The sequence below is a fragment of the Salinibacterium sp. SWN248 genome (genome assembly GCF_015864575.1).
GTDB lineage: Bacteria > Actinomycetota > Actinomycetes > Actinomycetales > Microbacteriaceae > Rhodoglobus.
Map to the genome: position 1 here is coordinate 853,094 of NZ_JADYWW010000001.1, position 114,156 is coordinate 967,249.

General features: G+C 61.8%; 107 protein-coding genes and 1 tRNA gene (2 of these 108 only partly in view). 54 read left to right on the top strand and 54 right to left on the bottom strand.

Translation table 11 applies throughout. The features are described 5' to 3' along the window. The 4 genes in view from I6E73_RS03990 to I6E73_RS04005 are tightly spaced (at most 9 nt apart) and all read right to left on the bottom strand, a layout consistent with a single transcriptional unit that may run on beyond the window. Positions 1–688, bottom strand: partial view of an ABC transporter ATP-binding protein gene (locus I6E73_RS03990; RefSeq protein ID WP_197106410.1) — the 5' portion only. It extends 50 nt beyond the left edge of the window; the window shows 688 of its 738 coding nt (coding positions 1–688); its start codon is at positions 686–688; the stop codon falls past the left edge of the window. Next, positions 685–1,659, bottom strand: coding sequence for an ABC transporter ATP-binding protein (locus tag I6E73_RS03995; protein WP_197123277.1), 975 nt, complete (start codon positions 1,657–1,659; stop codon positions 685–687). Before I6E73_RS03995 ends, I6E73_RS03990 begins: the two co-directional genes overlap by 4 nt. Then, entirely contained in the window at positions 1,649–2,629 is a 981-nt protein-coding gene (locus I6E73_RS04000) for a branched-chain amino acid ABC transporter permease (RefSeq protein ID WP_197106408.1), read from the bottom strand. Before I6E73_RS04000 ends, I6E73_RS03995 begins: the two co-directional genes overlap by 11 nt. Positions 2,630–2,638: 9 nt before the next feature. Next, a complete protein-coding gene (locus I6E73_RS04005; protein WP_197123279.1) occupies positions 2,639–3,919 on the bottom strand; it encodes a branched-chain amino acid ABC transporter permease in 1,281 nt (426 codons plus the stop codon). 281 nt (positions 3,920–4,200) lie between these two features. Here I6E73_RS04005 and guaB point away from each other — a divergent pair, with 281 nt between their 5' ends. Then, positions 4,201–5,703 (top strand): IMP dehydrogenase, encoded by a 1,503-nt coding sequence (guaB, locus tag I6E73_RS04010; RefSeq protein WP_197106406.1) that lies wholly within the window; start codon positions 4,201–4,203, stop codon positions 5,701–5,703. A gap of 120 nt (positions 5,704–5,823) precedes the next feature. Here guaB and I6E73_RS04015 read toward each other — a convergent pair whose 3' ends face one another. Genes I6E73_RS04015 through I6E73_RS04025 form a run of 3 tightly spaced genes read right to left on the bottom strand, consistent with a single transcriptional unit; the run spans position 5,824 to position 8,181 of the window. Next, positions 5,824–6,642: an ABC transporter permease subunit gene (locus tag I6E73_RS04015; protein WP_197106405.1), complete on the bottom strand. Its 819-nt coding sequence runs from the start codon at positions 6,640–6,642 to the stop codon at positions 5,824–5,826. Continuing rightward, the gene (locus tag I6E73_RS04020; protein ID WP_197123281.1) at positions 6,639–7,553 is read right to left on the bottom strand and encodes an ABC transporter ATP-binding protein; all 915 of its coding nucleotides are present in this window, start codon (positions 7,551–7,553) and stop codon (positions 6,639–6,641) included. The genes I6E73_RS04015 and I6E73_RS04020 overlap by 4 nt, the downstream gene beginning before the upstream one ends. A gap of 25 nt (positions 7,554–7,578) precedes the next feature. Beyond that, a complete protein-coding gene (locus I6E73_RS04025; protein ID WP_197123283.1) occupies positions 7,579–8,181 on the bottom strand; it encodes a TetR family transcriptional regulator in 603 nt (200 codons plus the stop codon). An 80-nt stretch (positions 8,182–8,261) separates the two neighbouring features. Between I6E73_RS04025 and I6E73_RS04030 the strand changes: the two genes are divergently transcribed. The 5 genes from I6E73_RS04030 to guaA are packed head-to-tail and all read left to right on the top strand — an operon-like array spanning position 8,262 to position 14,015. After that, complete coding sequence (locus I6E73_RS04030) at positions 8,262–9,383, top strand: GuaB3 family IMP dehydrogenase-related protein (protein WP_197106402.1); 1,122 nt, start codon at positions 8,262–8,264, stop codon at positions 9,381–9,383. A 40-nt stretch (positions 9,384–9,423) separates the two neighbouring features. Next, entirely contained in the window at positions 9,424–11,151 is a 1,728-nt protein-coding gene (locus I6E73_RS04035; protein WP_197123285.1) for a glycerol-3-phosphate dehydrogenase/oxidase, read from the top strand. Next, positions 11,148–11,960 (top strand): SURF1 family cytochrome oxidase biogenesis protein, encoded by an 813-nt coding sequence (locus tag I6E73_RS04040; RefSeq protein ID WP_307784217.1) that lies wholly within the window; start codon positions 11,148–11,150, stop codon positions 11,958–11,960. Before I6E73_RS04035 ends, I6E73_RS04040 begins: the two co-directional genes overlap by 4 nt. Before the next feature lie 4 nt (positions 11,961–11,964). Further along, a complete protein-coding gene (locus I6E73_RS04045) occupies positions 11,965–12,423 on the top strand; it encodes a DUF3817 domain-containing protein (RefSeq protein ID WP_197106400.1) in 459 nt (152 codons plus the stop codon). Further along, entirely contained in the window at positions 12,420–14,015 is a 1,596-nt protein-coding gene (guaA, locus tag I6E73_RS04050) for a glutamine-hydrolyzing GMP synthase (RefSeq protein ID WP_197123287.1), read from the top strand. The genes I6E73_RS04045 and guaA overlap by 4 nt, the downstream gene beginning before the upstream one ends. 75 nt (positions 14,016–14,090) lie before the next feature. Here guaA and I6E73_RS04055 read toward each other — a convergent pair whose 3' ends face one another. The 3 genes from I6E73_RS04055 to I6E73_RS04065 all read right to left on the bottom strand — a co-directional run bounded on the left by I6E73_RS04055 (position 14,091) and on the right by I6E73_RS04065 (position 15,793). Next, positions 14,091–14,894 (bottom strand): Bax inhibitor-1/YccA family protein, encoded by an 804-nt coding sequence (locus tag I6E73_RS04055; protein ID WP_197109503.1) that lies wholly within the window; start codon positions 14,892–14,894, stop codon positions 14,091–14,093. Positions 14,895–14,973: 79 nt separating this feature from the next. Beyond that, positions 14,974–15,384 (bottom strand): hypothetical protein, encoded by a 411-nt coding sequence (locus I6E73_RS04060; RefSeq protein WP_231599646.1) that lies wholly within the window; start codon positions 15,382–15,384, stop codon positions 14,974–14,976. An 88-nt stretch (positions 15,385–15,472) separates the two neighbouring features. Beyond that, positions 15,473–15,793 (bottom strand): DUF4190 domain-containing protein, encoded by a 321-nt coding sequence (locus I6E73_RS04065; RefSeq protein WP_197106396.1) that lies wholly within the window; start codon positions 15,791–15,793, stop codon positions 15,473–15,475. Between the two features lie 45 nt (positions 15,794–15,838). Here I6E73_RS04065 and I6E73_RS04070 point away from each other — a divergent pair, with 45 nt between their 5' ends. The 3 genes from I6E73_RS04070 to I6E73_RS04080 are packed head-to-tail and all read left to right on the top strand — an operon-like array spanning position 15,839 to position 20,723. Further along, positions 15,839–16,840, top strand: a complete 1,002-nt coding sequence (locus I6E73_RS04070; protein ID WP_197123289.1) for a glycerophosphodiester phosphodiesterase family protein — start codon at positions 15,839–15,841, stop codon at positions 16,838–16,840. A gap of 12 nt (positions 16,841–16,852) precedes the next feature. Beyond that, complete coding sequence (locus I6E73_RS04075) at positions 16,853–19,258, top strand: ATP-dependent helicase (RefSeq protein ID WP_197123291.1); 2,406 nt, start codon at positions 16,853–16,855, stop codon at positions 19,256–19,258. A gap of 52 nt (positions 19,259–19,310) precedes the next feature. Then, positions 19,311–20,723, top strand: coding sequence for an RNB domain-containing ribonuclease (locus I6E73_RS04080; RefSeq protein ID WP_197125120.1), 1,413 nt, complete (start codon positions 19,311–19,313; stop codon positions 20,721–20,723). A 39-nt stretch (positions 20,724–20,762) separates the two neighbouring features. Here I6E73_RS04080 and I6E73_RS04085 read toward each other — a convergent pair whose 3' ends face one another. The 3 genes from I6E73_RS04085 to I6E73_RS04095 form a co-directional block, all read right to left on the bottom strand. Continuing rightward, positions 20,763–21,527 (bottom strand): nuclear transport factor 2 family protein, encoded by a 765-nt coding sequence (locus I6E73_RS04085; protein ID WP_197123293.1) that lies wholly within the window; start codon positions 21,525–21,527, stop codon positions 20,763–20,765. Between the two features lie 92 nt (positions 21,528–21,619). After that, on the bottom strand, positions 21,620–22,483 hold the full coding sequence (locus tag I6E73_RS04090; RefSeq protein WP_307784218.1) for a helix-turn-helix transcriptional regulator: 864 nt from the start codon (positions 22,481–22,483) through the stop codon (positions 21,620–21,622). Positions 22,484–22,533: 50 nt separating this feature from the next. Continuing rightward, complete coding sequence (locus I6E73_RS04095) at positions 22,534–23,313, bottom strand: oxygenase MpaB family protein (protein WP_197123295.1); 780 nt, start codon at positions 23,311–23,313, stop codon at positions 22,534–22,536. Between the two features lie 189 nt (positions 23,314–23,502). On the opposite strand from I6E73_RS04095, the gene sucC reads away from it, so the two are divergent. Then, entirely contained in the window at positions 23,503–24,672 is a 1,170-nt protein-coding gene (gene sucC, locus I6E73_RS04100; RefSeq protein WP_129073528.1) for an ADP-forming succinate--CoA ligase subunit beta, read from the top strand. A gap of 10 nt (positions 24,673–24,682) precedes the next feature. Next, positions 24,683–25,570 carry a succinate--CoA ligase subunit alpha gene (sucD, locus tag I6E73_RS04105; RefSeq protein WP_197123297.1) on the top strand — a complete coding sequence of 296 codons (888 nt, stop codon included), beginning with the start codon at positions 24,683–24,685 and terminating at the stop codon, positions 25,568–25,570. A 105-nt stretch (positions 25,571–25,675) separates the two neighbouring features. Here sucD and I6E73_RS04110 read toward each other — a convergent pair whose 3' ends face one another. The 4 genes from I6E73_RS04110 to I6E73_RS04125 all read right to left on the bottom strand — a co-directional run bounded on the left by I6E73_RS04110 (position 25,676) and on the right by I6E73_RS04125 (position 28,504). After that, positions 25,676–26,563 carry a DMT family transporter gene (locus tag I6E73_RS04110; protein WP_197123299.1) on the bottom strand — a complete coding sequence of 296 codons (888 nt, stop codon included), beginning with the start codon at positions 26,561–26,563 and terminating at the stop codon, positions 25,676–25,678. Continuing rightward, a complete protein-coding gene (locus tag I6E73_RS04115) occupies positions 26,556–27,161 on the bottom strand; it encodes a helix-turn-helix domain-containing protein (RefSeq protein ID WP_197123301.1) in 606 nt (201 codons plus the stop codon). The genes I6E73_RS04110 and I6E73_RS04115 overlap by 8 nt, the downstream gene beginning before the upstream one ends. Positions 27,162–27,239: 78 nt before the next feature. Then, positions 27,240–27,914 (bottom strand): DUF4166 domain-containing protein, encoded by a 675-nt coding sequence (locus tag I6E73_RS04120; RefSeq protein ID WP_197123303.1) that lies wholly within the window; start codon positions 27,912–27,914, stop codon positions 27,240–27,242. Then, entirely contained in the window at positions 27,911–28,504 is a 594-nt protein-coding gene (locus tag I6E73_RS04125) for an SRPBCC family protein (protein ID WP_197123305.1), read from the bottom strand. Before I6E73_RS04125 ends, I6E73_RS04120 begins: the two co-directional genes overlap by 4 nt. A gap of 291 nt (positions 28,505–28,795) precedes the next feature. On the opposite strand from I6E73_RS04125, the gene I6E73_RS04130 reads away from it, so the two are divergent. Then, a complete protein-coding gene (locus I6E73_RS04130) occupies positions 28,796–32,395 on the top strand; it encodes a S8 family serine peptidase (protein WP_197123307.1) in 3,600 nt (1,199 codons plus the stop codon). Between the two features lie 114 nt (positions 32,396–32,509). Here I6E73_RS04130 and I6E73_RS04135 read toward each other — a convergent pair whose 3' ends face one another. After that, a complete protein-coding gene (locus tag I6E73_RS04135) occupies positions 32,510–33,283 on the bottom strand; it encodes an IclR family transcriptional regulator (RefSeq protein WP_197106390.1) in 774 nt (257 codons plus the stop codon). Positions 33,284–33,466: 183 nt separating this feature from the next. Here I6E73_RS04135 and I6E73_RS04140 point away from each other — a divergent pair, with 183 nt between their 5' ends. The 10 genes from I6E73_RS04140 (at position 33,467) to I6E73_RS04185 (ending at position 45,276) form a co-directional block, all read left to right on the top strand. Further along, a complete protein-coding gene (locus I6E73_RS04140) occupies positions 33,467–34,225 on the top strand; it encodes an MIP/aquaporin family protein (RefSeq protein WP_197123310.1) in 759 nt (252 codons plus the stop codon). After that, entirely contained in the window at positions 34,225–35,223 is a 999-nt protein-coding gene (gene dhaK / locus I6E73_RS04145; RefSeq protein WP_197123312.1) for a dihydroxyacetone kinase subunit DhaK, read from the top strand. Before I6E73_RS04140 ends, dhaK begins: the two co-directional genes overlap by 1 nt. 5 nt (positions 35,224–35,228) lie before the next feature. Then, entirely contained in the window at positions 35,229–35,870 is a 642-nt protein-coding gene (gene dhaL / locus I6E73_RS04150; RefSeq protein WP_197106387.1) for a dihydroxyacetone kinase subunit DhaL, read from the top strand. 2 nt (positions 35,871–35,872) lie between these two features. Beyond that, positions 35,873–36,646 carry a dihydroxyacetone kinase phosphoryl donor subunit DhaM gene (gene dhaM, locus I6E73_RS04155; protein WP_197123314.1) on the top strand — a complete coding sequence of 258 codons (774 nt, stop codon included), beginning with the start codon at positions 35,873–35,875 and terminating at the stop codon, positions 36,644–36,646. A 146-nt stretch (positions 36,647–36,792) separates the two neighbouring features. Next, positions 36,793–38,007 carry a DUF6350 family protein gene (locus tag I6E73_RS04160; protein ID WP_197123316.1) on the top strand — a complete coding sequence of 405 codons (1,215 nt, stop codon included), beginning with the start codon at positions 36,793–36,795 and terminating at the stop codon, positions 38,005–38,007. A 9-nt stretch (positions 38,008–38,016) separates the two neighbouring features. After that, positions 38,017–38,601: a phosphoribosylglycinamide formyltransferase gene (gene purN, locus I6E73_RS04165; protein WP_197106384.1), complete on the top strand. Its 585-nt coding sequence runs from the start codon at positions 38,017–38,019 to the stop codon at positions 38,599–38,601. Positions 38,602–38,606: 5 nt separating this feature from the next. Next, complete coding sequence (purH, locus tag I6E73_RS04170; protein ID WP_197123318.1) at positions 38,607–40,208, top strand: bifunctional phosphoribosylaminoimidazolecarboxamide formyltransferase/IMP cyclohydrolase; 1,602 nt, start codon at positions 38,607–38,609, stop codon at positions 40,206–40,208. Positions 40,209–40,292: 84 nt separating this feature from the next. After that, positions 40,293–41,495 carry a dimethylargininase gene (gene ddaH, locus I6E73_RS04175; RefSeq protein ID WP_304610969.1) on the top strand — a complete coding sequence of 401 codons (1,203 nt, stop codon included), beginning with the start codon at positions 40,293–40,295 and terminating at the stop codon, positions 41,493–41,495. 179 nt (positions 41,496–41,674) lie between these two features. After that, complete coding sequence (locus tag I6E73_RS04180) at positions 41,675–43,474, top strand: ABC transporter ATP-binding protein (protein WP_197123320.1); 1,800 nt, start codon at positions 41,675–41,677, stop codon at positions 43,472–43,474. Further along, positions 43,471–45,276 (top strand): ABC transporter ATP-binding protein, encoded by a 1,806-nt coding sequence (locus tag I6E73_RS04185; protein ID WP_197123322.1) that lies wholly within the window; start codon positions 43,471–43,473, stop codon positions 45,274–45,276. The genes I6E73_RS04180 and I6E73_RS04185 overlap by 4 nt, the downstream gene beginning before the upstream one ends. On the opposite strand, the gene I6E73_RS04190 is transcribed toward I6E73_RS04185, so the two are convergent. Then, complete coding sequence (locus I6E73_RS04190; RefSeq protein WP_197123324.1) at positions 45,273–45,584, bottom strand: MGMT family protein; 312 nt, start codon at positions 45,582–45,584, stop codon at positions 45,273–45,275. The two genes, I6E73_RS04185 and I6E73_RS04190, sit on opposite strands and share 4 nt — an antisense overlap. Before the next feature lie 2 nt (positions 45,585–45,586). After that, positions 45,587–46,039 carry a GNAT family N-acetyltransferase gene (locus I6E73_RS04195; protein ID WP_197106379.1) on the bottom strand — a complete coding sequence of 151 codons (453 nt, stop codon included), beginning with the start codon at positions 46,037–46,039 and terminating at the stop codon, positions 45,587–45,589. Between the two features lie 105 nt (positions 46,040–46,144). Between I6E73_RS04195 and I6E73_RS04200 the strand changes: the two genes are divergently transcribed. From I6E73_RS04200 to I6E73_RS04225, 6 genes are all read left to right on the top strand, one after another. Beyond that, the gene (locus tag I6E73_RS04200; protein ID WP_197106378.1) at positions 46,145–47,359 is read left to right on the top strand and encodes an NADP-dependent isocitrate dehydrogenase; all 1,215 of its coding nucleotides are present in this window, start codon (positions 46,145–46,147) and stop codon (positions 47,357–47,359) included. A gap of 207 nt (positions 47,360–47,566) precedes the next feature. Next, a complete protein-coding gene (locus I6E73_RS04205; RefSeq protein ID WP_197123326.1) occupies positions 47,567–48,421 on the top strand; it encodes an NAD-dependent epimerase/dehydratase family protein in 855 nt (284 codons plus the stop codon). A gap of 92 nt (positions 48,422–48,513) precedes the next feature. Further along, positions 48,514–49,800 (top strand): serine/threonine-protein kinase, encoded by a 1,287-nt coding sequence (locus I6E73_RS04210; RefSeq protein WP_197123328.1) that lies wholly within the window; start codon positions 48,514–48,516, stop codon positions 49,798–49,800. Next, positions 49,797–50,237 (top strand): hypothetical protein, encoded by a 441-nt coding sequence (locus I6E73_RS04215; protein WP_197123330.1) that lies wholly within the window; start codon positions 49,797–49,799, stop codon positions 50,235–50,237. Before I6E73_RS04210 ends, I6E73_RS04215 begins: the two co-directional genes overlap by 4 nt. 150 nt (positions 50,238–50,387) lie before the next feature. Beyond that, complete coding sequence (locus I6E73_RS04220; protein ID WP_197106374.1) at positions 50,388–50,882, top strand: pyridoxamine 5'-phosphate oxidase family protein; 495 nt, start codon at positions 50,388–50,390, stop codon at positions 50,880–50,882. A 37-nt stretch (positions 50,883–50,919) separates the two neighbouring features. Then, on the top strand, positions 50,920–51,798 hold the full coding sequence (locus I6E73_RS04225; RefSeq protein WP_197123339.1) for a Rieske 2Fe-2S domain-containing protein: 879 nt from the start codon (positions 50,920–50,922) through the stop codon (positions 51,796–51,798). Here I6E73_RS04225 and I6E73_RS04230 read toward each other — a convergent pair. Together I6E73_RS04230 and I6E73_RS04235 are read right to left on the bottom strand one after the other, a co-directional pair. Next, positions 51,795–52,307 (bottom strand): DUF805 domain-containing protein, encoded by a 513-nt coding sequence (locus I6E73_RS04230; protein ID WP_197123341.1) that lies wholly within the window; start codon positions 52,305–52,307, stop codon positions 51,795–51,797. The two genes, I6E73_RS04225 and I6E73_RS04230, sit on opposite strands and share 4 nt — an antisense overlap. Positions 52,308–52,344: 37 nt before the next feature. Beyond that, positions 52,345–53,124 (bottom strand): potassium channel family protein, encoded by a 780-nt coding sequence (locus I6E73_RS04235; protein ID WP_197123343.1) that lies wholly within the window; start codon positions 53,122–53,124, stop codon positions 52,345–52,347. 103 nt (positions 53,125–53,227) lie between these two features. Between I6E73_RS04235 and I6E73_RS04240 the strand changes: the two genes are divergently transcribed. Next, a complete protein-coding gene (locus tag I6E73_RS04240; RefSeq protein ID WP_197123345.1) occupies positions 53,228–55,081 on the top strand; it encodes a heavy metal translocating P-type ATPase in 1,854 nt (617 codons plus the stop codon). On the opposite strand, the gene I6E73_RS04245 is transcribed toward I6E73_RS04240, so the two are convergent. The 9 genes from I6E73_RS04245 to I6E73_RS04285 form a co-directional block, all read right to left on the bottom strand. Next, the gene (locus I6E73_RS04245) at positions 55,078–56,586 is read right to left on the bottom strand and encodes an FAD-dependent oxidoreductase (protein WP_197123347.1); all 1,509 of its coding nucleotides are present in this window, start codon (positions 56,584–56,586) and stop codon (positions 55,078–55,080) included. The two genes, I6E73_RS04240 and I6E73_RS04245, sit on opposite strands and share 4 nt — an antisense overlap. Continuing rightward, positions 56,583–57,443 (bottom strand): FAD:protein FMN transferase, encoded by an 861-nt coding sequence (locus tag I6E73_RS04250; protein WP_197123349.1) that lies wholly within the window; start codon positions 57,441–57,443, stop codon positions 56,583–56,585. Before I6E73_RS04250 ends, I6E73_RS04245 begins: the two co-directional genes overlap by 4 nt. Further along, the gene (locus tag I6E73_RS04255; RefSeq protein WP_197123351.1) at positions 57,427–57,876 is read right to left on the bottom strand and encodes an FMN-binding protein; all 450 of its coding nucleotides are present in this window, start codon (positions 57,874–57,876) and stop codon (positions 57,427–57,429) included. Before I6E73_RS04255 ends, I6E73_RS04250 begins: the two co-directional genes overlap by 17 nt. A 92-nt stretch (positions 57,877–57,968) precedes the next feature. Beyond that, entirely contained in the window at positions 57,969–58,442 is a 474-nt protein-coding gene (mnhG, locus tag I6E73_RS04260; RefSeq protein ID WP_197123353.1) for a monovalent cation/H(+) antiporter subunit G, read from the bottom strand. After that, complete coding sequence (locus I6E73_RS04265; RefSeq protein WP_197106365.1) at positions 58,439–58,705, bottom strand: monovalent cation/H+ antiporter complex subunit F; 267 nt, start codon at positions 58,703–58,705, stop codon at positions 58,439–58,441. The genes mnhG and I6E73_RS04265 overlap by 4 nt, the downstream gene beginning before the upstream one ends. Next, a complete protein-coding gene (locus I6E73_RS04270; protein ID WP_197123355.1) occupies positions 58,702–59,337 on the bottom strand; it encodes a Na+/H+ antiporter subunit E in 636 nt (211 codons plus the stop codon). Before I6E73_RS04270 ends, I6E73_RS04265 begins: the two co-directional genes overlap by 4 nt. Then, positions 59,334–60,890: a Na+/H+ antiporter subunit D gene (locus tag I6E73_RS04275; protein ID WP_197123357.1), complete on the bottom strand. Its 1,557-nt coding sequence runs from the start codon at positions 60,888–60,890 to the stop codon at positions 59,334–59,336. The genes I6E73_RS04270 and I6E73_RS04275 overlap by 4 nt, the downstream gene beginning before the upstream one ends. Continuing rightward, positions 60,887–61,411: a Na(+)/H(+) antiporter subunit C gene (locus I6E73_RS04280; RefSeq protein WP_197123359.1), complete on the bottom strand. Its 525-nt coding sequence runs from the start codon at positions 61,409–61,411 to the stop codon at positions 60,887–60,889. The genes I6E73_RS04275 and I6E73_RS04280 overlap by 4 nt, the downstream gene beginning before the upstream one ends. Beyond that, the gene (locus I6E73_RS04285) at positions 61,408–64,320 is read right to left on the bottom strand and encodes a Na+/H+ antiporter subunit A (protein WP_197123361.1); all 2,913 of its coding nucleotides are present in this window, start codon (positions 64,318–64,320) and stop codon (positions 61,408–61,410) included. Before I6E73_RS04285 ends, I6E73_RS04280 begins: the two co-directional genes overlap by 4 nt. A gap of 273 nt (positions 64,321–64,593) precedes the next feature. Between I6E73_RS04285 and I6E73_RS04290 the strand changes: the two genes are divergently transcribed. After that, complete coding sequence (locus tag I6E73_RS04290; protein ID WP_197123363.1) at positions 64,594–65,367, top strand: glucosamine-6-phosphate deaminase; 774 nt, start codon at positions 64,594–64,596, stop codon at positions 65,365–65,367. A 3-nt stretch (positions 65,368–65,370) separates the two neighbouring features. Beyond that, the gene (locus tag I6E73_RS04295; protein WP_197123365.1) at positions 65,371–65,913 is read left to right on the top strand and encodes a DUF1697 domain-containing protein; all 543 of its coding nucleotides are present in this window, start codon (positions 65,371–65,373) and stop codon (positions 65,911–65,913) included. Here the strand turns inward: I6E73_RS04295 and purU are convergent. Further along, positions 65,910–66,752 carry a formyltetrahydrofolate deformylase gene (gene purU / locus I6E73_RS04300; protein ID WP_197125126.1) on the bottom strand — a complete coding sequence of 281 codons (843 nt, stop codon included), beginning with the start codon at positions 66,750–66,752 and terminating at the stop codon, positions 65,910–65,912. The two genes, I6E73_RS04295 and purU, sit on opposite strands and share 4 nt — an antisense overlap. Before the next feature lie 52 nt (positions 66,753–66,804). Between purU and I6E73_RS04305 the strand changes: the two genes are divergently transcribed. Then, positions 66,805–68,058 carry an MFS transporter gene (locus I6E73_RS04305; RefSeq protein ID WP_197123367.1) on the top strand — a complete coding sequence of 418 codons (1,254 nt, stop codon included), beginning with the start codon at positions 66,805–66,807 and terminating at the stop codon, positions 68,056–68,058. Here I6E73_RS04305 and nagA read toward each other — a convergent pair. Continuing rightward, positions 67,994–69,166: an N-acetylglucosamine-6-phosphate deacetylase gene (gene nagA, locus I6E73_RS04310; RefSeq protein WP_197123369.1), complete on the bottom strand. Its 1,173-nt coding sequence runs from the start codon at positions 69,164–69,166 to the stop codon at positions 67,994–67,996. The genes I6E73_RS04305 and nagA overlap by 65 nt on opposite strands. A 221-nt stretch (positions 69,167–69,387) precedes the next feature. Here nagA and glyA point away from each other — a divergent pair, with 221 nt between their 5' ends. Further along, the gene (gene glyA / locus I6E73_RS04315) at positions 69,388–70,671 is read left to right on the top strand and encodes a serine hydroxymethyltransferase (protein ID WP_197123371.1); all 1,284 of its coding nucleotides are present in this window, start codon (positions 69,388–69,390) and stop codon (positions 70,669–70,671) included. Positions 70,672–70,749: 78 nt separating this feature from the next. Here glyA and I6E73_RS04320 read toward each other — a convergent pair whose 3' ends face one another. Next, positions 70,750–71,556: a DeoR/GlpR family DNA-binding transcription regulator gene (locus I6E73_RS04320; RefSeq protein ID WP_197123373.1), complete on the bottom strand. Its 807-nt coding sequence runs from the start codon at positions 71,554–71,556 to the stop codon at positions 70,750–70,752. Positions 71,557–71,657: 101 nt separating this feature from the next. On the opposite strand from I6E73_RS04320, the gene melA reads away from it, so the two are divergent. Together melA and I6E73_RS04330 are read left to right on the top strand one after the other, a co-directional pair. Further along, entirely contained in the window at positions 71,658–72,974 is a 1,317-nt protein-coding gene (gene melA / locus I6E73_RS04325; protein ID WP_197123375.1) for an alpha-galactosidase, read from the top strand. Beyond that, complete coding sequence (locus I6E73_RS04330; protein ID WP_197123377.1) at positions 72,971–73,810, top strand: class II fructose-bisphosphate aldolase; 840 nt, start codon at positions 72,971–72,973, stop codon at positions 73,808–73,810. The genes melA and I6E73_RS04330 overlap by 4 nt, the downstream gene beginning before the upstream one ends. Before the next feature lie 100 nt (positions 73,811–73,910). Here I6E73_RS04330 and I6E73_RS04335 read toward each other — a convergent pair whose 3' ends face one another. Then, positions 73,911–74,978 (bottom strand): amidohydrolase family protein, encoded by a 1,068-nt coding sequence (locus tag I6E73_RS04335; RefSeq protein WP_197123379.1) that lies wholly within the window; start codon positions 74,976–74,978, stop codon positions 73,911–73,913. Between the two features lie 142 nt (positions 74,979–75,120). On the opposite strand from I6E73_RS04335, the gene I6E73_RS04340 reads away from it, so the two are divergent. The 8 genes from I6E73_RS04340 (at position 75,121) to I6E73_RS04375 (ending at position 82,188) form a co-directional block, all read left to right on the top strand. Then, positions 75,121–75,999, top strand: coding sequence for an SIS domain-containing protein (locus I6E73_RS04340; RefSeq protein ID WP_197123381.1), 879 nt, complete (start codon positions 75,121–75,123; stop codon positions 75,997–75,999). 109 nt (positions 76,000–76,108) lie between these two features. Then, on the top strand, positions 76,109–77,371 hold the full coding sequence (locus tag I6E73_RS04345) for an ABC transporter substrate-binding protein (RefSeq protein ID WP_307784219.1): 1,263 nt from the start codon (positions 76,109–76,111) through the stop codon (positions 77,369–77,371). A gap of 22 nt (positions 77,372–77,393) precedes the next feature. Beyond that, positions 77,394–78,335, top strand: coding sequence for a carbohydrate ABC transporter permease (locus I6E73_RS04350; RefSeq protein ID WP_197123385.1), 942 nt, complete (start codon positions 77,394–77,396; stop codon positions 78,333–78,335). After that, entirely contained in the window at positions 78,335–79,231 is an 897-nt protein-coding gene (locus tag I6E73_RS04355) for a carbohydrate ABC transporter permease (RefSeq protein ID WP_197123387.1), read from the top strand. Before I6E73_RS04350 ends, I6E73_RS04355 begins: the two co-directional genes overlap by 1 nt. Beyond that, a complete protein-coding gene (locus tag I6E73_RS04360; protein WP_197123389.1) occupies positions 79,228–80,130 on the top strand; it encodes a carbohydrate kinase family protein in 903 nt (300 codons plus the stop codon). Before I6E73_RS04355 ends, I6E73_RS04360 begins: the two co-directional genes overlap by 4 nt. After that, positions 80,127–81,038, top strand: coding sequence for a PfkB family carbohydrate kinase (locus tag I6E73_RS04365; RefSeq protein ID WP_197123391.1), 912 nt, complete (start codon positions 80,127–80,129; stop codon positions 81,036–81,038). Before I6E73_RS04360 ends, I6E73_RS04365 begins: the two co-directional genes overlap by 4 nt. Positions 81,039–81,154: 116 nt before the next feature. Then, a complete protein-coding gene (locus I6E73_RS04370) occupies positions 81,155–82,030 on the top strand; it encodes a bifunctional methylenetetrahydrofolate dehydrogenase/methenyltetrahydrofolate cyclohydrolase (RefSeq protein WP_197123393.1) in 876 nt (291 codons plus the stop codon). A 2-nt stretch (positions 82,031–82,032) separates the two neighbouring features. Beyond that, a complete protein-coding gene (locus I6E73_RS04375) occupies positions 82,033–82,188 on the top strand; it encodes a hypothetical protein (RefSeq protein WP_197123395.1) in 156 nt (51 codons plus the stop codon). A gap of 59 nt (positions 82,189–82,247) precedes the next feature. Here I6E73_RS04375 and I6E73_RS04380 read toward each other — a convergent pair whose 3' ends face one another. Further along, positions 82,248–83,264 (bottom strand): galactokinase family protein, encoded by a 1,017-nt coding sequence (locus I6E73_RS04380; protein ID WP_197123397.1) that lies wholly within the window; start codon positions 83,262–83,264, stop codon positions 82,248–82,250. 44 nt (positions 83,265–83,308) lie between these two features. Here I6E73_RS04380 and I6E73_RS04385 point away from each other — a divergent pair, with 44 nt between their 5' ends. The 3 genes from I6E73_RS04385 to I6E73_RS04395 are packed head-to-tail and all read left to right on the top strand — an operon-like array spanning position 83,309 to position 85,887. After that, positions 83,309–84,229, top strand: coding sequence for an aldose 1-epimerase family protein (locus I6E73_RS04385; RefSeq protein ID WP_307784220.1), 921 nt, complete (start codon positions 83,309–83,311; stop codon positions 84,227–84,229). Further along, complete coding sequence (locus I6E73_RS04390) at positions 84,226–85,299, top strand: VIT1/CCC1 family protein (protein ID WP_197123399.1); 1,074 nt, start codon at positions 84,226–84,228, stop codon at positions 85,297–85,299. Before I6E73_RS04385 ends, I6E73_RS04390 begins: the two co-directional genes overlap by 4 nt. A gap of 15 nt (positions 85,300–85,314) precedes the next feature. Continuing rightward, positions 85,315–85,887, top strand: a complete 573-nt coding sequence (locus tag I6E73_RS04395) for a cysteine hydrolase family protein (protein ID WP_197123401.1) — start codon at positions 85,315–85,317, stop codon at positions 85,885–85,887. On the opposite strand, the gene I6E73_RS04400 is transcribed toward I6E73_RS04395, so the two are convergent. Beyond that, complete coding sequence (locus I6E73_RS04400; protein WP_197123403.1) at positions 85,884–86,087, bottom strand: PLDc N-terminal domain-containing protein; 204 nt, start codon at positions 86,085–86,087, stop codon at positions 85,884–85,886. The genes I6E73_RS04395 and I6E73_RS04400 overlap by 4 nt on opposite strands. Positions 86,088–86,346: 259 nt before the next feature. Between I6E73_RS04400 and I6E73_RS04405 the strand changes: the two genes are divergently transcribed. Beyond that, entirely contained in the window at positions 86,347–87,879 is a 1,533-nt protein-coding gene (locus tag I6E73_RS04405) for a stealth family protein (protein WP_231600547.1), read from the top strand. Between the two features lie 32 nt (positions 87,880–87,911). Here the strand turns inward: I6E73_RS04405 and I6E73_RS04410 are convergent, their stop codons facing one another. The 7 genes from I6E73_RS04410 to I6E73_RS04440 form a co-directional block, all read right to left on the bottom strand. Next, positions 87,912–88,919: a phosphodiesterase gene (locus I6E73_RS04410; RefSeq protein ID WP_197123405.1), complete on the bottom strand. Its 1,008-nt coding sequence runs from the start codon at positions 88,917–88,919 to the stop codon at positions 87,912–87,914. Positions 88,920–89,055: 136 nt separating this feature from the next. After that, the gene (locus I6E73_RS04415; protein ID WP_231600549.1) at positions 89,056–90,495 is read right to left on the bottom strand and encodes a DUF4041 domain-containing protein; all 1,440 of its coding nucleotides are present in this window, start codon (positions 90,493–90,495) and stop codon (positions 89,056–89,058) included. A 91-nt stretch (positions 90,496–90,586) separates the two neighbouring features. Then, the gene (locus I6E73_RS04420; RefSeq protein ID WP_197123407.1) at positions 90,587–92,728 is read right to left on the bottom strand and encodes a nuclease-related domain-containing DEAD/DEAH box helicase; all 2,142 of its coding nucleotides are present in this window, start codon (positions 92,726–92,728) and stop codon (positions 90,587–90,589) included. Positions 92,729–92,827: 99 nt separating this feature from the next. Beyond that, positions 92,828–93,682 carry an NAD(P)-dependent oxidoreductase gene (locus tag I6E73_RS04425; RefSeq protein WP_197123409.1) on the bottom strand — a complete coding sequence of 285 codons (855 nt, stop codon included), beginning with the start codon at positions 93,680–93,682 and terminating at the stop codon, positions 92,828–92,830. An 80-nt stretch (positions 93,683–93,762) separates the two neighbouring features. Continuing rightward, positions 93,763–97,329 carry a DUF4132 domain-containing protein gene (locus I6E73_RS04430; protein ID WP_197123411.1) on the bottom strand — a complete coding sequence of 1,189 codons (3,567 nt, stop codon included), beginning with the start codon at positions 97,327–97,329 and terminating at the stop codon, positions 93,763–93,765. A gap of 144 nt (positions 97,330–97,473) precedes the next feature. Further along, on the bottom strand, positions 97,474–97,950 hold the full coding sequence (locus I6E73_RS04435) for a hypothetical protein (RefSeq protein ID WP_197106338.1): 477 nt from the start codon (positions 97,948–97,950) through the stop codon (positions 97,474–97,476). Between the two features lie 96 nt (positions 97,951–98,046). Then, positions 98,047–98,119: transfer RNA gene (locus tag I6E73_RS04440), tRNA-Lys, on the bottom strand. Positions 98,120–98,144: 25 nt separating this feature from the next. Between I6E73_RS04440 and I6E73_RS04445 the strand changes: the two genes are divergently transcribed. Beyond that, the gene (locus I6E73_RS04445) at positions 98,145–98,774 is read left to right on the top strand and encodes a DNA-directed RNA polymerase subunit beta (RefSeq protein WP_197123413.1); all 630 of its coding nucleotides are present in this window, start codon (positions 98,145–98,147) and stop codon (positions 98,772–98,774) included. Here the strand turns inward: I6E73_RS04445 and I6E73_RS04450 are convergent. From I6E73_RS04450 to I6E73_RS04465, 4 genes are read right to left on the bottom strand one after another with little or no spacing between them, the layout of a single operon-like run. Further along, on the bottom strand, positions 98,771–99,592 hold the full coding sequence (locus I6E73_RS04450; RefSeq protein WP_197106336.1) for an ABC transporter permease: 822 nt from the start codon (positions 99,590–99,592) through the stop codon (positions 98,771–98,773). The two genes, I6E73_RS04445 and I6E73_RS04450, sit on opposite strands and share 4 nt — an antisense overlap. Continuing rightward, positions 99,589–100,506 (bottom strand): ABC transporter permease, encoded by a 918-nt coding sequence (locus tag I6E73_RS04455; protein WP_197123415.1) that lies wholly within the window; start codon positions 100,504–100,506, stop codon positions 99,589–99,591. Before I6E73_RS04455 ends, I6E73_RS04450 begins: the two co-directional genes overlap by 4 nt. Before the next feature lie 2 nt (positions 100,507–100,508). Beyond that, the gene (locus I6E73_RS04460; RefSeq protein WP_197123417.1) at positions 100,509–101,690 is read right to left on the bottom strand and encodes an ABC transporter ATP-binding protein; all 1,182 of its coding nucleotides are present in this window, start codon (positions 101,688–101,690) and stop codon (positions 100,509–100,511) included. Beyond that, positions 101,690–102,901, bottom strand: a complete 1,212-nt coding sequence (locus tag I6E73_RS04465; RefSeq protein ID WP_197123419.1) for a PotD/PotF family extracellular solute-binding protein — start codon at positions 102,899–102,901, stop codon at positions 101,690–101,692. Before I6E73_RS04465 ends, I6E73_RS04460 begins: the two co-directional genes overlap by 1 nt. 495 nt (positions 102,902–103,396) lie before the next feature. Between I6E73_RS04465 and I6E73_RS04470 the strand changes: the two genes are divergently transcribed. The 6 genes from I6E73_RS04470 to I6E73_RS04495 all read left to right on the top strand — a co-directional run bounded on the left by I6E73_RS04470 (position 103,397) and on the right by I6E73_RS04495 (position 108,109). Next, positions 103,397–104,005 (top strand): sigma-70 family RNA polymerase sigma factor, encoded by a 609-nt coding sequence (locus tag I6E73_RS04470; protein WP_197123421.1) that lies wholly within the window; start codon positions 103,397–103,399, stop codon positions 104,003–104,005. Then, the gene (locus tag I6E73_RS04475) at positions 104,002–104,898 is read left to right on the top strand and encodes an anti-sigma factor domain-containing protein (protein WP_197123423.1); all 897 of its coding nucleotides are present in this window, start codon (positions 104,002–104,004) and stop codon (positions 104,896–104,898) included. The genes I6E73_RS04470 and I6E73_RS04475 overlap by 4 nt, the downstream gene beginning before the upstream one ends. A gap of 86 nt (positions 104,899–104,984) precedes the next feature. Further along, positions 104,985–105,587, top strand: a complete 603-nt coding sequence (locus I6E73_RS04480; protein ID WP_197123425.1) for a hypothetical protein — start codon at positions 104,985–104,987, stop codon at positions 105,585–105,587. A gap of 109 nt (positions 105,588–105,696) precedes the next feature. Further along, on the top strand, positions 105,697–106,269 hold the full coding sequence (locus I6E73_RS04485; RefSeq protein WP_197123427.1) for a copper resistance protein CopC: 573 nt from the start codon (positions 105,697–105,699) through the stop codon (positions 106,267–106,269). 7 nt (positions 106,270–106,276) lie between these two features. Next, entirely contained in the window at positions 106,277–106,846 is a 570-nt protein-coding gene (locus I6E73_RS04490) for a copper chaperone PCu(A)C (RefSeq protein WP_197123429.1), read from the top strand. Continuing rightward, positions 106,847–108,109 carry a Dyp-type peroxidase gene (locus I6E73_RS04495; RefSeq protein ID WP_197123431.1) on the top strand — a complete coding sequence of 421 codons (1,263 nt, stop codon included), beginning with the start codon at positions 106,847–106,849 and terminating at the stop codon, positions 108,107–108,109. It abuts the gene before it with no gap. 72 nt (positions 108,110–108,181) lie between these two features. Here I6E73_RS04495 and pstB read toward each other — a convergent pair whose 3' ends face one another. The 6 genes from pstB to I6E73_RS14845 form a co-directional block, all read right to left on the bottom strand. Next, entirely contained in the window at positions 108,182–108,961 is a 780-nt protein-coding gene (gene pstB, locus I6E73_RS04500) for a phosphate ABC transporter ATP-binding protein PstB (protein ID WP_197123331.1), read from the bottom strand. A gap of 18 nt (positions 108,962–108,979) precedes the next feature. Further along, the gene (gene pstA, locus I6E73_RS04505) at positions 108,980–110,062 is read right to left on the bottom strand and encodes a phosphate ABC transporter permease PstA (RefSeq protein WP_197123433.1); all 1,083 of its coding nucleotides are present in this window, start codon (positions 110,060–110,062) and stop codon (positions 108,980–108,982) included. Further along, positions 110,062–111,006 carry a phosphate ABC transporter permease subunit PstC gene (pstC, locus tag I6E73_RS04510; RefSeq protein ID WP_197123435.1) on the bottom strand — a complete coding sequence of 315 codons (945 nt, stop codon included), beginning with the start codon at positions 111,004–111,006 and terminating at the stop codon, positions 110,062–110,064. The genes pstA and pstC overlap by 1 nt, the downstream gene beginning before the upstream one ends. A gap of 147 nt (positions 111,007–111,153) precedes the next feature. Further along, on the bottom strand, positions 111,154–112,248 hold the full coding sequence (locus I6E73_RS04515) for a phosphate ABC transporter substrate-binding protein PstS (RefSeq protein WP_197123437.1): 1,095 nt from the start codon (positions 112,246–112,248) through the stop codon (positions 111,154–111,156). A gap of 177 nt (positions 112,249–112,425) precedes the next feature. After that, entirely contained in the window at positions 112,426–113,505 is a 1,080-nt protein-coding gene (locus tag I6E73_RS04520; protein WP_197123439.1) for a phosphate ABC transporter substrate-binding protein PstS, read from the bottom strand. A gap of 103 nt (positions 113,506–113,608) precedes the next feature. Next, positions 113,609–114,156, bottom strand: partial view of an NUDIX domain-containing protein gene (locus tag I6E73_RS14845; protein WP_197123441.1) — the 3' portion only. 391 nt of this gene lie beyond the right edge of the window; 548 of the gene's 939 nt are visible here — the last part of the coding sequence; its start codon lies beyond the right edge, outside the window; it ends in the stop codon at positions 113,609–113,611.

Sequence of the window (114,156 nt, forward strand, 5' to 3'; positions counted from 1 at the left end):
GCAACTCGCGCCCGGTGCCTTCGTAGGCATCGTGGCCCTGGTCGAGAACGTAGCCGCGGTCACAGATTTGCAGGCAACGACGTGCGTTCTGCTCAACCATGATCGTGGTCACGCCGGCCTTGTTGATCTCCGATACGCGGATGAATGCCTCATCCTGCTTCACCGGCGAGAGCCCAGCAGACGGCTCGTCGAGAAGGAGAACGTGCGGATCCATCATGAGGGCGCGAGACATGGCGACCATTTGGCGTTCTCCACCCGAGAGCGAACCCGCGCGCTGCTTGAGGCGCGACTTCAACTCGGCGAAAATACCGGTCACAAACTCAAGACGCTCATCGTAGATCTTGGGGTTTTGGTACAGCCCCATCTGAAGGTTCTCTTCGATCGTCAGGCTCGGGAACACGTTGTTGTTTTGTGGAACAAAACCAACACCGCGCGCTACAAGCTTGTTTGCTTTGAGCCCGGTGATGTTGTCACCGTTGAGGGTGATTGATCCGCCGCGCACCTGTACCTGGCCGAAGATTGCCTTCAACAGGGTCGACTTGCCGGCACCGTTCGGACCAATAATTCCGATCAGTTCACCCGGGTTAGCGACCAAATTGCAGTCGTTGAGGATGTCGACGCCGGGCAGGTACCCTGCGGTCAGGTCCTTGACGTGGACAACCGCATTCTCGGTAGGGATTGCGTTCACTTGCCGGTCTCCTTGCGGTTAGCGATGTTTTCGTCGAGGTGTTTGACCTCCGCGGCGAGTTTGATCGCTTCAGTGTTGAGTTCGCCTTCGATGCGGCCCGTGACGATTCCCAGGTCGACATCCTGATGCGAACCGAGGTACGCATCGATGACGGCTTGGTTCTTCATGACCTCATCCGGGGGACCTTCAGCAACGACCTGACCCTCAGCCATCACGATTACCCAGTCGGCGATGTGACGCACCATGTGCATGTCGTGCTCGACGAACAGCACCGTCATGCCCTCTTCCTTCAGGTCGAGGATGTGGTCGAGCAGCGACTGAGTCAACGCGGGGTTAACACCGGCCATGGGCTCATCCAGCATCACCAGCGTCGGCTGGCTCATGAGGGCGCGAGCCATCTCGAGCAGCTTGCGCTGTCCACCGGAAAGGCTGGCGGCGAAGTCCGACGATTTAGCGTCGAGCTTGAACTTCTTGAGCAGAACGATTGCGCGTTCTTCGATCTCGGCTTCTTGCTTGCGCCAGAGGCTCGGGATCACGGCGCGGAAAATATTCTCCCCGATCTGATCCTTTGCGCCGAGTTTCATGTTCTCAAGCACCGTCAAAAGCCCGAGGGCCTTCGTCAGCTGGAACGTGCGCACCTGGCCGAGGCCGGCCACTTTGTGCGCGCCCATTCCGGCAAGCGAGTGTCCATCGAAAGTCCACTTGCCTTCGTCAGGCTTGTCGAAGCCGGTCAGAAGGTTGAACAGCGTCGTCTTACCGGCACCGTTCGGACCAATCAACGCGGTAATCGCATTGCGGGGGATCTCAACGTGGTCGACGTTCACCGCGGTGAGGCCACCGAAGGTTCGACGAATTCCGTCAGCGATGATGATCGGGTCGACCTTGGCGACACCAGGAACGATGTCACCCTTGTGGAGTCCGGTTGTCTTTGCTCGCTGCACCGGCGCAGCCGATGCGTCATTACTTGACAAAGGTCAGCTCCTTCTTGTTGCCGAGGATGCCCTGCGGTCGATAGATCACGAGCAACATCAGTGCCACACCCACAAGGATGAAACGCACCGTCTGCGACTGCGTCGTGGTCATGAACGGCAAGAGGCCGACGTTGACCATGGCGGGAAGCAGGTTGCTCAGGAGGGTTTGCACACCCCAGAAGATCACCGAACCGATAATCGGTCCGAAGATCGTTGCAGCTCCACCGAGCAGCAACGCGGTATAGACGAAGAACGTGAGCGACGTGACATACACGCCGGGGTTCACCGAGGCCGGGAGGGCGTAAATGATTCCACCCATGGCACCGAAGACACCACCGAGCATGAGCGACTGCAACTTGTACGAGAACACGTTCTTTCCGAGGGCGCGCACGGCATCCTCGTCTTCACGGATTCCCTTGATCACTCGACCCCACGGGCTGCGCATGACAGCCCAGAGGATGAAGGCAGCAAGCGCCAGAATTGCGATTCCGAAGATGCGAACCCACCAGCCGTTGGCGTTGTACTCCCACGGGCCGAAGCCGTAGGTGCCGTCAGGAATCGGGTTGAACGCACGGAAGCTCTCGTGGTAGCCACTCAGTCCATCGGCAGAGCCGGTGTACTTGTCGAACGTCGTGGTCAGGAACAACAGACGCACAACCTCGGCGGCCGCAATGGTCACGATCGCCAGGTAGTCACCGCGCAGTCGCAGGGTAGGAATACCGAGGATCAGGGCGAAGACAAGCGAGCCACCGACACCAACGAGCATGCCGCCCCACCACGGAAAACCGAAGGTGAGGATCGAGATCGCGTAGCCATAGGCGCCGATCGCCATGAAGGCGGCCATACCCATGTTGAGCAAACCGGTGAATCCGAAGTGCATGGCGAGTCCGAGCGCCGCAAGGGCGTACCCGATCGTTGCCGGTGCAATCAGTGATGACCCGGTGTTGGAGAGAATTTGCAGAATATCCATGAGCGGCCCCTAACCTATTCTCTCTTTGCGACCCAAGATGCCTTGTGGTCTGAACAACAAGACGATGATGAGCACGCCGAGCGCACCCACATACTTCAGGTCGGATGGGATGAAGAGGCTAGACGTCTCAACAAGAACGCCGACGATGATCGAGCCGACAAGCGCACCAAATGCTGTGCCCAGTCCACCGAGGGTTACCGCTGCGAAGACGAGCAGCAGAATCTGCGCCCCCATATCCCAGCGGATGCCTGGACGGAAGTAGGCCCACAGCACGCCGGCGAGGCCGGCCATGGCTGCAGCGAGGATCCAGACCACACGGACGACCTGGTCGACGTCGATTCCGGATGCCGCTGCCAGCGACGGGTTGTCGGAGACGGCGCGAGTTGCCTTACCGATCTTGGTCTTAACGAGCCACCACGCGAAGATCACGATCACGACGATGCTGATGACCATGCTGATCATGTTGGTTTGGCTGAGCGATACCGATCCGAAGAGCGGAATATCGGGGGAGTCGGAGCCGGGCAGTTGCTCGGTTCCTCCTCCACGGAAGTACTGGAAGGTATAGCGAAGTGCCAGCGACAGACCGATTGACACGATCATGAGCTGAACGATACCGACGCCCTTCTTGCGCAGCGGTTTCCAGAGCGCGGCATCGAGTGACCACCCGAAGCCGGCACTGAGGAGCACGGCAAGGGGTATCGCTATCCAGACGGGCCAACCGAGGTCGACCGACACAATGAGTGCCATCACCGCACCGAAGGTCACCATTTCTGCGTGCGCAAAGTTGGAGAGCCCGGTGGTTCCGTAAACGAGCGAGATGCCGATGGCAGCGAGGCCGAGCATCAGTCCGAAGTTCACGCCGTTGACGATACGTTCGACGAACTGATCGAAGAAGCTTGTGACGTTGCGTTCACCGCGGCCGATAAAGAAGTTCATAACGGTCGAGCCGCTGGGCCCGATCATCGCCTCTTTGACGTTGGGAGTGTCGTCGTCGCCCACCTCGTCGATTACCGCAATGCCCTCGGGCAGCGTGTCTTCGTTGAGAGTGACAGTGAATTCGTCACCGTCGGGAACGCCGACTTTCCAGCGACCATCAGCATCCGTGGCTACTTCAACCTCGTAGCCGCCGCCAGAGATGGTGAGAAGTACACCCTCTAGCGCCACGCTCTCGAGCTTGACGTTACCGATGATGCTGTTGTCGTATTCGTCGACGTTAACCTCGTCGGCCATTGCAGGCATGGCCATCAGAGAGAAGGCGGCAGAAAGAGCAACAATGAGTGCTACAAGCACTCCTCGTCTATTTTTCCGTCGCGTGCGGCGATATTCCGCTGTGTTCACAGGACCTCCAGGAAGGGACCCAGCCGGAATCGAGAATCCCAGCGGGTTCTGACGTGTCGACGGCAATGACGACACCGGCCGATTGCGGTCCGACATACAAATGCTTGTCGGGTACAAAGCGGTGAAGCCATTATGCGGGGGAATGTTCTGGCATGAAACCCGTTAATATTGATTGGCCGGAGATTTAACACAAGATCACCGGTTTCGCGCTCCCGCCGTAAGGAAGATTTAACATGGAACAGCCAGACCCCTTCGGCTTCGTCGGCCTCACCTATGACGACGTAATGCTTTTGCCCGGGCACACCGATGTAATTCCAAGCGATGCTGACACCAGTTCACGTCTCACCCGCAGAATCCGGGTGTCTTCGCCGCTTATTTCATCGGCAATGGACACGGTTACCGAGGCTCGAATGGCCATTGCGATGGCCCGCAACGGTGGTCTTGGGGTGCTTCACCGCAACCTCTCGATCGACGATCAGGCGGCCTACGTCGACAAGGTCAAACGCAGCGAATCGGGCATGATTACCAATCCGGTAACAACTACGCAACAAGCGACTGTTGCCGAAGTGGACGCCCTCTGTGGCCAGTTCCGTGTCTCTGGTCTTCCTGTCGTGGAAGAAGACGGAACACTCGTCGGAATCATCACGAACCGTGACATGCGGTTCATCGAGCCAGAAGATATGGATTCGGTGCTCGTGCGCGACGTCATGACGACGACGCCGCTCGTGACCGCTCCAGTCGGCATCGACCGCGAGGGCGCCATCGCCCTCCTGAACAAGCACAAGATCGAGAAGCTGCCTCTCGTCGACGACGCAGGCAAGCTCAGCGGTCTCATCACGGTCAAGGACTTTGAGAAGACCGACCAATACCCCAACGCCACTAAAGACGAAGAAGGACGACTGCGCGTAGGAGCGGCAATCGGTTTCTTCGGCGACGCGTGGGAGCGCGCCGAGCGCTTGCGCGATGCTGGTGTTGACCTCATCGTGGTCGACACCGCCAATGGCGAGTCCGCTGGCGTGATCGATATCGTTCGTCGCCTCAAGGCTGACTCGTCGTTTGACGCGATCGACATCATCGGCGGCAACGTTGCTACTCGCGCGGGTGCTCAAGCGCTCATCGATGCAGGGGTGGATGCCGTCAAGGTCGGCGTTGGCCCCGGATCGATCTGCACGACCCGTGTCGTGGCCGGTGTCGGAGTACCGCAGGTGACCGCCGTGTACGAAGCGTCACTCGCAGCCCGGGAGGCCGGCATCCCGGTCATCGCTGATGGTGGCCTCCAGTATTCCGGTGACATCGCCAAGGCACTCGTTGCCGGTGCTGAGACCGTCATGCTCGGTTCGTTGCTCGCCGGAACCGATGAGAGCCCCGGCGACCTCATCTTCCTCAACGGCAAGCAGTTCAAGAGCTACCGCGGAATGGGTTCGCTCGGCGCCATGCAGACGCGAGGTAAAAAGACGTCCTACTCGCGCGACCGCTACTTCCAGGCTGATGTGCCGTCGGATGACCAGCTCATCCCTGAGGGCATCGAGGGCCAGGTTCCTTACCGTGGCCCCGTTTCTACCGTTATGTACCAGTTGCTCGGTGGTCTTCGTCAGTCGATGTTCTACACGGGAGCTCGCACCATTGAGGAGCTCCAGCAGAAGGGCAAGTTTGTGCGGATTACCGCCGCAGGCTTGAAAGAATCGCACCCCCACGACATCCAGATGGTTGTTGAGGCGCCGAACTACCGTCGCTAACACGCGCACTCGTCTTGGCCGTTGCGCCCGGAAGTGAGTGAGCGAGAGACACTGAAGGCCTGCTGGAGCAATTGCTTCCAGCAGGCCTTCTGTCGTGAAGGGAGGTGTGTGCGTGCGCCCTTAAGCGGAGACGTCGCGGCGGTTGAAGACGACTCCGCCGAGCGCGAGCACAACGGCCGAGATGCCGAAGATGAGGCCGAGGGAACCCCCGTCGACTCCCTCGCTCAGCGGTGAATTGCCGAACGCCCAATGGTACGGGGAGAGGCTGTGGAGCCATTCGACATCGGCACTTTGGTTGCCGAGCGAGTTAAGAATGTAGCCCAGCAGGGAGATTCCGGCCGCAGCGGCGGAGGCGAAGGCGCGGCGACCGGTGATGGCGCCGACGGCGAGGCCGAAACTGGCTGCGAGCACTCCCAGACCGAGTAGCGCCGCGCATCCAGCGACCACGTGGGCAGGCTCGAGGTCGATTCCTGAGGAATCGTTGAGCGCGAGAATCAGCAGCGCCGAGACGATGCTGAGCCATAGCAGTCGGAGCATGACGCCGAGACTGCGCTCGACCATGATCTGCACTCGAGAGACGCCGTGGGCGAGAGTGAGTTCGAGCGAGCCCGATTCTTCGTCGCCTGCGATTGCGGCCGAGCTCCAGAGCGTGGCGGCAATAGTGAACAGAACGAAGCCGATCAGGCCGAGGAACGTGGCCTGGACATAGCCGGCGCCGCTCGTGAGGTCCTCGAAACCGAGAGTGCTCGAAAGCCCCTCGGGAATCGATTTGATGACCTCATCGAAGCCCGCGTTCTCGCCCGAGAACGACGAATACAACGGAACATAGAGAAAGATCGCGCCGGCAACTCCGGCAGTCCAGCCGAGCAGGCCACGCCAAGAATCAGCGAGATTGCGGCGAGTGAGCGGGAGAAAGCTGGCGCTCGTGGGCTGACTCATTTGGTTGCCTCATTCGAGTAGAGATCGATGACTGACGATTCGAGATCTTGCTCTTCAACCCGAAGGTCGACCACGTGGAACGAGGCGATCGCCTTGACGAGCGCGTCGATGTGTCCCTCGACCGTGCCGGTGACGTGCACCACATCGCCAGCCGTGACGGTGAGATTGTCGAGTTGAGGCAGCGCAATCAGTGCCGTGCGGATGTCGTCGGCTGCGGCATCCGTGAAGTCAATGACAACGCGGCGGATGGCGCTCGCTCGCAGGCTGGCAACGTCACCCACTTTCACCACGGTGCCGTTGCGCAGCACCGCGACCTGATCGGCAGCGTTCTGGATCTCGCTCAAGACGTGCGAGCTGAGGAACACCGTTTGGCCATTGTGTTGGGCTTCGCGCACCATCGAGAGGAACTCTTGTTGCACCAGAGGGTCGAGGCCGCTCGTAGGTTCGTCGAGCACGAGCAGTTTCGGCTCGTGCATGAAGGCCTGAACGAGCCCCAGCTTCTGCTTGTTGCCTTTGGAGAGCGTGCGCACGTGGCGAGTGATGTCGAGCCCTAAACGCTCAGAGAGCGCGTCGATGCGGCCGGGCGCGACGGGGCCGCTGATCGCGGCATAGTGCTTGAGTAATGAGCGGCCAGTGATGCGGCCCTCGAGGAGCAGTTCCCCCGGCAGGAATCCGATGTCACGGCGCAGCGCAGCGCCGCCAGCGATGGGGGACTTGCCGAGCACCGTGGCGCTGCCGGACGTGGGGCGAATGATGTCAAGCAGCAGCCGCATGGCGGTTGTCTTGCCAGCACCGTTGGGACCAATCATGCCGAACACGCTGCCGGTTTCGACGGCGAGGTCGAGGCCTTCGAGGGCACTATTGCTGCCGTAGCGCTTGGTGAGCGCGTGGGTTTCTATGGCGTAAGTCATGGGTGGGGCCGGAGCCCGGTCCTTCCTAGGAGGGAGTGGTTGAGGGGGTGTAGATGCCGTGGGTGTAGAGCTCGAGGGCGGCATTGCCCATGCGGCTGAGGCTGTCGAGGCCGAAGTGGCTGCTGCCGAGGCTGCGAGCGATGTGGCTTTGCAGGGTGAGTGTCGACAGGCTGTGGGTGACGAGGAGCACAGCGCGGGCGTGCTCGTCGGCGGTTGGAGTGATGGCGCCGCTGGCTACTCCCTCGCGCAGCATCGTGTGGGACATCTCGACAAAGCGGTCGAAGAGGTCGGCGCCCGCGACAGAGTCATCGGTGAAGAGGCGACTCAGGTAGATAAGCCAGGGCTCGAAGGTGGCGAGGTCGGCGTACCACTCGCTTACTGCCGCGCTCACGTCTCCTTCACCCAGTCCTGTTTTGCGGTGGGTGACCTCCGTGATGATGAAGTCATCGCACGCGGCTTTGAGTTCGCGCATGCTTCCAAAGTGGTGGATGACGAGGCCAGCGCTCACGCCGGCCTCCGTTGCTACGGCGCGGGCGCTCGTTGCGGCGAACCCGTTACGCCCGATGAGACGAATTGCGGCGTCACGGATGCGGGCTTTGGTGGTGGAGTCATCCGATCTTGAACGCATGTTTAACAAACTAAACAGTTGTTTAATGGTTGTCAATGGTGGCAGGTTCCACCCAATCCTGGGCGCGGTAGGCTGGAGTAGTGAATGATTTCGAGATTGGCCGCGCCAAGCGCGCTCGCCGCGTCTACTCCTTTGATGACATCGCTATTGTGCCGTCGCGCCGTACGCGTGACCCCCGCGATGTGTCGGTGAGCTGGACGATTGACGCCTACACGTTCGACATCCCCGTGATCGCTGCTCCGATGGACTCCGTGGTTTCGCCAGCAACAGCAATTGCGATGGGAAAGCTCGGCGGGCTGGGAGTGCTCGACCTCGAAGGTCTCTGGACCCGGTACGAGAACCCCGAACCCGTTCTCGAAGAAATCCGTTCGCTGCCCGCCGACCAGGCGACCGCACGGATGCAGCAGCTGTATGCCGAGCCGATTAAGCCCGAGCTTGTCACTCAGCGTCTCGCCGAGATCCGCGAAGCCGGAGTGCCCGTCGCTGGCGCACTAAGCCCGCAACGCACACAAGAGCTGTACCAAACAGTGGTGGATGCCGGAGTCGACCTGTTCGTCATCCGCGGCACGACCGTGAGTGCCGAGCACGTCTCCAAGACGACTGAGCCGCTCAACCTCAAGGAATTCATCTACGAACTCGACGTGCCCGTGATTGTGGGCGGTGCCGCAACCTACACCGCAGCACTGCACCTCATGCGCACCGGAGCCGCCGGAGTGCTCGTCGGATTTGGTGGCGGAGCCTCCAGCACCACGCGCACTGCCCTCGGCATCCACGCTCCCATGGCAACAGCGGTTGCCGATGTTGCTGGCGCCCGCCGCGACTACATGGACGAGTCGGGTGGACGCTACGTTCACGTCATCGCCGATGGTGGCCTCGGCACAAGTGGCGACATCGTGAAAGCGATCTCCGTCGGCGCCGACGCCGTCATGCTCGGCAGCACCCTTGCCCGCGCGACCGAAGCTCCTGGTGGCGGTTACCACTGGGGCCAAGAGGCCCACCACTCCGAACTTCCCCGCGGAAACCGTGTCGAAGTTGGGCAGCTTGCTCCTCTCGCAGAAATCCTCAACGGGCCATCGTCACACCCAAACGGTCAGTCGAACCTCATCGGTGCGCTGCGTCGCTCGATGGCCACCACCGGTTACTCCGACCTCAAGGAATTCCAACGGGTCGATGTTGTTGTTGCTCCGTACAATCCGCTGTAGCTAAACCCACGTTCACGTCAACTGGCGCTGGAGGAAAACAATGGTCAAGCCTCGATCGATTGCCCCGACAGCACCGCTGAGCGCTGAGCAACGAACAGCAGCCATTGCGGCGCTGCGCGACACTGAACTCGACATCCTCGTGATCGGTGGCGGCATCGTCGGCACGGGCAGCGCCTTGGATGCCGTGACGCGCGGCCTCAACGTCGGCATGGTTGAGGCGCGTGACTGGGCCTCAGGCACGTCGAGCCGGTCCTCGAAGCTCGTGCACGGCGGCATCCGGTATCTGGAACAGCTTGATTTTCGGCTGGTGCGTGAAGCGCTCAAGGAGCGTGGACTGCTGCTACAGCGGCTTGCTCCTCATCTGGTGAAACCGGTGCGGTTTCTTTACCCCGTGACGAAGCCGGTCTTTGAGCGGCTATATATCGGTGCCGGAATGTTGCTCTACGATCTTCTGAGTTACACGGGTGGGCGACCTCCCGGAGTGCCTCATCACCGTCACCTGACGCGCGGCCAGATGCTGCGGGCGGCGCTGAGCTTGCGCGCTGATGCCTTCCGCGGCGGACTTACGTACTACGACGCTCAAGTCGATGACGCCCGCTATGTATCGACGCTCGCGCGCACCGCGAGCTTCTATGGCGCTCACGTTGCGAACCGTGTTCGGGTCGAAGATTTTGTCAAGGTCGGCGAGCGTGTTGTCGGTGTGCTGGCGCACGATCTTGAGACGGGCGAGAAGTTTGAGATTCGCGCCAAGCAGGTTGTCAACGCCACCGGCGTGTGGACCGATGACACTCAGGCGATGGTCGGTACGCGTGGCCAGTTCAAGGTGCGAGCGTCCAAAGGGGTGCACCTCGTGGTGCCGCGCGATCGTTTCCAATCGAAGCTGGGGCTGCTGCTGCGCACCGAAAAGAGCGTGCTCTTTGTCATTCCGTGGGGCCGTCATTGGCTCATCGGCACCACCGACACTGACTGGGATCTCGACAAAGCGCATCCCGCTGCCACGGCGGCCGATATCGACTATTTGCTGGCGCATGTCAATAAAGTACTGGCCGTTCCGCTAACCCGTGATGATGTCGAAGGTGTCTATGCTGGCCTCCGCCCGCTGCTCGCGGGGGAGTCAGACCTCACGTCAAAGCTCAGCCGCGAACACATTGTCGCCCACAGCGTTCCCGGTCTCGTTGTTGTCGCCGGTGGCAAGTGGACGACCTACCGCATCATGGCCAAGGACGCTGTGGATGCCGCGGTCGACGCTCTCGACGGCAAGATTTCGCCGAGCATCACCGAAGAGGTCGCACTGCTCGGAGCCGAGGGCTACCGAGCTGCGTGGAACAAGCGCGCCGCCCTCGCGCGCAACTACGACGTGCACAAGTCGCGCGTTGAACATCTTCTCAACCGCTACGGTGTGCTCGCCACCGAGGTGCTTGAGCTTGTGCGCGCGACGCCAAGTCTGGCCGAAGCGCTCCCCGGTGCAGACGACTACATCGCAGCCGAGATCGTGTATGCCACGAGTGCCGAAGGCGCGCTTCACCTCGACGACGTGCTCGCTCGCCGCACACGTATATCGATTGAGGCATGGGATCGCGGAGTCTCCGCCGCGCCCGTCGCGGCAGAACTCATGGCTGGTGTGCTGGGGTGGGATAAAGCCCGTACTCAGACGGAAGTTGAGCGCTACCTACAACGGGTCGACGCAGAATTGGCGAGCCAAAAGCAGCCCGACGACGAGTCGGCTGACAGGGTTCGCCTCGCGGCACCAGATATTGTTAGCGAGTGAGTACGAGCAATTCCCCCCTGAGCACGCCAGCCCCCAACACTGAGCCAGCGACGATGTGGGAAATCGCGCGTCGACCGCGCTGGATCGGCGCCCTCGTCTTGGCTCTCGCTATTGCCGCCAGTTTCGCAGCCCTCGGCCAGTGGCAGCTCAGCCGCAGCCTCGAGGGCGGCGAGATCACCGAGCAGCAGAGCGAGAGCGTCGTCGAACTCGATTCGGTTGCTACCGCCCAAGAGCCGCTGTCGTACCTCACGACAGGTCAAACGGTCACGCTCACGGCTGAGCTCATTGCGGGCGACTACGTCATCCTCTCCGACCGCAACAACGACAGCCAAGGAATGGGCTACTGGGTCGTCGCTCATGGAGTTGAACCGAGCGGTGCGAGTATCGCCATCGCGTTGGGCTGGGCCGAGTCGGCGGATGCTGCGGCATCCGCTGTCGCTGATTTGGACACGATGGCGACCACGGTGACGATCACCGGAAGGCTGCTGCCAACCGAGTCGCCCCAACAGTCTGACTTTGAAGAGGGGGAGCGCAGCGCACTCGCTGTCTCTGAACTCGTGAACCTGTGGTCAGAGGTTCCGGCGGGAACCTACGGCGGATATGTCATCAGCTTCGATGCTCCCGCGGGTCTCGAGACGATTGATTCGCCCCCGCCATCGACCGAGGTTTCGCTCAACCTGCTCAACGTGTTCTACGCCGTTGAATGGGTAGTGTTCGCGGGATTCGCCGTCTTCCTTTGGTTCCGCCTTGTGCGGGATGTGTGGGAAGAGGAGCGCGAAGCTCGCAGCTCTGACGCGGCCGTAGACTAGAGCCATGGCTCTCGGTCCCCGGCTTTCAGATATTCCCAGCATTCGACGCACTCTTTCGTTCTACAAGGTGTCGTCGATCGTCACCGGTACCTTCCTGCTTGTGCTGTGCCTCATGATGATCTTTCGCTACGGACTCGGCGGCGACATCGAGCTGAACGGCCCTTCCGCTTTCTTGACGCTCACGCCAAAAGAGCTCGTACAGGGCATCAACGTATCGACGATCATCCTCATCGTTCACGGCTGGCTTTACGTCTTCTATGTCGCCGCAGACTTCATCCTGTGGCGTCTCACGCGTTACTCGTTCCTGCGCTTCCTTTACATCGCCCTCGGTGGTGTCATCCCTTTTCTGTCGTTCTTCCTCGAACGTCAGGTACCGCGACTCGTTGAGACGAAGATCGCGACCCTCGAATCCGCTGCAGCTGCGAAAGCGGCCGGCGCTGACTCCGCAAAGGCAACTGCATGACCGACTCCACGGCCACATCCGCAGACACGAATGCTCGCCCCGTACTCGTCGTCGACTTTGGCGCCCAGTACGCGCAATTGATCGCACGTCGCGTTCGCGAAGCCAACGTGTACAGCGAGATTGTTCCTCACACCATCACCGCTGAAGAGATCGCGGCCAAGAACCCGGCCGGCATCGTGCTGAGCGGTGGCCCCTCAAGCGTTTACGAGCCTGGCTCGCCCGACCTTGACCCTGGCATCCTCAAGCTGGGTGTTCCTGTTTTTGGTATTTGCTACGGCTTCCAGGTGATGGCCCGTCAGCTCGGTGGCACTGTCGCAAAGACGGGGCTGCGCGAATACGGCGCTACCGACATGACTGTTCAGGGCGGTGGCGGAAACCTCTTGGGCGACCAGCCGTCGGAGCAAACGGTGTGGATGAGTCACGGCGATGCCGTCACTGAAGCTCCGGAAGGGTTCGCCGTGTTGGCGAGCAGCGAAGCGACTCCGGTTGCCGCGTTCTCCAGCGTTGAGCGCGGGTTGTATGGCGTTCAGTGGCACCCCGAGGTCAAGCACTCGACGCACGGTCAAGACCTGCTCGAAAACTTCTTGCACGACGCTGCGGGCATCCCCGCCGACTGGAACAGCGGCAACGTAATCGCTGAGCAGGTCGACCGTATTCGTGAACAGGTCGGTTCGGCCAAGGTCATTTGTGGTCTTTCTGGCGGAGTCGATTCCGCTGTCGCAGCCGCGATCGTGCACAAGGCTGTTGGCGACCAACTCGTCTGCATCTTTGTTGACCACGGTCTGCTGCGTCAGGATGAGCGTCGTCAGGTTGAAGAGGACTACGTCGCCTCGACCGGTGTGCGACTCGTCACCGTTGATGCCGTTGACCAGTTCATGGATGCTCTCGCCGGAGTCACTGACCCCGAGACGAAGCGCAAGATCATCGGCCGCGAGTTCATCCGCAGCTTTGAGAATGCTGCCGAAGCACTCGTGCTCGAGAGCAAGGACGGCGAAGACACCGTGAAGTTCTTGGTGCAGGGAACGCTGTACCCGGATGTTGTGGAAAGTGGCGGAGGAACCGGCACCGCCAACATCAAGAGCCACCACAACGTTGGCGGTCTCCCCGAAGACTTGCAGTTTGCTCTCGTGGAACCGCTGCGCACCCTGTTCAAGGATGAGGTGCGTGCGATCGGTCGCGAGCTGGGATTGCCGGAGGTCATTGTTGGCCGCCAGCCGTTCCCTGGCCCCGGCCTCGGCATCCGCATCATCGGTGAAGTCACACACGACCGTCTTGAGCTGCTGCGCAAGGCCGACGCGATCGCTCGCGCCGAGCTCACCGCTGCTGGTCTTGATGACACGATTTGGCAGTGCCCCGTAGTTCTTCTCGCCGACGTTCGTTCAGTGGGTGTGCAGGGCGACGGTCGTACTTACGGTCACCCGATCGTGCTTCGCCCGGTGTCGTCGGAAGACGCGATGACCGCCGACTGGACTCGACTTCCGTACGACGTACTCGCCAAGATTTCTAACCGCATCACCAACGAGGTGGATGGGGTTAACCGCGTGGTTCTCGACGTCACGTCGAAGCCGCCAGGAACCATCGAGTGGGAATAGCGCTTTAACGACAAAGCCCCCGTCACTCGGCTACTGCCGAAGTGACGGGGGCTTTGTCGTTGCGAGACGGTGGCGCTAGTCGCGAAGGATCGCGAAGAAGCGCAGCAGCTCGAGGTACAGCCACACGACGGTGATCATGATGCCGAAGGTGCCCTTCCAGCCGAAGGCGCGGGGTGCGCCGTTGGCGGCACCCTTCTGGATGAAGTCGAAGTCGAGCACGAGCGAGTACGCCGCCATGATGACGACGAGCACACCGAGAACGGCACCGAACGGAATACCGAGGATGGGGATTTCCGCGCTGCGGAGGCCGAAGGCGTCGTCGGTCGCTCCGGTGAGCATCATGACCATGTTCACGAGCGCGAAGACCATGTAACCGACCATCGCGATGAGGAAGACCTTGGTGGCCTTCTTGGATGCACGAATCTTGCCGCTCGCGAAGAGTGCGAGCGTGACGCCGACAACGACGATCGTCGCAATGACGGCCTGGGTGACGACTCCGCTATAGGCGTTCTCGTAGAAACGCGAGATGCCACCAACGAACACACCTTCGACCGCCGAGTAGGCAAGGACGAGGGCGCCGGAGGGCTGCTTCTTGAAGATGTTGACGAGGGCGAGTACGAAGCCCACGAGACCAGCGCCCATCCACAACAGTGGCATGTCGGCAATCCAGCCGATGGCGGCGCCGACGAGCAGAAGCGCGAAGGCCCCTACGGTCTTAGCGATGGTGTCTTCGACGGTCATGACATCGCCGGAGTCGGGAGCCGACTCACGGTTGTACATGTCGTTAAGTTTTTGGTTGGATACCTGGTTCGCGACGGCGATTCCGCCGCGCGAGCTAAATGCAGCATCGCGGGAGAAAGCGGGGTTATTGAGTGCCATGATTCCTCTGGTTGGTGTGGTGTCACACGTTTGTGACGCACCCTTAAAACTACCGGAGTTCGCTGAGAAATGCCGCGTTTTAGCGCCGGGAGGCTGCGCTGACAGCGATCAGCCGAGCAAGCCAGGCTGCCGCCACGAGAACGACGAACGAAATGGCGAGTGCCTGAGGCATCTGCGAGTACTCCTGATAGAACCGCGGCAGGATGATGCCGTTGGCAATCGGGAGGGCAAGCGCGAGATACGAGATGAGCGGCCGGTGTCGCACGATGAGCCAGCACAGCAGCGGAATCACGAGGGTCCACATCGACATGGGGCCCGTGAGCATGAGCCAGATTTGGGTGACGGCGGGCAGGGCCACGATCATCCGTCGCCAGCCTTTGGCGGGCATGATCGAGTACCCGACGACCGTCGATGTGGTGCCGATGAGCAAAATGATGAGCGTGTAATTGTTGGCGCCCTGCAGATGCATTGCGCCCGCGATGATGAGCACTAACCCCGCGTAATAACGGTCAGCGTAGTGACCCCACTTCAGCGGAAGGCGCCGGGTTGGTTCCCGGAACCGTCTCGGTGTCGGTGGCTTAGCGGCCATTGGTGAGCAGCGAGTACAACAGAATCGCCCACACGACTAGCCACACGTAGCCAAGAGCGGTGGCAATGATCGCCATGGCTTTGCCGCGTTCGCCCGTCTCTTTGATCTGGCGAAGGGCTAAGTGGCCGAAGATCAGTGCGGGAGGCCCGCCAATCGCGGCCAAGATGAGCGCGAGAATCGCCAGAGGGCTTGTTCGTTTCGCCGCCAGAGGGGCCGGGCGCGCAGCATCAGCGGACGTGGGTTCTCCGCAATAAATGCAGAACTTCCACTCCGGTTGCACTGTTGCAGCGCATGACGAACACTCGGGCATATCTAAATATTAGTGGTTGGTCGCGAAACGCATATTCTTGAGCCAATGAGCACCACCATTCGCCCGCTTGTGATCGGGCACCGCGGGGCAAGCGGATACCGCCCAGAGCACACTCGAGCCGCCTACGAGCTCGCATTCACCCTCGGGGCGGATGCTGTCGAACCCGACATTGTGGCGACGAGGGATGGCGTGCTGGTGTTGCGCCACGAGAACGAGATTTCGGGCACAACGAACGTGGCGGAGCATCCGGAGTTCGCGGACCGCCGCACGTCTAAGACCATCGACGGCACAGCGATGACGGGCTGGTTTACTGAAGACTTCACGTGGGAGGAACTGAGCACGCTGCGGGCTCGCGAGCGGCTGCCCGAGGTGCGACAAGCGAGTACCGCCCACAACGATGCCTCGCCCATTCTGCGATTGGCTGACCTGCTCGAGATTGTGGATCAGCATCCGGAGGCTGAGCGTCGCCCGCTGAAGATCGTGGCCGAGATTAAGCACGCGAGTTACTTTGCGTCAATCGGGTTGCCGCTCGACGAACTCTTCGCTCGCGACGTGAGCGGGTGGGCGACAGCCGACAATCTGATCATTGAGTCTTTTGAGCAGAGTGTGCTGCACAGCATCCGGGATCGTGGGGTTCCTGGCCAGCTCGTGTTCTTGCTCGAGTCGAGTGGCGCACCCTCTGATCTGATCGCCCGCTTCGGCTCGAAAGCGCGGAGTTATGCCGATCACCTCAGCGACGACGGGCTTGCACAGTTGGCCCGCGAAGTCGACGGAATCAGCGTCGATAAGAAGATGCTGATGGTGAAAGACCTCGCCGGTAATCTCACCGGCACCAACGATCTCGTCGAGCGCGCCCATGCGGCCGGACTTCTCGTCTTTTGTTGGACGCTGCGGGCCGAAAACCGTTTCTTGTCCAAGAATTTGCGCTCAAGTAAGCAGCCAGAACAACACGGTGACTGGCGAGCAGAGTTTCGGATGCTCCTTGATTCCGGTCTCGACGGCGTCTTCGCTGATCAACCCGACCTCGCCGTCACCGCGCGCGGGTAGAGTCGAGGGGCCATGACGACTGCTCTTGACCCTCACGACCCTGGCCGTTCTGACGACGGGGATTCCATTAGCGACCCTCTGCTCGACGGACTCAATCCGCGTCAACGGGAGGCTGTTGAATACCGCGGGCCTTCGCTGCTGATCGTGGCGGGTGCTGGCTCGGGCAAGACGAGCGTTCTGACGCGGCGCATTGCCGGGCTGTTGCGTTCGGGAGAAGCCTGGCCGAGCCAGATTCTCGCCATCACCTTCACCAACAAGGCGGCCGCCGAAATGCGGGAGCGCGTAGGTGCCATCGTCGGCAACACCGCTGAGGGAATGTGGATCTCCACGTTCCACTCCGCCTGCGTGCGCATTCTGCGGCGCGAAGCTGAAGCCTTCGGATTCTCCAAGAACTTCACGATCTACGACTCGGCCGACAGCAAAGCCCTGCTCAAGCGGATTCTCAAAGAACTCGATGCCGATATGTTCGGCCTCACGGTCAGCAAAGCTGCGAACCGCATTTCGCAGCTCAAGAATGAGCTAACCGACGTCGACGGTTTCGCGCGGGATGCCAACCTGAGCGACCCGACAGAGAAGAAATTCCTTGAGGTCTTCCGTCGCTACACTCGCGGCCTCAGCGACGCCAACGCCTTCGACTTTGATGACCTCATCGGGCAGACCGTGTACCTGTTTCGGGCCTTCCCGCAGATCGCGGCTACCTACCAACGCCGCTTCAAGCACATCCTTGTCGATGAATACCAGGACACCAACCACGCGCAGTATTCGCTCATCCGCGAGCTGACGCGGCCTCCGGCTCCCGAGCAATTTGAGACCTCGCCTGGCGTGCTCATTGCCGGTTCCAGCAGCGAGGCGGATGCCGCGTCGCTGACGGTGGTCGGCGACAGCGACCAGTCGATTTATGCGTTCCGCGGGGCCGACATCCGCAACATTGTGGAATTCGAGCGCGACTTTCCGAACTCGACCGTGATCTTGCTTGAGCAGAACTACCGCTCGACTCAGACGATTTTGGATGCCGCCAATGCGGTCATCTCCCACAACTTCGATCGCAAAGACAAGAAGCTCTTCACGACCGTGGGCGCTGGCGACAAGATCGTGGGCTTCACCGGTTACTCGGGTCATGACGAAGCCCAGTTTGTGGCTGACGAGATTCAGAAGCTGCACGATCAGGGCGTCGCGTATAAAGACGTCGCCGTCTTCTATCGAACCAACTCGCAGACGCGTGCGCTGGAAGAGATCTTCATTCGCGCAGCGTTGCCGTACCGAGTGCTCGGCGGCACCAAATTCTATGAGCGCGCGGAAATCAAGGATTCCTTCGGCTATCTGATTGCGGTCGCCAACCCGGCCGATCCGCTGGCTCTGCGTCGCATCATGAATACCCCGAAGCGAGGCATCGGCCCGGCGACCGAAGCGGCGCTTCAGGCGTGGGCGGATGACCGGGGAATGACCTTGCGCGATGCGATGCGCAATGCCTCCGAGCTCGGCCTTGGCCCTAAGGTCACGAAAGCGATCGTCGGTCTGGCTGCGGTGCTCGACGAAGTGATGGCGAAGGTGGAGACATCCAAGCCCGCCGACATTTTGACCGAGTTGCTTGAGCGCTCGGGTTACCTGACGGCACTGCGTGCCTCGCAAGACCCCCAAGACGAAGCTCGCGCCGAGAACGTTGACGAGCTCGTGGCGGTGACGAAGGAGTTTGGCAAGAACAACCCCGACGGCACCCTGCTCGACTTCCTCACCGAGGTTTCTCTCGTGGCGGCGGCCGATGATCTGGATGACTCCAGCGGAACCGTGTCGCTCATGACGCTGCACACCGCGAAGGGCCTCGAGTACGACTCGGTGTTCCTCACCGGCGTCGAAGAAGACCTGCTGCCGCACCGCATGTCGGCGAACGAACCTGGCGGGCCAGCCGAAGAGCGTCGACTGTTCTATGTCGGCATCACGCGTGCCCGCAAGCGACTCTTTCTCTCGCTCGCCATGACTCGCGCCCAGTTCGGCGAGGTCAACGTGGCGATGCCGAGCCGCTACCTGCAAGAGATTCCCGCCGACCTCATCGAGTGGAAGCAATCACCCGGAATGGCGAACTCGCGCGGTGGAACCCAGTCCCGTGCGCTCAACGCTCGCCGCGACGGCAGCGGTGGCGGAGGCTCGTGGGCCGGCTCGCTGCGGCAGGCGGCATCCGGTGGACTCCCTCCGGCACCGCCGCGCGCCAAGACCGAGTGGGCCAGCCCCATCACGGCAACCGTGCGCGACAACGGTGACCTCACACTGGCGGCGGGCGACCGCATCCGCCACACTGATTTTGGTGACGGAACCGTGAATCAAGTCACGGGCGCTGGCCCTAAGAGCATCGCTGACGTTCAGTTCGACACCGCAGGTCGAAAGCGCCTGCTGATCAAGATTGCTCCCATTGAGAAACTTTGATTCTGAAGTAACGGCGAACTCTGGCAGCCCACGGCACGGGGAGCCACGGCTCGTGGTGCCGCGACTGCGACCCCTCGACACGGGCGATGAGCTAGCGAAGGCGCTCGCGGCGGTGCGCGTGGATCTCGAATTGCCCACCGAGTTCAGCGCCGAGGTTGAAGAGGCCGCCGACGCTGCCGTCGCGGCATTTGAGCCGCCCGAGCTAGACCTCACCGGCATCCCGTTCGTGACGATTGACCCCGAGGGCGCGACCGATCTCGATCAGGCGCTCTACCTCGAACGCACCGGCGAGACGCTGCGCGTGATGTACGCCATCGCTGAAGTGCCCGCCTTTGTGCTGCCCGGTTCCGTCGTTGATGCCGAAGCTCGCAAGCGCGGCCAAACTCTCTACGGCCCCGACGACCGGGTGCCGTTGCATCCGACGATCATCAGCGAAGATGCCGCGTCACTGCTGGCTGGTGCGACGCGACCCGCTTTCGTGTGGACCTTCGACTTGGATGCCGCGGGCGAGGTCATCGCGACAACTCTCGTGCGTGCGCAAGTGCGCAACCGTCGCCAGTTCAACTATGTCGAAGTGCAAGAGTTGCTCGACAACGACCGCGCGGACGAATCACTCTCGCTGCTGCCCGAGTTTGGGCGCCTGCGCACCGAGCTGGAACGTCAGCGCGGGGGAGCAAGCCTCAACCGTCCCGACGAAGAAGTGGCTGTCGTTGATGGCCAGTATGTGATCGAGCGTCAAGCATCGCTGCCGATCGAGGACTACAACGCTCACGTCTCGCTCATGACCGGCATGGAAGCCGCTCGCATCATGCTCGAGGGCAAAGTCGGCATTCTGCGCACGATGCCCGCGCCCGATGACGAGACGCTCGAGCAGTTCCGCCGTCAAGTGGCGAGTCTCGGATGCCCGTGGCCCGAGAACCAGAACTATGGCGAGTACCTGCGCACTCTCGACCACTCCGACCCTCGCGCCCTCGCGGCAACCCACGCCGCCACCTCGCTGTTCCGTGGAGCGGGCTACACGCCCTTCGACGGCGAACTGCCCGAAGACACCATCCAGGCCGCTGTAGCGGCGCCCTACGCCCACGCGACAGCACCGCTGCGTCGACTCGTCGACCGCTTCGTGCTCGTGGCCTGTGAAGCGATCGTTGCTGGCCGAGATGTTCCGAAGTGGGTTCGCGAAGCGCTTCCACAACTGCCCAAAATCATGGGCCGCACGAGTCAGCTCGCGTCGCAGTTTGAGCGCGCTTCGGTCGACGTGATCGAAGCGGCGCTGTTGCGGCCGCGAGTGGGAGACGAGTTCGAGGCCACGGTGGTCTCTGAGCGCGGCGACGGTGGTGTCATCCAGATCGCAGAGCCCGTGATCACGGCCCGCATCTCCGGCGCGGTTTCTGCCGGAGACACGGTGCGCGTTCGACTCGTTTCTGCCGAGATTGCGACGGGAACGATCGAGTTCGAACTCTTTTAGAGCGTTTCCGCTGAGGCGGATGCGGCAGCGGCAGCCCCGTTAGAATTTGCCGGAGTTCACCCAAGTGCTCGGGTCGGTGATTTCCTCGGAGACTACCCAGTGCTCGACGATGAGGCCGTTCTCGACGCGGTAGAGGTCGATCAGGGCTTGCGCGATTCCGTCTTTATGGGCCGCCGCGAGAACGGCAACGAAGTTTCCCGACCCGATGAGATTGTGAATCTGCTGGTAACGCACTGCGTGTGCATCGGCAAACGCAAAGTAAGCGTCGCGGCCGTCGGCGATGAGTGAGTCGTGCTGGGCGAGATCGGGGTGCACAAATGAAGCGGCGAGGGTACCGTCGCCCTCGACCAAAACCTTCGTCACGTATTCGAAGACGAGCCGTTTGTTGACCTCGGTTTTGTCGAGATCGGTTACTTCGGTTGGGCCATCAAACGGCGTGCGGCCGCTCACGCTCGTGGGCTCGACTTCGGCGATCATGTCCCAGTGCTCGATTAGCTTGGCATCGTCGTCGGTGTCGAAAATGTCGGCGGTCACATAGGTGAATTCGCCGTTGTTGAGCTTCTGGCGGGCCTGGATGAAAACGAAGTGCCCATCTTCGAAGCCGCGAACGATCTCGATGTCGCGGATGGGGTTGCGGGTCGTGAAGTCTTCGAAGAATTCGATGAAGCCTTCGCGACCGTCGCGCACGGGCGTGGAGTGCTGCGTATAGCGCTGGCCCGCGTAGCTGTTGATCGCGGTGACGAAATTGCCGTCGCGGATACCTTCAAGATAGAGGCCCGTGACGTTGTCGAGTCGTTGTCCCATGGAATGCTCCTAGCGGCGAGGTGAGGGGGCGCGATTGCGCATTTCAAGCCTCCCGCGCAGCGAGACGCGAGCACAGGTGCGACCGCGACTGCTTATGGTGCAAAGTGGACAAGGCTGCGCCGAAACTCTGCGGGCGAGGTGCCGATCACGCGCTCGAAGAACTTCGTGAAGTTGGTGGGTTCGCTGAAGCCGAGCGCCGTCGAGATGGAGGCCACGGTGCCGTCGGTGTGCGCCAACAGTCGTTTCGCCTCGAGCATGAGCCGCTCATCCAGCAGCGCTTTGGCCGTGAGGCCCGTGACCGTTTGGCAGGCGCGGCTGACGGTGCGTTCGGAATAGCCGAGGCCGGTGACGTAGTCGCGAACGTTGCGGCTGCGGGTGAGATCGCGTTCGAGGGCGGCACGAAAGGCGAGGTAGGCGTGGGGGAGAGCGCCACGGCCGGGTTCGCTGCTCGCGCGCTGATAGAGAGCGACGAGTGCAGAGAACAGTGCGGTGAGCAGGGCGACGGAGTGCTCGTTGGCCGTGAATCGCTGCTGTTCTCGCTCGATTGCGGCGACAAGATCGAGCGCGGTGGTGAGCGAGTTCTCGCCGAGGTCGGCGTGAGCGGGATCGCCGGGGAGCCACGCCGCGGCTCTCGTGGCGGTGGGTGATGCCACGACCACGCTGGCGCTGAGATCGTTCTCAACGTGCCACTGCTGCACCTGGCCGGCGCGCACGAACAGCACGCGTCCGGGATGCAGGGCGACCGTCTGAAAGTCGACGGTGTGGGAACCGCTGCCGCTGCGGATAACGATCATGAGTTCGAAGGAAGGCCGCTGCGCGCGTTCGAAATACGCTGGCCCCATGCGTTCCACGAGCGCCGCGTAGTCGAGCACCTCGATGGGCAGAGCGTGACCGTGCTCGCTCGCGAAGTCGACCGGCAGTACGGTCTCGTCGCGCTCGTCGTCAATAGTGGCCACACGCTGATGGTAGCGGGCAGGAGTCGCGGGTGATCGTGCCGCGGCGCCGGTCAGCGGCCGCCGCCGCTCGCCAGCGATCGCCGGAACGACGCCAGATACCGCCGCTGCGCTGCGAAGCGCACCCAGCGGGGAAGGTGTGGGTACATCGCCCGCGTGACCCGCATGATCCGGTTGAAGCGTCTCGGGTGATGGGGGAGCGCATACGCCTCGCACAGCTCAGCGCTCAGGAGCCCCGCGGTCAGTACTCGCACGAGCGGCATTGAGGCGCGTAACCACCAGGGTCCGCCGGTCGGATGCAGCAGCTGCTGGGCAACTCGTTGGCTCGCGTCCGTGACGCGCAACGAGGCCACGCTCTCGTTCCAGTACGCGGCGAAGGCCGCGCGGTCGGCAGGCCACAGCGCGCGGGGAACGCCCAGCGCGGTCGCGATCACGGCGTAGTCGGCGAGCAGGGTTTCGGCATCCACGTCGCGCAGCCGCCCGAACACGAGCTCACGCACGCGCATCGCGGTGTCGTACAGGGTGGCGGCAACCCACAACTGCAGCTGCGGATCGCGGGCGTCGTAGCTGTCGGCTCGCACCGGTCGGTGAGCCGCGCCCACCCGCCGTGCAACCTCGGCAGCCTCGGCTGGGGTTCCATAAACGGTGACGTAGAGATACGTGAGGGTGCCGTTGAGGCGATCCAAGGGGCTCCGCGCAAAGTCGCTGTGCTCGGCGACTGCCTGGCCCACAGCGGGGTGCGCGATTTGCAACAGGATGGCCGCCCCGCCGCCAGCCAGCAGAGCGACGTCGGCAGAGACATCCGCAATTCTGAGAGGGGCGGATGCAGGCATGAAGCCAGTTTAGGAGTGTGCAAACACAAGATTTGCTGATCTTTCGCCCTGTACAGCCCGCTATCGGAAAACCCACAACGTTAGGCACGGTAAGGTTTTCTATTGGCGCGCGACTCATGGAGCCGACCAATTTGGCACCGATTCGCCGCCTTCCCCACTCACCATTACGCGCGGATTGGAATGAGCAGCGTGGATCTATATGAGTACCAGGCCAGAGATGTATTTGAGTCGTATGGCGTACCAGTACTTGCCGGCCTGATTGCCGACACCCCAGAAGAAGCCAAAGCAGCAGCCGAGAAAATCGGTGGAACCGTTGTAGTCAAGGCTCAGGTCAAGACCGGCGGTCGCGGCAAGGCAGGTGGAGTCAAGGTTGTTCACAACGCCGACGACGCTTACGCCGCAGCCGAGCAGATCCTTGGTCTCGATATTAACGGCCACACGGTCAAGCGAGTAATGATTGCTGCCGGTGCTCGCATCGCGCAGGAGTTCTACTTCTCCGTGCTGCTCGACCGAGCAAACCGCTCCTACCTTTCGCTGTGCAGCGTTGAAGGTGGAGTGGAAATTGAGGTGCTTGCTGTTGAGCGCCCCGAGGCTCTCGCCAAGATCGAGGTCAACCCGCTCACGGGTATCGACCTCGCCAAGGCCACCGAAATCGCGACCGCTGCTGGATTCTCCGCAGAGCTCGTCGAAAAGGTTGCCCCTGTCTTCGTGAAGCTCTACGACGTGTACAAGGGCGAAGACGCCACTCTCGTTGAGGTCAACCCTCTCGTGATCACCGAAGACGGCGACATTGTTGCCCTCGACGGCAAGGTCTCGATCGACGAGAACGCGGACTTCCGTCACCCCTCGCACGCCGAGCTCGAAGATGCTGACGCTGCTGACCCCCTCGAGGCGAAGGCTAAGGCCAACGGCCTCAACTACGTCAAGCTCGACGGTGAAGTGGGTGTCATCGGTAACGGTGCCGGCCTCGTCATGTCGACGCTGGATGTTGTTGCTTACGCTGGCGAAAACCACGGCAACGTGAAACCCGCCAACTTCCTCGACATCGGTGGCGGAGCATCCGCTGCTGTCATGGCCGCCGGCCTTGACGTCATTCTCAACGACCCTCAGGTCAAGAGCGTGTTCGTCAACGTCTTCGGTGGAATCACCGCGTGTGACGCTGTTGCTCACGGAATCGTGGGTGCGCTCGCCGAGCTCGGTGACTCCGCCAACAAGCCTCTCGTTGTTCGTCTCGACGGCAACAAGGTCGAGGAGGGTCGCGCGATTCTTGCTGAAGCGAACCACCCCCTCGTGACGCTAGCCGCCTCTATGGACGAGGGCGCCGACAAGGCTGCCGAACTCGCCAACGCCGCGAAGTAAGGAACCGAGCATGTCAATTTTCCTCAACAAGGACTCCAAAGTCATCGTTCAGGGCATCACCGGCGGTGAGGGCACCAAGCACACCGCCCTCATGCTCGCTGCTGGCACCCAGGTCGTTGGCGGTGTCAACGCCCGCAAGGCTGGCACCACCGTCACCCACGGCGACGTTGAGCTGCCCGTATTCGGCACTGTTGCTGAAGCCATGGAAAAGACGGGGGCGGATGTTTCGATCGCTTTCGTTCCTCCGGCCTTCACCAAGGATGCCGTTATCGAAGCTATCGACGCTGAGATGCCGCTGCTCGTCATCATCACCGAGGGTGTTCCCGTCGGTGACTCTGCCGAGTTCTGGGCTTACGCCCAGGAGAAGGGCAACAAGACCCGCATCATTGGTCCGAACTGCCCCGGCATCATCACGCCCGGTGAAGCACTCGTCGGCATCACGCCCGCGAACATCACCGGCAAGGGCCCGATTGGTCTCGTCTCCAAGTCGGGAACGCTCACGTACCAGATGATGTACGAACTCCGTGACCTCGGATTCTCGACCGCTATCGGTATTGGTGGCGACCCCATCATCGGCACGACGCACATCGACGCTCTTGCCGCGTTCGAGGCGGACCCCGAGACCAAGGCAATCGTCATGATTGGTGAGATTGGTGGCGACGCTGAAGAGCGTGCCGCTGACTACATCAAGGCCAACGTCACGAAGCCCGTTGTGGGCTACGTTGCGGGCTTCACGGCACCCGAGGGCAAGACCATGGGTCACGCCGGTGCGATCGTTTCTGGCTCGGCCGGAACCGCTCAGGCCAAGAAGGAAGCTCTTGAAGCTGCAGGCGTGAAGGTCGGCAAGACGCCGTCTGAAGCAGCCAAGCTCATGCGCGAAATTCTCGAAACTCTGTAGCACCAGCTTTTAGCTGCGCTCAAACGCCGCTCGTCCTCGTGACGAGCGGCGTTTGTCGTTTAAGCGATCGTGCGCAGTCGAGTGCGGGTGATCGCACACCGCGCGCTAGGCGTGCGGTGCGGGATCGAGCTCGGCGGCTGCAGGAGCCGGCGCGCGAGTGCCGCTGCGTTGAGCCGCAGCTCCGGCGAGCACAACGAGGCCGATTCCGATCCACTGCACGAAGGATGGAATCTGGTGCAGCACGATCAGGCCGATGAGTACTCCGAAGGCTGGTTCGAGGGACATGAGCGTTCCGAACGCGGTGTGGGTCATCCGGCGTAGCGCGAGCAGTTCAAGCACGAAAGGCACGACGGGGGAGAGCAGGGCCAGGCCGAGGGCGATGGGCAGCACGCGCCAGTCGAAGTCAGGGATGACCTGGGGCGCTCCCACGAAGGTGGTGATGAGGGCGGCGATGGGGATCGTCATCGCGAGTGAGCTGATTCCTGTGAAGCGATCGCCGACTTTTTGGGTGAGCAGAATGTAGGTTCCCCAGCCGGCTCCGGCGAGCAGTGCGAAACCGACGCCGATGAGATTCGTTTCGCCCTCCCACGGTTCGGTGAGCAGCACAACGCCGACCAGCGCCAAGGCGGGCCAGGCGAGCATCCGGGAACTCCCGCTTCGAATCGCGGCGACCGCGAGCGGCCCCAAGAACTCGATGGCCACGGCGGTGCCGAGCGGGATGTGTTCGAGCGCTGACAGAAAAGCGACAGACATGACGGCGCTGGCGACACCCAGCCCGAGAAGGGGCCCGACATCTTGACGGCGGATGCGACGCACCTGCGGCCGGGCAATGATCAAGAAAATGAGGCCGCCGAGTGCCAACCGCAGCCACGCGGTTCCGCTCGCGCCGACTTGCTCGATGAGCCCCACCGAAAAGGCGGAGCTCAGTTGGATCATCATCATGGCGGCCACCGCCATCGACCACGCGGGGAGCGGCTCGCGCGCGCTACGCATGGGAGTGATCCGCTCGGGATGATGCGCCAATACCTGGTTCGAGCACGGACAAAACGAAGCGGGCAGGCTTGCCGCTCGTGTTTTCGTAGGCGTGGTTTTCGTCGCCAGCGAATGCCATCGAATCACCCGTACCGAGCACGAACGTCTCGGCGGCCACGGTCATCGTGATTTCACCCTCGAGCAGGTGCAGCAGTTCTTGAGTGCCTGTGCTGTGCGGTTCGCTCGAATGTGATTCGCCGGGCATGAAGGTCCACTCCCACAGTTCCAGAGCTTCGGGGATGTTGCTGGAGGTGAGCAGGATGCCGCGGCCACCGTTCTCTCCCGTCCAGAGGGCTGCGCCAGCACCGGCGCGCGTAACCTTCGCCTTCTGGGCGGTGGGCGGCTCTACGAGGGCGGGCAGACTCACGCCGAGGGCTTCGCTGAGGCGAAGCAGGGTGCCGACGCTGGGGTTCGCTGCGCCCTGCTCAACGTTGACCAGCATCCGGCGGCTTACTCCCGACTTCTCGGCGAGTTGGTCGAGTGTCAGCGTGCTCGCGTGGCGCTCGTTCTTGACGCGGGCGCCGATGGTTCGCGCGAGCAGTTGGGTGGGTTCATCCATGAGTGCAGCATAGTGCACTGATAGTGCATTCAAGCAAACACGTGTGCCCAATGCGCCCTGCGGATGAGCGCCCTGCTGCTACTCGCGCCGCTCGTGTCGCACGGGCTTGAGCCGCTCGGGGGCGTCGGTCGCTGAGGGGAACTCGCACATGAAGCGGCCTGCATAGCCGAAAAGGAAGCCGAAGGTGCGGTTGTGAATTTCGAGGGCGATCACGAACTCATTGGTCTCAGCGTCGAAGGATTCCGTGAGCTCAGCGCGGCCGCTGAAGAGCATCGGGAAGCGGAACGCAATCGGGCCCTCATAGAAGCGTTGGGCATCCGACCTCAAATGCAGAGAACCGTCAGCGGTGACCTCGAGATTCAGATCGACCGCAAGATGCTGGTGCGTTCCGAGGTAGTCGATGATGCGGTCGCCGGCCGTGTTCAGGATCATCGTCGCGTCGAACCGCGTCGGTTTCGTCCGCACCATGTACTCGCGCACGAAGGTCACAGTCTCCCGGCCGAAGGGGTCGCGGTACGGGTAGTTCTCGATGCGAAAGGGCACGTTCTCGCCAACATCCGGCGTCAGGATGTTGCGAAACCACCCGATCCACAGAAACGGAACCGTCCACCACGGGCCGCGGCGGATGCGCGACATCGTGCCAGTTCCGACCGCTGCGTAGCCGCTCTCCAAGCTCACGCCGAAGCGTTTCTGCAGCATGGGGTGCAGGCGCGAGAAGTCATCGCCGAGAACGGTCGCGAACATCGACGTCATGGTGTCTCCACAGTGGCTAGGGTCGCCGGAGCGTCGTCCATCGCTCGGCCGTGGCGCGGAGTGCGGCGGCACCGTCTGGCTCGAGGGCGCCCCGGCTTCCAGAAGGCCAGCGGTGAGTGCGGCTCGATGTCGCTTTCGGCCCACAACCGCAGACTGTCGAAACTCCACGCAGTCATCCAGCCCACAAACCGGCGTATGAGAATGCGATCAAGAACAGCGCCCCAGGCCGGCTCGTAGTCATAGCCGGTGATGAAGCGCGTTCCGCCGGGGATCGGAATATAGCGCCAGTACCCGCGGCCATCTCCCAGCGGGGAGAGGCGGTCGCTCGTGGTGAACCTCAGAGCAGACGTGCGAGTGCCGTCTGGTCTCGTAAGCTCGCCGCGGGTAGTTCCCGTTCCCACAATCGTGTGGAAGGGCATCCGGCGTTCATAGCGAAAGCGATACCCGCCAGCGTTGAGCGCGTCAGCCCGAATGATGCTGCTGAAGCGCAAATCCCATCGGGCGTGAGCGTCCGTGTTTTGCGTGAGGTGCCACACTGTGTCGATGTCCGCCGCAATGTCGATCTCGACGTAAATCGGCGAACGCTTCATCTCCCCAGTATGAGTGAGGATTTGCGGATGCGCGTGGCGGGAATGAGTTTTCTTCGTGCGTTTTCTTGTTGCGTCGCGAGTCGCTCGAGGGGCCTGCGAGCGCGTCCCCCAAAGAGCGGACAATGTGTCACGTTTGAGCAACAATCACCCCTAAGGCACCCCCCGTTTAAGGGTAGACCGCGCATATAGTAGCTCTTGGTGAGTGCCCGACCACCAGCTTTGCAAACACGCCGTGATCAGCGTGTGTACGTCACATAAGCAAGTCCCATTCAACGAAGAATAGGAAAATTCGTGAGCATTCGAAGAATCATTTCGGTTGTGGCGGCGACAACACTTGTCACCACTTCCCTGGTTGCGGGCGCCGCACTCGGCGCCACAGCTGCACCAGCATCCATTGGTGGCGGCGGCCAAACTGAATTTACCCCGGGGCGATACATCGTCACCATGGTGGATCAGGCTGCAGCTACCTACGACGGTGGTGTGCGCGGCTTTGACGCGACAACCCCACCCGATGGCGAGCAATTGAACCCTCGCCGCCAAGTAGTGCAGGACTACACCGAGTATTTGGAAGAACAGCAGGAAGATGCCGCGGCATCCGTCGGTGCTGATATCGAATACTCGTACACGCTCGCGACCAACGGTTTCTCGGCCGACCTGAGCGCAGCCCAAGCGGCCGAGCTTTCGGCCAACAAGCTTGTTGCTTCTATCGTTCCGGATGAGCTGAAGAAGATCACTGCTGCACAGCGGTCAACAGAATTCCTCGGCCTCGAGGGTGCTGAGGGGCTGTGGGCCGCCACCGGTGGCGCAGAGACCGCAGGCGAGGGAATCGTCGTCGGCGTGCTCGACACCGGTTTCGCTCCCGAAAACCCGGCGTTCGCCGGTGATGCTCTCGGCAGCACGCCGGGCGCAGCGCCGTACCGCGATGGTGACACTGTTGTCTTCGACAAAGCAGACGGCCAAACCTTCACCGGCGCCTGCGTTCTCGGCGAACAGTTCACCGCCGACGACTGCACCACGAAGGTAATCTCGGCGCGCTACTTCGTCGATGGCTTCGGAGCCGGAAACATTGGTGACGCTAGCGTCGGCGAATACGTTTCCCCCCGCGATGGTGACGGTCACGGTTCGCACACCGCGAGCACGGCAGCCGGCAACCTTGAAGTTGACGCCAACGTGGGCGGAAACCCGCTCGGCTACTTCTCGGGCATCGCCCCCGCCGCCAAGATCGCTGCCTACAAGGTGTGCTGGAGTGGACCGGACCCTGTCGCAACGACAGACGACGGTTGTGCATCCACTGACCTTCTCGCGGCAATCGATCAGGCCGTTGCTGACGGTGTTGACGTGATCAACTACTCGATTGGTGGAGGTGCTGCTACCAGCACCGTTTCGCCCACCGACCAGGCCTTCCTCGGCGCTGCCGCAGCCGGCGTTTTCGTCGCAGCCTCCGCCGGCAACGACGGCCCCGGCGCAACGACACTCGACAACGCGGCCCCGTGGATCACCACAGTTGCTGCCAGCACGATCCCGAATTATGAAGCGACCGTCACCCTCGGCGATGGCCAAGAGTTCGCTGGCGCATCGATCACGGTCGACCTCGACCCTGCCGCAGAACCGCTGACGGGCGAGCTCGTCTATGCTGCGGATGTCGCACTCGAGGGCGCTGTTGACCCCGACCTGTGCCTCGCTGACACCCTTGACCCGGCGCTTGTCACCGGCAAGATCGTTGTCTGTGACCGCGGTGCCATCGCTCGCGTCGACAAGTCGGCCGAGGTTGCTCGTGCCGGTGGTATCGGCTCGGTCCTCGTGAACGTCACCCCGAGCTCGACTGACCTCGACACTCACGTGATTCCGACCATCCACTTGGATGCTCAGTACCGCGATGCTGTCCTTGCGTATGCAGCGACCGAAGGTGCGACCGCGACCTTCACTCCGGGTAACGAAACCGCGTACCAACCGCCGACCCCTCAGGTCGCTGGCTTCTCGTCGCGTGGTCCCGTTGAAGCTGACGGCAGCGACATCATCAAGCCAGACGTGTCGGCACCCGGCGTCGGAATCCTCGCCGCTAGCGCCAACGCTGAAGGAGCCGAGCCGACGTTCGCGCTTCTCTCGGGTACCTCGATGTCGTCACCGCACGTTGCCGGTCTCGCCGCGCTCTACCTCGGCGAACGCCCCAACGCGACACCCGCCGAGATCAAATCGGCATTCATGACAACTGCCTACGACACCGTGGATGGCGACGGGAACCCCGTCACTGACCCCTTCACGCAGGGTGCCGGCCACATCGATCCGACCAAGTTCTTCGAGCCTGGCCTGCTCTATCTGAACGGTATCGGCGACTGGCTGTCCTACATTGAGGGCGCTGGCTACGACGTGCTCGACCCCGCGGTCGAAGCAATCGATCCCAGCAATCTCAACCTGGCATCCATCGGTATCGGCTCGCTGACGGCAGCCGAGACGATTACTCGCACCGTGACCTCCACTCAGGCGGGCACATTCGAGGCATCCATCTCGGTTCCCGGAATAAACGCCACCGTCTCGCCCTCCACGCTGACCTTCGGCGCGGCAGGCGAAACGCAGAGCTACGAAGTGACGATCAGCCGAACGGATGCTCCGCTCGACCAGTTCACCACCGGTGCTCTCACGTGGACCAGTGGCGACACCGTCGTGCACAGCCCCATCGCTGTGCGCCCCGTCACCATCCTCGCGCCGGACACAGCCAGCGGAGCCGGAACCTACGGCGCCGTTGAAGTAACGGTCACGCCCGGCGGAACCGGCGACATCCCGCTGACCTCGACCGGCCTCACTGCTGGAGTCTTCTATGAAGACCCCACTGGCACCGAAACCGATCACTCGGGTTCTGGTGTGAGCGGAGACGAGTTTGAGTACGCAGCAACCGTGCCCGAGGGCACAACGTACGCGCGATTCGATCTCGACTCGATCGATGACACCGCCGACCTCGATCTGATTGTGTACCTGCTCGATGGCAGCGGCACTCCGATCGCCGGGTGGCAGTCCGCCACGGGTGCCGCTGACGAGCGCGTCAACCTCGCTGATCCGACACCGGGTGACTACCTCGTGATCGCGTCGGTGTATGCCGCGAACCCGTCTACCGCGTTTGACGTGCGCACCTTCGCCGTCGTTCCTGGTGCGGGAGAGCCCCTCGGGTTGGACCCCGAAGTTCTCCCGGGTGTACAGGGTGAAGCCGTGAGCTACACCGCATCGTGGGAGGGCCTGGCCCCGTTCACGAACTACCTCGGTCTCGTCAGCTATGGCGACACGGGAGCAACAACCGCGATTGAGGTTGTGACGCAGGAAGATGTTCTGCCGGGCACGCCCGTGAACACCGTTCTACCGACCATCTCGGGCAAGCCGCTCGTAGGTAGCAAGCTCACCGCCAAGCCTGGCGAGTGGGATGTTGACGGGCTGAAGTTCAGCTACCAGTGGCAGGCAGACGGCAACGACATTGCTGGTGCTGACAAGCGCAAGTACACGGTCACGAAGGCTGACGAGGGCAAGGCGATCAGCGTCGTTGTCACCGCCAGCAAGAAGGACCTGCCTAGCGCAAGCGCCACCTCTGAGGCCGTGATGATCAACTACAGCTCGAGTGTGAGCCTGTCAGTGAGCAAGCACGTCGCCTTCTCGTGGAACACCGTGAGCGCCACCATCCGAGTCGCTACCGGTGAGGATGCCGCAGCGACCGGAACCGTGAAGGTGACGGTCGACGGCAAGAAGGTTGACACCATCACGCTGGACGAAGCCGACAACGGAAAGGTAACGGTGAAGCTGCCGAAGCTCGACCGTGGCCTGCACCAGGTGAAGGCAGAGTTCACTCCGGCCGGTGAGAACGTGACCGGCTCAAGCAGCCGCAACGACTGGGTCTGGATCGTCTTCTAGACGACACCTGCTCAGGAGCAACGCTCAACAATGGCTGGTCACCTCCCCACGGGCGGCCAGCCGTTGTTGCGTGTTGGCGCGCTCGCAGTGTGAGGCGCGTTGGCGCGCTGGATGTTAGTCGTCGGTGGGGCGCCGCACGACGGGCGGCGGCCAGGCGGTGTAGCCGAGTTCGCGCGAGATGTTGCGGGCGGTTTCGCGCAACACATTCAATACGTTGTCTTCGGGCGGCCACTCGCTGGAGTGCAACACGACGGCCACGGCGGCGATGACGTTGCCATTGCGATCGGCGATAGGGGCCGCAATCGAGGATTCGCCGAGAACCGCTTCATCTTGCTCCGTGGCGATGCCGCGCTCGGCAATCTGCGCAAACTGCAGAATGAGTTTCGAGGGATCGGTGATGGTGTCACCGGTGAGGCTGCGGAGCGGTTTCTCAAAAAGCTGGTCGGCGGCATCCGCGTTGTAGGTCAGCAGGATTTTGCCCATGGCGGAGGCGTGCACAGGAATGGAGAGGCCTGTCTCTGGCATCTGTTCGGTGCCATCTGGCCGGTTGTTGTGGTGGATGACGATGACTTCGTCGAAAAGTTCGGAGCCGAGGCGAACAGCGAGCCCGGTGCGTCGCGAAAGTTCTTGGGTCCAGCGCATTGCGCGGGCACGCACGTCGAGGGTGTCGAGGTAGACGTTGGAGAGTTTCAGCAGGGCCGGGCCGAGCATGTAGCGGTTGCCGTTGGGTTCTTTGGCGACGAGTCCGTGTACCTGGAGGGACTTAACGATGCCATGCACCGTGGACGGCGGCAGCGAGAGAAGGCCGGCGAGTTCCGTGATGCCGAGATGCCGGGCGCCCTGGAGCGACGACAGCACTTGTGCTGCTCGATCAATGGATTGGATCAACGCTGTTCCCCGTCATTTAGCCGGTATTCATTATCTCTGCACCACCGGTCTACTTTCGAACCGGTTGGGCTTGACAAGATGTAACTGAACGTAGCATATTCGACATTATCGAATAACGTTCCGATATTGACGAACGTTCGCGACACCCGGTCGCACGCGCAATACAAGTTCAAAGGAGAACTCATGGATGAGAACAAGCAGTGGCAGAAGCTGGCTGCGGAGTTTCTAGGAACCGCCTTCCTCGTTTTCGTCGGCGTTGGCTCAGTGCCCGCGACGTTCATCTTGAATGGCGATGAGCCATTCACCATGGCGAGTCTCGGAATCATCTCGTTCGCGTTCGGTCTGATCGTTGTCGTAACGGTCTACGTCTTCGGCTACATCTCCGGCAACCACATCAACCCCGCCGTCACCCTCGGCCTCGCTGTTGCCGGCAAGTTCGCGTGGCGTGAAGTTCCGGGCTACCTCATCGCTCAGCTCCTCGGTGCAACCGCCGGTGCCTTTGCGATCGTCGGTGTTCTTGGTCAGGCCGCTGTTGACGCCGGTCTTGGTGTTGCCGCCTACAACCCCGACACGATTCCCGTCAGCCAGGCATTCTTTGCCGAGTTCGTCGGAACGTTCCTCCTCGTCTTCACCGTCTTTGGAGTCATCCACCGCAAGGCAGCCCCCGGCTTTGCCGGACTCGCCATTGGTTTCGTCGTCTTCGCCGCCATCATTCCCGTTGGCCCGATCACTGGCGCATCCATCAACCCCGCTCGCACCACTGGTCCGATGCTCGTTCAGCAGATCATGGGCGGCGAAGTGGCGTGGGAGCAGCTGTGGGTCTACCTCGTAGCTGAACTGCTCGCTGGTGTGCTTGCCGCACTCGCCTTCGGATTCATTTCTAAGACCAACGCCGACAACGCGACCCTCACTGAAGCACTCACGGAAGAGAAGGCCAAGTAATGAAGAAACTGATCAATACCCCCGAATCGGTACTCGCCGACGCGCTCGCCGGAATCGACGCCGCGCATCCAGAACTCAAGGTCGACCACGTCAACCGCGTGATCTACCGTGCAGAACCCACTCGCGCTGGCAAGGTTGCGCTGATCTCTGGTGGCGGCTCGGGCCACGAACCGCTTCACGGTGGCTTCGTTGGCTTCGGGATGCTCGACGCAGCGTGTGCCGGCGAAGTCTTCACCTCGCCAACCCCCGACCAGATGCAGGAAGCCACCAAGGTTGCTGACTCTGGTGCTGGCGTGCTGCACATCGTCAAGAACTACACCGGCGACGTCATGAACTTCGAGATGGCTGCCGAAATGGCCGAAGCGGAAACCGGAGTGAAGGTTGCCTCGGTCGTCGTCAACGACGACGTGGCTGTTCAGGACTCGCTCTTCACGGCTGGACGCCGCGGCGTTGGCCTCACTGTATTGCTCGAAAAGATCGTCGGCGCAGCAGCGGAAGAGGGGCAAGACCTCGCCGCGGTCACCGCACTGGCACACCGCGTCAACGACTCCGGCCGCTCCATGGGTATGGCACTCACCAGCTGTACCGTTCCTGCCGCGGGCAAGCCGACCTTCGATCTGCCCGACGACATGATGGAAATCGGCGTCGGCATCCACGGAGAACCCGGTCGTCACCGCGAAAAGCTCGCGGATGCGGCATCCATTGCTAAGCAACTGGTCGACCCGATCTTGGCCGACATGGACTTCACAGGATCACCAGCCATTGTGATGATGAACGGTATGGGCGGAACCCCGCAGATCGAGCTGTACATCATGTACAACGAGGTCGCGAAGCTGCTCAAGGCTGCCGGAGTTGAGGTTGTGCGCAACCTCGTCGGTGACTACATCACGAGCCTTGATATGGCCGGATGCTCGGTCACGATCCTTAAGGCTGACGAAGAAATGTTGAAACTATGGGATGCCCCGGTGAACACCGCCGGGCTCCGCTGGGGAGTCTAAGAACTATGTCTACAAGCACCATCTCTCTCGACCAACTGATCGCCTGGCTTTCGCGGTTCCGCGATCTCGTGACCGAGAAACAGAGCTACCTGACCGAACTCGATTCGGCCATCGGCGACGCTGACCACGGCTCCAACATGGTCCGCGGCATGAACGCAGTGGTCGAGAAGATTGGTGCTGAACCCGCGACCGCCGCTGACGCACTGCTGAAGTCTGTAGGTATGACTTTGGTGACTTCCGTCGGCGGCGCGAGCGGCCCCCTCTATGGCACTCTCTTCTTGCGCATGGGCGTGAACGCTGGCCCCGTGGCTGAACTCGACGCTGCTGCCCTCGGCGCAGCACTGCGAGCCGGTCTTGAGGGCGTTGTGGCACGCGGCAAGGCTGAAGCGGGCGACAAAACAATGTTCGACGCGATCGCACCCGCGCTTGACGCGTGGGATGCTGCTGTCGCTGACGGCGCCGATGTCGCTGCGGCGGCATCCGTGGCTCTCGCTGCTGCCGAGAAGGGGCGCGACGCGACCGAACCTCTCGTTGCCCGCAAGGGTCGCGCAAGCTACCTCGGCGAGCGTAGCGCCGGACACATCGACCCGGGTGCCACCTCGAGCACACTGCTGTTCCAGGCTCTCGTCGACACCGTTTCGAGCTGATCGTGATTGGCATTGTGGTCGTAAGCCACAGCCCTGCGCTCGCGCAGGCCGCTGTGGATCTCGCGCTTGAAATGGTGGGGGAGACCCCGCCGCCGATCGCGATTGCCGCGGGTGCCGGCGACGGCATCATCGGTACGGATGCCGTGAAAGTTGCTGCGGCAATCGACGAGGTAGCCAACGGCGAGGGCGTTCTCGTCTTCATGGATCTCGGCTCAGCGGTGCTCAGCAGCACCATGGCCACCGAGTTCATGACAACAACTGACGAGGTGCGGCTCACCGATGCGCCCTTCGTAGAAGGACTCATTGCCGCGATTGTTCTTGCGAATGCAGGAGCCTCGCTCGACGAGGTCGACCGCGAAGCGCGGGCAGCAATGGGCGCAAAGCAGAGTCAGCTTGCTGACCAGGGCGGTGCCCCTGACGCGGTTGATGCTCCTGCCGCTGAGACACCCGCTGCGGACGCTCCTGCTGCGGATGCTGTGTCAGCCGACCCCACAGAGGTCACCGCCGAAGCCCCCCTCGTGAACCCTGACGGACTGCACGCCCGACCGGCGTCTCTCATCGTTCAGGCGCTCGCGGGAGTGGATGCCAAGCTCACGATCACCGACGTGACCGCGGGCAAGGGGCCGGTTTCGGGCAACAGTCTGATCGGAATCATGTCGCTTGGCGCCGCCAAAGACCACGTCTTGAAATTCACGGCCACCGGCGGCTCGGCACAGGAGGCCGTCGACACTCTGGTCGCCATGACGGGCGAGGGCTTCGGGGAACTCGCCAGCTAGCGAATCCGCGGCGACGCCCGCGCGAGTTGTGCCCGCCTGAGCGTCGCCGGTCCGCCCGGCGGCGGCATCCGTCACGCTGACAGATCGATCTATTTTCGGTCCGCCGTCGCGGCTGTTGGCGCGCGGGCGGGTACGCTCACCGAGACATGAATCGCCAGCTCACTCTTCTCTTCGCCGCCTTCGAGGCGCTCCTCGTTGTCGCTATCGGGATCGCGATTCCGCTGGTCCCGCTGACGCTGCTGTGGGGCATCCACTACGGCTTGGCCATCGACTGGACAGTGTTCTGGCGTGCCGCCGTTGATATTTGGCTTGTCGGCCACGGCGTCGACATCACCGTTGTGCTTGATCCGACCGTCGCAAGCGCCGTTGGGTTGCCCGCAGCGAGCACGCCGGTCACGATCACCATGGCGCTGCTCGGGTTCGCCCTTCTGACTCTTCTGCTCGGCGTTCGGGCTGGTCGTCGGGTCGCCGAGACTCCCCACATGCTGCTGGGCACTCTCGCCTCGCTCGCCACCTTCGGCGCAACGTCGCTCGTGCTCACCTTGTCGGCTTTGCACCCGGTGGCGCGCCCCTCGCTGTGGCAGGGCACCCTGTTACCGACGGTGGTCTTCGCGGTCGGCCTGCTGATCGGCAGCCAGATCGTTTCGGCGGCGAACCCTGTGTCGGGAGGCATCCGACGCTGGATTGCTGGATGGCCAGCCCACGTACGCACGATCGTGGCCACCGCGCTGCGGGGCGGGGCGATCGCGGCTGCCGGTTTGCTCACGGTCGCGTCTCTCGTGACGACGCTCGCGATTGTCACGTCCTTCGCTGAGATCATCACGCTGTATGAAGGACTCCACACCGAGGTGCTGGGTGGCGTCGCCGTGACGATCGGCCAACTCGCGCTGTTGCCAAACATCGTGTTGTGGGCGGCTGCCTGGCTCGTGGGGCCCGGCTTTGCGATCGGAACAGGTTCCGCGGTCTCGCCGCTGGCCACCACCCTCGGGCCCATTCCTGCCATCCCCGTCTTTGGCGCCCTGCCGAGCGGAGATTTCGCATTCGGATTCGCCGGACTCCTCGCCCCCGTTGTTGTCGGCTTCCTGGTGGCAGCCGTGCTCGGGCCGCGTATCGCCGGAGAACTTCGTCGCCGCGAACTGGCGATCGTCGCGGTCGGGATCGGGTTCACGGCCGCCACCATCATGGGGTTGTTGACGTGGGCATCCGCGGGATCTGCCGGTCCGGGACGACTCGTCGATGTTGGCCCCCAGCCGTGGATTGTTGCCCTGTGGGCGTTCGTCGAGTTTTCGGTCGCAGCGGGGCTCGGTCTTCTGGCGTCCGCACGCCCGGAGCGCACTGACGACGGCTTCACTGAGCGCTAGGCTGGGTGCGTGCTCACACTCGTTGTCTTGATTTCCGGGGGCGGGTCTAACCTCGCCGCCCTGCTCGAAGCGGCCGAGAGTGCCGACTTTCCCGCCCGTGTCGTCGCCGTTGGCGCCGACCGCGTTGCTGACGGGCTCGACCATGCCGAGCATTACGGCATCCCCACCTTCTCGGTCGCGATGTCGAACTTCAAGAACCGCGATGAGTGGGGCGATGAACTGCTCGAGCAGATCCAATTCTGGAATGCCGACCTCGTCGTGCTGAGTGGCTTCATGAAGCTGCTGCCGCCGCGCGTCGTCGAGGCTCTTTCGCCCAATATCATCAACACTCATCCGGCCTACCTGCCGGAGTTCCCGGGAGCCCACGCGGTTCGCGATGCGCTTACTGCTGGGGCAACCCAGACGGGCGCCAGTGTTATCAAGGTCGACAACGGTGTCGATAGCGGTCCGATCATCGTGCAAGAGCGCGTTGCAATCGAGCCGGGAGACACCGAAGAACACCTGCACGCGCGCATTAAGCCGATTGAACGGCGCTTGCTCGTGCAGACGATCGAAGACATTGCCACCAATCGCATCAACCTAAAGGAACTCTGAATCCCATGAGCGGCCCCAGCCATAACCCAGCCGATTTCCGCGAACGCGATGTCGTTCCTATCCGCCGCGCCCTCATCTCGGTGAGCGACAAGTCGCGCCTGCTGGAGCTCGCGAGTGCTCTTGCCGATGCGGGCGTAGAGCTCGTCTCGACCGGTTCCACGGCGAAGACGATCGCCGAAGCCGGTTATGACGTCACCGAGGTATCGACGGTCACGGGTTTCCCGGAGTCGCTCGATGGTCGCGTCAAGACGCTGCACCCGTCCGTGCACGCCGGCATCCTCGCTGACCTGCGCCTCGAGTCGCACGAAGCTCAGCTCGCCGAGCTCGGCATCAAGGCCTTCGACCTCGTTGTCGTGAACCTCTACCCCTTCGTGGAAACCGTTGCCTCTGGCGCTGCTCCCGCCGACATCGTCGAGCAGATCGACATCGGGGGCCCCGCCATGGTGCGCGCCTCCGCCAAGAACCACGCCAACGTTGCCATCGTCACGAGCCCAAACAGCTACGACGAGATCATCGCCGCGGCAGCGGGGGAGGGCACGACCTTCGCTCAGCGTTACGCGCTCGCCTCCAAGGCTTTCGCTCAGACCGCCGCCTATGACACCGCTGTGTCGCAGTGGTTCTTGACCGGTGCGCTTCTCGGTGAAACGGATGCCGCGGCATCCGCCCCCACGCTGCCGGTGCACCTCGAGGTTGCCGCCGATCAGCTCGCCGTACTTCGCTATGGCGAGAATGCTCACCAGCAGGCAGCCCTCTACGGTGTTGCTGCTCAGCCCGGAATCGCTCAGGCCACGCAGCTCGGTGGCAAAGCGATGTCGTACAACAACTACGTGGATGCCGACGCCGCTCTGCGCGCCGCCTTCGACCACGACACTCCCGCTGTTGCGGTCATCAAGCACGCTAACCCGTGCGGAATCGCCACTGCGGCCAGCATCTCGGAGGCTCACGTTTTGGCGCACGCCTGCGACCCGATCTCGGCCTACGGCGGAGTGATCGCGGCCAACGGAATCATCACGAAGGCTGCTGCTGAGTCGATCGCCCCGATCTTCACCGAGGTTGTTGTTGCTCCCGGCTTTGAGCCTGAAGCGCTCGACATCTTGAAGGCCAAAAAGAACCTGCGCTTGCTGCAGCTGCCTGAGGGCTACGCGCGTGACAGCCGTGAGCTGCGCCAGATCTCGGGCGGCATGCTCGTGCAAGAACTGGACAAGCACTTCTCGCCGGCCTCCGCGTGGACGCTCGCTGCGGGTGACGCCGCGGACGCTGAGACTCTCGCAGACCTTGAGTTCGCGTGGCGAGCGGTGCGCGCCGTGAAGTCGAACGCTATTTTGCTGGCAAACGGCGGAGCGTCCGTCGGTGTCGGCATGGGGCAGGTCAACCGTGTTGACTCGTGCCAGCTCGCAATCTCGCGGGCCGGTGACCGTGCCGCAGGTTCGGTTGCGGCCAGTGACGCGTTCTTCCCCTTCGCCGATGGCCTCCAGCTGCTGCTCGATGCGGGTGTGCGTGCGGTGGTTCAGCCTGGCGGTTCGATCCGTGATGAAGAAGTAATTGCGGCGGCGGTTGAGGCTGGTGTGACCATGTACTTCACGGCCGAGCGCCACTTCTTCCACTAACAAATGTCGCCTGGTGTACGCCGGCTCTCTACGGGGAGCCGGCGTAGGGCAAACGCATAGAATCTTCCCGGTAGGTTGGGGCGCATGATCAGTGCACAACGGCGTATGGCCGCAGCTTTTATTTCCGGAATTGCCGTTGCCGGCACCGTCTATCTCGCAACCGGGCTGGCGTTCTTTACGTCGAACGGTGCTGCGGCAGAGAACCTGCCGACGATCGCCGAGTACTTCTTGCCGATGGCGCTTGTGCTCTTCTTGCTTTACTCGCTCGCGGCGGCGCTCGAGATTCACCGCTACTGGTACACGACCGCCGTGTCAGCCCTCGTGATCGGCATCGCCGCGGCCTTCTTCGGCACCGCCCTCGGCATCATTGCCTCGGGAGCCGAGTGGAATCCCGAAGCGATGGCATTCATCTTGGCGAGCCTGCTCGGCACGAACCTCATCTTTGTCGTAGCTACGATCGTGACCGCCCTGACGGTTGGTCGCCGCGTGTGGTTTGCCATGGTCGCCCGTGCCCCGCAGCCGACCTCCACGCTGACCGCTCTCGTACGCGCCCCTTCCTCGCGCATGGCTGAGGGAGAACTCACTCACCTCGACCGTGTTCCGGTGGATGCCGACCTTGCCGATGCGCAGTGGGAGGCCTACGTGGCCGCCCTCAAAGACAACGGCTTCGAAGTAATCGAAGTGCCCGCCGACGACGACCTCGCCGATTCTGTTTTCATCGAAGACACCGTGGTGATGTTCGGCGAGGTTGCGGTGCTCACAAGCCCCGGCGCTGAGAGCCGTCAGGCTGAGATCGTTGCCGTGCGCACGAGCATCGACGACCTTGGTCTCGAACTCCACGAAATCACCGAACCTGGCACTCTCGACGGCGGTGACGTGCTCAAGGTTGGTTCCACGGTCTACGTCGGTCGCGGTGGCCGCACCAACGCAGAGGGCATCCGCCAGCTGCGGGCGATCGTCACCCCGCTCGGCTACACCGTGATTGCGGTGCCCGTGGAGAAGGTGCTGCACCTCAAGAGCGGCGTCACAGCCCTGCCTGACGGCACGATCATCGGTTACCCCGACCTCGTCGACAACGTCGACCTGTACGACCGCTTCTTGGCCGTTCCCGAGGCCGAGGGTGCTGCCGTTGTTGTGCTGTCGGATGACGCGGTTCTCATGTCCTCGTCGGCGCCCCAGACTGCTGCCCTCATCGAGAACCTGGGCTACCGCGTGGTTACCGTCGACGTGTCTGAGTTTGAGAAGATGGAGGGCTGCGTCACGTGCCTCTCCGTCCGCATCCGCTGAATTGAGACTCTGTCAAAAAATTTGTGGATAGTGATTGTGAAAGCGCCGGGGCGGGCATATTCTAAAAGGCTGTCTGCCCCGCGCCATTCACGACGAGGAGCAGCGGTTCACGGTCGCACACGACGCGACCCGCAGTAATCGCGATCCCTGAACTCAGGGGTCCCTCTCGTCAAGGATCCATGGTGTCACCACAGTCTGACCAGCCAGAACGCGTCAAAGCGGTCGGCACTTTTACGGCTATCCGCCGGCTTTACCCCTACGCACAATCGGCCATGCCGTTCATCTACCTCGGCATGGCAGCAGCTCTCGCCGCCGGTATTGTTGCGTTGCTCATCCCGCAAGTGTTGCGCTCGCTCGTGGATGGCCCGCTTCAGTCGGGCGATTCGAGCCAGATTTGGCCCGCCTTCTTCATCGTTCTCGGACTCGGCATTGTCGAGGCGATCATGATTGCGCTTCGTCGCTACTTCGTGCTCACGCCGGGAACCCATGTTGAGGCGCGCATGCGCAACACCCTCTACATGACCTTGCAGCACCTACCCGTGAGCTTCCACGACCGCTGGCCGAGTGGCCAGCTGCTGTCGCGCGCCGTCAGCGACCTCAACCTCATCCGCCGGTGGTTGTCGTTTGGTCTCGTCTTGCTCGTGGTCAACGTGCTCACGATCATCGTCGGGCTGCTGTTCCTCGTGAACATCTCGTGGGTGCTCGGTGTGATCTTTATCGTCACGTCGATCCCGTTGTGGATCTACGGGTACGTCTTCGAAAAGAAGTACTCGATCGTGGCCCGCCGCAGCCAAGACCAAACCGGTGACCTCGCGACTGCCGTCGAAGAGTCAGTGCACGGCATCCGTGTTCTGAAAGCATTCGGGCGAGGAAAGCACGCGCTCGTCGGCTTCTCGGCTCAAGCCGAAAGCTTGCGTGGCACCGAGATTGAGAAAGCCCGCGCAATTGCCGGCATCTGGCTCTGGCTTCTGTTGGTGCCCGACGTCATGTTCGCGCTCGGACTTCTCGGCGGCGTGTGGCTCGTTGTCGAGGGCAACATCTCAGCGGGTGACCTTGTCGCGTTCTTCGCCACGGCTACCGTCTTGCGCTTCCCCGTGGAATCGATCGGCTTCTTGCTGTCGATGACGTTCGACGCGCGCACCGCCGCCGACCGTTTCTTCGAAGTCATGGACTCCGCAAACCCCATCACCGACCCGGAACACCCCGAAACCATCACGGATAGCCGGGGTCACCTTCAGTTCACGAACGTGCACTACCGCTACCCCGATTCGCCCGCGAATGTTCCCGATCTCGTGAACGGTATCGACTTGAGCATTGAGCCGGGGGAGACCATGGCCCTCGTGGGGCTGACTGGCTCAGGCAAATCGACGATCACGGCCCTAACGACACGTCTCTACGACGTGACGGAAGGATCGATCAGCATCGACGGCGTCGACATCCGCAACCTCACTCTGATTGAGCTGCGGCGTCATCTTGCGATGGCGTTCGAGGATGCCACGCTGTTCTCGTCGAGTGTGCGCGAGAACGTGCTCATGGGGCGCCCCGATTCCACCGAAGAAGAACTGCGCGAAGCGTTGAGCATCGCGCAAGCCGACTTCGTGTACGACCTGCCCAAGGGCCTCGACACCCTCGTCGGCGAAGAGGGTCTGAGCTTGTCTGGTGGGCAACGGCAGCGCCTCGCGCTCGCCCGCGCCGTTGCCGCGAAACCCGCGGTGCTCGTGCTCGATGACCCGCTCTCGGCCCTCGACGTCGACACTGAAGCGCTCGTCGAGGCCGCGCTGCGCAAGGTGCTGAGCTCTACCACCGCGCTTATCGTCGCTCACCGTCCATCGACCGTGATGCTCGCTGACCGCGTTGCTCTTCTCGAAGATGGCAAGGTCACCGCGGTCGGAAAGCACTCCGACCTGCTGGCCACCAGCAGTCATTACCGTTACGTCATATCTAGTCTTGAAGAGGAAGAGCAGGAGGTCAGTTCATGAGCGTGATGGGAACCTCCGGCGAAGAACGCAACGACTACACCAAGGACGAGAGTCGTCAGATTCGCCAGCGTTCGCTGCGCCTGCTCGGATCACTAATCGCGCCCGTGCGCCTTCGTGTGGTCCTTACGATGGCCGTGGTTGTCGTGAGCACTGCCGCGCAGGTGGCTGGCCCCGCGCTGATCGCCTACGGCATCGACAACGCCTTGCCTGCCCTCATCGACGGCGAAACGTTGCCGCTCGTGCTTGTCGTCAGCGCCTACTTGTTCACAGGCATCGTTGGCGCATCAATGATCGCCTGGTACACCGTGCTGAGCGCCCGCGTGAGCCAAGCAATCCTGTTCGACCTGCGCAAACGCGTCTTCTTGCACACGCAACGCTTGAGCCTTGAATTCCACGAGAGCTACACCTCGGGGCGCATCATCGCGCGCCAAACGAGTGACCTCGATGCGATTCGCGAACTACTCGACTCGGGCATCAACCAGCTCGTGCAGGGTGCGCTCTACATGGGATTCATTGCTATCGCGATGTTCTCGCTCGACTGGGTGAGCGGCGTCATTCTGTTCTGCGCGCTCGTGCCGTTGGGCTTCCTCACGCGCTGGTTCCAGGTGCGCTCGCAATTGCACTTCCGTGAGACTCGCACGACTTCGGCCAAGCTCATTGTGCACTTCGTGGAAACCATGACCGGCATCCGTGCGGTGAAGGCCTTCCGCAAAGAAGAGCGCAATCGCGAACAGTTCGGCGGGCTGGTCGAGAACTATCGGGATGCCAACGCCCGCGTCATCCAATTGTTCGGAATCTTTGACCCGGGTCTGGTTCTCATCGGAAACGTTGCTCTCGCGATGATCCTGCTCGTGGGCGGCTTGCGCGTCTCGACTGGCGACCTTGCGATCGGTGCGCTGCTTGGTGCGCTGCTGTATGCCCGCCAGTTCTTTGCGCCCGCACAAGAGATGGCGATGTTCTACAACTCGTACCAGTCCGCTGCCGCGGCTTTGGAGAAGATTTCGGGAGTGCTTGAAGAGCGCCCGACCGTTGCTGACCCCACGACTCCGATTGACCTGCGCAAGGCCAAGGGAACCGTGACGTTCGACGGTGTGGAATTTGCCTACAACGCCGACAAAGTGATCCTGCCGAAGTTCGATCTTGCGCTGCCCGCCGGTCAGACGGTAGCAATGGTGGGAACGACGGGTGCCGGAAAGTCGACGCTCGCCAAGCTCATTTCGCGCTTCTATGACCCCAGCCAGGGCACCGTCTCGCTCGACGGGGTCGACCTGCGCAAGTTGCATCCGAAGGATCTGCGCCGTGCCATCGTGATGGTCACGCAAGAGGCGTACCTGTTCTCGGGCAACGTTGCCGACAACATTGCCCTCGGCAAGCCTGATGCCACCCGCGAGGAGATCATCGGTGCAGCGAAAGCAGTGGGCGCGCACGAGTTCATCGAGGCGCTGCCCAATGGGTACGACACCGACGTGAACAAGCGTGGTGGTCGAGTGAGTGCCGGGCAGCGACAACTGTTGTCGTTCGCGCGCGCGTTCATCGCCGACCCTGTTGTGCTGATTCTGGATGAGGCAACCGCGTCGCTCGATATCCCGAGCGAACGCCTCGTGCAGGCCGGCCTTCAGACGCTGCTCTCCGACCGCACCGCCATCATCATTGCGCACCGTTTATCGACGGTCGCAATCGCTGACCGCGTGCTAGTGATGGAACACGGTCGCGTTATCGAAGACGGCACCCCGCAAGAACTCATTTCGGGCTCCGGCAAGTTCGCGCAACTGCACGCGGCCTGGCGAGACTCGCTCGTTTAGGGGCCGTGTCGCGCTGACCGCAGGTCGACGCGATAGCTGCCGTCGGGCATCCATTTCAGCGGCGTTGATTCGGCCTCGTAGTGCACGAGTGCCGGGTCTTCGTGAGCGAGAGGTGGATGCCCGCCAGAACGGATGACGCGCCACCACGCCACGTCTGAGCCATAGCGGGCCATCACGGTGCCGACTGCCCGCGCGGCTCGCGAGCCGATCGTGGCAGCCACCTCGCCGTAGGTCATTACGTGCCCCGGTGGGATCGACTCCACAACCTCGAGCACGCGGCTCACGAAGTCGTCGCTAGGAGCTGGCACGCTTAGAGCGTGTATTCGCCGAGCTTCTCGCCGTACTGAGTTTCGCCGACGACCTTAAAGCCGACCTTGAGGAAGAACTGCTCCGGGCCGTCGTCGCCCTCTTCCCAAATGGCGGTGATGCGGTCGAAGCCACGGCTGCGTGCTTCTTCGCTGAGAGCCTTGACGGCGAAGCGGCCGATGCCCTGGCCCTGCTCGTCTCCGGCGACGCTGACCCGCCAAATGCAGCTGCGGAACTCTTCCTGCGACGCATTGTTGTCGAAATTGCCACGGACGAATCCGACAACTTTGTCGCCGTCGAGGACAACGCGCGGCCACGACGTCAGCGGGTCGATGAAGGCGTCCGCGATCGCGTAGGAGGGCGGCGTAACGAACTGCTCCTGCCCGCGACGCAGCGACAGGTTGTTGGCAGCCACGATGGTGCTTGCCGATAATTCTTCAAGTCTTAGCTCACCCATGAATACAGGCTAACCCGCGGTAGACAGATGCGCCAAGGTATCTCGATGTCGAGATACATAGGAAAAAGAGTAAGCTGGAGGTGGCCACTAACTAAGGAGCAAAGCTTGTCCAAGATCAAGGTAGAAGGCACCGTCGTCGAACTCGACGGCGACGAAATGACGCGCATTATTTGGCACCGGATCAAGGAAACCCTGATCCACCCCTACGTTGACGTCAACCTCGAGTACTACGACCTCGGCATTGAAAGCCGCGACGCAACCGACGACCAGATCACCATTGATGCGGCTCACGCCATCCAAAAGCACGGTGTTGGCGTCAAGTGCGCAACCATTACCCCCGACGAAGCCCGGGTTGAAGAATTCGGTCTCAAGAAGATGTGGCGCAGCCCTAACGGCACCATCCGCAACATCCTTGGTGGCGTTATCTTCCGCGAGCCCATCATCATCTCGAACATCCCGCGTCTCGTACCGGGCTGGAACAAGCCGATCATCATCGGCCGTCACGCCTTCGGCGACCAGTACCGTGCCACTGACTTCCGCTTCAAGGGCAAGGGAAAGCTGACCGTCGAGTTCGCTCCCGAAGATGGTTCAGAGCCCATGAAGTTTGAGGTCTACGACTCCCCGGGCGATGGAATCGCTCAGGTTCAGTACAACCTCGATGACTCGATCGTTGACTTCGCTCGTGCCAGCCTCAACTACGGCCTCACGCGCAACTACCCCGTGTACCTCTCGACGAAGAACACGATCCTCAAGGCCTACGACGGTCGCTTCAAGGACATCTTCGAGGAGATCTTCCAGACCGAGTTCAAGGACAAGTTCGAAGCTGCCGGCCTCACCTACGAGCACCGCCTCATCGACGACATGGTCGCGTCGGCCATGAAGTGGGAGGGCGGCTACGTCTGGGCCTGCAAGAACTACGACGGCGACGTCCAGTCCGACACCGTAGCTCAGGGCTTCGGCTCGCTCGGCCTCATGACCTCCGTTCTGGCCACGCCAGACGGAAAGGTTGTTGAAGCAGAGGCAGCTCACGGCACCGTGACGCGTCACTACCGCCAGCACCAGCAGGGCAAGCCCACCTCCACGAACCCGATCGCTTCGATCTACGCGTGGACCCGTGGACTGGCACACCGCGGTGTGCTCGACAACAACCAGGAGCTCATCGAGTTCGCTTCGACCCTGGAAGACGTTGTCATCAAGTCGGTAGAGGGCGGTCACATGACCAAGGACCTCGCACTGCTCGTCGGACCGGACCAGAAGTGGGAAACCACCGAAGAGTTCCTCGACACGCTCGACAAGAACCTCGCCGCACGCCTCGCATAATCTGCGTCTCGCGCGGTAACTGACTGGTTCACACCACGAGGTTTCACGAAGGGCCCGAAAGCTTCGGCTTTCGGGCCCTTTCGCGTCTGCGCACCCGCCGGAAAACACCCAGCCGTCTCTCGTTATTCTTGAGCGACGGGTGCTGTGAGGTGCCCACTCGTGCAGAACGCGACAGCGCGCCAAGCGGTGCGCCGTGAGGAGGCAGCAGTGACCGTCGTCATAGCCGGATGTGGTGACCTGGGTATCGAGGCTGGGCTCCGCTTTGCGGCGCTGGGGCGTTCTGTACTGGGCCTGCGGCGTTCAGTCGAGAAGCTGCCGCCCGAGATCGCTGGGCAATCCATTGACTTGTCTGCGCACGTGCCCACTCTTCCTGCCGATACCAGCGTCGTAGTGATTGCCGTCAGCCCCGATGAGCGCACGCGCGACGGCTATCTCGCTACCTATGTCGATAGCGTGCGGAACATCGCCGCCGCTATTGAGCGAGACTGCGCTGCTGCGCCGAGGGTCATTTATGTCTCGTCCACCGCGGTCTATGGCGTCAGCGATGGCTCATGGGTCGATGAATCTACGCCGGCCACACCCGCCTCGCCGACCGCAATTGTCTTGCGAGAAGCCGAAGCGCTGCTGCTCGAGAGCGTCGCTAACTCGACGATTCTGCGCTTGGCGGGAATCTATGGGCCAGGCCGCACCCGTCAGATCGACCGCATCCGTGAGGGGAACGAAACCTTAGCGCTCACCCCTTACTTCACCAATCTGATCCATCGGGATGATGCTGCAGCGGCTATCGTGCACCTCGCGACAATGGCCACATCGCCCGCCAGTATCTACCTCGGGGTAGACGACGAGCCGGCCGATCAACGCGAGGTCATCGGCTTTCTCGCCCGCAGTATCGACCGCCCGGTGCCGCCGCCGAAGGCCGACGACGGCGCCAACGATGGCAGGGGCCGCGGCAAGCGTTGTCGCAATGACCGGCTGAAAGGCACAGGCTTCTCGTTCGTGTACCCGAGCTACCGCGAGGGGTATGCGGCCGTGCTCAGGGGATTGGGAACCCTTCATCGCTAACGTCTGCTGCTCATTCGATGAGGACCGAGAAAGCGACCTCAGTTCCCGCAGAACTCATCTAAACTCTCCTCACCAGATCTAAGGGGGTTCGCGTGGCAACAGCCAATCGCTCACGGTCATCCTCTCGCTCGGATGATGAGCTCATTGACACAGTAATCGGCGGCCGGTATCGCATCACAGATCTGATCGGCCGCGGCGGCATGGCTTCCGTCTACCGGGCCCGTGATGAGTCGCTTCCCCGGGAAGTCGCGCTCAAACTAGTGCTGCCTGGCCTGACAAATCCTGATGAGATTCGCAGACAGCGCAACGAGGTGGAGACTCTCGCCGCGCTCAACCATCACGCGTTGGTCACTCTCTTTGATGCGGTCACCGAGACCGCTGAGACTGCGGATCGCGTCTTTCTCGTCATGGAGTTCGTGGACGGCCCCAATCTGCGTGAAGCGATGACGGCTCCTTTGCCGTCGCCATTGGTGGCCCACCTCGGAGCCGATATTGCCGAGGCGCTTCATTACATGCACGGTCGTGGCGTCGTGCATCGGGACATCAAGCCAGCCAATATCTTGTTAGCGCCTTCGGAACTTCCGGACCGACAATTTCATTCGAAGCTCGCAGACTTCGGGATTGCACGTCTTGTCGATGGTGCGAAAATGACCTCGACGGGAACCGTCATCGGCAGTGCAAGTTACCTCAGCCCCGAGCAAGCACGCGGCAGTGACGCATTGGGGCCTTCCGATGTCTATTCGCTCGGTCTCGTTTTGCTTGAAGCGCTCACGGGGCAGCGCGCGTTTCCCGGGAGCGCCGTCGAGACGATCGGTGCGCGCCTCAACACCTCACCCCGGGTGCCGGACGGTCTTAGCAGGGCGTGGCGAGAGATGCTGATCACTATGACGGCACTCGATGCTGAACAGCGGCCGCTTCCGATGGATATCGCTGTCGCTTTGCGGGCGCTCGCCTATTCCTCTGAGGATGTGAACGACGCCGAAGGTGAACCCACCCGTTCGCTCGTTCCCTCGGAGAACGGGACAAATGAGGCGACGGGTCTCGAACCCACGAAGGCTTACGCCCGCGTGGAGACACAAGCAACCGAAGCGTGGCCTGCGCCGGAGGCCTCAGAATCTGCAACGGTATCAGCGGCAGCGGCATCATCCGCAGCGCCAGCGCCAGCGCCGAAGCGAAACCCAAGGCTAAGTCGGCACAGCGTCAAGCGCCTCGGGATCGTGCTGGCTACCGCTCTCGTGCTCACCCTGGGTGTGGTCGCGTGGACAACTACTCAGAATCAACAGGCGACTCCGTCTGAACCGACGTCGCCCAGCTACCCGGTGGTTCCTGGCGAGCTTGGCACGCACCTCGAGCAGCTCCAAGAGAGCGTGGAGCCATGAACCTCAGAAATCTAACCCTTCCGCGACGCATCGTCGCCGTCGGCGCTGCCCTCATGCTCGCCCTATCGTTGAGCGCCTGTGCGCCAACCTCACCGGACTTCGATCCCGACGCGGCGGCGCTGCTGCAGTCATCGGTTGCTGATGTAACTGATGCCGCCGCGGCGGGTGACCCCGTGGCGGCCCTGGCAGCCCTCGATGTTCTCCAAGAACAGCTCAACGAGAACACCGCGACCGGTGCCATCGGGGCTGAGCAAAGTGCCCGAATCCAAGCGTCTCTCGACCTTGTGCGCACCGACCTTACGGCAGCGTTGCCTGACCCCTCGCCCGTTGCCGATCCGGTGGATGAAGAATCAGACGAAACATCGAACGGCAACGGCAACGGCAACGGCAAGGACGACGATAAAGAGAAAGACGACAAGGGCAACAAGAAGGATTAGGCGCAGTCTGTCGTGCGCGATTTTTGGTGCGCCGGCATCGGCTCCTTGCTCTCATCCAACGCTCGGCTAGTACTCGGCCAGCATTGAGGATTGCTCCCTAGCGTCGAAGGGCCAGTACAACTGCGCACCCTTCGACGAATTGGAGACACCATGTCATCTCACGCCCACGCAACAGCAGATCAGCTCGGCACCATCCGCTCCATCATGAAGAGCACGCGCATCGCGATGCTCACGAGCGTGTCCGCGGATGGCGCGCTTCACAGCCACCCCATGACCGTGCAGGAGGCAGAGTTCGATGGCGACTGCTGGTTCTTGGCTTCCGCCGAGTCGGACACCGTTCAGCAGCTGCTCGCGAATCCTCACGTCAACCTCGCGTACGCGGGTTCGTCTGAGTGGCTGTCGCTGGCCGGCTCCGCCGAAATTGTCCGGGATGGCGTCAAGAAAGAAGCGCTCTGGGACACCTTCACCGACGTGTGGTTCGACGGCGGTGCGGAAGATCCTTCGGTGGTGCTGATTCACGTGAAGGCCGACTCGGCACAGTATTGGGAGAGCCCCGGCAAAGTGGCGACTCTCGTTAGCGTTGTCGCTGCGAAGGTAACCGGGGATGAGCCTCACACTGGGTCATCCGAATCGGTCACGATCTAGTTCTCCAACAACACACGCTGAGAGGGACGAGGCTCTGATGAAACGACTGCCAGTATTGCGAAACGTTGACCGTCTAGAGGAAGCGACCGTGCTCGATCCCGCTGTTGAGAAGACACGGGGCGTCGTGGATGCAGTTCTTCGCCCGCGGTGGTTGCGAGACCTGTTGCATGGCGTTCCGCTGGGTCACCCCGTGCATCCGCTCGGGGTTCATGTTCCGCTGGGCGCGTGGATCTCCGCGGGCGTGCTCGACGCCGTACCGGGCACCGAGAAGGCGTCGCGAGCACTCGTCGGAGTTGGTGTGCTGGGAGCGAGCGGAACGGCCGTCGCCGGCTTCGCGGATTGGTCGAAGCTCGACGAGAAGCAGCAGCGCGTCGGCATCGTGCATGCCGCGGTCAACATTGTGGCGACAGGATTTTTCGCGGCATCCTTCGTGCAGCGCTCGCGCGGAAAGCACACGAGTGGCAAGGTGCTGAGCTACGCGGGGCTGGCCATCGCGTCGGGCGGCGGCTATCTCGGTGGCCACCTGACCTACCGCCAAGCAGCGGGCGTCAGTCATGCTCCCGACGTCGAGGCGACCTTCCCCAGCGGGTGGCAGCAGCTAGCGCCGCTCACTGAGCTTGCGGATGGCTCACTCGAGAAGCGCGTTGTCGCTGATACCGAGGTGGTGGTCTTCCGTCGCGGAAACCGCGTCTCTGTTCTCTCGAACACGTGCAGCCACCTCGAGGCTGAACTCCATGACGGGTACGTCGTCGGCGATGACTCCACCCCGGGCGGGGCGTGTGTGGAATGCCCCTGGCATCAGAGTGCGTTCTCGCTCGACACGGGTGAAGTCATCCACGGGCCAGCGACAAGTCCGCAGCCGCGCTTTGAGAGCCGCGTCGTGGATGGCACGGTAGAGATTCGGTTGCCGCTCTAGTCGAATCGCAACCCATCGGGGCGCGATCCGCGCAGGGCGAGCACGAGCACGATAAGGGCGCCGAGCGGGACGAGTGCGAGAAACGACCACCCTCCCGAGAGGTTCGAGTCGTGGAGGCGCCGCACGGCAATGGCGATGCCGGGAATTGCGGTGAGCAACACCCAGCCTCCCGCGATGAAGGAGAGAAACACGAGTGCGGGAGAAGTAGCCGTGGTGGCACCGCTCCAGCTTGCGATGCTGAGAGTCGGATAGACCAGCGAGCCGAACGGGCCCACGGTGAGTTCAGTCACCATGGGGCGGCCGGCAATCAGGAGCGGCGCGACGACCTCCAACGCGGTGACCACGGCGATGTTCACGAGCATCCACCACCAGTATTCGCTGCGACTGGCGCGCCCGCGCATCCGGAACGAATGATCGAAGAACCGACGCATTGCGACTCGCATCGACGCCCCGAGGAGTGGTGCGCTCGCCGGCTCCATCGTGGGTGCTGCCGTGGCAGTGAAGGTCATGCCCACAGCTTAGGTGAGACAATTTCGTTTCGTAAGTCTAGGACGAGGGTTTTTTCTCGGAGGAGCCGGGCAAGGTGGGGGCTGGGTTTCCCGAGGTTGCTGCCATTTGCGTCGCATGCTCGAGGAGCACGTGCTTAAGCTCAGCCACCTGCTTCGTGAGATCCGTGACTTCGCGACGCGTCGCGACATGCGAGAGCTCGTCTTGAGCCGCAACTCGTTCCACGATCCAGGAGGCGAGCGTTGCGGTAACAACACCAAGGAGGGCGATTCCGGCCATCATCACGCCAGCGGCAATCACTCGACCGAGCGTCGTAGCGGGATAGATGTCGCCGTAGCCGACGGTCGTGATCGTGACGAAGGCCCACCAAATACCATCGCCGAGATTGGTGATTTGAGTGCTGTCGGCGTTGCGTTCGGTATCCAAAATGGCGAGCCCGGCGACGAATACAAGCAAGAGCGATGACCCGACGGCGTAGGTGAGCACACCGCCGCGCACGGCGGTTCCCGCCCGTCGTTGCAGCACGTTCAGCAGAGTGACCAAACGCAGGAGGCGCAGCGGGCGCAACATCGGCAGCACGACAACAAACAGGTCGAAGAGGTGCTTTCTGAACCAGAACCATCGGTGCTCTGCCAAGATCACATTCACGACGTAGTCAGCCACGAATACCACCCACGTGACGGCGATGATGACCTCGGCGACGAGCATGGCGGTGCCGTCGAGGTTGGCGATCACTTCCCACGCATACGCGATGAGGAAAATAACGGCGGCAACGGTGAGCGGAATGTCCATGATCTGTTGCCAGCGCCGTTGCGTCATGGTGTCGAGCCTAGCGAGGCACAAGCGTCGTGCGGTGCAGGAAGCGGCTAAGGGGAGCCTGTGCTGGCTGGCCGGATGTCGCGAACGAGAGTACAACGAGGGTATGGCTACATCCCCTACAGCGACGCTGCGCTCGGCTGTGCGTCGCTATCCGCTCGTTGCTCTCACGGTCGTGGTCGGCGTCGTGGGGCTCGCGCTGAACTGGACTCCGGCATCCGCCGTCGTTCCGTGGTTGTTGTCGCTCTATGCGCTGGCGGTTGCCGTGCGCGAGGGCGTGTCGATGGTGCGCAAGCTGCTGCAGCATCAGTTCGGGCTTGATGTGCTGGCGGTCACCGCGATCGTCGCGACGGTTGTCGTCGGCGAGTACTGGGCGAGCATCGTGATTGTGCTGATGCTCACCGGTGGTGAAGCACTCGAAGATTTTGCGGCTGGTCGCGCCAAGCGAGAATTGAACGCGTTGCTCAGCCGTGTGCCTCAAACGGCCCATCGGCTGACGGCCGCCGGTGACCTGGTCGACGTACCTGCCACTGAAGTGGCAGTCGGGGATCGTCTTGTGGTGCGTCCGTCTGAGATCGTGCCGGTGGATGCGGTGCTTGTCTCCGCAGCGACCGCCATCGATGAGTCATCCCTCACCGGCGAAAGCATGCCGGTTGAGAAAATCACCGGAGACCTGTTGTTGAGCGGTTCAGTGAACGGGCCAGAGGCGGTCACGGTACAGGCGAGCGCTCGCGCCGCCGACAGCCAATATCAAAGGATTGTCGAGCTCGTCACGGAAGCGGCCGAGAGCAAAGCACCGATCGTGCGCCTCGCCGATCGGTACGCGGTGCCGTTTACGCTCGTCTCCATTGGCTTGGCTGCAATCGCGTGGTGGATTTCGGGTGACCCCGTGCGGTTCGCCGAAGTGCTCGTGGTGGCGACGCCATGTCCGCTGCTGATTGCGGCCCCGGTAGCGTTTATGGCCGGGATGTCGAGTGCCTCCACCTATGGCGTCGTCGTGAAGAACGCCGGCACTCTCGAGGTGCTTGCTCGGGCGAAAACTGTCGTGTTCGACAAAACAGGAACGCTCACGAGCGGTCGTCCCGTTGTGGTCGACGTTCGTCCGCAGGGCGCGCTAAACCGCGACGAGCTGCTGGCCCTGGTGGCTGCCGCAGAACAGTATTCGTCTCACGTGCTAGCGGCATCCCTCGTTGATGCAGCGAAGCACGAGTCTCTCGACCTTCCTGAGGTGTCGGATGCCCGCGAAGTGGCGACCCACGGAGTGCAGGCTCGAATCGACGGCCGGCTCGTGACCGTCGGCAAGCCCGCGTTCGTCGCCGAGCGGGCGCCCGAACTCACTCGTATCGATCTTGCGAGCGGTGAAGCTGCCGTCTACGTCGGCATCGACGACCAGTACGCCGGCGCGATCGTGCTGCGCGATGCTGTGCGGCCTGAAGCGGCCCGCACCCTGACAGGACTGCGCGAACTGGGCATCCAGAAAACGTTGATGCTCACGGGGGATGTGGAGCAAACGGCGCGCAAGGTCGCCGACGAACTTCACATCAGCGAAGTTCATGCGGAATGCCTGCCCGAAGATAAGGTGCGTCTCGTGCACGCGACTAGCCCACACCCGGTCGTGATGGTGGGGGACGGCGTAAACGATGCCCCCGTACTGGGAGCCGCTGATGTTGGCATCGCGATGGGCGCCAAGGGTTCGACGGCGGCGAGCGAGTCGGCTGACGTGGTGATTCTCGTCGACGATCTCTACCGCGTGGTCTCGGCGGTGCAGGTCAGCCAGCGCACGGTGCAGATTGCGTTGCAAAGCATTTGGATCGGTATCGCCATCAGCATCGGGCTCATGCTTTTTGCGATGACGGGAGCGCTGCCCGCTGTGGTCGGTGCGGCGCTGCAAGAAGTCGTTGACCTCGTCACAATCCTCAACGCGCTGCGGGCGCTGAGCCTCAAACGTCGGCTGCGCTAGTACCCCGAGAAGTAGTCGGTGTGAATGCGGCGGGCTCCGTTAGCGCGCAGCGTCGCCTTGAGGTCGTTGACCAGGGCGGGCGGGCCCGAGAGGTAGGCGCGGCGGTCAGCCAAATCGGGCACGAGCGCGGAGAGGGCGTCGCCGTTCATCCGTCCCTCGCTGCCAAGCACCCAGCCCTCAGGAAGCGACTCGACCGGCTGCGGCCCGAAGACAATGACGCGCACGCCGGCTTCGACAAAGAGTCCGCTGAAGGGCAGAGTCTCAGTGCTTGAGGTGGCGTAGATCAGCACAATGTCGCGTTCGTTATCGTGCAGGTGAGAGTGCGCGATATGGCTGGCGAAGGGCGTGACACCGATGCCGCCGGCGACGAGCAAGAGCGGCTCTGTGGTCTTTCGCGGAAGTACGAAGTCGCCCCAGATGCCAGTGGCGTTCACATCAGCGCCGCGGGGCAGTGCCAGAAGTGCGGCTTTGAAGCTGCTCGATTTCTCGGGCGCCGTGAACGTAATCGACAGGGTTGCCCCCGCCGAGGGTGCCGATGAAATCGTGAAGTAGCGACGCGCTCCCCGCAGGTCGGGCGAAGGGTGCGGCAACGTGAGCTCAATGTATTGACCCGCCCGGAACGAGAGGGTGCGGTGCGGGGCAAAGGTGAGTTCCCACGTGCCGGGAGCTATCTCTTCTGTTTCGGTGAGCGTCATCCGGATGGTGCGGCGCTGGGTGAAGGCGAAGGCGACCAGGTTGCCGATGAGGAGCGCCAGCAGCGGGTCGCTGTAGAGGCTGCCGATGGAGAACGGGATAGCGACGAGCAGCGCGGCGAGCGCGGCGACGCTGAGGCGTTGCCATCGTCGTGGCGGCAATGTCAGGGGTTCGCTGAGCATGAAGCCGACGAAGAAGATCAACTGCGACGACGTGAAGGTCACAGCAATCGCTTCGGCGATATCACCGCCATTGGCGAGCGTGAGAGCGATGCGGATGCTGGCCGCGAGCACCACAAAGGTGAGCCCCAGATCGAGGCGTTGAGTGCGATACAGGATGAGGAAGGCGGCGACTACGATCAGCGGCTGTAACCAGGGTGTGCCAATCCACCAGGTGGGGAAGCCGATCGGAATCCAGTAGAAAACGTAGGCGCCGAGCGCGGCAGGATTGAAGATATGGCGCCCGCGGAATGCGATCAGAAACTTGGATGCCGCCGCCGCTGTTGAGGCAAGCGCAATCGCCAGTAGCCCGTCGAGTTGCAGGCTCGGTGCCATGATGAAGAACACGAGCAGCCCGGTGATGAGCGACGATTCGAGGTGAGCACGCTGCCGCACGATGCGGGCGCCGAGCCAGCTCGCGGCGACGCTGAACACGACTGCGATGGGCAGGCTGGCAAGCAGCGCAAAGGGGTCGGGGGAGATGAGGCCGACGAAGGCGAGCACGATCGAGGCCACACCGATGACGGCGAGGGAGCCGAGCACGAGGGTGTACATCGGCACGGCACCGAGGGTGCGATCTAGCCAGCGCTTCATAAAAATAGTTCTCCCGTGAAGTTGGGCGAGTGCTCCACTCGACCGGTGGACAGCATCCGCACCCACTGAAAATCGAACTCTTCGGCGAGCTTTGCGGGGTCGGCAAAAAACAGTGCGGTGGCGAGGCCGTCGGCTTCGAGCGCGGTCGCGGCGATCGCCCAGGTGGCGATGATGCGGTCGGTGGGAAGGCCCGTGCGGGCATCCAGAATGTGGTGCAGCCCAGCCCACGCGCGTCGGTTCGGTGCTGAGGCGCAAATCGCCTGATTGCTCACGGTCACGATTCCGATGGCTTTGCTGGTGTCGAGTGGATGCTCGAGCGCGACCCGCAGTTCACCAGCGCCCCGGTGCAGCATGTCTCCGCTCGCGTCCACCGTTGCCGCGGTGACTCCGTGCTCGGCGAGCACCTCCGCCACGAGATCGACGAGGTAGCCCTTTCCGGCGGCGCCGACATCGAGCATGGCGGGCGTGAGGGCGGTGAGGGTGCTGCCGTTCCAACTGATGGCTTCGTGCCAGTCGGGGACGCGCGTGCGGGTCGCGGTGGGCTGCAACGAGTAGGTGCGGTCATAGCCGAGCTCTTCCAGAGCGCGGCCCACGAGCGGACTCATGGCGCCGGCGGTGGCATCGTAGAGACGACGGTAGAGCTCGAACAGGGCAGGAGCATCCGCCGGAAAAAGATAGCTGCCGGGCGTTCGTGCAATGCGACTGACGAGCGAGTCGTCACGAAATCGCGAGTAAGTGCTATCGAATTGCTCGATGCGCTGCGCTACGGCCGCGAGAATGGCGGCACCCAGTGGCTGTGCCGTATCAATCTGCCAGGGCGCACCAATGGCATCGAACTGTTTACTGGGCGAGGGCATCCGCCTTGATGGCGTCGACGGCGTTGTTGAAACCGCCGCTCGTGAGGGAGGAGCCCGCTACTTTGTCGACGGAAAGTTCGTCGATGTTCTTGCCCACAACTTCGGCGGCGATTCCGTCAATGAACTCGCCTTGAAACTGCTTCGAGTTGGGGTTGTCTCCATTGCCGACAACGGTGACGTCGGTAATGACGTTACTTTCGAGAGTGAGCGTCACGTCGACGTTTTCTTGGCCGTCGGGGGAGGTGTATTCGCCCGACTCCGTGTAGGTGCCGTCGGTGTACTCAACACCGGTCGCGGTAGCATCGGGGACAGTCGTTTCAGCCGAACCGACATCCGCAGTGGTTGCCGTGCTTGAGCAGGCGGAGAGTGCACCCACGAGGGTGACACCGGCAAAGAGGGCAACGGCGGTCTTGTTGTCGGTGAGGTTGCGCATGGGGCTCCCGGAGGTAGGCGAGTGTTCAGTATGCCCGAGCAACCCTGACGGGAAGCTGGAACTTCGGCATCGCTCACGACGGTTGGTTGCCGTCAGCCGTCGAGTTGTGTTCCCTCGTCATTACCGAGCGGATTGTGAGCATTCGGCACGCTTGTAGGCGGTGCACTGCTCTCTCCATTGTCGTCGCTCGGCGTTGCGTCATCCGAATCGTCGAATTCTGGAGCGGCATCGATGGCCTGCTCGAGTTCATCGACGAGGAGCGATTGGGGCGCGATGATTCCTCCCCGGTACCCGGCGCGAGCAATCATGTGTGCCGACACCGGAGCGGTGATCATTTGGAAGATGAGCAAGAAGATCAGCAGGAGAATCGTGGAGAGTTGACGTTCTTGCAGGGCGATGGCCAGGAGCACGAACGCTAAGCCCAGAATTTGGGGCTTGGTCGTCGCGTGCAGGCGTGCAATGGCATCCGGAAAACGGAGAAGGCCAACGCCGGCGGCGACGGAAAGGAAGCCGCCGAGCAAGAGAAATAGGCCGGTAAGGATGTCGAGGATTGAGTCGAGAATCATGAGTTGGTTCTCCTCGACACATAGCGCGCCACCACGACGGAACCGAGGAATGCGGTGCTCGCGAGCACGAGCATTGCGGGCAGGCTTCGCGTATGGCCGTTGTAGACCATCTCCGCTCCTAGCGCGCAAATGATTGTCGTGAGCAGCATGTCTGAGGCGATCATGCGGTCAAGGATGGAGGGGCCGCGGATGATGCGGTAGAGCGCCAGTAGGCCGGCCACGAGCAGCATCACACCGACGGCAATAAATACCCATTCGCTCATCGGGTGGCCTCCGCTTCGTGAATCCGAGCAAGATCATCTTTCGATCCGATGGCGCGGACGATGCGCGCTTCGACAACGAGAACTTTGGTGCGCATCGCCTCGACGTCGGCGGCCGTTGTCGTATCGAAGGAGTGGAAATACAGGATGGCGCGTTCCCGATCGGCTTCAACGACGATGGATCCCGGAATTAGCGACATCGCAATCGCGTCGAGCGTCATGACGAAGTCGGAACGGGTGCACAGCTGAACTGCAATGACCGAGGACGTGGGAATCGGCCGCGGGTTCAGAGCCTGGAACGCCACCGTAAACGACGCTACGGTGACGTCGGCGATGAAGTGGGCGATAAAGACGAGCGAGTACCAGAGGTTCAGCCGCCCCGAAATATCGGCGGGGGGCAAATACAGCACTCGGGTCACGGCGATCGCCACGAGGAATCCGGTCAGGATGTTTAGCCACGAGAATTGGCCCCAGAGCACGCCCCAGAGCACCACGAGCCCGAGCAGCAATGGCAACTGCTGCCAGACCCGGCCGCGAACTTCGGTGCGCGAGACCTTGCGTGCACTCGCTGATTCGGAGGCGGTCGGAGTCGTTGACGCCGTTACAGAGGCGGGCTGGTTGTCATGAGGACTCATTCAAGGCCTCCGGGAAACACAGTGTTGACGTAGTAGGCCGGGCCATTGATGTTCTCACCGGCGTTAGCGCTCAGGTCGAAGAGCGGGTTCGCGAAGACGGTGAGCGCGATGCTCACCGCCACCATCGCGACGGTGGCGCCGACCATGATTCGAGGTGTTGTGCGCACTGATTCAACAGTGGGGGAGCTTCCGGTTTCTGCCCGCATCGCCAACGGATTTTCGTAGTCAGCCACCTCTTCAGCATCGCGCCAGAAGATCATGCTCCACGCGCGAGCGAGGGCATAGAGAGTGAGCAGCGACACGGCCGCGCCGCAGCCGATCAGTACCCACGCGAGCACGGAACCGTTGTTGGCCCCGGCCTCGAAAAGCGCCAACTTGCCGAGGAATCCGGAGAAGGGAGGGATGCCGCCCAAGTTCAACAGGGGGATGAAGAACAGCACCGCAATCATGGGACTGGTCTTGAGCATCCCGCCCAGTTTGTTGATGCCGGTCGTGCCACCTTGACGTTCCACCAACCCGGTGGCCAAGAAGAGGGTGGTCTGAACGGTGATGTGGTGAACGATGTAGAACGTGGCCGCGGCGAGGCCGGCCGCCGTGTCGATGCCGATACCGAACAGCATGTAGCCGATGTGGCTGATGAGCGTAAAGGACAACAGTCGCTTGATGTCGGACTGCGCAACGGCTCCCAGAATTCCGATCACCATCGTGAGCGCCGCCACAATGAGCAGCACGGTATTGAGCTGGCCATCCGGGAAGATGATCATTTCGGTGCGGATGATCGCGTAGACGCCGACTTTGGTGAGCAGGCCGGCGAAGACAGCCGTTACCGGCGCGGGCGCCATCGGGTAGGAGTCGGGCAGCCAGAACGACAGCGGGAAGACTGCGGCCTTGATGCCGAACCCAATCAGCAACATGACGTGGAGGATCAACTGGATGTCGTCGGGCAACTCCGCGAGTCGCACGGTGAGCTGCGCGATGTTGACAGTGCCGGTCGCACCGTAAATCATGGCGATGGCCGCGAGGAAGATGGCGGAGGAGACCAGGCTCACGACGATGTACACGGTGCCGGCACGGATGCGCGGCTTGGTGCCCCCCACGGTGATCAGCACGTAGCTCGCGACGAGAAGGATCTCGAAACTGACATACAGGTTGAAGAGGTCACCCGCGACGAAGGCGTTGAAGACTCCGGTCGCCAAGATGAGGTAGGTCGGATAGTAGATCGAGACGGGAGTTTCGCGGTCGCCATCGGCGAGGCCTTGGCCCACCGAGAACACGAGAACGGCCAGAAGCACAGCGGCGGAGACGACGATCATGAGGGCCGAGAGTCGGTCGACCACGAGCACGATGCCGTAGGGGGCAGGCCACCCTCCGACTTCAACGGCAATTGCGCCATTGGTGTTGACGGCCACCAGCAAGGCGGCGCCGATCAGGAGAACGGCGCTGAGTACGCTCACGGCAATGAGCGTTTGAACGCGGGGGCGGTTGGCTTGGGTGAGAGCTGCTGCCGCGCCGAGCAATGGCAGGAGAACGACAAGAGTGGTTAGTGCGCTCATGCGTCTGCCTCCTTCTCGTCAATTTCTCGCTGTCTGCGTTCGGCCGCCAGACTCTCTTGCTCCTCGCGTTCCTCTTGCTTCTTGAGGTCGAGGGCGGTGGAGATGGCCGCTGTGGCGCGAGTACCGAACTCGGTGTCGTCACCGTCGACGGCACGATCGGTGGTCACCGAGGTTTTCCTGCTGCCCATCGCGAGGTCTTCAGAATCGTCGTAGACCACATCAGCATTGGCTAGTCGCCACGACCGGTAGATAAGGGCGAGCAGGAATGCTGAGACGCCGAAGGTGATCACGATGGCGGTCAGGATGAACGCCTGCGGCAGCGGATCGGCGGTGGCATCCTCTTCGCCAAAGAACGCTGCAGCTCCGGAGGGTCCCGAGACGATGAGGATGAGGAGATTGGTGGCATTGCCCACGAGCAAGAACCCCAACAAGACGCGCGTCATGCTGCGCTCGAGAAGCAGGTATACCCCTACCGAGTAGAGGACGACCATGATGACGACGAGGGTGAGAGAGGCGTTCATATGGTGCTTCCGCTCTCGAGAGATTCAGAGGATTCTTCGCGCTGACGGTCGATCTCAGCTCCGAGGCTGCGGAGAACATCCAGCACCATTCCGATGACAACGAGGTAGACCCCGATATCGAAAATGGTGGAGGTAGAGAACTCCACATGGCCGAGCACGGGAATCGTCGTTTCGAAGAAGGTGGAGGTAAGAGCATCCGCCCCCAAGAGCAGTGGCACGGTGGCGGTTCCCGCCGCGAGTACGAGCCCGACCCCAAGGATGCGGCCGGCGTCAAAGGGTGCCGCTGCGCCGAGTTCGTAGCGTCCACCGGCGAGGTAGCGGCCTGCCAGTGCGAGTCCCGCCACGAGACCGGCGGCGAACCCGCCTCCTGGCAAATTGTGGCCAGCAAATAAGAGGTAGATCGATAGCACGATCAGGGGGTGGAAGAGCAGCCGAATAACAACTTCGAGGAGAATCGACCGGTTCTCGGGAGCCAACTTGCGGCCCGCGAGTAGCCACGCGTTGCGCGTCGACGGGTCTTGAACGCCGGGCAGATACTCGGAGGACACGACCTCACGCGACGGCTTGAGACGAGCGCGGATCGTTCCGCGGGCGCGGGTTTCGGAGACGCGGGGCAGGTTGTCGGTGCGGCTGCGCAAGAACACCAGACTGGCGACGCCGGTGGCCGCAGCCACGATCACCGAGAGTTCTCCGAGGGTGTCCCAACCGCGGATGTCGACGAGCACCACGTTGACGACGTTGCGGCCGTGACCGATCTCGTACGCGAGTTCAGGCAGCGACGCGGAGATGGGATCTGCACTTCGGGCGCCGAGCGCGACGATGGCGACGATGCCCATGAGGAGGCCGACGGAGAGGCCAACGGCAGCACGCAAAACGCGTCGCGAACTGCCGTGCGCTTTGCCCAAGCGAGCAGGAAGTCGCCGGAGCACTAATACGAAGGCAATCAGAGTGACGGTCTCGACCAGCACCTGAGTGAGAGCGATATCGGGAGCACCGTGGAATGCGAACAACGCGGCCATGCCGTATCCCACGACTCCCACGAGCACAGCAGCTTGGAACCGCTTCTGGGCGCCGAGCAGGGCGAGGGCGGCAACGATCATGACCGTACCGATAGCGAGTTGCCCCGGGCTGTCAAAGAGTCGGATGGAGTCGGGCCACGTGCGATTCAGCGCCAGCGTGCTGCCTACCGAACCGACCATCACGAGCAGGATGACGGTGAGGTAGAACGGTAGTGAACCTCGTTGAGTGGTTGCTGTCACTCGCAGGGCAATGCGGTCGAGAGTGCGCAGGCCGGAGCGGTACAGCTTGTTCGAGTCGACCAGCGAGGGCACTCGGGACTGAAGCCTGAAGACCTGGGCGCGTGCCCAGAAGAGTGCGAGACCGCCAATGAGGGTGGCCGCAGAGATAAAGAAGGCCGCATCGAAGCCGTGCCAGAGCTTGAGGGAGTACTCGTAGCCCTCTGAAGGGAACAGCTGCGAATAGCCTTCGAGCACGGTTCCGATGGTGCCGAAGAGCGGTGCGAGCACGAGGCCAGTGAGCGCAAGAATGGCCGGCGATGACAGGAACCAGACATTCTCATGCAGCGGCCGCACTGTCTCGACGCCCTCTTTGCGGGCGAAGGCGCCCCAGAGGAAACGTGCGCTGTAGGCCACAGTGAGGGTGGACCCGACGGCGACTCCGACGACCGCGATCCATCCGAGTGCCGATCCCGCGCTGGCACTTTCGAGGAAGCTGGCGAGAACTGCTTCCTTTGCGACGAACCCGGCGGTGAAGGGGATACCGGCCATCGATGCTGCGGCGATGATCGCGACCGTGGCGAGGAAGGGGGCTTCGCGGCCGAGCCCGCTCAACTTGGTGAGGTCGCGCGTTCCGACGCGGTGGTCAATGAGCCCGACGACCATGAACAGCGCCGCCTTGAAGAGAGCGTGGGCAAGCAGCAGCGCGACTCCAGCGAGAGCCGCGGTGCGAGTGCCAAAACTCACGATCGTCAGCAAGAACCCGAGCTGACTGACGGTGCCATAGGCAAGCAAAAGTTTGAGGTCGACCTGGGTGAGCGCGCGCCATCCGCCCACCAGCATCGTGAAGACTCCCAACCCGAGGAGCAGCGGCTGCCAGCCGGGGGTTTCAGCGAACCCGGGTGCCAGTCGAGCGATGAGGTAGATACCCGCCTGCACCATCGCGGCAGCATGCAGATAGGCGCTGACCGGGGTCGGGGCGGCCATCGCCGAGGGCAGCCAAAACTGGAACGGAACGATGGCCGACTTGCTGAGCGCGCCCACGAGAATCAGCATGATCGCGATGGTGACAGTGGTGCCCTCGGGGGTGAGGTCGATGAGCCGCGCCAAGCTGGCAGTGCCGGTGCGTTCGGCCAGCATGACGAGCCCAACCAACATCACGAGCCCACCGGCGGTCGTGACGATGAGGGCCTGCATTGCAGCAATGCGGCTCGCGAGTCGACCGGTGTTGTGGCCGATAAGGAGGAACGAGAACACCGTCGTGGCTTCCCACAGGATGAAGAGCAAGTAGACGTTGTCGGCGATCACGAGGCCGTACATCGTGCCCGTGAACGCGAGGAAGACCGCAGCGAAGCGACCAAGACCTTCTTCGGTGGCAGCGAAGTACTTGATGCAATAGAGCATCACGAGTGTGCCGACGCCGGTAACGACGAGGGCAAGCAGCCACGAGAGGGTGTCTACCCGAAAACTCAGATCGAGGTTCAGCTGGGAGATCCAGGGAATGGTTTCCGTCGGCGGCGTATCCGCGAGAACGGCGGGAGTCTGCAGCAGGGTATAGATAAATGCCGCTGCGGGAATGATGGCCGTAACGAAGAAAACACGAACGCCAATGCGGCGGGTGAGCGCAGGGATCACGAGGGAAACGAGCGCGAACGCACCGAGCAGCGCTATCACAGGGCTCTCCGCTGTGAGCTGGGGCTGGAACCTTGCGGATTCAGTGCAGTTCTCCCTTAGGGTGCTCGATCTGGCAGTCGAGTGCTGCAGCGCAACCAGGGCGAGTGGTGTTGCGGCAGAGTGGCGAGATGGTCGGTGTCTTCGTCACGAACATTCTACCGGACGAATATCTGGACGGGTGGTGAAGGTGTCGATGGGGGTGCTGCAGGGATTCGCAGAGACCACTTCGGCAATCCTCTCTCGATCACACTGGGTAGCTCTAAGGTCGATGACATGGCAGAAATAGTGATTGTCGACTCGAAGGAGGCGGCGGGCGAAGTCGCTGCCGACCTCATCGAGGCACTCGTGCGTCGGACCCCGGATGCCGTCCTAGGCCTAGCAACCGGGTCGACGCCCTTAACAACGTGGGCTGCGCTCGCGGCTCGAGCCCTCGACCTTTCTGCTGTGCGGGGGTTCGCCCTCGATGAATATGTCGGATTGCCTGCGGGACATCCCGAAAGCTACCGCTCGGTGATCACGCGCGAAGTTGTTGAACCGCTCGGGTTAACGCCCGAGCTCGTGCAGGTGCCGGCGGAGAGCGGGCCCATCGAAACGGCGGGTGATGACTATGAGCGCGCGATTGTGGCGGCGGGTGGTGTTGACCTGCAGATTCTCGGAATCGGTTCGACCGGGCACATCGGGTTCAACGAGCCGGGATCGTCATTCGCGTCGCTCACGCGGGTGAAGACCCTCACGCAGCAGACCCGGCTCGACAATGCGCGCTTCTTCGATTCGCCCGAGGACGTGCCCAAGCACTGCATCACGCAGGGGCTCGGCACCATTCAGAGGGCAGGGCATCTGGTGCTGCTCGCGTTTGGCGAAGCGAAGGCGGCGGCGCTCGCGGGAGCGGTCGAGGGGCCGGTGACGGCGAGCCTGCCGGGATCGGCAATTCAGCTGCACTCAACCGTCACGGTAATTGTGGACGAGGCTGCGGCATCCGAGCTGAAGTATGCCGACTACTACCGCTACTCCTGGGAGAACCGCCTCGACTGGGAACGGCTGCGCTAAGCCATGACGAACTATGTGGCGCTGCTTCGGGGCATCAATGTGGGCGGCTCGAACGTGATCAGCATGGCGGCGTTGAAAGAGTGCTTCCGTGATGCCGGTTTCGGTGACGTGCGCACCTACATCCAGAGTGGCAACGTCGTGTTCGCCTCTGATGCAACCGGCACTGCCGAGCTCGAAGTCACAATTGAGCGGATGCTGGGCGAGCGGTTGGGCGCAGACGTCCTCACCGTCGTGCGCTCCCGCGACGAGTTCGCGGCGACCGTGGCGGCTGCCCCGAGTAACCACGGTGCTGCGGAACTGCTGAGCGACGTGCTCTTTCTCAAGCGGCCTCTGACGGCCGCCGAAGCACTGACGCAACTGCCCGAACTCAATCCGCAGGTCGACTCTGTCTCAGCCGGCCCAGACGCGCTCTACTTCTCGCGCACCGTTGCCGATTCAGCGAAATCGCGCATCGACCGACTGCGCGCAAACCGCCTCTCTAAGCGGATGACGGTGCGCAACTGGCGCACGACCCTGAAACTGCGCGACCTGCTCGAGCTCGGCTAGCGGAAGATGATCGTGCGGGCCCCATCGAGCAGCACGCGGTCTTCGGCGAACCATTTCACGGCTTGCGTGAGGGTGCGGCTCTCTTCGTCTTGACCGATCGACCTGAGTTCGCTTGAGGTGCTCGCGTGATCCACGCGCACGACGTTTTGCTCAATGATCGGGCCCTCGTCGAGGTCGCTCGTCACGAAGTGGGCCGTGGCACCGATGAGTTTCACGCCGCGAGCGTGGGCCTGCTTGTAGGGGTTCGCACCCTTGAAGCCGGGCAGGAAGGAGTGGTGGATGTTGATGATCTTGCCACTCAACTGCGCGCACAGTTCAGGCGACAGAATCTGCATGTAGCGGGCGAGCACCACGAGCTCAATGTCGTGCTCTTCGACAACTTCGATGATGCGCTCTTCGAACGCCAACTTCTGGCCGGGCGTCGTGACCGCGTGCGACTCGAACGGCACTTCATAGAACGCGGCGAGCGAGCCCAGATCGGGGTGGTTGCTCATGATCAGCGGCATATCGATGGGCAACTGGCCAGCGCGCTGGCGGTAGAGAAGGTCGTTGACGCAGTGTCCGGCCTTGGATGCCAATACGAGGGTGCGCAGCGGGCGCCCCACAACGTCGAGTTGCCATTCCATCCTGTACCGCTCGGTCACGGGGGCGAGGGCTTGCTCGAATACTTCGCGCGGTGCATCCGACTCCACTTGAAGGCGCATGAAAAAACGGCCGGTGTCGCCGCTGGAGAACTGCTGCGACTCTGTGATGTTGCCGCCGGCCTCAACGATGGCGCCACTGATGGCGTGAACGATGCCGGGCTTGTCGTCACAAGTGAGAGTTACGATCCAGTGCATTGAGGTAGTCACTGATTTAGCGTACCGGTGCTCACGGTAGAGTTAGTCAAACATGAGCACGCCACACACTTCCTCGCCATCGTCTTCTCAAGCATTTCCGTGGGCGGGCCTCTTCACTCTCTCGGCACTGATCTTCACCTCGGTAACCAGCGAATGGTTGCCCACCGGTTTGTTGCCGGAGATCGCCGCCGAGTTGTCGGTGTCAGAGTCGCAGGTTGGTCTGCTCATCACGATCTTCGCCGCGACTGTCGTTATCTCTACGGCTCCGCTCGCCGCACTCACGCGTAACCAGCCCCGCAAGAAGCTCGTGATCATCGTGCTGATTGTCTTCGTGATCGGCAACCTGCTTGCTGCCGTGGCGCCCAACTATGCGGTGCTCGTGATCGCCCGCATCATCGGTGGGCTGTCGCACGGACTGTTCTGGGCGGTAGTCGGTGCCTACTCAGCTCACCTCGTTCCGCCGCACCAGGTTGGCCGCGCCGTTGCTGTCACGAGCGCGGGCGCGACTGCCGCCTTTGTGCTCGGAGTGCCCGTAGGAACCGCTCTCGGTCACGCCCTCGGCTGGCGCCTCGCCTTTGTCGTCATCGCGATCATCATCGCGGCCCTCACCATCATGGTCGTGCGCATCTTGCCACCTGTCGATCACCAGCAGCCCCTCGCCACCGGCGAGATCTCGATCCCGCTGCGCAAAGACCGGTCAGTTCCCGGCGTGATCTACGTGTGTATCTTGGTCGCTCTCGTGATGCTCGGCCACAACCTCTTCTACACCTACATCGTTCCGTACCTGATCGGCCCGGCCGGAATCGACACCGGTGCCGTCGCCGGCGTGCTCCTCATCTTCGGTGCCGCTGGTGCGCTCGGGCTCGCGCTCGCCGGTCTCCTGATCGACCGCTTCCCGCGCAGCATCATCCCCGTCACCGTTGCGCTCGTCGCTATCTGCGCCGTGCTGCTCGCCATGTTCCCCGCCGAGCCCGCCATCATGTTCACCGTCATCGTCGTCTGGGGAACCGCTTTCGGCGGCGTTCCCGCGATGATGCAAACGCGACTCTTACAACTGGCCTCCCCGCGCATGCGCGACGTCGGCTCTGCATACCTCACGACCTCGTTCAACATCGGTATCGGTGGCGGCGCGCTCGTGGGCGGCATCCTGCTCGACAACTACGGGGTCATCTCGTTGCCCTACGTCGACGCCGCCATTCTGGGTGTTGCTGTGATCTTCGCGATCATCGGCGGCGAACTGCTTAGGCGACGAGGCGCGAAGGCCGCGGCAATTCGCGACCAGCAGCCCACACCGCCCGTACCCTAAAGTCGGCATCGAGCAGCACGGCGTCGGCGGCGAATCCGGGTGCAAGCGAACCTAGGTCGCCGGAGCGCCCAATGGCCCGGGCAGGAACAGCGGTAGCCGCGGCAACAGCTTGGGGCACGCTCAATCCCACTTCGGTGACAGCGCGGCGCACCGCGGCATCCATCGTCAAGGTCGATCCGGCAATTGCGTCGCTGTCGCTCAAGCGGGCAACGCCGTCGGTCACCGTGACATCGAGCGAGCCGAGAAGGTAGTGACCGTCACCAGCGCAGGTCGCAGCCATCGCGTCGGTAACGAGCGCGATGCGGCCCGGGGCCGAAGCGAACAACATTTTTACGACATCCGGATGCACATGCACACCGTCATTGATGACCTCGAGCGTGACGCCGGGGGAGTGGAAAGCGGCAGCCACTGGGCCGGGAGCGCGGTGATGGATTTCGCGCATGCCGTTGAACGCGTGCGTCAGAATGCTGGCGCCAGCCTCAAACGCGGCGCGAGTCTCGGCGTAGGTGGCGGCCGTGTGGCCAACCGCTACGCGCACATCGGCGGCGACGAACTGGGCAACAGCGTCGGCGCCGCCCGAAAGCTCAGGGGCCAGTGTGGCCTGGCGCAGAGTGCCATTGGCCGCAGCCATTAGTTGCTCGATCTCGGTGGGCGTGGGGGCGCGAAGTGTGGCCGGGTTGTGTGCGCCACGGAACCCCTGATCAATGAACGGGCCCTCAAGGTGGCTGCCCAACACGAGCGGGTCGCGTCGCGTGAGTTCGGCGACCGCGGCCAGCCGTTCGACGAGCCGTTCGTGGCCATCGCTAATGAGCGAAAGAACAGACCGGGTGGTTCCGTGGCTGCGGTGGGCGGCAAGCGCCGTCGTGATGGCGGCTATTCCGTCATCGAAGGAGACACCGTCGGCGCCGTGACAGTGGATGTCGATAAAGCCGGGAGTAAGGAAGTCGCCTTCGGCGTCGGTAACGATGGTTGCCGCATCCGCTCCCTCGCGCCAGGAGCCCCCAGTGCCGGTGGCCGCAATGCTGTCGTTCGTGAACGCTACCCACGCGTTGTCGCGCTGCACACCGTCGCTCACGAGCGTCGCGGAGTGGATGATGCGGGTAAACATGGGTTCCGTTCAGGGGAGGAAGGGTGCTCTCAGGCGTGGCGTTTAGCGCGACGATGTAGTCCAAAGTCTGACAGAAATAGGGTGTATCTCAAGGGTGCGTTAGACCACTTTGGGCTCAGACTTCTTTCCGGCCCTGCGGAAATGAGACAAACACTAACTGCTTGCGTTGAGCGTTCACCCGGTATCTTGGAAGTATCCACCCCGTCGCAAGGAGATCATCTGTGTCAACGTTCCTTTCGCCTCTCTCTGAGGTAGACCCTGAGATCGCTGCGGTGCTCGCTCAAGAGCTCGACCGTCAGCGCAATACTCTCGAGATGATCGCGAGTGAGAACTTCGTTCCGCGCGCTGTTCTTGAGGCGCAGGGGTCGGTTCTCACCAACAAGTACGCCGAGGGGTACCCCGGGCGCCGCTACTACGGTGGTTGCGAATTTGTGGATATTGCCGAGAAGCTTGCCATCGACCGCGCCAAGAGCCTCTTCGGTTCCGCGTTCGCTAACGTTCAGCCCCACTCGGGTGCGTCGGCCAACGCCGCCGTACTGTCGGCTATCGCCAAGCCCGGCGACCGCATCCTCGGTCTCTCGCTCGACCACGGCGGGCACCTCACGCACGGCATGCGTTTGAACTTCTCCGGCAAGCTTTACGAAGCTCACGCTTACGGCGTGAACGAAGAGACCGGCGTTCTTGATATGGCGGATGTTCGTGCCAAGGCCATTGAGGTTCAACCGCAGGTCATCATCGCTGGGTGGTCTGCCTACTCGCGTCAACTCGACTTCGCCGAGTTCCGTTCGATCGCCGATGAGGTCGGAGCTGTGCTCTGGGTCGACATGGCGCACTTCGCCGGACTCGTTGCCGCAGGCCTGCACCCGAACCCCGTTCCTTTCGCGGATGTCGTGTCGTCGACCGTTCACAAGACCATTGGTGGACCGCGCTCGGGCTTCATCCTCACGAACAACGTTGATATCGCCAAGAAGATCAACTCCAACGTGTTCCCCGGTCAGCAGGGTGGACCGCTCATGCACGTGATCGCTGCCAAGGCGACCGCCTTCATGCTGGCAGCATCCGATGATTTCAAGGATCGCCAGGAGCGTACCCTTCGCGGCGCGAAGCTTCTCGCTGAGCGTCTCGTGCAAGACGACATGACGGCACTCGGCATCGACGTGCTCACGGGTGGCACCGACGTGCACCTCGTGCTCGTCGACCTGCGCAAGTCAGAACTCAACGGTCAAGAAGCCGAAGATCTGCTGCACTCGGTCGACATCACCGTGAACCGTAACGCTGTTCCGGCCGACCCGCGCCCGCCGATGGTGACCTCTGGTCTCCGTATCGGTACGCCAGCTCTCGCCACCCGCGGTTTTGATGACGCCGAGTTCACCGAGGTCGCCGACATTATCGCCGAAACCCTCAAGCCCGGGGCAGACCTTGCCGCGCTGCAGGCGCGTTCGCGTGCGCTCGCCGACGCCTTCCCGCTCTACGAAGGCCTCGAGAGCCCCGGCAGCTGGGCCTAAATAACCCAGAACTGGGCTGAAACAGCCTGAAGCCAAAGACCTCGTCACCTTGTCATTGCGGCGGCGGGGTCTTTGGCGTTAAACGATGTGTACTTCGACACCGGCGGCCCGCATGCGGTCCAATTCCTCAGGGTCGGCCGTGGCATCCGTAATGAGGGTGTGCACGCTCGAGATCTCGGTGACGCGCGCGAGCGCCAGCCGACCGATCTTCGATCCGTCGGCCACGACCACGGTGCGCTGGGCATGAGTCACCATGGCGTTATTCGTGCGCGCTTCGGTCTCGTCGTGAGTGGTAACGCCGCCCTCTACCGAGATGCCGTCGCTGCCCAAGATGGCAGTGCCGACGTTGATGGCATTGAAAGTATTCTCGGCAAGAACCCCGACGAGTTCGAGGGATTGGGGGCGTAGTAGCCCGCCGGTCATCACAACTTTGAGCTGGGGATACGACGTGACGAGCCCGGCGATGGTGAGCGAGTTGGTCACGATCGTGAGCTCGGGGTGGGTGGAGAGCGCTCGTGCGACGTAGGCCGTCGTCGAACCGCCGCTGAGCGCGACCGCATGCCGCCCCGAGGGAACCAAAGTCGCCATGCGAGCGGCGATTGCTTTCTTGGCATCCTGCGATTGGGAATCACGAAAAGTGACCGGCAGCTCGTGCCGGGCCTCGATGACGGTGGCACCGCCATGAGTGCGCACCAAAAGCTGTTGGTATTCGAGCTCTGCAAGGTCGCGCCGCACAGTGGCCGGTGAGATCGAGAGTGTCTCTGCGAACTCACTCAGCGATACTGACCCACGCTCTGAGAGAAGATCGAGGATGGCGATCATGCGCGTCGAGCGTTTAGTGGAGGCGGCGTGACGCTTCGTGTTGTCGATGACCATGCCACCCATTATCCATCCTTTGGTCAAATTCGCTCACCCAAAATGATCGTTTTGCGGCTATTGCGCTCATTATCTTGCGCGAATCACTCAGTGTACGTAAAGATCGACCCATGACCCACATTGTCTTTATCGGTGCGGGAAGCGTCGTGTTCTCCCGCCAGCTCATTGCGGACCTCTTGCGCTTCGACGACCTTCCTCAGCTCACGCTCGTGCTGCACGATATCGACGCCGAGCGCCTGCGCGTTGCGGCTGAAACGGCGACGAAACTTTCGACCCAACTCGACCGTGCGGTCACCGTGGTTTCTACCCTCGATCGGCGCGAGGCGCTCGCCGGGGCAGACTTCGTGATCAATATGGTGCAGGTCGGTGGCATCGACTCGACCCGCACCGATCTCGAAATTCCGGCCAAGCACGGACTTCGTCAAACGATCGGTGACACCACCGGTGTCGGTGGTGTCTTCCGCGCCCTGCGTACCTTCCCGCTGCTCTCCGCCATCGCTGCGGACATGCTCGAACTCTGCCCGGATGCGTGGTTCCTGAACTACACAAACCCGATGGCGATGAACGTGTGGTGGCTGAGTGTCGTTGCCCCCGACCTCAAGGTTGCCGGAATCTGCCACAGCGTCTACTGGACAGTAAGCGACCTGTGCGACCTCATCGGCGTGAAACTTGACGACACTCACTACCGGGCTGCTGGGGTAAACCACCAAGCGTGGCTCTACGAGTGGTCCCTCGATGGTGAAGACCTGTACCCGCGCCTGCGCGCCGCGATTGAGGCTGACCCAGAACTGCTTGATCGAGTGCGCGTGGAGATGTTCCGCCGCATCGGTTATTACCCCACGGAAACGAGCGAGCACTCCTCCGAGTACCTCTCGTGGTTCTTGCGCTCCGACGAACAAATTGCCCGGTTCCGGCTCCAGCCGCTTGAGTACCTCGGTATCAGCGAAGAGAACGTCGCTGACTTTGCACGAGCTCAAGAGGCGCTCGCCGCGGGTGAAGAACTGGAACTCGAAGAGGGGGCCGCTGAATACGCACCCCAAATCATCCATTCGATCCTGACCGGCACCGAACGAATCGTGCATGTCAATGTGGTCAACCGTGGATTGATCTCCAACCTCCCCGAGGGTGCGATCGTCGAGGTGCCGGCAACGGTTGATCGCTCAGGGATTACACCGCACGTTGTCGGAGCGATTCCGACCCAGGGGGCAGCGCTTAACCGCAGCTACCTCTCGGTCGCCGAGCTCACCATTGAAGCGGCTCTCACGGGCGATTCTGATCGTGTTCGCCAAGCGCTGCTCGCCGACCCGAACGCGATTTCGACGCTCACCCCGGAGCAAATTTGGGCGCTCTGTGACGAGATGACCGAAGCGCACGCGGCCGTTCTGCCGGTGTCACTCGGCGGGCAGACGGAGCTGATTTTGCCATGACTCTGTCTTCTGCCGGCGAACTCGTCGCGTCGGCCGTCGAGGGTAACCTCGCCGTGCCGGCGTTCAACGTCATCACCCTCGAACAGGCCGAGGCCATCGTTGCGGGCGCTGAGAATGCAGGCATTGGCGTACTGCTCCAGATCAGCGAGAATGCGGTGCACTATCACCGGCAGATGGAGCCGTTGCTCGCCGCCTGTCGCGAGATTGCCGAAGCGTCGCTAGTGCCGATCGGCATTCATCTCGACCATTTCGAGAGCGCTGAACTCATCGAACATGCGCTCGAGGTTGGTTCTGGCTTGGGGGTGCGTTCTCTCATGGTAGATGCCTCGAAACTTGAGTATTCAGCGAACGTCGCGTTCACGGCATCCGTCGTGGATCACGCCCATGCTTTGGGCTGGTGGGTCGAGGCGGAGCTCGGTGAGATTGGCGGCAAGGATGGCGCCCACGCGCCGGGCGTGCGCACTGACGCCGTCGAGGCGCGGAAGTTCGTTGCCGCGACCAACGTCGACGGTCTCGCGGTCGCAGTGGGTAGTTCCCACGCTATGACGGAGCGTACGGCAGCGCTCGACATCGACCTCATCCGCACGATCGCCGAGTTGCTTCCGGTGCCTCTGGTGCTTCACGGGTCATCGGGGGTGGCGGATGACGAGCTGCGGCGAGCAGTCGAGGCGGGCATCCGCAAGGTTAATATCGGAACGGCGCTCAACCTCACGGCTACTGCCGCGTTGCGCGCGGAGCTTGCTCGAATGCCGGATGCTGTCGATCCCCGAAAATTTACCGCGCTGGGCAGCGCTCAAGTGACTGACCTCGTTGCGCACTTGTGCTCTGTCGTCTGAAACTGACCAGCACGAAACGAGACTGGGCGGCAGGGATCGTGCCCGAGCGCGAGCCCCTGCCACCCGCTCTGGCGTTACCGGCCGAGCTATGCCGGCTAGCTCAGAGGCCGAGCACGCGGCGTGCGTTGTCGCGGTACACCGACTGAAGGGTGTCCCTGCCGAGCGCAAGCGCCGACACTGTCCATCGCCCCTGGGGCGGCACCGGATCGCCCGGCGCGTACTCGAAGGCCTCGTCCGCTGTCTCAAGAAAGCGGAAGTGCAACCGATACTGCTCGACTGTGATCGCGTAGATGTCGGTGCCGAACAAAACGCGATCGGGGTGGCGGGCGAGCAATGCGGCGAAGCGCCGCGGCTGTCTCCCAAGTTCTGCCATGCGTCCGCCAATATCGATCGTGTAGTTCGAACACGCATCCAGCAGGCGTTCGACGCGATCGAGATCTTCGGCGGCGCAGCCGGCGTGAGCGCCGATGAAGGTCGTGCTGGGGCAGCCACTCACTAGCGTGGCATGGGCGTCGAGCAACCGATCAAAGGTCGGGTGCACAGCGGTATCTCCGAACCACCACTCTTCGGCTTCGAGCAATTCGTCGAGTCGCTCGTTGTGGGCGTCGAGTGGCTCGAAGAAGGCTCGGGGGTCCGCGGTGTGAATGAGCACCGGCAGTCCCAGCTCGCCGGCGTGCGCAACAATGTCGAGCACTCGGGGGTCGTCGGGCAGGATGAGGCTCCCGTCAGCGTCACGAATGGTGAGCCCCAGGTCTTTCCAGATCTTGAGCCCACGAGCACCGCGTCGCGCACTGTCGTTGAGGGAAGCGCGTAATTGATCGACTCCGTCGAGCTCTGCAAGCAGAGCCCATTCGAGTTGGCAGAACGTGAGAAAGCGGCCCGGGTAGGCGTTGTCATACCGCTCCACGTTGGCGCTAACCTCATCGCCCCAGAGCCCGTCGAGGTTCACGATGGTCTGCACATTGGTGCTGTCCATGAGAGAGACCAGAGCGGCGACATCCGGGATCATCCACTCGCCATTACTCAGCCAACGACCCAGATGGTTGTGCACGTCGATGGCGGGCACGGCTGCCTGATCGACCGCGCTGACGGAGGCTGATAGCTGAGATTGAGGGTGCCACGCGGCTAGGGGAAGGTGGCGAAGTTCATCCCGAATTTGGTCAGACATGGGTGCTCCTCTGGAAAACGATCAATGAAAGTGATCATGTTGGGCAGTTTTCTTGTCAAACGATCACTTTGAGGCCACTATTGCACCACACCTTGCGACCTAGGGGAATCCCATAGCAAGTAAAAGTAAACGGAGAAATCGAATGTCGATCACTGCGACCGAAATCACTACCCAGCCGTCGATGTGGCGCACGGCTCTCGAACAGGTCGAGATTGCCCGCGAATTATTGGCCGCGCCCGGAGAGCGAGTGCTCGTCATCGGTTGTGGCACATCGGCGTTCGTCGCTGAATCATTCGCATGGCTGCGTGAGAGCGCGGCGCTCGGCGAAACCGACGCCAACTACGCCTCCGAACTGCGGGTCTGGCGAGAGTACGACCGTGTCATCGCCATCACGCGCTCCGGAACGACCAGCGAAGTCATCGACGCTCTGAGCACAGTGCCCGAGGGCGTGCGCACCGTCGTGATCACGGGCGTCGCCGACTCACCGGCAGCGCTGCTCGCCAACGACGTTCTCTTGCTCGACTACGCGGACGAAGAATCGGTCGTGCAGACACGATTCCCGACTACCTTCTTGTTTCTGGCGCGTGCTGCGTTCGGTCTCAGCGTCGACGGGTTGAGCGACCAACTTGACGCAGCGCTCGCCGAGCCGCTGCCCGTCAACGCTGGTGACTTCGACCACTTCGTTTATCTCGGCACCGACTGGAGCTACGGACTCGCGCAAGAAGCAGCGCTCAAAATTCGCGAAGCGGCACAGGCGTGGTCGGAGTCATACCCTCTTCTCGATTACCGTCACGGTCCGTTGGCCGTCGCCCACGTAGGTTCGCTCGTCTGGATGTTTGGCGCGGCCGACGAGGCGCTCGCTGAGCAGATCCGCGCGACGGGGGCAACTGTTCTCCTCGGCTCCCACGACCCTCTCGTCGAGCTCGTGCAGGCGCAGCGCCTTGCCGTAGAGCTGGCCGAAGCGCGTGATCTCAACCCCGACAAGCCGAGGCACCTCACCCGCTCGATCATTCTGAGCTAAATAGCCTCACCACCGCAGACCCCCCCCAGCCCCACCCGCACAATTGATCCAGGAGTAAACAATGAGAAAACCCTCTTCTTCAGCATCGCGGCGCTTAGCAAGTATTGCCGTGACTGCAACTGCCGCTCTGGTGCTTGCGGGGTGTAGCGCGAGTCAAGGCGCTACGACCCTCGACCCCGAAGCGGATGTCACGCTCACGTGGTGGACGGGGCAGACGGATGACGCGCAGAAGACTTTGGAAGCCCTCGCCGCTGAATTTGAAGAGGACCACCCCAACGTGACGATCGATGTGTCGCCGGGCTCGTCCTCAACTGAGGAGCTGCTGCAGAAGCTCTCCGCCGGTTTCGCTGGGAACAGTTACCCCGATATTTCCTATTCTTTCGGAGCCTGGGCGAGTCAGCTCGAAAGCTCCGGCCGCACGCTCGACATTACGGAACAAGTGGCGGATCCTGCTGTCAAGTGGGAGGAGTTCTCCGAGTCAGCGCGTCAAACGACGCAACCGACTGGGGACAAAACGATCGGGTTCCCGGCGATCGTCGATAACCTCTCTCTCATCTATAACGAGACCGTCTTCGATGCCGCTGGCGTCGCCTACCCGACGGACGATTGGTCGTGGGACGACTTCCGCGATGCTGCTGCGAAGCTTACGGATGCTGCGACTGACACCTACGGCTACGCCTATTCGGTGTCTGGTTCAGAAGAGACCACGTGGCAGTTCTGGCCACACCTGTGGCAGGAGGGTGGAGAGATCCTTGGTGATGACGGTCTGGCCGCTTTCGATTCCGACGCGGGAGTTCGTGCTCTCACGCTCTTGCGCGACATGGCGATCGACGACAAGAGCATCTACCTTGACCAAACCGATACTAAGTTCGCGCAGCTCTTTGCGAGCGACCGCATCGGAATGATGACCTCTGGTCCGTGGCAGTTGTACGACCTCACGGTCGCAGCCACCGACTACGGGGTAGTGCAGCTTCCGGGAACAGACGGCGATCACCAGACCGTGTCCGGCCCAGACATCTGGGCTTTGTTTGACCACGATGACAAGAATCGTGAGTACTGGACCTTCGAGTTCACGAACTGGCTCACGTCAGCGGAACAGGATGAACGGTGGAATGTCGCTCTGGGCAACCTCCCGATTCGCTCCTCGGAGATCGACTCTGCGGCATTCGCCGAACAGGTTGAGGCTTACCCCGGACTTGACGTTATGGCCGCGAACAACGACAACGCTCTCCAAGCCCGCCCCACAGTTGAGGGCTACGTCGGCCTGTCGGAATCAATCGGCAACGCCATTTCCGAAGTGCTTCAAGGTAAGGGCGAGCCGAAGACTGCTCTCGAAGAAGCAGCAGCCGACGCCAACGATTCACTCCAGTAGCCAGTCGGAATAGAAGGAAATCATGACAACGAGACCGTTGCTGAAGCCGCCCCTCCGATCCCCAGGTGTGCAGCGCGCGCAGCGGTCTCGTCGTCGTTTTCGTGACGACCTGAGTGGTTGGCTTTTCGTCGCACCAGCGTCAATTCTGGTGCTGGGACTATCGTTCTTTCCCGCCGTCTGGTCGTTTATCCTCTCGCTGCAGGAATGGAATGGCTTCAGCGAACCTGAGTTCGTTGGTCTCGACAACTACTCCGCGCTCATTACGGATGACGACTTCGCTTCAGCGGTAATGCACACCGGTATCTACACGGCACTCTTTGTGCCGATGTCGGTGCTGGCAGGCCTCTTTCTCGCAGTGGCGCTTAACCGCAAGATCCGCTTCATCGGTTTGTACCGCACAGCAATTTTCGTGCCCTTCGTCGCCTCAGCAGCGGCGACCGGAATTCTCTCGACCTACCTGTTCAACCCCCAATTCGGTTTGGTCAACAATGTGCTGCGTGTTCTCGGGCTTCCCGCCCAAGGATGGCTCGAGGACCAGACGCAGGCCATGTTCGTGATCGCGCTGATGTCGTTGTGGGGGCAAGCGGCCTTCACCACGGTGATCTATCTCGCCGCGTTGCAAGACGTGTCTCCCGAGCTTCTTGAAGCCTCTCGGCTCGACGGAGCTAACCCGTGGCAGTCGTTCTGGAGTGTCGTGTGGCCGTCGCTTCGCCCGGTCACCATTTTTGTGACGATCTGGCAAACTATTGGAGCTATCCAGCTCTTTGACCTTGTCTACACGACGACGCGAGGCGGGCCACTCGACGCCACCAAGACGATCGTTTACTACCTCTGGGAACAAGCGTTCCGCCGGCTCGAATTCGGCTACGGCTCAGCAGTGGCGTACGCCCTCTTCGCTCTCACTCTCGTTATCACCATCGGTGTCGTGTTGTATTCGCGTCGCCGAGGACAGGACGCATTCTGATGACCGCCCTTGATTCGCGACCCACCGTCGATGAAGCTGTGCAGACCACGGTCGCCCCGGTTGCTCGCGCTCGAACTCCACGTCGGCGCCGAATGAGCGGATGGCACTTTGTGCTCGCTCCTATTGCCCTGCTCTTTCTCTTGCCATTCGTGCAGATGTTTATGGCATCAGTTTCTCCCGCCAAAGAGTTGGTGAGTTATCCGCCGCCATTCATTCCTTCCCGGATCGACTTCACCGGGTTCATCGCGCTCTTTCAGAACACCGACATCATGCTTTGGCTGCTCAACAGCACCATCGTGTCGGCGACGGCGATCGCTTCCCACCTCGTATTTTGTTCGTTGGCAGGCTACGGCTTCGCGCGCCTGACATTTCGGGGCAGGAACTTCGGAATCTTCGCCATTCTGGGCACCATCATGATCCCCACCCAGCTGCTCATGATCCCGACCTACGTGCTGTTCTCACGGTTAGGTCTCGTCGATGGGCTCGGAGCCGCAATCGTGCCCTGGCTTGCTACCGCGTTCGGGGTGTTTTTGATGCGCCAATTCTTCATGTCGCTTCCACGCGAGCTTGAGGAAGCAGGTCGAATTGATGGAGCGTCTCGATGGCAGATTTTCATTCGCATCATTCTCCCTCTGGCCAAGCCGGCGCTCGCGACGCTCGCGATTTTCACACTGCTGGGATCATGGAACGACTTGGTCTGGCCCCTCATCGCGATTAATAACGACAACGCGTTTACCCTGCAGTTGGGTATCGCCAATTTCCAGGGAACGCGACGCACGCAGTGGAGTCTTCTCATGGCAGCGAATGTGGTCGCCACGATGCCCCTCATCCTGTTCTTCCTGTTTGCTCAGAAACAGTTCATTCAAACCATGACCATGACAGGACTACGCGGATGACCGCTCAATACCCGGTGCTCGTTGTCGGCGACGCGAATGTTGATCTTGTCGTGCGCGGCGATGTTGTTCCCCGATTCGGGCAGGTCGAGCAGCTTCTGGAGCACGCTAACCTCGTGCTCGGCGGCAGCGCGTGCATCATGGCGTCTGGCCTCGCTCAGCTGGGGGTTCCCACGTCTGTTGTCGCAGTGATCGGTGACGATGAATTCGGCGGGATCATGCGCGACTCATTGGCTTCCGCCGGGGTCGATGTCTCTGCGTTGCACGTTGACCCACAGGTTCCGACCGGCATCTCGGTGATCCTTTCGACAGCGGATGACCGTGCGATTCTTACTCTGCCGGGAACGGTGCCACTGCTCACGAGCGCTCACGTGCTCGCTGCTGTGGAGTCTTCTCAGGCCCACTGGGTGCACTTTGCTTCGCCCTTCTTGATGCCGGAGTTCACCGCGGGGCTCCCGGCGTTGTTGGCGGAGCTCAAAGTGCAGGGTATTCGTACCAGCCTCGACACCAATTGGGACCCGGCCGACGAGTGGGCAGGACTGGGTGAAGTGCTTCCGCTGATCGATGTGCTGCTGCCCAATCGGGCTGAACTCGATGCCATCACTGCCGCGGTGGGGGAGATCGAATGTCGCGTCGTGGTGAAGGATGGCGCAGCGGGCGGATGGTCGAGATCACCGGACGGTACGACGGTGCGGGCTCCGGGCATCCACCTCGATGTCGTGGACACCACGGGCGCCGGCGACAGTTTCGATGCTGGCTACCTCGCTGCGGTCGCCCACGGAGTCGCCGACGAACAAACCCGCGTTCGCTGGGCGGCGGTGGCAGGCTCGCTGTCGACGCGCGCCTCTGGCGGCACCGGTGCGCAGGCGACTCTAGCTCAACTGCGAGAGCACCTGACGTGATCACGGTTCTACTGCTGAGCCCTTCCCTCGACGTCACGTACCTCGTCAATGAGGTGGGCGTCGGAGAGATTCACCGGCCTCACACCGTGCTGCGTTCCCCCGGGGGTAAAGGTCTGAACCTCGCGCGGGCTGCTCACCGCCTGGGGGTGAGTGCATCCGTAGTGATGCCGTCGGGCGGTCACATCGGTGCGCTTGTTTCTGAACTTGCCGCCGCCGAGGGGGTGACCGTGACCACCGTTCCCGTCAGGGAGCAGACCCGCAGCTGCGTGACCGCCATCGACGGGTTGGGGCTCACAGAGTTTTACGAACCGGCGCCTGACCTCAGCGCCACCGAACAGTCACAACTGTGTGCCGCGCTCGCCGCCGAGCCGGCTGGAGGGTGGACGGCGCTCTCGGGCAGCATCCCCGCCGCGGTTGACACGCAGCTGCTTATCGGTGCTCTCGCAGCGCGGGCGGCCCAGGGCGATTCCATCGCGATCGACACGCACGGCCCCGTGCTGGGGCTTCTTGCCTCAGAGCTTAAGCCGGCGCTCGTCAAAGTCAACCGGCACGAAGCCGCCGAACTGCTCGGCGCCGACGCCAGCGCTGCCACTCTCGCCGCGCAACTTCGCACGATCACGGGCGGCACCGTTATCGTGACCGACGGCGTGGCCGGCTCAGTGGGAATCGATGGCACGGGCACGTGGAGTGCACGACTGGATGCCCCCGCCGGGCGTTACCCGGTCGGTAGCGGCGACAGCTACCTCGCCGGCATACTCGCCACTCTCTCTAGAGGTGGCTCGCTGGCTGCCGCCCTTGCCATCGCGTCCGGGGCAGCATCCGCTAATGCCGCGGTTGCGGGTGCCGCCACCTTTGATCCGGCTCTGGCAGCACATTTGGCCGAACGCGTCGTAATCAACTCCGCCTGACGCTTCGTCGGGGGTGATCCAAAGCGGTGAACACGACGGTCGCCCGTTTAGCGTTTAATGGAGTCGGCAGTTGTAGGTGGCCGATCAGCGTATGGGCCCGATTCGAACGGAAGACGATGACCGCAGTAAAGCTTGATGGTGTTGCTACAGCAACCGCAGTGAAGAATGAACTGCGCATTCGCGTTGACGCGCTCAAGGCTCGCGGCATCACTCCGGGCCTCGGCACCCTTCTCGTGGGCGACGACCCCGGAAGCCGTTCCTATGTCGCAGGCAAGCACCGCGACTGTGCCGAAGTGGGCATCGAATCTATTCGCGTCGATCTGCCGGCCACGGCATCCGCTGACGAAGTTCGGGATGCCATTGTGGCGTTGAACGAAAACCCTGCCGTCACCGGTTACATCATTCAGCTGCCGCTGCCCGCCGGTCTCGATGAGAACGCGATGCTCGAACTTATGGACCCTGCCAAAGATGCGGATGGGCTGCACCCCACCAACCTGGGTCGTCTCGTGCTTGGCGTGGGCACGAAGCTCGATTCGCCGCTGCCCTGCACCCCGGCCGGAATCGTCGAAATGCTCGAGCGCTACGACGTTCCCATCGCGGGTAAGCATGTTGTCGTTGTCGGTCGCGGCCTCACTGTCGGTCGCCCCATTGGCCTGCTCCTCACCCGCAAGGGACTGGATGCCACCGTCACTCTCACCCATTCCCGCACGACCCGGCTGGAGACTCACGTTCGCCAGGCGGACATCGTGGTTGCCGCCGTCGGCTCTGCTGGCCTTATTCGCCCCGAGTGGATCAAGCCCGGAGCAGCCGTTCTCGACGTCGGAATCACCCGCGTGATCGACGAAGAAACCGGCAAAGGCCGCCTCGTCGGAGATGTTGACCCTGGCGTTGCGGAAGTCGCCGGCTACCTCTCGCCCATGCCCGGTGGCGTTGGCCCGATGACTCGCGCGATGCTCGTGAAGAACGTCGTCGACGCGGCCGAACGGCTCTGACGGTGGCAGCGAAGAGGTCGGCGCCGACCGAGGGTGGCGCCGCCAAGCGCACCCCGCGCAAGCGTCGCTTTCCGTGGGCTCAGGTCTGGGTCTGGACCGGCACTATCGTGGCGATCGGATTCGCTGTCGCGCTCGTGCTCAAAATCGTGAGCGAATAGGGCCTAGCGAATAGCCGCTGGCACAGAGCGCCTAGCGAAGAGTAGCTCCGCGGTTCCCGCTAGCGGTCGCGCAGCGCTCCGAGTGAGGGCAGTACCTCGGTGACGGTCGGCTGGCCCAGGGCATGCTCGGCGAACGCGCCATCGAGAGCAACGCGCACTCGCGATGCGGTGTCGGTGTCGACAAGGGCGACGGCGACTCCGCTAAACGGGCGGCCGAGCATCCGCGCGCCAAGTGCTCCGGATGCCAGAGCAGTTTCCACGGCGAGGTCGACCTCGGTGGTGGAGATTCCGTAGTCGTCGCGCAGGCTCGCCTGCGACGCATCGAGCAGGGCGCCCAGCAGGCGAGGCGTCTCGTCACGGATGGCGAGAGCCGCGTCGCGGACCCGCTGGTTTTCAGTGATGGTGTGGAGGGTGCGACGCACTTCGTCGTCCGCGACCACTGTGTCGAGTTCGTCGGCGGTGGGCGCATCGGTGTCGATCACCAGCAGCTCGAGCCCCGCGGTTTTCCAGTCGAGGGGGAGTGGCTCGGGGCGGGTTTCACCTTCGAGCCGTACGAGGGCGTGGTCGTCGAGCGCAAAGACGCTCGCGGCAACGTCGGGGTGCTCGGGCAGGTGAGCGATGTGTTCGCCCAGACTCCACAAATCGGTGAGCGCGAGCGCAAGCGCGGCCTCCAGCGCCGACGACGACCCCATGCCCGCACCCACAGGAATGGTGGTGTCGATGAACACGTCGACACCACTCAGGGCGCTCGAATCAGCGGATGACGCCATCACTTCCTGCACAATAGCCAGCGCACTGCGGCTCCAGCCTTCTACCGCGGTCGTCGCTAGCTCGTCGAGTTCCACCGTGACCATTTCGTCAACGAGGGCACTCGCGATGCGCACGGTGCGGTCAGGGCTGGGGCCGGCGGCGAGCACGGTGCGGCGGTTGATCGCGATGGCGAGTTCGGCATCCGTGTCAGGGCTATCGGGGGTGCCGAGCAGGGTGAGGCGACCCGGCGCCGACCAGACGCCAGCGGCGGGACGACCGAACACGGCCTCGAAGTCGTTGAGAACGTCATCGCGAATATCTGACATGAGTGCTTCCTTCGTTGTTGCGTCTGCGCCGGTAGGCTGTTGCGGTGAGCACGCCTACAGGAACCCAGTACATCATCACTCGCGCCACTGAGCAGGGCGAAGCGCGAGCGACCATCACTGAACTTGCCGCATCGTTGCGTGAGTTCAGCATCGGTGGTGTCGATCTTGTGGAGTCCTACGCCGAGACTGCGATGCCTCCCTTCGCGGATGGCATCGTGTTGGTGCCGTGGCCGAACCGCATCGAAGATGGCACGTGGATGCTCGACGGTGAGCCACAGGATCTCGACATCACCGAGCGCGACCGTAACAACTCCATCCACGGACTGCTGCGCAACACGGGGTATTCACTCATTGAGCGCACAGAGGGTTCGGTCACTCTCGGCGCCACGATCTTCCCGCAGCACGGCTATCCCTTCCACGTGCACACCACGGTGCGCTACGAACTCGTCGAGGGCGGACTGCGCGTCAGCCACACCGCCACCAACCTGTCGGATGCCGCAGCGCCGTACGCGCTCGGAACGCACCCCTTCTTCAAGATCGGTGACACTCCCATCGCGGAGCTGACTCTCACGATGACCGCCGCCACTCGCTTCGAGTCGAATGAGCGCCTCATCCCGACGGCAGAGGTAGCCGTGCCCGGAACGGACTTTGACCTCAGCGTTGGCCGCCCCGTCGGTGAACTTGATCTCGATATGGCGTTCGCTGGCGTCGAAGTCGTCGATGGAGTCGCGGCTCGACTCACCGCTCCCGATGGCCGCGAAGTGCGCGTGACGGTCGACGAGAAGTTCGACTTCGTTCAGCTCTTCACTCCCCGCAACTTCCCGACCCTCGTAGGCATCGGCCAGGTCGTCGCAATCGAGCCCATGACGGCGGCGCCTAACGCTTTCAACACCGGCCGCGGACTGCTGTGGCTCGAGCCCGGTTCCCCGTTCTCGGCGACGTGGGGAGTCGAGTTCTCCGCATGACCCAGCCCGACGTGAGTTCAGCACCCCGAGCCCGCGATGTGCGCCGGTGGCGCCGGTATCTGGCCGCCGAACGCGCCGAAGCTGCCGTCTATCGGGATCTGGCATCCCGTCGCACCGGCGAAGAGCGCGAGATCCTTTTGGCGCTCGCCGCCGCCGAAAAACGACACGAAAACCACTGGCTGGTCTTGCTGGGGGAGCACGCCGGTCGACCGCTCCCCACCGATCCGCGCACCCGGATGCTCGGCTTCTTGGCCCGCCGCTTCGGCTCTGTCTTTGTGCTCGCCCTTGCCCAGCGTGCCGAATCACGGTCGCCTTATCTGGATGACGCCGACGCGACCGATACGATGGCCGCCGACGAAGCCGTGCATGAGGAAGTGGTTCGCGCTCTCGCTACCCGTGGGCGCCAACGGCTCTCGGGAACGTTCCGCGCCGCCGTGTTCGGAGCAAACGACGGGCTCGTCTCCAACCTCGCCCTCGTGCTCGGCATGAGTGCTGCCGGCCTTCCCAACGCTGTCGTGCTGCTCTCCGGAGTCGCCGGTCTTCTTGCCGGTGCACTCTCGATGGCTGCCGGCGAATACGTTTCGGTGCGATCGCAACTCGAACTCGAACAAGCCGCAGCGCACGGACCCGTCGCCACCGACTCCGTCACCCACCTCGACGTCGACGAAAACGAACTCGCCCTCGTCTACCGGGCGCGCGGAATGTCCGCTCAGGAGGCCGAGCTGCACGCCGCCGAAGTACTCGCGGGGCGCACGACGGAAGCCGCGACCGCAACACCAGAACACAACCCGATCGGTTCGGCGCTGGGAGCTGCGGCATCCAGCTTCTGCTTCTTTGCGTCAGGCGCGGTTATTCCAGTACTGCCGTATTTGTTCGGGGCAGAAGGGTTCGCCGCCGTCGTGATCGCGTCGCTGCTGGTCGGTATCGCGCTGCTCGTCACCGGCTCCATCGTCGGCCTGCTTTCCGGAGCCTCGCCCCTCAAGCGGGCCCTGCGCCAACTCGCGATTGGCTACGGAGCCGCTACCGCAACGTATCTTCTAGGGCTACTATTCGGGGTAAGTCTCGGCTAAAACCCGGAGGTCGCAATGGCTGCAGCACTCATCGTTGTCGATGTACAGCAAGGGTTTGATGATGTCGTCTACTGGGGGCCGCGCAATAATGCCGACTGCGAATCCAATATCGGGGTGCTGATCGGGCACTGGCGCCGCGAAGGCTGGCCCATTGTGTATGTGCGGCACGATTCCAACGACGACACGTCGCCGCTGCATCCAAGCTCGCCAGGCAATGCCTTCAAGGAGTTGCTCTCGGGCACCCCCGATCTGCTCGTCACCAAGAGCGTGAACTCGAGTTTTCATGGCAGCCCCGACCTCGACGAGTGGCTGAAAGCATCCGTAATCGATTCGATTGTGGTGTGTGGCATCACCACCAATCACTGCTGCGAAACGACCGCGCGGGTCGGTGGCAATCTCGGCTACGACGTTACTTTTGTGCTGGATGCCACCCACACGTTCGATCGCGAGGGGCCGTTTGGCGAAGAAGTCACCGCCGATGAGCTCTCGCGCATTACCGGAGTGAACCTGCATGACGAATTCGCTCAGGTGGTGTTGACCCGCGACCTCGTGGGAGGAAACGCGGGATTCAGTGGAGTCGTGATCTAGAGCAGGGTGCTATTTCGACCAATCGCGAACCAGATCAGTGGCCCGAGGAATGGTGCGACCAGAATCACGATGAGCCACAGGAGTTTGGTATTCGTGGGCATGGTGGAGCGGTAAATCTGCAGCAACGCTACGGCGATCAGGGCCACATAGGCGACGATCGCCATAATACCGATCACGTTCCACAAGATAACTTCAGACATGAAAGCCTCCCGATAGGCTGTTCGACCGCGTGGAGCGGGTACGTCAACTGTAGCGAGCATCGCTCATTAATCAAGGCAGTGGTGAGCGTAGGGTTGGCGGCATGTAGTTCGGCGTCGCCGGGCGCAATCCGACGGATTCTCAGCGGGTCAGGCTACTCTCAGAGAAGCTAAAGGCACACCGATTTTCGGTCGCTTGGCAGCTCACTCACGCTATAACGACGGGGCCCCCATGATTGACCATGTTTCTTCTCCTGCGGTAATGAACCGCGACGATGTTGTACTGCACGATGGACTCCTCGCGCTCAGCAATGACACTCTGACACCGCGCGAAGCGGTGCGAGATGACCTGCTGTTTATTCGCGGCATTCTTGATGACGCTGAGATCCCGTTTCTGCTCGTGCGCGGCGACGGGGAGACCCCGGTTGTTGCCGTCGATTGGAAGGATCGCAAGGCGCTGAAGAACGCTTTGGTCACGGCCTGCCAGAACGAGCCCTTCTATGTGAAGCCGGCGCGCATCAAGGAGAACGGCAAGCCTGTTGCTTCGGATGAGCGCGATAGCCCCGTGTTGGTCGCCGATGGTGTGCTGGTCTCGTCGATCAAGGCAAAAGCGATGATGCTGTTTCGGCCTCGCGTTGAGCCCGCGGGTCGCCTGCGTTTCGATGCGCCATTCGGTGTGCGCCTTGAGCTGTGGGAGCACGTGCGCAACGAGGTTGTCGCGCCGAACCCGAACGCCCTCATGCGCCGCTGGGTTCCGCGCAGTGAAGCCATCGACGACACCGTTGAGTTCTATGGGCAGTCGTGGCCGACGCTGAAGGGCATGTTCGAGCCACTGGCCAGCGACATCCAGTTCGACATCGACATTGTGTTCTCGTGGGTTGATGGTGCCGCGGTCGAGTGGCAAAAGGCGAGAGCTGCCCGCATGGCGAACTTCATTGTGGGCGAGGGCGACGACTCTGAGGCGCGCTACCGGCAGTTGGATGAGCTCAAGTACGCGCTTCGTTCCGTGCACTTGTTCGCGCCGTGGATCCGCAACATCTACATCGCAACCGACTCTCCGCGACCGGCTTGGTTGGCCGAGCATCCGCGGGTCACGTTGATGCGCAGCGAAGACTTCTTCGCGAACCACGACGACCTGCCAACGCACAACTCGCATGCGGTCGAGAGCCAGCTGCACAACATCCCGGGCCTCAGCGAACATTTCTTGTATTCCAACGACGACATGTTCTTCGGTCGCTCGGTAAGCCCCTCGGCGTTCTTCACCCCTGGCGGCATCTCGAAGTTCATCGAGGCACGCACCCGCATCGGTTTGGGCGAGAGCAGCATTGAGCGCTCCGGCTTCGAGAACGCGGCGCGGGTGAACCGTCGACTACTTCAAGAGAAGTTCGGCGCGACGATCACTCGTCACCTGGAGCACGCGGCGACCCCGCTGCGCGTTTCGGTGATGAAAGAGCTCGAGCAGACCTTTCCAGAAGACTTCAAGCGCACGAGTGCGAGCGCCTTCCGTCAGGCCACCGATGTGTCTGTCACGAACTCGCTGTACCACTACTACGCACTGCTGAGCGGCAAGGCAATGATTCAGGCGGATGCCAAAGTCAAGTACGTCGATACGACGTCGCTTGAGGGGTTGCGCAAGATGCGCTCGCTGCTGCGCAAGCGCACGAGCGACTTCTTCTGTCTCAATGACGGCAGCTTCCCGGAGATTTCGGTCGAGGATCGTGCAGCCGCAGTCGGCTCATTCCTTGATGAGTACTACCCGGTTGCAGCGCCGTGGGAGTTGCCAGAGCCTGAGTAGCGGCTAGCCGCTAGCGGTCGCAGCGTAGTGTTCTACGCTGCGATGGTGATTGCTGAGACCGGGTGTGTGGCGACGTCACCCTGAGCGTCATCGGCGACGTTGCTGGGCGCTGCGTCAGCGGTGCTGTCGGCGGGGCTGCTGGCCGTCACGTGCGGGTTCACTGCGGGGGCGATCGTGATGCCCTCCTTGACCAGAATCGCAGCGGTCTCTTCTGGCGTCACATAGGCGAGACTGCCGTAGTCGCCGAGCGGAACGACCGAGTGCAAGACGGTGTCGTCATACACGTGCACCAGGTTGAACGACTGGGCGCCATCGCGGCCACGGCTGCCGCCAACGGCCACGTTGAGGTCTTGCGTGTAACAGGTTGCCGAGGCAACAGACACGGGGATGCCGGCGAAGGTTGCCGCCGTGGAGTAGTGCAGGTGGCCTGCGATGATGCTGCGGATGTCGCTGCCGCGAATCACAGCGGCCAGTTCTTTCTGGCCACGTAATTCGACGGTCACCGCAAGGTCAAGCACGGCGGGTACCGGCGGGTGGTGCATGGCGAGAATGGTGCCGTGGGGTGCCGGGGTGGCAAGCACATTCTGCAACCACAGCAGCTGGGCATCCGTCACATGGCCGTAGTGGTGGTCGAGAACGGTGGAATCAAGCGAGATGACGCGAAGCCCATTGATGTCGATGACTCGGTCGATCGGGTCTTCAGAGGCGGCCTCATCGAGCAGGTGTGAGTTGAACGCAGAACGGTTGTCGTGGTTGCCCATGACCCACACCACACGAGCGCCGAGGCGTTCTGCTGCAGGTTCGACGATTTCGCGAATAGCGCGGTAGGCCACCGGGTCGCCCTTGTCGGCGATGTCGCCGGTGAAGACAATTGCTTCCGGACGGGAGTTGGATGCCTCGAGTTCGGCAAACAATTGCCGTAGTTTGACCTCGCTGTCGAGGGAGTCGTAGAGCTTCCCCCCGTTTGCCAAGAAGTGAGTGTCACTCAGATGCAAAACGAAATGGTCGGGCCGTGGATACTGCGACGCGTAGCCGGTCATAGAGGTAGTCCAACACTTCAACATGGATGCGAGGTGAACATACTGCGGCAAGTTGCAGCGCGGTACAAGGGTTTAGGCGGGTCGCGCCGCGGTTTGTGGCCCGGTTTGGGGGCATACATCCGCTTGCGGCGGAATGTTAGTCTCTGGAGCTCATCCGGAACTCAGGGGCATCAGCAGTCTCTTTAAACTCTAGAACCTCTACATTGTGTTCTTTGAGAACGTCGAGTACGGCTGAGGGTTTGACTCTGAAAAACTCCCGGCGCAAATTCACTTTGTTCACGCGCTGCTCGGCGAACTCTCGATGTAGCATCGCCTCGATATCAATTGCGTCGTTCGCGAAGAAAAGCGCGTGAACGTCGAACTTGAATGGAACGGATGCGTCGCCGAGTTCATTGACCCGGTCCATCGGTTCTAAGCGGCGCGTCATTCCGATTTTGACCATGTGTTCACCAAACGCCCCGACGTTGGAAATTACGTAGACGTACCCTGCCCGTATATTGGCTGCTCGATAGTCGACGTCTTCGATAGCTTTCTCGACGTCTGCGAGTAGCGCTCGCATTCTTTCCACCCCTTCAAGATCGCCCTTGCTTTCGAGAGCTGCAATTGTCGTGAGGTAATGAGACTTCTGTTTGTCGAGTCTTTCCTGCTCACGCTTCAGTTCGGCCTCGGCCTTACGCTGCTCCGCGAGTTCAGCGCGACGGCTCCGTTCGGCTTCCTTCTCTGCTTGAAGAGCTTGCAAATGGCGCGAAGCGAGTTCGAGTTCTTTCAACCGGAGAGAGTGAAACAGCTCTGAGACACGAAGGTCGATCATCGTCCCCTGACGCGCGATCTGTTCTTTCACCTTGGAAAGCCGCTCTTGGGCTACTTTCAAGTTTCCCGCGCGCACGGTTTTGATCGCGTTCTCAGACTCTGCGTTGTACGCCCGTAGGAGGATGCTCGACATGTCCTTGACGAACTTCTTGCCTTTGCTCGCGGAATTGTTGAAAGTAAAACTAGTTGTCGCGGTTACAGCGGTACGTTGCTGCACCATACTTTTGATCTCGCTGCGGAGGGCCACAAGCTCGGTGTTGAGAGAAACCGAATTCTCTGCCGGGTGCTCAAAGTCAAAGAGACCAAGCTCTTGAAGGTCGTGTGCCGCGCGAACATCGAGAACTAGTGCTTTGGCCGCAGCAACTTCGTTCTCGCGTGCCAGAAGCTCGACCTCAACGCCACGAAGCCGCTCTTCGGCCCCGAATATTTTGTTCTGGATTGCTACTTTGAGCGCATCAATTTCCGCCACCTCAAGCAAGCCGTGGTCGGCGACCAGTTTCGAGAGGCGTTGGTTTTCATCTTGAAGCTTTTTGGCCGTTTTTAGGGCATTGAAGACATTGATTTTGGTTTCGCTGGTCTGTTGGACTTGTTCCGCCTGATGCAGTGCTGGGGCGGTCTCCACGCGAGGTGCAGCTGCCGCGGTTTGAAATCTCTTTAGATCCGCGCCTTGAGGCTCTGCGAATTCATCACGCCACGCTGTGCCGTCCCACCATTGCATCCGTACAGAGCCATCGTGAGCGGGATACCAACCTGCAGGAACTGTCATGCGCTTATGTTCGCATAACTGAGCAGATCTCCGCACCAAGTGGGTGATTCTGAGGCACGCGTTTCAATCAGCCTGACCCTTCGACGCATACTCAGCAGAACCCAACCCAGAGGGCGTCGCGAGCCCGGGTGGTGGCGACATAACGTTCGCGCAGATCTCGGGCCACTCGTTCGTCATCGGCAGTCTTCGGAACCTTCGGAGTCCAGGGCAGCATCACGAGTTTGAACTCGAGCCCCTTTGCCCGGTTGATCGTGCCAACTTTCACTGCGTCTGTGGAGATACCGACGTAATCCATGAGACTCATAGACTTCAACCCTGCTGCGGTAAGCAGCCGTCGGGCGGTATCTACCTGCCGGTTCGTATCGCACAGGATTGCAATGTCACCGATGGCGCACTCGCCCACACCGACGGCATCCCGAATGTGGGCAACCATCGCAGCGTCATGTTCGTCGGTGGAAGTGAAGGTCGCCGAGACTGGTGCTGATCCGTGCCGACCGGTTGCGTTTACTGAGTTGCGGTGCAGCTCGCTACCAGCGGTGGCGGTTTCGTCAGCGTTACGAGCCCGGCTGCGACCAGGGGCGACGGAGGGCGCATCATCGATGTCGGCAAACTCATTGTCGGCAATGAAGGTAGAGGCGAACTCTTGAATCTCTATGGTGTTGCGGTAGTTGCGGTCGAGAACGACACCTCGCCCCGCGAGCGAGATCCCGGCTTCGCTGAGAACGTAGCCGCCCGGATAGATGCTCTGCTGGCCGTCTCCGATGAGCGTGAAACCGTCGGGGCCATCCCCGACAAGCGAATGCAGCATCCGCACCATGGAGAGCGAGAGGTCTTGAGCTTCGTCGACAACCACGGCGGCATAGCCGGTTAGCGGGCGCTCGCGAAGGGCTTTCTCTGCCAAAAGGATTTGATCCTTGAAATCATGGATGCCCTCAGCCCGCATGAGCCGTTCGTAACTCTCGAAGAGTGCCCAGACTGCGCGGCGGTCCTCAACGTTGAGCGGGATCATCCGCCCCGGTCGCGAGCAGTCTGCGTACTGTTCGAATGAGACAAGACCCCGCCCCTTGATGACTGAGTCGACCTCCTCTTTCCAGTACTCGAAACCGGCGATGGGTGCTCTCGCCATCAGGCGTGCGCGAGCAGGTTCATCGAGGCCGAACCACGCTTTTTTGAGGAGCACGCCCGAACGGCGGGAGTCAATCTTGAGTCGGATCCCGCGCTCAGAGAGAGCTCGTGAGGCAAAAGAGTTCACACCGACGAAGTCGACACGCTCAGCAGCTTCTGGCGCCAATCGTGCCAGTAGGTTGCTCATCACTGCGGGCAGCGTTTTGACGAACGTGGTGAAGAGGATGCGGCCATGCGGATGCATGCGTGCGAGGTAGGCTGCGCGATGCAGGCCCACGACAGTCTTTCCGGTGCCGGCGCTTCCCCGGATGCGGGAAGGGCCGTTGAAGCTTCGGCGCACCAAGTTCGCTTGCGTTGGGTGGAGGAACGTCATCCAGTCTTCGACAGGGGCAGCAAGTTCTGCGGCACCGAGCGCTTCCATCACTTCGGCCTCGCTGAGGAGCTCGCCATCGTTGAGCGCGTGATTGGGCAGCTCATGCAAGGTTGGCTCGGGCACGACCGTATGTGCTTGTTCGATTTGCGGTCCCGAATAGGCGGGGAAGTACTGCATTGCCGCCAGCAACACACGCTCGACCTGGGAGGGAGTTAGTCTTCGCCCGCGGGCCGCAAGATGCTTGTGAACATCGACCTCGCCGACGACCTCGATAGGGCCGACTTCTCCGAGGCGACCTTTGTGGCCGTGCATGACAAGAGCAACACGTACCTCGCCGGGAGCGAGCCCCACTTCCGCCAGCGCGGATTCGGCAGAGTTCGCTACATCCGCCAATCGCAGCACCTCGTCGGTGACATCAGCTTGCTCTCGGAACATTGCCCCACCCGCAACGCTGAAATCGTTCCAGTGCTTCGAGTCGATAATCCACACGCCCGACGGGCCAACAACAACCAAATCGATCTGTGCGCTGCGGGAACCAGGCCACTTGCGGTCAGCGAGAAGGTAATAACCGTGCGCCGTGAGCGGCGAGAGTCTTGTAGCGAGTTGACGCTCGGCGACAGCTGCCGCAGCGTAGCGGCCAGCCTCATCCGCGGCGCGTGCCGCTTCCTGGGCATAGCTCGACGCAAGCGCACCAAGCCGCTGCGCCTGCTGTTCGGCAGACGATCCCGCTGACATCCTGATCCCCCTATCGGATGATCATATTCTGGCAGGAATTCTCAACTATGGATGCCCCGCAACGTGGGGTGCGCTGAGGTGGCGTTCGCCAGCTGAGCGCTAGTTACGCCAGCTGTGCTGCGGCACCCAGCCGAGCAACCGCTCGGCCTTCGCGATCGACGTCAGCGAAGTGTTGACGCCGAGCTCGCCGCGAACCTCTACGCCGGGGAACACCTCAGCCACGAGCTCCGCATTTGGTCGTGACATGACGGTGTCGGCGGCGAAGATGTTGAAAACGTCATAGCCGGGGCGGGAGGTTTCCAGTGCCACACGGATGGCGTTGGCGCCGTCGCGGGCATCGATGTAACCCCAGAGGTTCCACGACCGCTGTCGGGCATCCGCATCGAAGCTCGGGAATTCGGCGTAGTCGGCAGGGTCCATCACGTTGGAGAAACGCAGCGCGGTGATGGTCAGCGTGGGATCCCAGCGCACAAACTTTTGCGCCATCTCTTCCTCAAGATGCTTCACCATTGAGTAGGTCGACTCGGGGCGCGTCTCGTATTCCTCATCGAGCGGAATGTAGGGCGGGGGAGTCTCGAACGGCAGCCCGAGCACCGTCTCGCTCGAGGCATACGCGATTGTCTTGATGCCGAGTCGCTTGCACGCCTGAAACACATTGAACGTGGCATTCATGTTGTTCTGAAAAGTGGCCACATCGGACCAGAGCCCTGGCGCAGGGATCGCACCGAGGTGAGCGACAGCATCCACGCCGTCGTGGCGGTCGTTCACGCCGGCGAGAGCATCGACGACCTGGCCATAGTCGGTGAGGTCAACGTAGGTGAACTGGGTGCGGTCGGGGCCAGCCATATCGAGCACAATCACCGTGTGACCAGCCGCACGCAAGCCTGCGACAGCCGCCCGCCCGAGCTTGCCGTTTCCACCGGTGACGGCGATACGAAGGGGAGTGAATGTCATGGCTAGCTCCTTTGCTTGGCACGATAGTGAATCGTTTTAGATGACCGGGAGCAATGCTAGCTCTGTGCATGCTGACGCGCCTAGGCCGCGCCAAAAAACTCGTAGTCCGCAACGAGCTCGGCCAGCAGTGCGGGTGGCAGCTCCGAGAATTGTGCTGCGCCACCGCTGCCGCGCGGAGTGATCCGGCGAATGGTGAGCGCCCCGAGCTCGATAGGGATGTTCGTTTCCGGCAAGCTGCTTCCCGAAAACGACAGCACGCCTTCCAACCCGACGGTATCGAACCGCTTCACGTATTCGAAGAAGCTCACGTCGTCGCCCGTCTCCCCACGGTTCCATTCCCTCGCTTTCGCTCGCGAGCGGAGTCGGAACGATTCACTCTCCGTCCCGTCGAGGTTGTCGCGCCGTGATTCCGTTCCTGTGGTGGCAATCGGGGTTGCGCCAAATTGGTCAAAGCCGAGCCCCAAGGGGGCTGCACTCGCGCGCCAGGCCTCAATCACGGAGGTGTCGAGCGTTGTCGGGTGCGCAACGCTCACGCGGGCATCCGGGGTCACTTCGACAGGCGAGCCATCAACGGTTCGTAGGGTGCCGTCGAGATCAGGGCGAACTGTGATGCCATCGATGTGCCAGACCAACGCCGCAACGAGAACGCCCATGATCGGATGCTCGAGCAGCCGTTCGCGCCACTCAGCGCCAGTCCACTCCCGTCGTACGCACATCGCGTCGTAAAGCCGTCGGCGTTGGATTGTGACGACCGCGGTGAGCTCCTTCTTGTTGGTGGCCAAGTGGGTTTTCGCTGCCGCAGCAGATTCGTCAGCCTTGCGCGGGGCGGGGAGTGCCTTGATCAGTTCGCCCTCAGCAGTTTCGAGACTGAGTTTGAGAGAGGTGCCGAAGCGCGCCACAAACGAGCGCGGCCCATAGTCGAGCGCGAACGTGCGTGAACTGTCGAGACCGGCGGTCGGGATCATCCGATCGGCAAGTTCGTCTGTCGACCACCCGCGGGCCTCGGCGATCGCATCGACAAGCTCGCCAGCCCGCTTTTGGATGCCGGCGGTGCGATACCGCCGTGCCGTCGCGACGAGGAGCTGTGTCGGTTCTGGATCGCCCGAGAGCGACAAGACCACGAGGAGTGCGTCGATCTGCGCCCGCTTCAAATGCTTACGTCTCATGTACTGCCGCACGATTTCGGCAAGCTCGGCGCCTGGAACGTGGCTGCAGAGGGAGAGGATGCCACGGTGTGCTGTCGCGGTTGGCACCTTGCCATATTCCCGCAAACGTTCCCGTTCGAAATAGTCCAACTCTCTTGAGTTCGCGAGAGAAAACTCCGGTGGCAAATCTGCATCCACGATGTCGAAGAACAGCAGAGTTTCGCGCGTAATTTCCGGATCATCTAGAGCGAGTGCCTTCACGATGCCTGAATAGCGGATAGCAGCTGTGAACGCTTTCTCCATGGAGACGGCGTCGTCTTTCGTCGCGTCGCGTGCGATCCACGTCGTCAGCACGAAGCGGCCGAGTGCACTGGCGCTCGCCGCAGTGAGCGTACGCAGGTATAGCGGCAGCAGACCCGCACCGGCAGGGTCTTTCAGCGTGAAGCCGAGAACGATCCACCAGCGCAGAACGTCGGAGGGCACCTCAACGCCGTCCGCGTAGGCGGCCGTCGGCAGGTCGGCGAAGGGAAACCACTCCATCTCCTTGGGCAGGCCCTTAGCGAGTCCCTTGGCTGCCTCGGACGCAAGAGCAGATGGCTGCAGATAAACCCCGATGTTTCGCCCTAGTCGCTCAAGCGCGGCGATGATCGTTGCGCGAACTGTCGGGACTGTTTCTTGTTCGAGTTGCTGAGCGAGTGCATCAACCGCCCAGTCGCCGCCGAGCGATCCCACCCAGACCACTGCTGCGGTGCGAATTTCGGTGTTGCCGACGCGGAGAGACTCCTCGGCGATGCGCTCCGCCAGGCCGTGCTTCTCCAGCACCCGCTGAGCCGCTGCGCGATTCGACTTTGCAGTGCCGATTGCGAGGTCAGTAACAAGGGGTAAGTAGCGCGCAGCGAGACGGGGAGATGCTTCCAGAATCGGAAGCACATCGGCGCGCAAATCGTTGCCGGACCAGTGGCCTTCGATCTCACCGAATTCAAGACCCAGAACCACATCAAATAGGTGGGGGTTCTCCGCCATGAAGCCCACAAGTTGGGCGGGCAACAGCGATGGTCCGCTGAAATAGTCGGTGAGCGCTGAACCGAAGATATGGATGTTGGCGTTGCTGACCGTCGACCCCGATTGGATGAGCGCGTGTGCGATCGAACGAGCGTCGATCTCCCGATCGCTATCGCTGGCTCCACGTCCCCAGTAGGAGGTTCCTGATTGCCGTACCCAGTTGACAGGGGCGAAGCCCACGAGGCGATGGCTTACGTGATTCAGCGGGTATAACAGAGTGCGCTCGAGTGCCTCGCCTCCGTAGGAGAGGTAGTTGACGATTTGGGGTAGCGCTTTCAGCGTCGCGTCTGCCTCAACGACGTGCTGCTCATAGGACTCAACTAAGTTGCCTGTGGCGTTGCCCGGGTATTTCTTGAGAAAATCCTCTCGTTCTTTCTTTGCCGATTCGACCAGGCGGCTCTGTCGTGCGCGGTAGTCCGTGACAGTCGTGCGTATCGATTCGACAGCGGCGTCGTCGAGCACATTCTCGGCGAGTGGCACCATCGCGGGTACCGCAATGTGCTCCGGGGCTCCATACAGCTCGTAAATAGCGAGGCGTTGAATCGCCCGATCGATCTCTACCGTGCCCTTCGTGCCTCGTGCAAGCGCGCGCTCAAGTACACCGATGGCAGCCGGGATATCTGGCACGTTCTCCAGTGCGTAGATGACCCTTTCGCGATGGGCTGCAGACCCCGTTTCGAGAAGAGTTTCGAGAACGGCGAGTTGGCGGGCAGGGGCGATTCCGCGTAGAACGGCCAGTGCAGGCATCCGCAATTTCTTATCGCCGTGAATGGCGAGGGCTGCGATGAGCTCCCCATGCATCTCTGCAAGCGGGGGATGGCTCGCGGCGATTCTGACTAACTCGAAGAGCGCTCCGTACGTGAATTTGGGGAGCAAGTCTTCAAGCGCGTCGGCGTTCGTGACGAGAAACTCAGCCATGCCGGGAATCGCTCGAAGTCCGGTGGCTCGATAGCGAGCGTAATCGTCTGCAGTGCCGATTAGTTCGGCGATCAACGTTCGGGGGAGATCATTCTCGTTCACCTGCTCAAGTCGCATGAGCGCGGCGATTCTTTCAGTCGTTATCGACGTGAACGGAATGTCGGCAAACCTCCGCCGTCCGTTGCGGCTGAAAGCAGACAAGGCATCCATGACGAGCGCCCACACAGAGTTGGGCATCGCGCCAGGAGTGCTGAGGGGCTCGACTCGTGCCGCCGAGAGAAAACGACCCCACCGCACGAGAGTCTCATCGTCGGCTCGCTCAATGGACTCCAGCTGAAGGTAGAAGTCCGTGCGGGTAAGGGTGTCGATGCTGCAAAACGCGGCACGGTCGTTCTTGCTGAGCCGCGACGGATAATCCTGATTGCTGCCGTCGAAGACGTAGTCGAGAATGTCGTGACGCAGCACAACATCCAATTCCGCCAAAGAATCTGCGAGCAGAGTGCGGGGGTCGCTGGATGTCATGTGGTTCCTCACCGGGACGCGAACACGGGGTGAGTGAACCTCACAATGAAATGCTACGGGGCTGGATGCTACCGCGCTGTCCCCACATAGGGGCGCGTTGAGCGCGACGTTAGCAGTGCCTCGGCAGCACTCGCGGTGAGCGTCCTAGCCGCGCAGGGGGAACTCGGCGAGTTCCGTCTCCCACGCCGCGACCGCCTGCTTGAGGTCACTCGGCGCGATCGTGAGGTCCATGAAGAATTCCATCTCGCTCGTCACGCTCGGCGGTTGTGACTCAAGCCAGAGGAACACGCGGAGCACGACGGCAGAGGGATCCCAACTCACGAGACCAAACCCGAGGTTCGGTTCGACGTGAGAAATGGTGGGCTGCAGCGCGCCCGCCCCGCTCAGCTCTATTGGCTCAACAAGTCCGCGGGCGGCACGCGTCAGCCACGTGCCTAGGTTGAGCGCTTCCTCGACGAGCAAGCAGGGCTCGAGAAAGTTCCATTCTTCGGTGCCGCAGCGCGCACGCCCGTCGATCAACAGCCAGTTGGCGTCGTAGGGATCGACCCGTACATCCTCAAACTGGTACGCCATCGGCTCGATGCTGAGGTAGTTCGTTCCGCCAGCGTCCCATAACTCCATGGTGAGGAGCCTAATCGCGGCACGCTCCTGAATGCGGAGAACAACCGCACGCCGGAGAAGAACCGCAATCAGCTACTTCGAAGGCGAAGAAAAATGTGGGCCCGCCGGGACTCGAACCCGGGACCCGCGGATTAAAAGTCCGATGCTCTACCAACTGAGCTACAAGCCCTACACGTTAAGCGTACCGTGAACTTATGGCAGATAACTTCCATAAGCCCACTCAATACTCTGGAGATAAGTTTGACACATTCGAAGGCGGTCAAGATCCAGCCCAAATAATGCGCGCGGCCCATGACACGGCCCATGCACTCATCGATGGTGCTCGCAATTCGGATGACCCTGCCGTAGTCGACCGAATCGTCGCGTACACCGACAAGCACGGCATTGATGCGCTCGCCGAGCTCTGGTCGCGATCGAGCGCCAGCAGCCTTCCGGGCGCACTCTGGCGCATCTATCTGCTGCGTGCTGTCATCCAGCAGGATGCGGTGGGCACGAGCCTTCTCTTCCAGCGGGGTATCGAGACTCTTCCCACTATCGATGCCGCTGTGACCGGTGCCGTGAATCCGACCGGGCCTCACGAGATCAAGGAGCTTGCGGACCAGATTCTGCGCGGGCTCTTCCACGGCGACTTTGGGGTCGCCCTCGATCGGGCGGCATCCTTCAGTCGCATTTTGGCATCAGGCGCGACGAGCGTTGCGGATGATCAGGAGCTCCTCAATCCCGAGCGTGCGAGTGAGCTCACCACTCGAGCCGCTCGCTACTCGCTCACGGCTCAAGAGTTCACGGCGTGCGCGAAACTGTTCCGCGCAGGTTCGCTCGACTAGTTCACTCCGGCCTGGTGCAGCTTCTCGAGCCGCTTCGCTCGGGCCGCGCCCGATACCTGCACGGTGACGACGATGATCAGCGCAAAGATGAACACTGCTGAAGCGAGAACATTCGCCTCAGCAGGGATTCCTCGCGCCGCCGATACCCAGATGTACTTGGGGAAGGTCGACACAGCGCCGGAGTTGAAGTTCGTGATGATGAAGTCGTCAAAAGACAGAGCGAACGACAGCAGGGCTGCGGCGAGAATACCCGGGAGCAACAGCGGGAACGTGATGCGCAGGAATACCTGAAGCGCTGAGCCGTAGAGGTCGCGGCCGGCTTCTTCGAGCGCCGGGTCCAAGCTGGCAACGCGGGCCTTTACCGCGACGACCACGAAGCTGATGCAGAACATCGTGTGGGCCAAAATGATGGTCAGCATGTCCTTCGGAACACCGATCGACAGGAACTGGGCAGCAAGCCCGGCACCTAATACAACTTCCGGGGTGGCCATCGGCAAGAACAGGAACAGGCTCAATTGCGAGCGGAACTTGAACCGATAGCGCACCATCGCTATTGCGATCATGGTCCCGAGGGTGGTCGCCAGCACCGTTGCTACGACACCGATGAAGATGCTGTTGCCGAAGGCCTCGCACACGGCGCCGTTTTGCACGTTGCAGACGTTGAGCCACTTGTCGAAAGTGAAGCCGCGCCACGTGATGTTTGACTTGAGCGAATCGTTGAAACTGTAGACGAAGGTGTAGCCGATCGGAATCATAAGGATCAGCAGCGCGAGGGCGCTGTAGGCGGGCAATACCCATTTGCTGATGGAGTGTTTCACAGCAGGTCCTCCGTTCCCGACTTTTTCACGTAGATGCTCACCATCACGAGAATCGCTGACATCAGAATGATGGAGAGAGCTGCTCCCGCCGGAAAGTTTTGCAGCACGAGAAAGTTCGCCTCGATCACATTGCCCATCATTTGGGTTCCGGTGCCACCGAGAAACTCTCGGCTCGCATTGATGTAGTCACCCGCGGCCGGGATGAACGTGAGCAGGGTGCCTGCCACGATGCCCGGCATGGACAGCGGGATGGTTACCTTGCGGAAAACGTGGAACGGGCTGGCATAAAGGTCGCTGCCTGCTTCGAGGTAGCGCACGTCGAGCCGTTCCAGAGTCGTGTACAACGGCAACGTCATGAACGGGATGAAGTTGTAGGTGAGACCGAAGATCACTGAGAACGCCGTACCGGTGACGTGAGCATCCGGCGCGAGTAGTGACACCGCTTTGAGCGATGTCACGAGGAACGACTCATCGGCGAAAATTTGCTTCCAGGCGAGAGTGCGCAGCAGAAAGCTGATGAAAAACGGAGCGACGACCATGACCAGAGCGAGGCTCTGCAACAGCGGCCAGCGTCGAGCCTTGACCCCGATGAAGTAGGCCAAGGGATAGCTAATAATCAGGGCGAAGAACGTAGCCGTAATCGCGTAGCCGAAGGAACGAAGAATGTGCGGCCAGTACGCGGTGATGACGTCGGTGTAGTTCTCCCAACGGAACGCATAACTGAACTCGCCAATATCTCCGAACTCTGCCGGCACCTTGAACGAGGTCAATAGCAGCGACACTAAAGGCGCGAGAAAGAAAAGAACGAGATACAGGATGCCCGGAAGAAGCAGCAGCAGCGCTACCGGGCTCTTCTTCTTGACGCTGTCAGAAGAAGTCGGAGCAGCTGTCGTAGAGAAGGCCGCGAAAGCCATCGCTACGCACCCTCGAGGTGGCGCTGCGCGGCAATCGAGCGAGTGTCGAAGTCAGCCTCGAACCGCGGAGCATCCGCAGGATCGTCGTCAAGGCCAAAACCGTGGCCAACGCCCCAGCTGACCCACACTCCATCTCCGAACTTGACGTCAGAGCCGAAGGTCATGTTTTGCGCGAACACGATGAGCGTGCCTGCGCCGGGGACCTCAACCAAATACTGAGTGCTCACACCGCTGAACGAGACATCCGTGACGCGACCGGGGCCCATCACGTTGACATCAGCGTCATGGATGGGCTTTGCGGAGTGCAAGGTCAACTTCTCGGGGCGCACGCCGATCGTGATTTCACCGGTCGTGCGATGCGCTCGGGTGGCGGGCACGACAATTTTGTGACCCGCGACATCCACTGCCACACCCGCGCTTGTCGTGCTCACAACGGGGCCGGTGAACAGATTGGACTGCCCTAGGAAGTTCGCCACAAACGCTGTCCTGGGCAATTCATAGAGCTCTTGAGGGGCGCCCATCTGCTCTATGCGGCCCTTGTTCATCACGGCGATCGTGTCGGCCATAGTCATGGCCTCTTCTTGATCGTGGGTCACGTGCAGGAAGGTAAGGCCGACATCCTCTTGGATGGTTTTGAGCTCAAGCTGCATTTGGCGACGCAACTTGAGGTCGAGCGCACCCAGCGGTTCATCGAGCAGAAGCAGTGCCGGCCGATTGACGATGGCACGTGCCAGCGCAACACGCTGCTGCTGCCCTCCGGAGAGTTGCTGAGGTCGCCGACTAGCGAGGTGATCGAGTTCCACCAGTCGCAGCACTTCGTGCGCTTTGCCCAGAGGGTCGGTCATCTTGCGGCGGCGCAACCCAAAAGCGACATTCTCGAGCACGGTCATGTGCGGGAATAGCGCGTAGCTCTGAAACACCGTGTTGACGGGTCGCTGGAACGACTTCTGGTTGGTCACATCGGTGCCACCGACCAAGATCCGTCCGGCGGTGGGAGCCTCGAGGCCAGCGACGAGTCGCAGCGTCGTTGTCTTGCCGCAGCCAGACGGTCCGAGCAGTGCAAAGAATGACCCTGCGGGGATGGTGAGATTGAGTTCTTCAATCGCGGTGAAGCCGGGGAAACGTTTATGGATTCCCACCAACTCAAGGTCGGCGCCACTCTCCGCAAAGGTGTCTGTCGTCATTAAGCTGCCCCGAGCACGACGCTCTGGAAAGCGGTGTTGTACTTCTGCTCTTCAGAACTGTCGAGCTCACGGAACACGAACGCTTTCGACAGCATCTCGTCGTCGGGGAAAATCAGCTTGTTCTCGGCGAGTTCAGGATCGATAGCCATCATCGCTTCTTTCGCGCCGACCACGGGCGTGATGTAGTTCACGTAGGCGGCAACCTCGGCGGCGACCTCGGGGTCGTAGTAGTAGTTGATCATTTCTTCCACGTTCGACTTCGCGCCACTGCCAATCGGCACCATGAAGTTGTCGTTCCACAGGGTTCCGCCAGCATCGGGAACGATGAACTCCCACTTGTTTCCGTTTTCGGCATTCAGCTGCACGATGTCGCCCGACCACACAATTGCAGCCACGGTATCGCCGTTGACGAGGTCCTCTTTGTACGAGTTGCCCTTGATGTTTCGAATCTGGCCATCGGCGACTTGCTTCGAGAACTCGTCGATCGCTGCGTTGAACTCGTCGTCGCCCCAGTCTCCAGCGATATCGACGCCCTGGGCGAGCATGATCAGGCCCATGGTGTCGCGCATCTCCGAGAGCACTCCGACGCGGCCCTTGAGGTCGGCCTTCCAGAGGTCCTGAACGGATTCGATTCCGCCGGGCAGTAGTTCCTTGTTCCAGCAAATGCCTGCGAAGCCGCCCTGCCACGGGATGCTCAATTCGCGACCCGGATCAAAGTCGACATTTTGCAGCGACGGCAACAGGTTGTCGACGTTCGGCATCTTGCTGCGGTCAAGCTTCTGCGCGTAGCCAAAGCGAATGAGGCGAGTGGCCATCCAGTCCGTGAGGCAAACGACGTCAGCGCCAATATCTCTGCCGAGCGAGAGCTGGTCTTTGACCTTGGCGTAGTAGGTGTTGTTGTCGTCAACAGCTTCGGTGTATTCGACCGTGATGCCGGTCTGAGCTTCGAAGGCGTCGATGGTGGGGTAGTTGCCTGCGTCATCGACGTCGACATACAGCGCCCAGTTGTCCCAACGGACGAGCTTGTCGGTGGCGCTGGTGTCTGGGGCTGCGGTCAATTCAGCAGGGCCGGTCGAGCAGGCAGAGAGTGCAAGCCCGGTCGCGCCAGCAGCGGCGCCAGTCAGCAACGCACGTCGATTCATGGTGGCGCTCTGGGCCTTGCGGACCAGCTCACGGATGATCGGATCAGCAGGTAAAGGCTTGGACTTCATGACAAGTTCTCCTAGCATTCGTGACGTGCACCGGACGCCCCGCTGCGCTGTAGGGCTGACTGATATTTGCACATATGCGCAGGAAAATCATTAAAAAGTGTCGAAAACATCGGCATTGCAATATATTTGTCACGAAATCCGCACAAACCGGAAACAAAGGGCGTCTGCTCACGGGTGCGCATTCGGAGCGTGCGCACAGGAAGCCCTTTGCTACACTTTTCTTCGCCGGGCCACAGTAACCCCGGGCTCCAAAATTAGCCGCTTAGAGCGGCCCTGCGTCGTGAGGCGTTCTCTGTGGCTCGGCTTTTCTTCTGTCCGGGCACAACGCTACGAACAACACCACGGTTTCTGAATGCCGACCAATCCCTTTGCGCAAGGGCACCGAATCACCCACCAGTGAAAGCAACCGACGAAAACCATTGCCGGTCCGCATCCACTCACTGATGATTCGCTGCTGAACCTGAAAACTGCGATGAAGGAGCACAGGAACCTGTCATGCTTGTCCTTATGTCTCGTGAAGCTGATGTCGGCGCAACCCCTGAAGAAGCGGGTGTGTCCGCCGCGACCCCACAAGATTTACTCGAGCGTGTCGCCACTGGTGACCAGACCGCGTTTAGCGCGCTCTACGACCAGATGGCCCCCCGAGTTTTCGGACTCGTCAAGAGGCTCCTGCGCGACCATTCACAGTCCGAAGAAGTGACGCAAGAGATCTTCTTAGAGATTTGGCAAACCGCAACCCGTTTCGATTCGAACCGGGGCGCTGCGGTTAGCTGGATTCTCACCATGGCTCACCGCCGAACTGTTGACCGTGTGCGTGCATCACAGTCGTCCCGCGACCGTGACGTTCGTATCGGTATCCGTGATCACAACCCGGACTACGATCACGTTTCAGAAACCATAGAGGTCCGACTCGAACACGAAAGGGTAGAGAAGGCCATGTCCCGACTGACTGAACTCCAGCGCCAAGCTGTCTCCCTGGCGTATTACGGCGGCTATAGCCACAGTGAGGTGGCGACCATGCTCAAGGTTCCTGTCGGCACTGTCAAAACCCGACTACGCGATGGAATGATCCGCTTACGCGACGAAATGGGGGTGGCATCATGAACGACCGTAACGACGACCTCGCCGCCCAGTCTGGCGCCTACGCTCTCAATGCGTTAAGCCCCGAAGAACGCGAAGCATTCGAGAAACACCTGGCCTCATCCAGCGAAACTCGCACCGAAACCACTGAACTCTCTGACACAGCAGTAGCGCTCGGCCTGGCCGTTGACCCGGTCACGCCGCCGCCCGCGCTCAAGAACAACCTCATGGCGCTGATTGCGCAGACTCCGCAGTTGCCGCGCGAAGCCGACGTTGTTGCAGAAAGCGACGCCAACAGTGTGGATGCCGCATCTGCGCCACTCGCACACGTCACGCCGTTGGCGGCTTCGGCTGCGCTCGCGGCTGACGACTCGGCGGAGCAGTCAAGCACCGCGCCTGCTGCCCCGGCAACTCCCGCGGAGACCAAGGCTCAGGCCCGCTGGTTCACGCGTCCGGCTACGGCGCTCGCCGCAGTGGCTGCCGCTGTGGCGCTCATTGTTGCGGGTGGTGTGGTGGCTGATTCCATCGGTCGCTCAAGCATTGAGCAGTCCACTTTTGCGTCGCAGCAGGCTGACCAGCTTGCGGCAATTAACGCGGCGAGTGATTCGCAGCGGCTGGTTTCGACTGTGACGGGCGGCGCGACGGCTACCTTCGTGTGGTCGAGTGAACTCGCATCATCCGCAGTGATTGTGGATGGTCTTGAAGCGCTGCCCGCTGATCAGGTTTACGAACTCTGGTACATCGATGACTCTGGCGCTCGGCCGGCGGGTCTCATGGATGCCGCTGACGATGGTCCCACCTGGCGCGTGCTTGATGGCGAGTTGGGTGCCGGCGATATCATCGGTGTCACGATCGAACCAAAGGGCGGCTCGGATGCACCAACCACCGATCCCATCGTTGTCTTCGAGAGCGCGTAAACTGTTGCTGAGTCGCTAACGCAGGCTGGCTCGCCCACGCAGCTGGCTCGCGTCACTCGCGAACTGTCGCACTCAGAGGAGCAATCATGATCGGCAGGGGAACCCAAGTTCTCCGGGCGCTGATCGTCGCTGCCTTCTCGGTCTTTGTTGCCGCAGCCGCTCACGTTTTTGGTGGCGGCAGCATGCCCAGCTGGGTTGCTCTCGTTCTCGCTCTTACGTTCGCGGCGCTCATCAGCATTCCGCTCATCGGAAAGCGGATGTCGCTTCCGCGCGTCGTCGTGGCGGTCACGATTGCTCAAACGCTCTTCCACACCGTGTTCGCGGTTATCGGCAATCCGGGCAACGTCGTGGCTCAGTCCAGCGGACACCACGACCTCGCGTTCACGGTCCTCGCTGGGTCGATTAACCATGGCTCGCACGGTGCGGGGGCGATGACCGCAGGGCACATTGTTGCCGGCATCATCACGATTGTGGCGCTGCGCCAGGGCGTGACCGCACTCAGTTCGATTGCCGCGAGTGCTAGCCGCCACCTTCGTCACTTGTTCTCGACTCAGGTTGTTCCGGTTGTCATCCGTCGCACGGTTGTTGCTAGCGCTGTCTGCCGCGACGAGATTGTGGCAACGCTTCAGTTATTACGTTCCGTTGTGAGCCGCAGAGGGCCACCGACCGTCAGCGCGGTCTTCTCCTAATTCCCTCTGCAGCGTGATGGTTTTGTGCCATCCCTGTGCGGTTGCGCGAACACGCCCCTGGCAGGCAGTGTGTGCCTCCGCGATAACAACGGAAAGCTGACTAACTCAGATGACGTTTGTGCGAACTAGTGCGCGCGTAGTCGGGGGAGTGGCTCTTGCTGCTCTGCTCGTATTCGCGATGCCTCTGACGGCTTTTGCCCACGATCAAATCATTGGGCAAATTCCGAATGAGAACGAAGTGCTTGAGGTTGCCCCGAGCAAGATCAGTCTCGAATTCACGGGCGATCTCATGGACATCACGCAACTTGCCATGGTGGTGGATGCCGACGGCACCGACTGGGTCAGTGGGCCCATGCAGGTGACAGATCGCGCCGCCATCCAGCCTCTGCTGCCTGACATGCCCGAGGGCAGCTATCAGGTGCGGTGGCGTGTGGTGTCGAGCGATGGCCACCCGATTTCGGGAAGTTTTGAATTCGCGGTTGGTCAGGAGACGCCGGGGGCAACTTTCGGCCTCGAAGAAGAAGCCTCGGAGCAAGAAGACACCGCAGCCTCAGCAACAGACAACTCGACATCGAGCATGAGTCCGCTTGTTGTCGCCAGCCTCATCGGTGCCGGTAGCGGCATCGTCCTTTTTGCCGGAGTCATCGCAGCGCGATGGTTCTGGATTAGACGAAAGAAGTAATACAGAAATGATCCGCACCAAAAAATCCTTCAGCCTCATCGCCGTTCTCGCGGCAGGAGCGCTTGCTCTCGCCGGATGCTCGACCACAGCATCCACCGATGGCGACGACAGCATGGAGTCGACCGCCACTACTCTCACGACGTCCGACACGTGGGTCAAGGCAATCGACAGCGGCATGACGGCCGCGTTCGGCATGGTTGAAAACCCCACCGATCACGACATCACGATCGTGTCGGCGACCACGAGTGCCTCAGATATGACGGAACTCCACGAGACGCTGGAGAACGAATCGGGCGACATGGTCATGCAGCCGATCGAGGGTGGCTTCACCATTCCGGCTGGCGGAATGCTCATGCTTGAGCCCGGCGGAAACCACATCATGATCATGGGTGTCGCTGACCCGATTCTTGCGGGAGACGACGTCACTGTCACCCTCACGCTCGATGATGGCAGCACGCTCGAGTTCACGGCTCCGGCCAAGGACTACTCCGGCGCCAACGAGAACTACGAAGGCGATGACGACATGGACCTGGACAACGGCGACATGGGCCACGATGACACGGAGATGGACGAATAATTGTCTGAACCAGTAGAGCCTGACACTTCGCGTCGGCTCTCGCGGCGGCACCTCCTCTGGGGCGGTGCCGCTGCGGCGGGTGTCGGCGCGGCAACAGCAGCCGGAGTGAGCATCGTTGGCGGCATTGCGGGTTCGGTCGCGCCGCCGAGCTCTGGTGCTGCCACGACTGCGGACTTCACCCCGCAGGAAGCCTTCGAGGGCGCTGTGCCGTTCTACGGCACCCACCAGGCTGGCATCGAAACGCCAGCCCAGTCCAACGCCGTCTTTGTTTCGCTCGACCTGCGCGACGATGTCGACGCTTCTGGGTTGCGTCGCCTCATGAGCGTCGTGACGGATGACGCGGCTCGCCTCACGGCGGGGCAGCCTGCTCTGGCGGACTCCGAGCCTGAGCTCGCCGTCATCCCGGCGCAACTCACGGTCACCTTCGGGTTCGGACCTCGCGTTGTCGAGCTGGCAGGCAAAGCCGCGCCCGCGTGGCTCGGCCCGCTTCCGGCGTTCGGCATCGACAAGCTCGATCCGGCCTATTGCGATGGTGATCTCCTGATACAGATCGCCGCTAACGACCCTCTGACGGTCACTCACGCTGCGCGAATGCTGCTCAAGGATGCTCGGAGCTTTGCTCTGCCGCGGTGGTCGCAGAGCGGCTTCCGTCGCGCGGCGGGAGCCGAGAATCCCGCCGCCACGATGCGCAACCTCTTCGGTCAGCTCGATGGCACGGGCAACCCTTCGCCCGGCACCACCGAGTTCAGCGAGGCAGTCTGGAGCACAGACGTTCCTTCGTGGCTGGAGGGTGGCACGAGTTTCGTGTTGCGCCGTATCGCCATGGATCTCGATGGCTGGGACAAGATCGACCGCCTCGGCCGCGAGGAGACCATCGGTCGCACCCTCGACACCGGTGCGCCCCTCACCGGCACCGTTGAGGGTGACGAACCCGACTTGGAGACCAAAGACAGACTGGGTTTCCCCGTCATCCCCGCTTTCGCCCATGTTCGTCGGGCCAAAGAGAACGAGGCAGCAACCAAGATGTTCCGTCGTGGCTACAACTACGACGACACGGTGCTGACGGGCGCCGAGAGCGTCTCCAACTCGGGGCTGCTCTTCGCGGCATTCCAAGCGGATGTCGATACGCAGTTTGTCCCCGTGCAGAAGGCTCTCGACACGCTCGACCTGCTCAACACGTGGACCACGCCCGTCGGGTCAGCAGTGTTCGCTATTCCGCCGGGATGCCAGGAGGGCGGCTACATCGGGGACACCCTCTTCTAGAGCGTGCGAGTACAACAGAACGGCCCCCGGCCAGCTGGCGCGGGGGCTGTTCTGTTGTGCTCAGGCGGCTCGTTAGCCGAACTTGCCCGAGACGTAGTCTTCGGTTGCCTGCACGCTAGGGTTCGAGAAGATCGTGGTGGTGTCGTCGTACTCGATGAGCTTGCCAGGAGCGCCGGTGCCGGCAATGTTGAAGAAAGCGGTGCGGTCAGAGACTCGGGCGGCCTGCTGCATGTTGTGGGTCACGATCACGATCGTGTAGTCCTGCTTGAGTTCCTCGATGAGGTCTTCAATGGCCAGAGTCGAGATGGGGTCGAGGGCCGAGCACGGCTCATCCATCAACACGACGTCGGGCTTGACAGCGATGGCGCGCGCGATGCAGAGTCGCTGCTGCTGTCCACCAGAAAGGCCAGAGCCGGGCTTGTCGAGACGATCCTTTACCTCTTGCCACAGGTTTGCGCCGATGAGGGACTGCTCGACGAGGTCGTCGGCGTCACTCTTGCTCATGCGGGAGTTGTTGAGCTTCACACCAGCAATCACGTTGTCGCGAATCGACATCGTGGGGAACGGGTTGGGGCGCTGGAAGACCATGCCCACTTGGCGGCGAACGCTGACGGGGTCAACACCGGGCGCGTAGAGGTTGTTGCCGTCAATGAGCACTTCACCCTCAACGTACGCACCGGGAATCACCTCGTGCATACGGTTCAGGGTGCGCAGAAACGTTGATTTGCCGCAACCGGACGGGCCGATGAAGGCGGTGACGGTGCGGGGCTCAATGGTGAGTGATACTCCTTCTACAGCGCGAAACTTGCTGTAGTAGACGTTGAGATCATTGACTTCGATGCGCTTAGACACGAGTGGGGGTTCCTTCGGTTATCGACCGGTCTTGGGGGCGAAGATCTTGGCGATGATGCGTGCCAGGAGGTTCAGTGCCATCACGATCAGGATGAGGGTGAGTGCTCCAGCCCACGCCCGATCGATGTAGGCCTGGGCGTCGGTGCCCTGAGAAATGTAGGAGCTGTACACGAATACGGGCAAGCTCTGCATCCGGTCGCTGAACAGCGAGTAGTTGAAGTTGTTGGTGAAGCCAGCGGCAACCAGCAGCGGGGCAGTTTCACCGATGACGCGGGCGATGGAGAGCATCACACCGGTCGTGATTCCGGCGATGGATGTCGGCAGCACAACCTTCAGAATGGTCAGCCACTTGGGCACGCCGAGTGCAAACGCGGCCTCACGCAGTTCGTTGGGTACGAGTCGCAGCATTTCTTCGCTCGAGCGCACGACCACGGGGATCATGAGCACCGACAGGGCGACTGCTCCGGCGATTCCGACGCGAACGCCGGGGCCAAAAATGAGCACGATGAGCGAGTAGGCGAAGAGACCAGCGACGATCGAGGGGATGCCGGTCATGACATCCACGAAGAAGGTGATCGCTTGGGCAAGACGACCGCGACCGTATTCGACGAGGTAGATCGAGGTCATGAGGCCGATGGGCACCGAGATGATGCTTGCCGCGAGCGTCATTTGCAGGGTGCCGATGATGGCGTGGGCTGCACCGCCACCTTCTCCGACAACGTTGCGCAGCGAGAGTGTGAAGAAGTCGAGGTCGAAGCGGGCAGCGCCGTTGATCGCCACGGTGTAGAGCAGCGAGATGAGCGGCAGGAGCGCGATAACGAACGCGAGCGTCACCAGAGTCGTCACAAGGCGGTCTGTGGCGCGACGGTGGCCTTCAACGAGCCGTGAGACGGTCACGAGCACGATGCCGTAGAGCACGACGCCCAAAAGCACGGCGCCGACGACGTTGAATTCGGCTGCATCCTGGCCTGCTTGAACGAACAGGAAGATGATGACGAAAGTGGCAAGGCTGCTGATCAGGATGAGCAGAGGAGCCCAGCGGGGCAGTTGCCCGGCGGCGTAGGCGTTCTCGATGGGGCGCGCGGGTGTGGTGGTAGTCATCAGTTCGCTCCCGAGAATTCCTTGCGGCGGTTGACGATGTAGCGCGCTATCGTGTTGACGATCAGCGTGATGGCGAACAGAATCAGGCCTGTTGCGATCAGTACGTTCACATTGAGTCCGTAGGCCTCGGGGAAGCTCAGTGCGATGTTGGCGGCGATTGTCGACGGGTTAGTCGAGCTGATCACGTTGAAGGTGATGACGTTGGAGGCCGAAAGCACCATCGCAACAGCCATGGTTTCGCCGAGGGCCCGACCGAGGCCGAGCATTGCTCCCGAGACGATGCCGGCGCGACCGAAGGGAAGCACCGCGATTTTGATCATTTCCCAGCGCGTGGCACCGAGGGCGAGTGCAGCTTCTTCGTGCAGCACGGGGGTCTGGAGAAAGACTTCGCGACAGATGGCGGTGATGATCGGCAGGATCATCACGGCGAGCACGATGGATGCGGTGAGGATCGTGCGGCCGGTGCCCGAGGCAGGGCCGGCGAAGAAGGGGATCCAGCTGAGGTTATCGGCAAGCCACGCGTAGGCGGGCTGCACTCCGACGGCGAGAACGTTGCCGCCCCAGAGGCCGAAGACGACTGAGGGCACTGCGGCAAGCAAGTCGATGATGTAGCCGAGGGTCGCTGCCAGCGGTCGCGGTGCGTAGTGCGAGATGAAGAGCGCAATTCCGATGGCGATCGGCACGGCCATGATGAGAGCGAGGCCAGCTGACCAGAGCGTTCCGAAGACGAGAGGGCCGACATACGACCAGAAGTTCGTTCCTTCAAGGAGCGTCGTCTTTTCGGGATCCGCGGTGATTCCAGGAACTCCCTGAATAACGAGGAAGGCAGCGACGGCGGCGAGAATCGCGAGGATGAGCGCGCCAGCGGTGAGGGCCGTACCTGAGAAGAGGCGGTCTCCGGGGCGCTGTTTCGCGCGAATACGGGCGGCCGCAGTCGAGGTCATGTGTCGAGTATCCCTTATCCGTGGCTTGGCTTAGTGCGTGATCTGTACTGCGTGGTGCTGACGGGGACTGCGCGGTGCGCCGGGCCCAGTGCAAAGTCTGCCCGACCCCGCTGCCGGTAGCAACGGGGTCGAAGCAGACTCGAGGTGTTACTTGATGGCGTCTACTGCAGCCTGAGCCTTCTCGAACAGAGTCGAGGAGATCGGAGCTGAACCAGCGGACTCTGCGGCAGTTGCCTGGCCTTCGTCGCTGATGATGTAGGACATGTAGGCCTTCACCAGATCAACGTTGTCGCTTGACGCGTACTCGTTGCAACCGATGAGGTAGCTGATCAGAACGACCGGGTAGACACCCGATGCGTCAGATGCGCGGTCGATCTCTACGGCGAAGTCGGTCTCGCCGCGGCCTTCTGCGAAGGGCGATGCGTCAACGATTGCTGCTGCAGCCTCTGGCGAGTACGGTACGTACTCGTCGCCGACCTTGACGGCAACGATTCCGAGGTCACCGGCGCGCGAGGCGTCGGCGTAGCCGATGGTTCCGGTTCCGTTGGTTACTGCGTCAACGAGACCAGAGGTCTGAGGAGCGCCCTCGCCACCGAACTCGGTTGGCCACGTTTCGATCGATCCGACGGTCCAGACCGAGGAAGCTGCAGCCGACAGGTAGTCGGTGAAGTTCGCGGTCGTTCCCGAGTCATCAGCGCGGTGAACTGCGGTGATGCCGAGGTCGGGGAGGTCTACGCCATCGTTCTGGGAGACGATTGCATCGTCACTCCAGTTGGTGATTTCACCCGTGAAGATGCCGGCGATCGTGTCAGCGTCGAGGTTGAGCGAGTCAATGCCGTCGATGTTGAAGATGATCGCGATGGGGGAGATGTAGGCAGGGATCTCGAGGATGCCGGTGCCGGGAACGCAGGATGCGAAGTTGTCTTCGTCAATCTCTTCGCTCTTGAATGCGCGGTCGGATCCAGCGAACTGGCTTCCGCCACCGATGAACGTGTCGCGTCCTCCACCAGAACCGATGGGGTCGTACTCAACAGTGACGTTCTCGTTTGCCGTCTGGAATCCAGCAACCCAGGCCTCCTGGGCTGACTGCTGCGACGAAGCTCCGGCGCCAACGAGGGTGCCAGTGAGGTCGGACATGTTCTCGTCGCTGCTGCCGGTTTCGGCTGCTGTTGCGCAGGAGGAGAGGAGGATCGTGCCTGCGATAGCAATGGCACCGATGGTGCCAAGACGCTTGAAGTTCACAGTTTTCCCTTCGGAATGTTGATTACAGGTTTCAGGTCGGTGCGACCCAAATAGAAAACTTAGGCACGGCAGGTAGCCACCTTTGCCCGGTTAGGTAAACGGGAGGTAAACGCCGAATCAACATGAGAAGGGTGAGCCCCGGTTTTGCGGGGATGACGTGGGGGGAGTGGCTGGAAATTACTTCATCGCGGCTACGGCGGCCAACGCTTTCTCGTAGAGCGAGTCCGAGATGGGGGCCGAACCGGCGGAGGCGGCAGCAGCCTGCTGGCCTTCCGGACTGATCACGTAATTGAGGTAGCCCGTGATGACATCCAGCCGGTCGGTGGAAGCATATTCGTTGCAGGCGATGAGGTAACTGATGAGCACTACCGGGTACACGCCGCTGGCGGTGGATGCTCGGTCGATGTCGACCGCAAAGTCTGTGTCGCCACGGCCTTCCCCAAACGGTGAGACATCGACGATCGCTGCGGCTGCTTCTGCCGAGTAGGAGACGTACTCGTCACCGACCTTGACGGCGACGGTGCCGAGGTCGCCGGCGCGCGAGGCATCGGCGTAGCCAATCGTGCCGGTGCCGTTGGTGACAGCATCCACAACACCGGATGTTTGCGGTGCCGCTTCACCGCCGAACTCGAGCGGCCATTTCTCGATTGAGCCACTTGTCCAGGCGTCGGGTGCTGCGCCAGAGAGGTAGTCGGTGAAGTTGGCGGTGGTGCCCGAGTCATCGGCGCGGTGTACGGCGGTGATGTTCAGGCTGGGCAGTTCAACGGTGGGATTTTGCTCGGTGATGGCCGCGTCATCCCACTGATCGATCTCGCCCGTAAAGATGCCAGCGATGGTCTCGGCGTCGAGGTTAAGCGAGTCGATCCCCTCGAGGTTGAAGATGATGGCAATCGGTGAAATATAGGCAGGGATTTCAAGGATGCCGGTGCCGGGCACGCACGAAACGAAGTCGGCTTCAGCGATTTCTTCGACCTTGAATGCACGGTCTGATGCCGCGAACACTGCGCCACCACCAATGAAGGTGTCGCGTCCTCCTCCGGAGCCGATGGGGTCGTATTCGACCGTTGCCGCCACGTTGGCGAGCTGGAAACCTCGAACCCATGCCTCTTGCGCTGCCTGCTGTGACGAGGCGCCGGCGCCGATTATGGTGCCGGAGGGGCCAGACGCGTCGCTAAGGTCGGTGGGTACACACCCGGTGAGTGCGAGTGCGCTGGTCATCGCGATGATGCTGACGGTGCCGAGGCGGGTGAACTTCACTGGGGTCCCTTCGAGAAAATGACGTGCACGTCATTCTCTCGCGAATTCCTTAGTAATTCACCGCCCGGCAACCTTGAGGGGCTGCAGGGTGGGCAGGCTTGACTTAGGACTCGTGGGTCTCCACCGCTACGAGGCGCGGTTTTTTGGAATCGCGGGCAAAGTGCAGCACCGAAAAATCACCGGTGTTGAGCAGGGCCGCTGCGCGCAACTGGGAGTCGGGCTTTGCCTGGGCGGCTTCGGCGAGCGCCCCCACGATCTGTGGCAATACGGGCCCGTGACTACACAGCACCGCCGTCTGCTGCTTCTTGAGTCGCTTGGCGACGAGAGCGGTCACCGCTTTGCCGTTGCTTGCGTAGGCGTCTTGGCTCAGATCATCGGTCGCTTTGATCTCGAGTTCAGTGCGCTGCGCGAGCGGGGTGATTGTGGCGAGGCAGCGTGCTGCGGTGCTGCTCAGGATGCGGTCGGGGGCGAAGGCAGCAATGCTCCCGGCGATGGTGGCAGCCTGGTCTGTTCCGCGGTGCATGAGCGGGCGGGTGGCATCCGGTCCGTCCCAGGTTTCCCCGGGAACGGCTTTGCCGTGGCGAACGGCGATCATCGCAAAGGTGCGCGCGTTACCGGCGTCGTAGACAGCCGCGAAGCGATCGAGAATGT

Bases quoted from the DNA above. Each gene is read 5' to 3' on its own strand.
- I6E73_RS04480 (WP_197123425.1), top strand. From the start codon at position 104,985: ATGATCGGCAGGGGAACCCAAGTTCTCCGGGCGCTGATCGTCGCTGCC.
- I6E73_RS04490 (WP_197123429.1), top strand. From the start codon at position 106,277: ATGATCCGCACCAAAAAATCCTTCAGCCTCATCGCCGTTCTCGCGGCA.
- I6E73_RS04215 (WP_197123330.1), top strand. From the start codon at position 49,797: ATGAACCTCAGAAATCTAACCCTTCCGCGACGCATCGTCGCCGTCGGC.
- I6E73_RS04470 (WP_197123421.1), top strand. From the start codon at position 103,397: ATGCTTGTCCTTATGTCTCGTGAAGCTGATGTCGGCGCAACCCCTGAA.
- I6E73_RS04330 (WP_197123377.1), top strand. From the start codon at position 72,971: ATGACTCTGTCTTCTGCCGGCGAACTCGTCGCGTCGGCCGTCGAGGGT.
- I6E73_RS04400 (WP_197123403.1), bottom strand. From the start codon at position 86,087: ATGTCTGAAGTTATCTTGTGGAACGTGATCGGTATTATGGCGATCGTC.
- I6E73_RS04425 (WP_197123409.1), bottom strand. From the start codon at position 93,682: ATGACATTCACTCCCCTTCGTATCGCCGTCACCGGTGGAAACGGCAAG.
- I6E73_RS04465 (WP_197123419.1), bottom strand. From the start codon at position 102,901: ATGAAGTCCAAGCCTTTACCTGCTGATCCGATCATCCGTGAGCTGGTC.
- I6E73_RS04430 (WP_197123411.1), bottom strand. From the start codon at position 97,329: ATGACATCCAGCGACCCCCGCACTCTGCTCGCAGATTCTTTGGCGGAA.
- I6E73_RS04410 (WP_197123405.1), bottom strand. From the start codon at position 88,919: ATGACCGGCTACGCGTCGCAGTATCCACGGCCCGACCATTTCGTTTTG.
- I6E73_RS04265 (WP_197106365.1), bottom strand. From the start codon at position 58,705: ATGAGCGAATGGGTATTTATTGCCGTCGGTGTGATGCTGCTCGTGGCC.
- I6E73_RS04275 (WP_197123357.1), bottom strand. From the start codon at position 60,890: ATGAGCGCACTAACCACTCTTGTCGTTCTCCTGCCATTGCTCGGCGCG.
- I6E73_RS04415 (WP_231600549.1), bottom strand. From the start codon at position 90,495: ATGACAGTTCCTGCAGGTTGGTATCCCGCTCACGATGGCTCTGTACGG.
- I6E73_RS04180 (WP_197123320.1), top strand. From the start codon at position 41,675: ATGGTGTCACCACAGTCTGACCAGCCAGAACGCGTCAAAGCGGTCGGC.
- I6E73_RS04220 (WP_197106374.1), top strand. From the start codon at position 50,388: ATGTCATCTCACGCCCACGCAACAGCAGATCAGCTCGGCACCATCCGC.
- I6E73_RS04405 (WP_231600547.1), top strand. From the start codon at position 86,347: ATGAACCGCGACGATGTTGTACTGCACGATGGACTCCTCGCGCTCAGC.
- I6E73_RS04370 (WP_197123393.1), top strand. From the start codon at position 81,155: ATGACCGCAGTAAAGCTTGATGGTGTTGCTACAGCAACCGCAGTGAAG.
- guaA (WP_197123287.1), top strand. From the start codon at position 12,420: ATGACCGACTCCACGGCCACATCCGCAGACACGAATGCTCGCCCCGTA.
- I6E73_RS04085 (WP_197123293.1), bottom strand. From the start codon at position 21,527: ATGGGACAACGACTCGACAACGTCACGGGCCTCTATCTTGAAGGTATC.
- I6E73_RS04475 (WP_197123423.1), top strand. From the start codon at position 104,002: ATGAACGACCGTAACGACGACCTCGCCGCCCAGTCTGGCGCCTACGCT.
- ddaH (WP_304610969.1), top strand. From the start codon at position 40,293: ATGATCAGTGCACAACGGCGTATGGCCGCAGCTTTTATTTCCGGAATT.
- I6E73_RS04340 (WP_197123381.1), top strand. From the start codon at position 75,121: ATGTCGATCACTGCGACCGAAATCACTACCCAGCCGTCGATGTGGCGC.
- I6E73_RS04350 (WP_197123385.1), top strand. From the start codon at position 77,394: ATGACAACGAGACCGTTGCTGAAGCCGCCCCTCCGATCCCCAGGTGTG.
- I6E73_RS04110 (WP_197123299.1), bottom strand. From the start codon at position 26,563: ATGCGTAGCGCGCGCGAGCCGCTCCCCGCGTGGTCGATGGCGGTGGCC.
- I6E73_RS04305 (WP_197123367.1), top strand. From the start codon at position 66,805: ATGAGCACGCCACACACTTCCTCGCCATCGTCTTCTCAAGCATTTCCG.
- I6E73_RS04000 (WP_197106408.1), bottom strand. From the start codon at position 2,629: ATGGATATTCTGCAAATTCTCTCCAACACCGGGTCATCACTGATTGCA.
- sucD (WP_197123297.1), top strand. From the start codon at position 24,683: ATGTCAATTTTCCTCAACAAGGACTCCAAAGTCATCGTTCAGGGCATC.
- I6E73_RS04065 (WP_197106396.1), bottom strand. From the start codon at position 15,793: ATGCCCGAGTGTTCGTCATGCGCTGCAACAGTGCAACCGGAGTGGAAG.
- I6E73_RS04225 (WP_197123339.1), top strand. From the start codon at position 50,920: ATGAAACGACTGCCAGTATTGCGAAACGTTGACCGTCTAGAGGAAGCG.
- I6E73_RS04355 (WP_197123387.1), top strand. From the start codon at position 78,335: ATGACCGCCCTTGATTCGCGACCCACCGTCGATGAAGCTGTGCAGACC.
- I6E73_RS04035 (WP_197123285.1), top strand. From the start codon at position 9,424: ATGGTCAAGCCTCGATCGATTGCCCCGACAGCACCGCTGAGCGCTGAG.
- I6E73_RS04380 (WP_197123397.1), bottom strand. From the start codon at position 83,264: ATGTCAGATATTCGCGATGACGTTCTCAACGACTTCGAGGCCGTGTTC.
- mnhG (WP_197123353.1), bottom strand. From the start codon at position 58,442: ATGATTCTCGACTCAATCCTCGACATCCTTACCGGCCTATTTCTCTTG.
- I6E73_RS04125 (WP_197123305.1), bottom strand. From the start codon at position 28,504: ATGAAGCGTTCGCCGATTTACGTCGAGATCGACATTGCGGCGGACATC.
- I6E73_RS04120 (WP_197123303.1), bottom strand. From the start codon at position 27,914: ATGACGTCGATGTTCGCGACCGTTCTCGGCGATGACTTCTCGCGCCTG.
- guaB (WP_197106406.1), top strand. From the start codon at position 4,201: ATGGAACAGCCAGACCCCTTCGGCTTCGTCGGCCTCACCTATGACGAC.
- I6E73_RS04075 (WP_197123291.1), top strand. From the start codon at position 16,853: ATGACGACTGCTCTTGACCCTCACGACCCTGGCCGTTCTGACGACGGG.
- I6E73_RS04485 (WP_197123427.1), top strand. From the start codon at position 105,697: ATGACGTTTGTGCGAACTAGTGCGCGCGTAGTCGGGGGAGTGGCTCTT.
- I6E73_RS04435 (WP_197106338.1), bottom strand. From the start codon at position 97,950: ATGGAGTTATGGGACGCTGGCGGAACGAACTACCTCAGCATCGAGCCG.
- I6E73_RS04240 (WP_197123345.1), top strand. From the start codon at position 53,228: ATGGCTACATCCCCTACAGCGACGCTGCGCTCGGCTGTGCGTCGCTAT.
- pstA (WP_197123433.1), bottom strand. From the start codon at position 110,062: ATGACTACCACCACACCCGCGCGCCCCATCGAGAACGCCTACGCCGCC.
- I6E73_RS04160 (WP_197123316.1), top strand. From the start codon at position 36,793: ATGAATCGCCAGCTCACTCTTCTCTTCGCCGCCTTCGAGGCGCTCCTC.
- pstC (WP_197123435.1), bottom strand. From the start codon at position 111,006: ATGACCTCGACTGCGGCCGCCCGTATTCGCGCGAAACAGCGCCCCGGA.
- I6E73_RS04335 (WP_197123379.1), bottom strand. From the start codon at position 74,978: ATGTCTGACCAAATTCGGGATGAACTTCGCCACCTTCCCCTAGCCGCG.
- I6E73_RS04015 (WP_197106405.1), bottom strand. From the start codon at position 6,642: ATGAGTCAGCCCACGAGCGCCAGCTTTCTCCCGCTCACTCGCCGCAAT.
- I6E73_RS04390 (WP_197123399.1), top strand. From the start codon at position 84,226: ATGACCCAGCCCGACGTGAGTTCAGCACCCCGAGCCCGCGATGTGCGC.
- I6E73_RS04140 (WP_197123310.1), top strand. From the start codon at position 33,467: ATGGATGAGAACAAGCAGTGGCAGAAGCTGGCTGCGGAGTTTCTAGGA.
- I6E73_RS04455 (WP_197123415.1), bottom strand. From the start codon at position 100,506: ATGGCTTTCGCGGCCTTCTCTACGACAGCTGCTCCGACTTCTTCTGAC.
- I6E73_RS04025 (WP_197123283.1), bottom strand. From the start codon at position 8,181: ATGCGTTCAAGATCGGATGACTCCACCACCAAAGCCCGCATCCGTGAC.
- I6E73_RS04460 (WP_197123417.1), bottom strand. From the start codon at position 101,690: ATGACGACAGACACCTTTGCGGAGAGTGGCGCCGACCTTGAGTTGGTG.
- I6E73_RS04195 (WP_197106379.1), bottom strand. From the start codon at position 46,039: ATGGGTGAGCTAAGACTTGAAGAATTATCGGCAAGCACCATCGTGGCT.
- I6E73_RS04235 (WP_197123343.1), bottom strand. From the start codon at position 53,124: ATGACGCAACGGCGCTGGCAACAGATCATGGACATTCCGCTCACCGTT.
- I6E73_RS04295 (WP_197123365.1), top strand. From the start codon at position 65,371: ATGACGAACTATGTGGCGCTGCTTCGGGGCATCAATGTGGGCGGCTCG.
- I6E73_RS04420 (WP_197123407.1), bottom strand. From the start codon at position 92,728: ATGTCAGCGGGATCGTCTGCCGAACAGCAGGCGCAGCGGCTTGGTGCG.
- nagA (WP_197123369.1), bottom strand. From the start codon at position 69,166: ATGTTTACCCGCATCATCCACTCCGCGACGCTCGTGAGCGACGGTGTG.
- purH (WP_197123318.1), top strand. From the start codon at position 38,607: ATGAGCGGCCCCAGCCATAACCCAGCCGATTTCCGCGAACGCGATGTC.
- I6E73_RS04020 (WP_197123281.1), bottom strand. From the start codon at position 7,553: ATGACTTACGCCATAGAAACCCACGCGCTCACCAAGCGCTACGGCAGC.
- I6E73_RS04250 (WP_197123349.1), bottom strand. From the start codon at position 57,443: ATGCCCTCGCCCAGTAAACAGTTCGATGCCATTGGTGCGCCCTGGCAG.
- I6E73_RS04280 (WP_197123359.1), bottom strand. From the start codon at position 61,411: ATGAACGCCTCTCTCACCCTCGTCGTCATCATGGTCGTCCTCTACTCG.
- I6E73_RS04070 (WP_197123289.1), top strand. From the start codon at position 15,839: ATGAGCACCACCATTCGCCCGCTTGTGATCGGGCACCGCGGGGCAAGC.
- I6E73_RS04245 (WP_197123347.1), bottom strand. From the start codon at position 56,586: ATGAAGCGCTGGCTAGATCGCACCCTCGGTGCCGTGCCGATGTACACC.
- I6E73_RS04045 (WP_197106400.1), top strand. From the start codon at position 11,965: ATGGCTCTCGGTCCCCGGCTTTCAGATATTCCCAGCATTCGACGCACT.
- I6E73_RS04185 (WP_197123322.1), top strand. From the start codon at position 43,471: ATGAGCGTGATGGGAACCTCCGGCGAAGAACGCAACGACTACACCAAG.
- I6E73_RS04055 (WP_197109503.1), bottom strand. From the start codon at position 14,894: ATGGCACTCAATAACCCCGCTTTCTCCCGCGATGCTGCATTTAGCTCG.
- I6E73_RS04230 (WP_197123341.1), bottom strand. From the start codon at position 52,307: ATGACCTTCACTGCCACGGCAGCACCCACGATGGAGCCGGCGAGCGCA.
- I6E73_RS04115 (WP_197123301.1), bottom strand. From the start codon at position 27,161: ATGGATGAACCCACCCAACTGCTCGCGCGAACCATCGGCGCCCGCGTC.
- I6E73_RS04095 (WP_197123295.1), bottom strand. From the start codon at position 23,313: ATGCCTGCATCCGCCCCTCTCAGAATTGCGGATGTCTCTGCCGACGTC.
- I6E73_RS04270 (WP_197123355.1), bottom strand. From the start codon at position 59,337: ATGAGTCCTCATGACAACCAGCCCGCCTCTGTAACGGCGTCAACGACT.
- dhaL (WP_197106387.1), top strand. From the start codon at position 35,229: ATGTCTACAAGCACCATCTCTCTCGACCAACTGATCGCCTGGCTTTCG.
- I6E73_RS04255 (WP_197123351.1), bottom strand. From the start codon at position 57,876: ATGCGCAACCTCACCGACAACAAGACCGCCGTTGCCCTCTTTGCCGGT.
- melA (WP_197123375.1), top strand. From the start codon at position 71,658: ATGACCCACATTGTCTTTATCGGTGCGGGAAGCGTCGTGTTCTCCCGC.
- dhaK (WP_197123312.1), top strand. From the start codon at position 34,225: ATGAAGAAACTGATCAATACCCCCGAATCGGTACTCGCCGACGCGCTC.
- I6E73_RS04445 (WP_197123413.1), top strand. From the start codon at position 98,145: ATGGCAGATAACTTCCATAAGCCCACTCAATACTCTGGAGATAAGTTT.
- I6E73_RS04395 (WP_197123401.1), top strand. From the start codon at position 85,315: ATGGCTGCAGCACTCATCGTTGTCGATGTACAGCAAGGGTTTGATGAT.
- purU (WP_197125126.1), bottom strand. From the start codon at position 66,752: ATGCACTGGATCGTAACTCTCACTTGTGACGACAAGCCCGGCATCGTT.
- I6E73_RS04360 (WP_197123389.1), top strand. From the start codon at position 79,228: ATGACCGCTCAATACCCGGTGCTCGTTGTCGGCGACGCGAATGTTGAT.
- I6E73_RS04290 (WP_197123363.1), top strand. From the start codon at position 64,594: ATGGCAGAAATAGTGATTGTCGACTCGAAGGAGGCGGCGGGCGAAGTC.
- I6E73_RS04320 (WP_197123373.1), bottom strand. From the start codon at position 71,556: ATGGGTGGCATGGTCATCGACAACACGAAGCGTCACGCCGCCTCCACT.